Source organism: Kitasatospora sp. NPDC052896 (assembly GCF_044547075.1).
GTDB lineage: Bacteria > Actinomycetota > Actinomycetes > Streptomycetales > Streptomycetaceae > Kitasatospora.
Genome location: NZ_JBITZU010000010.1, coordinates 57672 through 169445, shown reverse-complemented (window position 1 = coordinate 169445; position 111774 = coordinate 57672). Strand labels below are relative to the sequence as shown.

Genomic DNA, 111774 nt, shown 5'->3' with positions numbered 1-111774 from the left:
AAGTGGGCGTCGTGGAGAAACCGATCCCCCGGCCCGGACCCAACGACGCCGTGGTGCTCACGACCGCGGCCATGGTGTGCACTTCCGATGTCCACACGGTGAGGGGCGCGATCCCGGTCCGCTCCGGCGTCACCCTGGGACACGAGGCCGTGGGAACGGTCCATGCGCTCGGATCGGCCGTCGAGGGGATCCGCGTCGGCGAGCGCGTCGCGGCGAGCGGGGTCACCCCCTGCTTCCAGTGCGAGTTCTGTCAGCGCGGGCTCTCCTCGCAGTGCGGCGGCAGGATGCTGGGGGGCGCCAAGTTCACCGTCCAGGTGGACGGGAACCTGGCCCAGTACTTCCTCGTCAACAACGCGCAGGCGAACCTCGCCCCGATTCCCGACGCCCTCTCCGACCATCAGGCGCTGTACGCGACGGACATGCTGTCGACCGGGTTCGTGGCGGCCGAGCACGCGGAACTCGACTTCGGCCACACCGTCGCGATCTTCGCGCAGGGAGCCGTGGGTCTTTCGGCCACCATCGGGTGCGGGCTGCGCGGTGCCGGCCTCATCATCGCCGTCGAGTCGCTGCCCGAACGCGCGGAGCTGGCACGTCACTTCGGTGCCGACGTGGTCGTCGACCACACGCGATGCGATCCGGTGGCGCGGATCCTGGAACTGACGGACGGCCAGGGCGTCGATGCCGCGATAGAGGCGCTGGGAACGCCCGCGACCTGGGAAGCGACGTTGCGCGTCACCAAACCCGGCGGGCGCGTCTCCAACGTCGGCTACCACGGCGAGGTGTCCGAACCGCTGACCATCCCCCTGGAGGCGTTCGGATACGGCATGTCCGACAAGCAGGTCTACGGCGGGCTCAACCGGGGAGGCCGGGAGCGGCTGCGCCGCATCTTCCGGCTGATGGAGAACGGCAGGGTCGACCCGACCCGGATGACCACGCACGAGTTCGGCTTCGACGAGATCGAGCGGGCCTTTTCGATGATGGCGGAACGGGCCGACGGGATCATCAAGCCGCTGATCCACTTCGGGTGAGCCGCCACAGACCGGCGAGCTCGTAGCAGACCCCGTTCACCAGCTGCAGCAGCACCAGCGTGACCGGCCGGAGCGACGCCCCGAGGCGGGGCACCAGGTCCACCGGCAGGGTGTGGGCCATGACGATCCGCGCGGCGGCGTCGAGCAGCATCGCCACCCCCCGGATCGCGGTCGGGACCCGCCAGATCCGCCGGAAGGCCGGCTCGCGCTTCCACAGCACGTCCCAGGAGGTGCCGTCGGAACGGAACCGCCCGGGGTGGTCGGGCCCAGGGTGGTCGGGCCCGGGGTGGTCGGGTCGGTCATGGCAGCCTGCCGGTGGCGAGCAGGACCAAGGCGGTGACCGAGTAACGGGCGAACCCGCGTTCGCCGGGCGGTCCGCATCGCCTATCGTCGAGACGCGGCGGACACGTCGCGCGATCGAGGGGGTCGTACGGGATGGCGGCAGGGGCTGCGGAGGCTTCCGGGGCAGGGTCGGGCTCGTTCTACCGGGCGCTGGGCGAGGGCCGGTTCGAGAGCACCGGGCACACGGCGGGGCCGTGGAGCCCGAAGGCGCAGCACGCCGGCCCGCCGTCCGCGCTGCTGGGCCGCGCGTTGGAGCGGCACGAGGCGCGCGAGGGGTCGCGGATCGCCCGGGTGACGCTGGAGATTCCGCGCCCGGTACCGGTGGACGAACTGACGGTGGCGGTGCGCACCGTCCGCTCGGGCGCGCGCACCGAGCTGCTCGAGGGTGAGATCACGGCGCGCGGCCAGGTGGTGATGCTGGCCCGCGCCTGGCGGGTGACGGCGAGCCCGCGGGACACGCCGTCGCTGCGCCCCGAGCCGGGCCCGCCGCCGCTGCCGGGGCCGCAGCCCCCGGCGGCGCTGCGCGGCGCCTACCTGGACGGTTACGTCTCGGCGATGGAGTGGCGTTGGCCGGCGGGCCAGGACTTCGACCGGCCGGGCCCCGGCACGGCCTGGGCCCGCCAGCGGGTGCCGCTGGTGGCGGGCGAGGCGGACACCCCGCTGACCCGCGCGCTCACCCTGGCCGACAGCAACTGGGCGGTGGCCTTCGAGCTGGACCACGTGCGCCAGCAGGTGATCAACACCGATGTCACGCTGGCCCTGCACCGGGACCCGGTCGGCGAGTGGCTCTGCCTGAGCGCGGCGACCACCGCCAGCCCGGCGGGCTCGGGCCTGGCGCTCGGCCGGCTGGACGACGAGCTGGGCGACTGCGGCCGGGTGCTGCAGACGCTGTTCGTCGCGGAGCGCTGACGGGTGGTCGAGGGTTGGCGGAACGTCGAGGCTCGGCGCGCCCGGCACGGGGGCGGGGCCGTCGTGGCGGCTCCGCGATCACCGCGCCCTTGATCCACCTTTTCTTGATCCTTTCTCGCCGCGCGCCTTAGGGTGACGGTCATGGAGCTCACCCCGCGCCTGCTCGAGCAGTTCGTGGTGCTCGCCGAGGAGCAGCACTTCGGCCGGGCCGCCCAGCGGTTGTCGATGAGTCAGCCGCCGCTCAGCCAGGCGATCCAGCGGCTGGAGCGCGGCCTCGGCGTGCTGCTGCTGGAACGCACCGGTCGGGGTGTGCGGTTGACGGCGGCCGGGGCGGCCTTCGCGGCGGACGCCGGCCGGCTGCTGGCGGCGCAGGACGCGGCCGTGGCGCGGGTCCGCCGGATCTCCCGGGGCATCGAGGGCACCGTCCAGGTCGGTTGTGTGAGCAGCCTCGGCTACTGGCACCTGCCCCGGCTGCTCGCGGTGGCCGCCCGGGAGGTGCCGAACATCCAACTGAACGTCCTTCAGCGGGGCTCGGCCGAACTGGCCGAGCAGGTCCGGCAGGGGGCGGTGGACCTGGCGCTGGTCCGGCTGCCGGTCGCCGACCTCGCGGGTCTGGAGGTGCGGGAGGTGGCCCAGGAGCGCACCGTGCTGGCCGTCCCGCTCGGCCATCCGCTCGCCGGAGCCGCCTCGGTTGCGCTCCCCCGGCTCCGTGACGAGGAGTTCGTCACCGCCGACCCGCAGGCCATGTCGCGGTTCCGTGAGCTGACACAGGACGCCTGCCGGGAGGCCGGCTTCATCCCGCGCAGCCGTGCCCAGGCCGAGGACCTGACCAGCATGCTGGGCTACACCGCGGCCGGGGTGTGCTGCAGCTTCGTCCCGGAGCGGGTCGCGGCGCTCGGTCACTCCATGGTCCGCTTCGTCCCGCTCGAGGGCGACGCCGACCGGTTGGTGACCACGGTGGCGGCGCTGAGCCGCCCGGACGCCGACCCGGCCGTCGTCACCCTGCTGGAGCTGATGGAACGTCACCGCATCGAGATCGAGGGCCCCGGGGCGGCGCGCGCACCGGAAACGGATCCCGGTGCCGAGAGTGGGGAGCCGTCACCAGGCGAGCGGTGAGGCGCCCAGCGGCTCCGCGGTGCGGGCCAGGCGCGGCACCAGCGAGGAGTAACCCACCTGGGTCGGCAGGTAGCAGACTTCGCCGAACGGCCCGTGCACGGTGGCCAGTTCGGCCCCGGGCCGCGAGGGGTCGGGAGCGGGCAGCCCGGCCACCTGCCCGCGGGGCAGCAGGCCGAGGTCCTGCACCCACATGCAGACCTTCGCCAGGTCGACGTGGACCCGGTAGCTGCCGCCCTCCCGGGCCCGGCGGCGCAGTGCCTCCAGTGCCCCGGCGGTGCCCAGCACGGCGGCGAGATAGTCGTTGAGCAGATGGGTCGGGGGCAGTCGGGGCGCGTCGAAGGAGCCCTCCTCGGCCGCGAAGCCGGTTGCGGCGGAGGCCAGTTGGTCGAAGCCGCCACGTCGCGCCCAGGGGCCCTCGGTACCCCAGCCGTGGAAGTCCAGCACGACCAGTCCGGGCCGCCGCTCGACCAGCGCCGCCGGGCCGAAGCCCTTGCCGTCCAGGTTCAGGTAGTTGCAGACGTAGAGGTCGGCGCCGGCCAGGGTGGACCAGAAGGCGGTGGCCTGGGCCGGGTCGACCAGATCGCAGAAGGCGGCGCGCTTGCCGATACCGGTCTCGACGATCATCCCGACCGGGTCCGGGTGGCTGGGCGCGGACATGTGCAGCACCTCCGCGCCCAGTTCGGCGGTGATCCGCGCGGCGATCGGGCCGGCGATCACATGGGTGTTGTCCAACACCCGCACCCCTGCCAGCGGCAGGCCGCCGCCCGCCGCCCGGAACGGCTCCGGCGCGCTCTCCCCGAGCTTCTCGATCCGGATCAGCGGCCCGTCCGCCAGCAGCCGGCCCTGCGGATGCCGCCGCCACTCCTCCCGGGTCCGCACCGCGATCGCGGTGCCGCCCCGCGCGCAGATCGCGTCCTCCAGCCCCAGCGCGTCCCACCGGGCGACGGCCGCGGCGATCCGCTCCCGGTCCGGCGGGCAGTCCAGCACCTGGCAGGCGATGTCCCGCAGCTGCGGGTAGGAGAGCAGCACGTAGACGAAGCGGCCGTCGGCGGCGCGGTAGAAGTCGCTGTTGCCAAGGAGGTTGGGGTCCTCCAGCAGTTGCCTGACCGGCACGCCCCGCATCCGGGTGAAGAACACCGCCATCAGCTGACGCACCGCCGCCCGCACGGAGACCGTGACGTCCTGCGCCGTGCCGCCACGCTCCCGGTGGACGGCGGCGACCTCGGTGCCCAGCGCGGCCAGCGCGGCTGCCGCCGCGTCGCCGATCCGGTGCACCGAGGGCGTCACCGGGTCGGCCCCGGAGATCGTCACCGTGCCGCCGGCGTCCGCCGCCGTGATCCCCAACTCGCGGTACAGGCCCGCCAGGGCGCCGTACGCCGTGCCACTGCTGCCCCGCTGCTTCCTCTGCTGCTGCTCGACTGCCATGTCCGGCTCTCTTCGGGGTGATGACGGGCCGCGTCCGACGCGGCGGCCGCCCCGATCCGGGCGGCCTCCACCAGAACAGCCGGTTCGGCTCGCACCGTCCAATACCAGTTCGCCGAGGCACCGATATGCCCTGCCCTATGACCCGAGATCGCGTCGCGGGAATATCCTCCGCCCTATCGATTCGGCGCCCAACTCGTATTGGACGGCGCCCGTTTGCGCCGGGTTCTCTGGAGACCGGAACGAGGCGGCGTGGCGCCAACCGCCCGCCGCCCGTCCGGCGCCACCCCACCCGAGACCCCAGGAGACAAGGCAAGATGACCGAGCAGCCGTGCGCCCCGTCCGGGCGAGGACTCCTCGCCGGAGTCCGCGTGGTCGAACTCGCCAGCGTGATCATGGCCCCGTACGCCGCCCAGCAGCTCGGCGACCTGGGCGCCGACGTGATCAAAGTCGAGCCGCCCGCCGGCGACATGACGCGTCACTACCCGCCGCGGCGCCATCCCGGCATGGGCGGCGCGGCGCTCAACCTGAACCGCAACAAGCGCAGCGCGGTGATCGACCTCAAGGCCCCGCACGGGCGCGACGCCCTGCTCGCGCTGCTCCGCACCTCCGACGTCTTCATCACCAACCTGCGCCCGCAGGCCCTGGCCCGGCTCCGCCTGGACCACCGGTCGGTCGCGGCCGCCAATCCCGGGCTGATCTACGCCAACGCCCAGGGCTTCCGCGGCGACAGCGGCTACGGCACCCACGCCGCCTACGACGACATCATCCAGGCGGCCAGCGGCCTGGTCTGGCTCAACCACCAGGTCTCCGGCCAGCCGCACTACGTGCCCACCCTGCTGGCCGACAAGATCTGCGGCATGCAGATCGCCCAGTCGGTGCTGGCCGCGCTGCACTACCGGGAGCACGGCGGCACCGGCCAGCACATCGAGGTCCCGATGGTCGACACCATGCTCGCCTTCAACCTGGTCGAGCACCTGGGCGCGGCCGCTCTGGAGCCCGACGGGGCCTTCGGTTCGACGCGCTCGCTCAGCCCGGAGCGCCGCGCCCAGCGCACCGCCGACGGCTGGATGTGCATCCTGCCGCAGAGCGACCGCAACTGGCGGGACTTCACCGCCTTCGTCCACCGTCCCGAACTGGCCGACGACCCGCGCTTCGCCACCGGCCCCGACCGGGCCCACAACGCCGACCAGCTCTACCGGCTGATGGCGGAGGTGACACCACGGCACACCAGCGCCCAGTGGCAGGAGTTCTGCGACCGGGTCGGCATCGCCGCCGCGCCGGTGCTCGACCTGGAGTCCGCCGCCACCACCGCCTACGCCCGCGAGGGCGGCCTGCTGCACGAAGCCGATCACCCCACCGAGGGCCGCTACCGGGTCATCGGCCGTCCGGTCCGCTACTCGGCCGACCCGAACCCGCAGCTGCGTCCCTGCCCGGCCATCGGCCAGCACACCGACGAGGTCCTGCGCGAGTGCGGCTTCGACCCCGCCCTCCTGCACCCCGCCGGTTGACCGGACTTCCCACATCCGAACACCGCGGCATCACTGACACGGAAGCGAATGGACCATGCCCACACCCCAGCTCTCCCCGATCGCGTTCCCCGAGGTCTTTCTCCCCGAACCGGCCCGCCTGCTGCGCACCGAGGTCCGCGCCTTCCTCGACGAGGAGCGCGCCCGCGGCACCGTGCTCGGCCGCCCCGACTCCTGGCTGGCCGGCTGGGATCCCGCCTTCAGCCGGCGCCTCGCCGAGCGCGGCTGGGTCGGCATGGCCCTGCCCACCGGGTACGGCGGCGCGGGGCGCGGTTTCCTGGAGCGCTACGTGGTGATCGAGGAACTGCTCGCCGCCGGCGCCCCGGTCAGCGCGCACTGGGTCTCCGACCGGCAGGCCGGCCCGTCCATCCTGCGGCACGGCACCGAGGAGCAGCGCCGCTTCTTCCTGCCCAGGATCGCCGCCGGACAGTGCTTCTTCTCCATCGGCATGAGTGAGAAGAGCAGCGGCTCCGACCTCGCCTCGGTGCGCACCCGCGCCGAACGCACCGCCAGGGGCTGGCGGCTGACCGGTACCAAGATGTGGACCGGCGGCGCCCACGCCAACGACTACGCCATCGTGCTCGCCCGCACCGACGAGGCCGAGGACAGGCACGCCGGCCTCAGCCAGTTCATCGTCGACCTGCGCGCCCCGGGCGTGCGGATCGAGCCGATCCACCTGATGAGCGGCGAGCACCGCTTCAACGCCTTCCACCTGGAGGGCGTCGACGTCCCGGAGGGCATGCTGCTCGGGCGTCAGGGTGACGGCTGGAAGCAGGTCACCGGCGAGCTGGCCTTCGAACGCAGCGGCCCGGAACGCTACCTCTCCACCTTCCCGCTGCTGGTCTCCCTGCTCCGTGAACTCGAGCAGCGCGCCGTGACGGCGGAACAACCGACCCAGCTCGGCATCCTGACGGCCCGGCTGCACAGCGTCCGCCGGCTCTCCCTCGGCGTGGCCGCCGCACTGGACGCCGCGGCCTCGCCCGACACCCAGGCCGCCCTGGTCAAGGACCTCGGCACCCGCCTGGAGGGCACGCTGATCGACACCGTCCGGGGCGTGCTGCCGACGCCGGCCGACCCGCACGCCACTCCCGGCAGCCACTCCGAACTGCTCGCCTTCGCCCTGCTGCACAGCCCTGGCTACACCCTGCGCGGCGGCACCAACGAAATCCTTCGCGGCATCATCACTCGTGGTCTGGAGCAGCACTGATGAACACCCACACCATCGTCACCGACACCCCCGTCATCTCCGCCGCCGACTACGACACCGCGGCCTTCTTCGCCGAGCCGGACGCCATCGCCGTCGTCACCAACACCACCGCCCCAAACGCCGTGGCCCTCCCGTCCCCCGACGCCAGCACGGCCGAACTCCTCGCCGCCGCCCAGGAAGCCGGACGCCGCGCCGTCCCCGCCCCGTTCGCCGAAACCGCCCTGGTCGCCCGCCCGCTGCTGCGCCGCGCCGGCCTCGCCGTCCCGGACGGTCCGCTCAGCTACGCCATCGCGCCCGAGCTGACGATCCGCCACGCCCATCCGGCCGCCTCCGCCGTCGGCTCGGCCGGCAGCGTGGGCGAGGATGACACCCTGCTGGTCACCGGCACCCTGCGGCGCGTCCCCTGGGCCCGCGCCGCCACCCGCGTGATCGTGCTGGCCACCGCCCCCTTCGGTCCCGTCCTCTTCACCCTCGCCCCGGGCCGGGCCGTCCTCACCCCCGGCGGCAACCTCGCCGAGGAACCCCGTGACGACCTGTACCTGGCCGCCCTCGAGATCCCCGCCGCGCAGGTCCGCCGGATCCCTCGGGAACTGTTCGAGGAAGCCGAACTCCGCGCGGCCCTGGCCCGGGCTGCCCTGATCGCCGGCGCCGCCGAACGCTGCGTCGAACTGACCGTCGCCCACACCAGCGCCCGCACCCAGTTCGGCCGCCCGCTCAGCCGCTTCCAGGCCGTCAAGCAGGAGGAGGCCCGGCTGATCGAGGAGAGCGCCCTGGTCCGCGCCGCCGTCCGGGCCGCCGCCGCGCCGCTGGACACCGGCGGCCCCGCCGCCCGGTTCGGCGTCGCCGCCGCCAAGACCCAGGCATCCGCCTCGGCCGCCGAGATCGCCCGGATCGCCCACCAACTGCACGGCGCCATCGGCATCACCAGACTCAGCCCGCTCCACCTGGCCACCACCCGCCTGTGGTCCTGGCGGGACGAGGACGGCGACGAGACCACCTGGGCGGCCCGCCTGGCCCGGTCCGTCACCGCCGCCACCCTGTGGCCGGCCCTGACCGCCACGCCCTGACCGCCACGTCCTGACCCCGCGCCCGCGAGGCTGAGGGGGATCCCCTCCCTGCGGGGAGGGGAGGAAGTCAGGCTCGGGCCTCCTCGACGGGGGTGCCCGCGGGCGCGGCGGCCGGACCCGCCGGCTCGACCGCGAGGGCCTCGCTGACGTCGTCGAGGGTGAGCCCGTGCGGCTCGCGCACCAGGAAGGTGGTCCCGATGCCGGCCAGGAAGCAGCAGGAGGCGATCAGCGTCACGATCCGCAGCCCGCCGCCGGCCAGGACCAGCGGGACCACGACCGCTCCGCCGAAGGCACCGATCTTGGCGATTCCGGAGGAGAGGCCGTGGAAGGTGCTGCGGATCGAGGTCGGGAACGACTCCGCGGCAATGATCATGGTGGTGTAGTTCGGCCCGAGCATGCTTCCGAACAGGGACATGCCGAAGGTGACGGCGAACGGGATGACCGTCGTGCTGAGGCCGGGAACGACGGTGATGAGCATCATGGCGAGGGCGCAGAGTCCGAACCCGACGGCCTGCTGCGTGCGCCGGCGCAGCCGGTCGAGGGCGACCACGCCCAGGATGCCGCCGACCAGGCTGAAGCAGACCACGAGCACGGCGTTCAGGGCGACGTTGGTCACCATGGTGGCGTGCGGCACGATGTTCTTGATGAGCAGCGGCTGGCTGACGTTGATGCCGTAGACCGCGACGTTGTAGAAGAACCAGCTGCCCGCGGTGCCGGCGAGGGTGACCAGGATCCGCCGCCGCGACAGGCGCGCGGTGGCCGTCCGGGTACCGCGCACCGGTTCGGGGGCCGGCTCGGCGGTGATCGTGCGCTGGGCGAACGCCTCGAGGTCCCTGGCGGCCTGCTCCGGGTCGCCGCTCTCGGCCGTCCAGCGCGGGGACTCGGGCATGTGGCGACGCTGGTGGAGCACGAGCAGGGAGGGGATGACGCCGGCACCGAGGATCAGGCGCCAGGCGAGGTCGTCGGGGACCCCGACGGCCAGGACGAGGAGGCTGACCAGGTAGGCCGAGACCTGTCCGAAGACGTAGAAGACGAAGGTGAGTCCGACGAGTTTGCCGCGGTTCCGCGCGTTGGCGTACTCGGTCATGATGACGCCACTGGCCGGGTAGTCGCCGCCGATGCCGATGCCGAGGATGAGCCGGCCGGCGAGCAGGACGGCGAAGTTCGGCGCGAGTGCCGAGACGAGCGCGCCGATGATCATCAGGATCGCCTCGAGCCCGTAGACCCGGCGGCGGCCGAGCAGGTCGCCGAGGCGGCCGAACAGCATCGCGCCCGCGGCCACGGCCAGCAGGGTCGAACTCGTCAGCATGGCGACCTGACCGCTGCCCAGGTGGAACTGCGGCGTGATCAGCAGGGTCACGGTTCCGATGACGTTGAGGTCGTAGGAGTCGGTGAAGAAGCCGGCTCCGGCGGTCACGGCCGCCTTGAGGTGGAACACGCTGAGCTTCGCGTCGTCGAGGGACTTCGCGATGGTCGCACTCGAGGATTTGACGGTCACCCGTCGGCCTCCGAACTGGTTGTGCCGACGACCGGGGTGACGTCGGCGATGGGACGGTTGGTGAGAGGGGCCCGAGGAGAGGCGCTGGTCATGGCGTGCCGACCGGCGCGTCGGAGGCGACCGGCACGGCGGCGAGGTTCCACACGGGATCCCGGTCCAGCTGTTGGGTGGCCGGGGTGGCCGCAGACGGCCGGGCCGGCGCGGCGCCGACCCAGAGCTGTCATGACAGGTATCGTGAGTCGGCAGGTCAACGCCCGTCAACAGCTGAATGGCGGCTTCGCCCAGCGTTCGGCCACCGTTCACCGGAGTCGCAGCCGCACGCCACATCACCCGGGGTGATCCGGGCAGTTCCAACCTGGGCGCGCTCTGGCCGAGGTTCATGGCGTGACATCGACCGGTTCCCGACCTGTATAGTCAGGCTCATGTCCAAGGCATTGCATGCGGCTATCGCCGAGAGCATCCGCGAGCAGATCCGCACAGGTGAACTGGCCGTCGGCGCCACACTGCCCTCCGAGTCCCAGCTCTGCGAGCAGTGGAATTCCTCACGCGGACCGGTCCGCCAGGCACTGGCCGCCCTGCGGGCCGAGGGAGTCATCGCCGGCGGCTCCGGCAAACCGCCGGTGGTGCGCACCGCCTCGATCCCGCAGCCGTTCGACACGCTGCTGTCCTACTCGGCCTGGGCGCGAGCGATCGGCCGTACGCCCGGGCAGCGCACGCTGGAGCTGGCGCTGCGCCCCGCCGACCGGCTCACCGCCTCGAAGCTGGGCGTCGAGGAGGGCTCGCCCGTCGTGCAGGTCCTGCGACTGCGCTACCTCGACGGCGAACTCACGATGTTGGAGCGCGCCACGTTCGTCGAACGCGTCGGCCGCCTGCTGTTCGACTTCGACTGCGACTCGGGGTCGATGTGGGCCTACCTGCAGTCGCGCGGCATCGGCTTCGCCACCGCCTCGCACATCATCGACGCGGTCGGCGCCGACCCGGTCGACTCGGTCCACCTCGAGGTGGCCGAAGGGGCGCCGCTGCTGCGCCAGCAGCGCACCGCCCGCACGGCCGACGGCGAGGTCGTCGAGTACCACGACGACCGCTACCGGCCCGAGAGCATCAGCTTCTCCCTGGAGAACACCCTCGACGTGCGCACCACCCTGATGCGCAACGCCCGTTCCTGAAACCGGAGTTCCACCCATGACCATTCCTCAGCCCGACCTCGTCGTCCTCGACATGGCCGGTACCACCATCGACGAGGGCCTGGCGGTCTACCGGGTCCTGGAGGAGACGGTGACCGCGCACGGCGGGACGCCGTCGGCGGCCGACATCGCCCGGTGGCACGGATCCGCCAAGCACGAGGCGCTGCGCGCGCTGCTCACCCCGCCCGGCGGCACGCCGCTCACCGACGAGGCACTGGCGCCGGTCGTCGCCGACTTCCGGGCCCGGCTCACCGCCGCGTACGCCGCGCAGCCGCCGCGGGCGCTGCCCGGCGTGCCCGAGGCGCTCGCCGAGCTGCGGGCGGCCGGCATCAAGGTCGCCCTCAACACCGGTTTCGACCGTGACGTGGTGGACTCGCTGCTGTCCGCGCTCGGCTGGCAGGGCGATGCGGTGGCGGACGCCGTCGTCTGCGGCAGCGACGTTCCGGCCGGACGCCCGGCGCCCTTCATGATCTTCGCCGCCATGGAGCGGACCGGCGTCAAGGACGTGCGGCGGGTGCTCGTGGCGGGTGACACCCCGCGTGACCTCGAAGCCGGCACCAACTCCGGCGCCGCGTTCGTCGTCGGCGTGCTGTCCGGGGCCAGTGACGCGGCCGAACTCGGCGCCCACCGCCACACCCACCTCCTGCCGTCCGTGGCCGCGCTGCCCGCGCTGCTCGGACTGCGCGACGCGCGGACGGTCGCGGCATGACGGACCGGACCGCACACCCCGACCCGGTCACGGACCGGCTCGACCACACGCTCGCGGCGATCTGGCACGGCGCTGACCTGGTCCGCCTCGAAACGGTTCCCGTGCCACCCCTCGGCCCCGGCGACGTCCTGGTCCAGGTGCGCCTGGCCACCGTGTGCGGCAGCGACCGCCACACGGTGAGCGGACGACGCGTGCAACCCTGCCCCTCGGTCCTCGGCCACGAGACCGTCGGCGAGATCGTCGCGTTCGGCGCGGGCGGGGCCCGCGCGGTGGACGGCCAGGAGCTGCGGCTCGGCCAGCGGATCATCTGGTCGGTGACCCTCCCCTGCGGCACCTGCGACCGCTGCACGGCCGGCATCACCGCCAAGTGCCACACCGTACGCAAGGCCGGCCACGAGTCCTGGGACTCCTCCTGGGGACTGTCCGGCGGCTACGCCCGGCACGTGCTGCTCCCCGCCGGCATGCCGATCGCCGCCGTCGACGACGCCCTGCCGGACGCCCTCGCCGCACCCGCCGCCTGCGCCACGGCGACGGTCATGGCGGTGACCGAACGCGCAACGCCCATGGCGGGCAAGCGGGTCGTCGTCGTGGGCGCCGGCATGCTCGGCCTCACCGCGGTCGCGGCCGCCGCCACGGCCGGCGCCCGCTCGGTGACCGCGGTCGACCCCGACGCCGAACGGCGCGCGCTCGCGGAGCGGTTCGGCGCCACCGACGTCCGGCCGACCATGCCCACCACGGAGCCGTTCGACGTGCTGCTGGAGTTCTCCGGCTCGTCCGCGGCCCTCCAGGAGGGGCTGCGCACCCTCGACGTCCAGGGCGTCGCCGTCCTCGCCGGTGCCGTCCTGCCCGACGCGCCCGTCGCCCTCGCCCCGGAGGCGGTGGTCCGCCGCCACCTGTCCGTGGTCGGTGTGCACAACTACGAACCGCGCCACCTGACCGCGGCCCTGGACTTCCTGGCCCGGACCCGCGACCGGTTCCCCTGGCAGGACCTGGTGGCCGACCCCGTACCGCTGGAGCAGATCGGCGACCTGCTGCTCGCACCTCCCGGGACGAAGCCGCGGTACTCGATCGCCCCGCGCTGAGCGCCGCCGGCGCTCGCCACCGTCCACCGGGCCTGACGCCCGGGCTGGTCCCGCGGCCCAGGTCGCGGGCGACGGGCGGCAGTTCCACGCCGCCGGGCCGGGGGCACCTCTGCGGCGTCCCGCGCCCGGGGCGGGGCCACCTACCGGCGGATCACCGCCGGGAACGGTGGTTCGGCGTCCGCCCGATTCGAAAGCGGCGCGCCCCCTGGCGGACGCGACGTCACCGAGTCGGGCCGACCGGCGCCCTGTCCAGTTCCCTGACGAGTTGCCGGTAGGTCGTGAAGGCCGGCTTGGGGGTGTAGTCGTCGCGCAGCAGGCCGAAGTGGTGGAAGAGCCCTTCGGCGTCGCTGTCGGCGTCCCGCAGGGCGAAGAGCGAGTAGCCGTCGATGTTCAGGTCGGTGGCGAGGGCGGCGACGGTCCGGATGACGGTGTCGAGGGCGGCGGCCTGTCGCTGCTCGGTGCGGCCGGGGCCGGTCGGCCAGCCGTTCTCGCAGATGCGGATCGGGACGGTGTCGGGGATGCCGGCCTGCGGCAGGCTGGTGCGGCGGAACGCCGTGAGGACCCCGGTGACGGCACCCGCCAACTGGTCGGCCGCGATGGGTCGGAACACGTCCGGGAAGAAGTCCAGGCCGACGTAGTCCAGGCTCTGCCGGAAGCGCGCGTCGGCCAGGGCGCCGAGTTCGGACCAGAAGGTGTCGGACGGGTCGAAGGTCGGCACGGCGTTGAAGCCGACCGCCACACGGTGGCCGAGGGATCGGGCCTCCTGCTTGGCGGCGACGACACCCTGGACGAGTGCGTTCAGGACGTTGGGGATGCTGCCGTCGACGGCGGGGAGGTTGAGGTTGGGCTCCTCGCAGATCTGGACGGATGCCAGCTCGGGTCCGCCGGTCCGGACGGCCTCGCGGACGAACTCCGGCCAGCCGTCCAGCTCGCCGGACGGCTCGCGGAACTGCAGCACGAGGTCCAGGGTGCGCCCGCGCCGGAGGTAGGCGTACGGGTCGGCGGGCGCGGGCAGCGGCGGTGCCACGGTGGCGGCGAACGAGCGGTAGGCGCGCACCGCCAACGTGGCCGCGTCGCCCTGGAGTTCGTCGAGGGCGTCGATGACGCGGTTCGGCTCGTCCGGTCGGACCGGATGGATGATGCCCTGGTCGTCGCCCAGGAGGCCGCCGGGATAGATGCCGAAGGTCATGGTCATGCTGCCCCAAAATCTTGGTGTCACACCAAATTTGTGGCGACACTATCATGTGCGGCATGGGCCTTCGAGAGATCAAGAAGCAGCAGACCCGCACGGCGATCGCCGACGCGGCCCTGCCGCTCTTCCTGGAGCACGGCTTCGACCAGATCACGGTCGCCGAGGTAGCACGGCACGCGGGCGTGTCCACCAACACCGTGTTCAACTACTTCCCCGCCAAGGAGGACCTGTTCTTCGACCGCCAGGCCGAGGTCGAGAACCACCTCGCCGCCCTGGTGCGCGACCGAACCCCCGGCGCCTGCCCCGTCGAGGCCGTCCGCGACGACCTGCTCTCCGCCCTGCGGCAGGACCACCCCATGCTCGGACTCCGGCCCGGAGCGCCCGCGTTCTGGCAGGTCATCCAGGACAGCCCGGCCCTGCGCGCCCGCGAACGCGAGATCGGCGAACACGTCGAGGCCGCTCTGGCCACCGCGCTGACCGAACATCCGCCGAACGCCGCGGACACCACCGGCCAGGCCGGCCACGCGTTGCCCGTGCTCCTCGCGGGCGCCGTCGCCGGAACGCACCGCGCCGCCCTGCGCGAGCTCCGACGACGCATCATGTCCGGCGAACCGCCCGCGCGCGCCCGCGACGCCGTCGCCTCGGCGGCCCTCCAGGCGTTCGACCTGCTCTGCTCCGGACTTCACGCGGGCGGCGAACGGACGTCGCAGGAGCCACGGCTCCCCCGGTGAGAGCGCCCGGAACGAAGTCCCGCTGACACAGGCGCTGTTCGAAACCCGGGTTCCGGCTCACCTCCGGTGCTGGCTCGTCGGCGCTCGTTCCGTCTCGGCCGAGGCCGACGGGACCAGAGGGAAGGACCACTGGGCCGGCTGGGGCCGGCATGCGGTCAGCGTGGAGCGGAGCCGGCCGGTTCCGGACTCCCCCAACACCCGGCACTCCCAGGACACCGGCGACACCCCCGGACCACACCACCCGGCCCCCGGACCACCCCACGCCTCGACCAGGCACCCCTGGAACGTCATCAGGGTTCCGGCCCAGGGGCGGCCCAGGGTTGTTCCCGATACCCCCGGGCCCACCCTCCTCGCAAGGATGTTCCTGACGGACCGCCAGTTGTCGAACCACCAGCCGGAGTCGCAGATGAACACCCTCGCCCGCCGCGTCGCCACCCTGAGCCTGGCCTGCTCCGCCCTGGTCGCCACCACCGCCGCGGGCGGGACGACGGCCTTCGCGGCCGCGCCCGGGGCCTCGGGCGGCGGAACACCGGCGTCCGCTCCCGGGTTCCCGGCGCTGGACCCGGCCGCGCTGCAGGCGGCCATCGACATCCGTCCCAGCGACCAGGCAGCCGGCGCCATCGCGCGGGTCGCCGAACCCGGGCAGCTGTGGCGCGGCTCCTCCGGCGACACCGTGACCGGCCGCAAGGTCGCGGACAACGCGCACTTCCACATCGGCAGCATCTCGAAGACGTTCGAGAGCGTGGTGATCCTTCAGCTGGCGGCGGAGGGACGGATCGATCTGGACCAGAGCGTGCAGTCCTACCTGCCCGGCCTGATCCCGGCCGGCTTCGCCCCGATCACCGTTCGCGAGCTGCTCACCATGACCAGCGGCCTGCCGGACGTCTTCGAGGGCGGGCCGGTGCTGACCGCGGACCAGCAGATCGCCGAACACCTCCAGTACCGCACCTTCGACGACGAGATCGAGGGAACCCTGCGCCCCACCGGCCGCCCCTGGCCGACCGCGCACTTCGCGCCCGGCACGGAGCAGCAGTACAACTCCCTCGGCTTCCGGATCGGCGGTGCGCTGATCGAGCACATCACCGGCAGGTCCTACAAGGACGAGGTGACCAGCCGGATCCTGGAGCCGCTGCACCTGGACCAGACCTCGGTGCCCGAGGACGACCCGACCATGCCCACGCCCTACCTGCACGGCTACCTGGTCAACAGCCAGGGCCAGCCCGTGGACGTCAGCGAGCAGGGCGGCGACCCGTCCAACATGATCTCCACCCCCGCCGACCTGGACCACTTCATCAGCGCGCTGTTCAAGGGCGAACTGCTGCCACCCGCCCAGCTGAACGAGATGTTCACGCTGCCCACCGGACCCGACGGAAAGGTCGTCCCCTACGCGGACGACTCCGACTGCCTCAACGGCGGCAAGCCCGGCCCGGCCTGCTTCGGCGCCGGACTGATGGCCGTCCCGCTCCCCAACGGCCAGACGCTGTGGGGCAAGACGGGACACGACTTCGGCTACGCGAACGGGATGTTCGCCACCCGGGACCTCTCGGTGCGAGCGGTGTTCTCGGTCTCCACCACGGCGGCCAACAACGGCGCCCCCACCGCCCTGTCGAACCGGCTGCTGGAGGCGGTGCTGGCGCCGCAGGCCAACGGGAACCCGGAGACCCGTGGTTAGCCGCCAAGCGCCCACGGGCCCGGCCGGCGCGCCTTGCCCGAAGCCCGGCCACGCTGACTGCGCGGCGTGGCCGGCGGGGCGTGCACGGCGTCCACGCCCCGCCGCACCGACCGGGCCGACGCCGACAGCAGCGCGAGTCCGCGCGGCGCCGAAGGGCTCGGGACGTCAGCGGCCGTCCGGACCTCGGCCATGCGTAGCGGGTGCGGCTGTCACTCCGATGCCGCGCCGATTTCACCCGGTTGCGCCGAAGGACGGGCGCGGTGGCGGCAGCGCGTGAACGCTGATGCGTGCGGTAGCCCTCAAGGGAATGCGGGGACAGCATGATGGCATCTGCGACCCATGGCATCCGACGCCGCGCACGGCGTCTCCACCTTGCCGCGGCGGTGTGTGTCACGGCCGCGTTGTGCTCGGCTCCGGGAACACCGGCTGTCGCGGCCGGCGGCGCGGGCGGCGGCAAGCCCACCATCGTGCTGGTGCACGGTGCCTTCGCCGACGGATCCAGCTGGAACGGGGTGATCGAACGGCTCGAACGCCGCGGCTACCCGGTCATGGCCCCGGCCAACCCACTGCGCGGGCTGTACAGCGACTCCGCGTACATCGCCTCCGTGCTCAGGAGCGTCAAGGGGCCCGTGGTGCTGGCCGGCCACTCGTACGGCGGCGCCGTGATCAGCACGGCCGCGGCCGGCAATCCCCAGGTCAAGTCCCTGGTGTACATCTCGGCGCAGATGCCCGACGTGGGTGAGAGCGGCATGTCGTTGTCCGCCCGGTTCCCCAGTGCCCTGGGCACCGCCACCAGGTCCGTGCCGTACCAGACGGGCGGCGGGGTCACCGGGACCGACCTCTACCTCGAGCACGACAAGGTGTACCCGGTCTTCGCCGCCTGCCTGCCAGCCAGCCAGGCGAACCTGCTGGCCGTCACCCAGCGGCCCGCGGCCACCACCGCCTTCTCGGAGGAGGCCAAGGTCGCGGCATGGAAGTACATCCCGTCCTGGGCGCTCGTCGGCCGGCAGGACATGACCATCAACCCGGAGCAGGAACGCTTCGAGGCCAAGCGCGCCCACTCCCACACCGTGGAGATCGACACCTGCCACGTGTCACTGATCGCCCGTCCCGACGCCGTCGCCGACCTGATCCTCCAGGCGGCCACCGCCACCGCGACGACCGGGAGAACACCGCCGCGCCGCGGGTGAGCGGGTGGCCGGTGGAACGGTGGCATCGGGCCCGCGCGAACGCGGCGGGACCGGGGCGCTGCCGAAGGGAGCACCACCGTCGGACTATGCCTCGAGCGGGGGCGCGAGCAGCATCGGCCAGTCCTCACAGGTGGCGAGCAACTCGTCCAGTGGAACGTCCGGGCCCGCGGTGAAGACGGCGGTCCCCTCGGACAGTCGTACGGACGGCTCCGGGCCGGCCGCCGTCCGCGCGCGCAGGACCACCACGGCCTCCGGGTCGACGGCCGACCGACCAGGGAAGTCGGCGGGGTCCGCGCCGACCGCGCGCAACGCGACCGGGTGGACGACGACGTCGACCACCAGCCGGGCACCGTCGCGTGCGTGCTCGGCCCAACCGTCGGTCGGCAACAGGCAGGCCCACCCGTTGACCTCGTGGCAGTGGGTGCCGAGCCGGGCCACGACACGCTCCCCGGGCGTGCCCTCGGGATCGACAACGAGGACGGCGACGGGCAGCTCCGGTTCCTCGGGGTCGACTCCGGGGTGAACGTACAGCCGGCTCACCGGAGAACCTCCTCGTGCCAGTCGAACTCTGGTGGGACTGGCGAAACTTCACCGCGACCGGACAGCGGGAGCTGTCCGGCGACGAGCGTGCCCGACGAGCGGGCCGCGGACCCACGCGACGGCACACGACATGCGGCACGAAGGTACAGCAGGCAGCCTGCCACCCGCGGGGCGGCCCACGCGGGACTCGGGCCGGCGGTACGTCGTCCTGCCCGCCGTCACCCGCTCTTGAGTGCCTCTCAGGAAAATCTCATCCAGGCGCAACCGGCCTGGCCTTCCCGCCGTCCTCACCTCCGAGTACGCACGGTCGGGCGGGCAGAGGTGGCCCCGTCGGCTGTCCTGACGATCCGGGGGGATCCATGCACTCACGCTTACTGTTGACGGTTTCGGTATCCGCGCTGCTGGCCGGACTCGGCCTGACGGCCTGCGGCTCCAGCTCCACGGCCGGCCCGCCGAAGGCCGGTGGGGCCGCGCCGGTGTCCGCCGCACCGATCGCGGGCCAATCCGCCGCGCCGGCCATGGCCATGGCGTCGACGGGCTCCGGCGACCCACAGGCCGCCCACTGCCGTACGCAGAACCTGAGGTGGACGCTCACCCTCCTCACCGACGCGAGCACCAGCACGAAGGACCCGGCGAACGCCGAACTCGTCGCCGCCGACCCGGGCTCCGACAGCTGCACCCTGGCCGGCTACCCGAAGCTCGAGTTCCACGTGGGCAAGGGGCCGCAGGCCCTCGGGGTCGGGAAGGGCAGCCCTGCCCCGGTGACGCTGGGCGCGGGCAAGAAGGCGGTGATCGCCCTGCACTACTCCGAGTTGAACGGCAAGGGGCCGGACAGCGGCAACTGCGTGTCTGTTACCGCGAGTTCCGCCGATGTGGCCGCGCCGGGTGACAGTACCGAAGCCCGGGTCCCGGTGGTGGACCAGAACGGCAAGCCGGCCGAGATCACCATCTGCGGCGACGAGGTCCGCCTGAGCCCGCCGGTCGCCCGGTAGCGGCCGTCCGCGGCCACTCCACCGCCGCCGGCTGCGCTCCCACCGCGCGTGCGCTCCCCCGGCCGTACCCGTCCGGTGGCCACAGCCGCGCGTTGCGAGGGCGGTTCGGCCCGGTCACCACCACGGTGGGCGGGAGTCGGCGCGGTTGGTTCCTCACCGCTCGAGTGCGGCGGTGGAGAACCACGGGTTCCCGCCGAGGACCCACACCGACACGTGGGTGACACCGAGTTCTTCGAGTACGGCGAGCTTGGCGTCCATGCCCGCCTGGTCGGTGTAGTCGTAGAGCGTGTCGTGGTCGGTCCAGCGGACCTCGCCGGAGCCGGGGTCCCGGCGTGCGGCCACGGTGGCGGGGTCGTCGCTGTAGCCGGGCCGCTGGCGGATGTCGGAGACGGGCACGCTGTCCTTGATCTTGCCGGTGTCGCAGGGGTCGGGCGCGCTGAAGCCGTACGAAGCCAGGCCGACGACCAGCCGGTCGTGGTCCGGAACCCTGGACTGGGCGAACCTGACGCCGGTGCGCACCCAGTCCTGGGGAGAGATGGCCCAGCACCGGCCGCTGGTGGTGTTGAACATCCGGCCGTAGTCCATGATCACCAATTGGTCGGCGCCGGCCCGCATCAGGGCGGCGTAGTCGAACGGTGGGTCGCCGTCGCCGACTTCGACCGGGCCGTCGATCTGGAGGCGCAGACCGGCCGCGTGCAGGCCGCGGGCCAGCTCGGAGACGAAGGCTTCGTAGTCGTGCTCGTCGTCCTGGGACCAGGCCCAGAAGTCCTCGAAGTCGATGTCGACTCCGGTGAAGCCGATCTTCCGGGTGAAGCCGGTGAGGTCCGCGACGGCGGCGGAGCGACGGCTGGGGTCGTCGACGAGGGCGGCGACCGTGGGCCGGTCCATGGCCGAGACCGTGACGTACTGGGCCGTCGAGTGCGCCCTGAGGTCGGCGGCGTCGGTGTCGCTGAAGCCGTTGCAGGGCAGGTCCGCGGCGCTCTGCAGGACCAGCCCGCCGTCCTTGCCGACCTGGTAGTACTCCGCCTTCAGGACGCCGTCGCGCAACCGCCCGTCCCGGTACTCGGCCGGCGCCTGGCAGGTGGGCTCGCCGGCCGAGCCCGGGTACACCCACGCCTCCAGTGCCGGCGCTGTGCGAGCCGGTCCGCCACCGCCGGGCGTCGCCGTGCCCGCGGGTGTCGCGGTCGCGGCGGGAGGCCGGGCGGCGGCGGTGTCGCTCACGACGCCCGGCGCGGTGGTCGGGTTGCCGGTGCAGGCGGCGAGGCCGAGCGCCAGGCCCACCGCCACGGGCGCGCGGAGGGCAGGTCCCAGGACGTGCTGACGCCGTCGAGTGCCGGGCATGGAGCCTTCCGGGACGTGTGGTCGGTCGGTCCCGGTCGTCCGACCGGCCAACGAATGCTGACGCACGCGCAGCTGTCGTGGTTCCGCGCCGGCAGGAGCGCGGGAGGTCCTCCTGCCGCCGGGAGCGCGGCGGGTGCGTACGGCGCCGGTGTGCGCTCCGGGTGCCGTCAGTGGGTGGGCGGGGTCCAGTCGGCGGGCAGGCCGGACTGGGTGAGGACGGTGGCGAGGCTGTAGTGGTCCTGGTCGGAGGTGATCCGACCGCGGTCGTCCAGGTCGAGGAGGGTGGTCATCGGCACCGCGAAGGGCTTGGGTGCGCCCTTGAGGTGGCCGGCGTAGACGGCCTCGACAGTGATGCGCTCGCCGTCGCGGTGGGCGGCGCGCACGGTGACGTGGACGTTGTCGATGAGGCTGTCCGCGCGGGCCTTCCAGCCGGCGATCTCCTGGCGGCCGTGGAAGGTGACACCCACTCCCAGATCGGTGTAGGTGCCGTCGGCGGTGAACAGCGCGCCGAGTGCCTGGGAGTCGGTGCCGTTCCAGGCGCAGGCCCAGTCGGTGACGATCCTCGGCTGGTGCCGTTCGGCGTCCTGCGCGGCGGAGGCGGTGGTGGCGGGCATGATGCCCAGGGCTGCGGCGGCGGCCAGCGTGGTCGTGGCGCGGGACGGACGGGACGTCATGGTGATTCCTCCGGGCGGGGGGGTGGGTCGGGCGGTGGATCCGCGGGTGCGGGTGCGGCTGGGTGAGCGGCGGGGCTGTGGCGATGCGGACGGTGGCGACCCGTCGCGGGGAGCGGGCCGGTGTGCCTCCTCGCCGTGGTCAGCGCTTGGTGGTGTCCAGGGGGCTGTCGGGGATCCAGGTGCCGTGGAGTCCGGCGCTCACCCGGTGGGGCAGGTGGACGGTGGCGACCCGGTCGAGGCCGGAGGCGTCGAGGACCAGCAGTTGCGAGGCGTCCTGTTTGAGGTCGGAGACGACGGTGAGCAGGTATCCGTCGTCCTCGTGGGTGGCTGCGGCGGCGGGGACGAAGACCGCTTCGCCGGGCATGCGGGCGTCGCCGACCTGGTGGATGCGACGGGCGCCGGTGGTGCGGTCGTACTTGACCACGCCGTAGCCGCCGAAGCCCTTCTCGTCGGGGAAGGAGATGGCGTAGTGGTAGCGGTTCTCGGCGCCCAGGTACTGCTCGTTGAGGGTCGGGAATTCCACCGGCAGGTCGTCGATGATCTGCTCGTCGACGCTGCCGGCCGTCGTGTCGACCACCCAGCGGCGGGTGTAGGAGCGGGCGACGGGCTCGGTGCCGCGTCCGGGGGCGCCGACCCACCAGTTCCAGGAGAGGTGGAATCCCTCCCGGTCCACGGTGGGGCCCTCCAGGACGATGCGGCCCTGGCCGTCCTCGTGGGCGTTGGCGACGTGCAGCAGGTTGCCCGGTTCGATGGAGAACCAGCGGACGTGCTGGGCGCCGTCGCTTCCGCGGGGCATGACGCCGATGCGGGCGGGCTGCTGGTCGTTCCAGCCGTAGGGGATGCCGGAGTGGTCGGTCGGGTCGAAGGTGACGTTGCCCTCGACGAAGACCACGTGGTGGCGGGTGATGGCGAAGTCGTGCTTGAGCGAGGCGCTCGCTCCCGGGATCTCGGCGCTGTGGACGATCCGGCCCTTGGCGTCGGCGACGTAGTACACGAGGTAGGGCGGGAAGGGCGAGGAGCCGAAGAAGTGGAGCTCCCCCGTCACCGGGTCCTCCTTGGGGTGCGCGGTCATCGCGGTGCGCAGCTTGCCGTCGAAGTCGAAGGCGCCGACCGTCTCCAGCTCCCGGGTGAGCTCGAAGGGGATGTTCGCCTCGCACAGCGCGAGCAGCCGGCCGGCGTGTTCGATGACGTGGGTGCCGGCGGTGCTGGCGGTCAGGTCGGGTCCGTGCTCGGTCAGGTAGGGGGCGCCGTCGAGGGCGGGGGTGCGCACCCAGCGGTTGCGGTACCACTCGGCGCGGCCCTCGCGCAGCTGGATGCCGTGGACCATGCCGCTGCCCTTGAACCAGTGGGTGGGGGTGACGCCGGGCTTGGGGTTGTGGCCGTTGCGGAGCAACCGGCCGGTCAGCTCGGGGGGCAGGGTGCCCTCGACGGTGAGTTCGGTGGCGGTGATCTCGTCGACGACGGGGGTGTAGTGGCCGGTCAGGTAGGGCTTGTCAGCGGTCATGACAGGAGTTTCTTTCGATGGGTGTGACGCGTTGTCAGGCGGTCGGTGTCGCTTCGTCAGCCGCTGGTGCCTCCTGCCGTGCTGGCGGGGGCCGGTGGTGCGGCTGATCCGTCGGCTCAGCCGGTGCGGGGAATTCGCGGGGTGCTCGGGGTGCTCGGGGTGCTCGGGGTGCGCGAAACGGGAGCCGGGTGCGTGGAGGTTCCGAACGCCAGGCCGTGGGCGTTGACCACCCGGGTGGTGCCGCTGTCCGACAGGTCGGCTGCGGTCCGGATCCGCGGCAGCGCGACGTTCACGATCGAGGTGGCGAGCGTGACGGTGGGCTGGGCTGCGGCGAGCACCGTGAGCACGGCTGCCGGACGGGAAGCGGGCGGCGTCCGCTCCGGCCGGGTGCGTTGGAGGTTCATGACGCACAGCCTCGTGCGGGGCGGTGTCCACTCTCCAGGCCTGGCAGGGGCGGTGACTGTCCACTCATGTCCGCCCCTGTCCGCACCCGTCCACCCGGCCCCGCCGCAGGCGTGCGCCTGGCGTTCCTATCGGGGGCCGAACAGCTCCTGCTTCCACAGGGTTTCGCAGAGCAGGTCCAGGCCCTGGCGCAGGTGGCGCCGGTAGGTGCCGTACGGGAGGCCGAGGCGGCGGGCGGCGGTCTCCTGGGTGGGCGCGCCGGAGAAGTAGCCCGCCGTCAGGGCCTCGCGGGCGCGCACGCCGCGCGGGTCACGGGCGAGGTCGTCGACGGTTCGGCGCAGCAGGGCGCGCAGCTCTTCGACGGGATCGGTGAAGTCGGCCGCCAGGCGGGTGCGCGTCAGGGCGCAGGCGCCGAAGGCGGCCGGGTCGCGCCAGTGCGGCAGGGCTTCGCGTACGGCCTGGTCGAACGCGGTGCGCGAGAAGCCCGACGGTCCGGACGGGGCCGGCACGTCGGTGGCCGTGATGAGGTGGCGCAGCCAGGTCTCGACGGGCACCTGGCGCCAGTCGACGCTGAACAGCCCGTAGGTGTGCTCGCCGACCCGCGGTCGCGCGCCGGTGTCGTGCATGACGCCCTTCAGGCGTTCGGCCCAGGCGTCGGCGTCCCGGTAGACGAGGAAGCCGTGCGCGCGTCCGCGGGCGCGGGCGGCCTCCGCCTGGGCCCGGGAATTGTTCAGGTCGATGACGCGCGAGGGGATCTGGTACTGCTCGGGGTAGATCGAGAAGCGGGTCATGCCGATGTGTTCGCCGGGGCTGACCGGCGCGGTGGCAGCGGTGTGTTCCCAGGCGGCCGCGACGATGGGATCGGTGGCCAGGTCCAGGGGGTCGGGAGGGGCGGGCAGCACGAGTCGGACCGTGAACGCCACGGTCCGGCCCGTGTTGACCAGACGGAAGACGTCGAACGCCTGTGGCTGGCGCTCGAGCCAGTGGCGGACCAGATCCGCGGAGGCGGCCCCCTCGGTCTCCTCGGCCATGCGCAGCACGGCATCGATGTCATCCGGCCGCAGGGGCCGCGCGTGCACCTCGTCCTCGCGGGACCACACGCGCAGCCGGGACAGGCTCTTCAACTCCCGGAAGAGGTAGAAGAGCTCGTCGGTGACGGCCCGCACCCGCTCCTGCGGTGCCTCCCGCAGCAGGCGCAGGTACTCCTCCGCCAGCCGCTGGCGCATCGTCACGAAGGCGTTGGGGGCCCGCCAGCGCAGGTCGGCGGCCAGGGTCTCGCGTGCGGCGTCGTGCGGGTAGAGCCCCCAGGGGGTGGACTCCATGAAAGGAAGGTCTCTCAGCCAGCCGAACAGCAGGTGGGCGTCCTCCTCGGGCAGGACCGCGGCGAGCAGTTCCTCGGAGGTCGAGTGCGCTTGTGCCACCACTTCCAGGGCGCGGCGGTGGGCCGGCGTCGGTACCTCTCCGATCAAGCCGGTCAGCAGGGTTCGCAGGAGGTCGGCCGAGGGTGCCCAGATCTCCTCCCTGTTCCAGCCCGTCGTTCCCGCGGCCGCCGCGAGGGACAGCGCCAGCGGGTTGCCTCCGGCGAAGCGGAGCACCCGTTCCCGCAGCTCGGGCCGCACCTGCGCGGTGGTCAGCAGGCTGCGGGCCTGCTCCTCGGAGAACGGCTCCAGTTCCCGGACGTACAGGAGTGCGGCCCAGGCGGGATCGGCGGTCCACTGCGGCTGCGGTGCCAGCCGACCGGCCAGGACCACCAGGGCGTCGTCGGCGGCGCGGGGCAGGAAGCGCTGCCACAGCCAGCTCTCCAGCCACTGGCAGTGCTCGAAGGAGTCCACGAACAGCACCGTGCCGGGCACCTCCAGGAAAGGACCGGCCGCACGCTCGAAGTCGGCCGGGTCCCGGCTGACGAAACGGCCGTCCAGTTCGAGGAGCGACCGCCCCGCCGCACGGGCCCGGTCCGCCAGGGAACGCAGCAGCGCCGACTTCCCGATGCCCCCCGGTCCGAAGAGGTAGAACGCGAACGGGGCCTGCTGGTCCCCGGCCAGGGCCTGTGCGAAACGACCGAGTTCCTCCTCCCGGCCGATGAACGCCCGCTCCCGCGTTCTGCTCAGTCTCTCTCCCACGGATGCCACGTCGGCTCCCATCCCCATGTTCCAGCGCCGGACAGCCGAACCCGTCCGGAGATCCCCGGCACGCCCCGCCGCTCGGAGCGGGGCACGAGTGGCTCCGGCTCGCCTCGCCGTCCCGACCGCGGCCGACTGCGGCCGTTTCCCGCCACACGCCGGCCTGATTCAAGCATCAGGCGGCCGCGTGCTCCGAACGGGCCCCGACCCTGCGTCAGTACGGCCGGGCCTCAGGGTCGGTGTCGAACCGCCGGGAAGGGGGCGGGGTCAGTTCACCGTCACGGCCGCCGTCATCTCCCACACCAGGGCCTCGGCGCCGTCCGGGCCGCCGGTGAGCCGCCGGCCGTCGGAGCCGGTGATCCGGGCGGCGTCGCCGGTGCCCAGCGGGCCGGCCCCCTCGAGTTCGGCGCCGCCCCGCGCGATGAACAGGTGGGCGAACGGCGCGGTGGGCAGCTCCAGGGTCTCGCCGGGCCGGATCCGGGCGACGTGCAGGGCGGCGTTCTTCTGCCGGATGGCGATGGCGCGCCGGCTGACGTGCTCGGGCATGCCGGAGGCCAGGGCGACCCAGCCGCCGCGGGCGAGTTCGTCGTTGATGTCGAGCTGCTCGTAGCCGGGCTGGATGCCGGCGGTGTCGGGGATGGTCCACATCTGCAGGAAGTGCACCGGCCTGCGGTGCTCGGGCTCGCCGGTGAGCGTCCAGGAGTCGTTCTTCTCGCTGTGCAGGATCCCGGTGCCGGCGCTCATCCGCTGGGCCAGCCCCGGGTAGATCACGCCGTTGTGCCCCTCGGAGTCCTGGTGGACCAGGGCGCCGTCGAGCACCCAGGTGACGATCTCCATGTCACGGTGCGGGTGGGTGTCGAAGCCGGTACCCGGCGCCACCACGTCGTCGTTGGAGACCAGCAGCAGCCCGAAGTGGGTGTTGGTCGGGTCCCAGTGCCGGGAGAACGAGAAGGAGTGCCGGGAGTCGAGCCAGCCGGCGCGGGTGTGGAAGCGCTCGTCGGCGCGGCGGATGTCGAGTACGGATGCCATCGGAAGCCCTCCTCCATATTGTTTACAGTTCAACAATAGCGTCCGGAGGATATTCCCACCGACGGTCGCGGCGACCGGCGGCGCGCTGGAACAGGCCGAACGGCGGGCCACTCCGGCCGCGTCGAGGCCGGGCCGGCACGGTGTCGCCGCCCTCCCCGGGGCCGCGCCGGGGGCTCGAGCTCCCGGCGCGGGGGGACGAGCTGCCCCGGCACCCGTCGGACATCACCCGTCGAAGTGGGACCAGAAGATGCCGATGCCCCTACCGCTCCCGTCCCGGCCGACCAGGATGCTGTTCGACGTGAAGTCGCAGGTGGGGAAGACCAGGGCGTTCGCACCGCTCGCCGGGTCGACCACGACATCGAGCACCGGGGTCCGGGAGCCGGCCTCCTGCTGCGCCTCGAACTCGGCCACGGCACGGGCCACGGGCTCGTCGGCCTCCGCGAACCCGGCGGTCCGGTGGAGGGCCCCGCCGACGACCAGGTTGTCCGGGGTGCTGGAGTGGATCGCCGAGGCCTCCTCGCCCAGCTGGTTGACGTCGTCCGACGCCTGCTCCCAGCTCGCACCCATCAGGGCCTCCGGAGTGGTGCCGCTCGCCACCAGCGCGACCGCGGAGACGGTGGCGCCCCGCTCGTCGTCCCAGTCGTACGCCAGGTACACCTCGTGCAGCCCGTCGGCGACGTCGTCGAACGTGAAGAACTCCCCGCCGTCGAGCCCGCACACCGCGATCTCCCCGCGGCTCAACAGCCGCCCTGCCAGCGTGAACTCGCCCAGGTACCCGGGCTCCCCCCGCGGATCATCCGCCTTCAGAACCGCTTCGATCGCCTCGATCATCTGCATGGCGGCGAGTGTGCCACCCCCCTCGGACAGGCCCGCCCCCGCCAGTTCCCCCGATGCGCCACCGCGCGTGTCCCCGACCCCCGCCACAGAATTGTCACCGCACTGTCGTATCGGGCCCGCGCCGTTCGTAGGACATGTGGAACGAAGCCCCCGACCTGACCGGAAGAAGCGAGAAGATGCCGCAGTACCTGCTGTCCGTCGTCGATGACGAATTCACCCGCAAGCGCTCGGCCGAGGAGGCACGGCCGATTTTCGAGGCGGTCGACGCCTTCAACACGAAGCTGCGGCAGGACGGCTCCTGGGTCTTCGCGGGGGGCCTGAGCGAGCCGGCGATGGCGACAACCGTCGACGCACGGGGGCCCGAGGTGGTCCTGGCCGATGGACCGTTCGTCGAGACCAAGGAGTACCTGGGCGGGTTCTGGATCATCCAGGCCCCCGACCTCGACGTCGCGCTCGAGCTCGCCGCCCAGGCGTCGCGGGCGTGCGACGGCAAGGTGGAAGTGCGCCCCTTCGAGACCGGCCCCCAGGGCGCGGAGTGAGTGACCTCGATGCCGTCTTCAAGCGGGAGTACGGCCAGGTGGTCGCCTCGCTGGCGCGCCGTTTCGGCGATCTCGACCTCGCCGAGGAAGCCGTTGGCGACGCGCTGGTCACCGCCGTCGAACACTGGCGGTCCGGCGTGCCGGCCAACCCGGGCGGCTGGCTCACGACCACGGCGACCCGCAAGGCCATCGACCGTCTGCGACGCGAGTCGGTCCGGGACTCCAAGCACCAGGCGGCACTGGCGCTCGTCGACGACACCCCGGCCGAGCCGACGGGCCCGATCGGCGACGACCGGCTCCGGCTCATCTTCACGTGCTGCCATCCGGCGCTGGCACCCGAAGCCCGCGTCGCCCTCACCCTGCGTCTGCTCGGCGGACTCACGGTCGCCGACATCGCCCGCGCGTTCCTCGTGCCCGAGACCACGATGGCCCAGCGCCTCACCCGCGCCAAGGCCAAGATCAAGAAGGCCGGCATCCCGTTTCGGGTCCCCGCGGCCGAGGACCTCGCGCCGAGACTGTCCGCGGTCCTCGCGGTCCTCTACCTGATCTTCAACGAGGGATACCTCGCCGGCTCGAGCGACGCACCCGTACGCCGCGAACTCACGACCGAGGCGATCCGACTCGCCCGGCTCCTCCACCAGCTCCTCCCCGACGAACCGGCGGCAACCGGCCTGCTGGCCCTCCTGCTGCTGTCCGAGTCCCGCCTCTGCTCGCGCTTCGCCGAGGACGGCGAACTGGTCCCCCTCGCCGAGCAGGACCGCGGCGGCTGGGACCGGCGCCTCATCGCCGAGGGTCACGAGCTGGTGCGCACGTGCCTGCGGGTGAACCGACCGGACCGGTACCAGCTTCTCGCGGCGGTCAACGCGGTCCACACCGACGCGCCCGACGCCGCGGCCACGGACTGGGGCCAGATCGTGGCACTCTACGACCAGCTCTACGCCCTGGAACCGACCCCGGTCGTCGCTCTCAACAGGGCCGTCGCCCTCGCGGAGATCGACGGTCCCGCCGTGGCACTGGCCCAGATCGACGCACTGCCCCTCGACGGCTACCACTCCTGGCACGCCGCCCGCGCCGACCTCCTCAGACGCCTGGGACGCGGCGCCGAGGCACGCGCCGCCTACGACGCCGCGATCGCCGCCACCCGCAACCCCGGCGAGCGGGCGTATCTCGCCCGTCGCCGCGGCAGCCTGGCACCCACCCGGGACCAGGCGACGGCCGGAAACAGCGGCTGACCCGGTCAACCCACCCCAACAGGCCCGAACACCGCACCCCATGACGGAGTGCGGATCACCTCGCCGGGACGCCCACCTCGCCACGAGGCGGAGCACGCGATCCGGCACCACGAGACACCGAGCACCACGGACACCGAGGAACCCTCATGCGCACTCTCATCAGCACCGCCTTCATCTCCCTCGACGGCGTCGTCGAGGGGCCGGGCGGCGAACCGGACTACCGCAACTCCGGCTGGACCTTCAAGGGCGTCGAGTTCGTCCCCGCCGCGTTCGAGCTCAAGGAGCGCGAGCAGCGGGAGTCCACCGCCGTCCTCATGGGCCGTGTCAGCTACGAGGCGTTCAGCCCCGTCTGGCCGGACATGGCGGAGTTCGCCCACTACAGGACGATGCCGAAGTACGTCGTCTCCACCACCCTCACCGACGACCAGCTCGTCTCCAACTGGGGCGAGACGACGATCCTGCGCTCCATCGACGACGTCGCCGCCCTCAAGCGGACCGAGGGCGGCCCGATCATCGTCCACGGCAGCGCCCAGCTGAACCACGCCCTCTCCGATGCGGGCCTGATCGACCGCTACCACCTGCTCGTCTACCCGCTGCTGCTCGGCGCGGGCAAGCGCCTGTTCAGCACCACGGACAAGGACACCCAGATGCTCAAGCTGGTCGAACACGAGACCTACGCCAACGGCGTGCAGAAGAACGTCTTCGACGTCGTCCGCTGACCCCGGCTGCCACGCCCGCCCTCATGCTCCCCGGGCGCCGCCGCGGCGGCCGGAGCGGTCCCGGCCGTGCCCACACCCAGCGCTGCGAGCTTGTCGAGGACCGGCGCGACCTCGGCGAGCTCGGCGACGATGACCCGGGCCTTCTCCGTGCCGATCCCGTCGACGCCGGCCAGCGTCTCGACGTCGGCCGCGCGGATGGCGGCCATGCTGCCGAAGTGCGCGGCGAACCGGCGCGACATGGTGCGGCCGGTGCCCCGGATCCCGAGGGCGCAGAACACCCGGTTCAGCGGCTGCGCGGGGCGATGATCGAACGGCGCGCCGGTCGGGTCGCGTCCTGCTGGGCGATCCCGGTGTTAGGAAACGCCCATACTGTCTTCAGACTGCTCAAAGCGGCGCTCTCTAGTGTCATCCAGCATGTCGATGCGAAGTGTCTTCCTGACCAGGCTGCTGACGCCTGTCAGCATTCTCGCGGCCGCCGGAACCATCACCGTGCTGCTGCAAGGGCACCCCGGTGCCACCGAGAGTCACCCGAGATTGTCCGCCGTGGCCGACTCGACCTCCTCCCCCGTGTCCGCGAACTCCTCCGCGTCCGCGCAGCCCGCGGCGAGCGTCTCGGCCACTCCGGCCGCCGCCTCCGCCCCGGTCGCCGACGCCGCGCTGCGCAGCGCCGTCGCCCAGGCGAACGGAGCGGCCTCGGTCTCGGTCACCGACCTGAGCACGGGGCAGTCGCTCACCTACGGCGCACCCGGCCACGGCTTCGCCACCGCCAGCATCGTCAAGGTCGACATCCTGTCCACGCTGCTGCTCCAGGCCCAGGACCAGGGCACCACGCTGACCGCGGCGCAGCAGAGCCTCGCCACCACGATGATCGAGAACAGCGACAACGACTCCGCGACCGCCCTGTGGAACGAGATCGGCCAGGAGAGCGGTCTGAACGCCGCGAACCAGCGGTTCGGGCTGACCTCCACCTCGGGTGGCACGGACGGCAACTGGGGTCTGACCTCGACCACCGCCGCCGACCAGGTGCAGCTGCTGCGCCAGGTCTTCACCAGCGACTCCCAGCTCTCCTCCGCCTCGCGCGGCTACATCCAGGGGCTGCTCGGCCAGGTGGAGAGTGACCAGCGCTGGGGCGTGAGCGCGGCGGCGAGCGGCAGCGACTACGCGGTGAAGGACGGCTGGCTGCCGCGGTCGGCGACCGGCCTGTGGGTGATCAACAGCATCGGGATGGTCGAGCGGGACGGGCACGAGCTGCTGATCGCGGCGGTCTCGGACGGCAATCCGAGCGAGTCCGGCGGGATCTCCCTGGTGCAGTCGGTGGCCCAGGCGGCCGCCGGTTCACTGAACGGGAGCTGAGTCGGGGTCACTCCACGATCCCCGCGACACCACCGCGGGACGCCATCGACACCGGCCGGGTGGACGTCGGCACGGATCACCACACCGCCGCCTTCGCGGTCACCTCCGTCCGACGCCGGCGGCGGGGCCGCGGCCGACACGACCACCCGGACGCCGGCCGGCTCCCGGTCACCGCGGACGCAGGCGGCTCCGACGGCCACCGCGCCCGCGCCCGGAAGACCGAGCTCGCCGCGCCCGCCGCCGGGAGGCGCTGGAGATCACGGTCTGTCACCTGCCTGCGGGCACATCGCAGTGGAACGAGGTCGAGCACCGGCTCTTCCCCGGTAACAGCCCGAACTGGCGCGACAGGCCTTCGACCGGCCACGACACCGTCGTGAGCAGCATCGCCGCGACCACCACCCGCGCCGGGCCACGCATCGAGGCCCGTGCGGCGCCCCCCGGGGGCCGGGCCACCGCCACCGGCCCGCCGCGGGCTTCGGACCTCGACCACCATCCAGCTGGGTCCGTGACCCTTCGACACTCCCCAGTGGGTGCCAGCGCCGGGGAGTACGAACGAACGGACAGGCGCTGGACCCGCGGTGACGCCCTGGCGGCCCGGGAGTACCCGCCGGATCCCGTACCCCTCATGAACGTCTGTCCTCGCATGGGTGTATGAATTCCCTGCTGGATCTATGAAGAGGCCAGCACATTCTCTTCGAGGGGGACCATTGCGTAGAAGTACGCTCAAGCGTGCCGCCGCGCTCCTGATCGGGGCCGGCGCACTCGCGGCCGCCACCGCGCCCGGGGCCGTCGCCGCCCCGGCGCCGCGGCTGACCACCAAGGCCGCGCCGATCGTGCGCACGATGCCGCACACCAACCCGGCGACCCGGACGGCGAAGGCCGCCCCGATCAGCATCCAGCTGAACCCGGGTCAGAGCCTGCAGTCCGGCGCCAGCATGAGCGCCGGCGACACCACCCTGGTGATGCAGTCCGACGGCAACCTGGTGCTCTACCTGGTCGCCAACAACGGCACCCACATCCAGCCGCTGTGGAACTCCGGCACCTACGGCAACGCGGGCGCCTACGGGCTCATGCAGTCGGACGGCAACTTCGTCATCTACAAGCAGGGTGGCGGCCCGTCCAACGGCGGCGCCCTGTGGAACACCGGCACCTGGGGCAAGTCGGGCGCCCTCCTCGTCCTCGTGGACGGCGAGCTGCTGGTCGGTGCCCCCGGTGTCGCCGATCCGTACTGGCAGACCACCACCGGGTTCATCCCGACCGTGGTCAACGGCCAGTACACGGACCAGCCGTCGGACACCATCGCGTCCGGTCAGGGCCTGGTGCCGAACACCTGGGTGGAGTCGAGCTCGACCATCCTGATCATGCAGGCCGACGGCAACCTGGTGCTCTACCGCAAGAGCGACGGCACCGGCATCTGGGCGTCCTGGACCTTCGGTCACCCGGGCATGGACGCGGTCATGGACTCCAGTGGTGTCTTCGCCGTGGCCAACAGCAACGAGGTGCTCTGGAACACCGGCACCTGGAACAACCCCGGCGCGTACGCGAAGGTGCAGTCGGACGGCAACTTCGTCGTCTACTCGCAGGGTGGCGGCCCGTCCAACGGCGGCGCCCTGTGGAACACCGGCACCTGGGGCAAGGCCTGATCCTCGCAGGGGCCTCCCGGCCCTGAGGTGACCCAGTAGAGGGGGCGCCCGTCATCCGACGGGTGCCCCCTTCGGTCATCCGTACGCCCCGGTGCGCGGTACGTGCGGCGCCTCGATCCCGGCCGCCATGAGCCGTACCACGTAGCGGGAGGTCACCTCCGGCGTGTCGCCCGGCGGGGGCGTGGTCGGCCCCGCCTTCGTCGGCTGGTCCGACGTGGGCCGAGGGCGGCAGGTCAGGACGGTGTGTTCTTCCGGATGCGCTTGGCGAGCGTCGGGTGTGACTCCCACCACAGCCCCGCCGGGATCCCGCTGCCGCCCTCGTCGGCGACCGGGGCGGGGGTGGGTGCCGGGGTGCTGTCGTCTTCGACGCATACGCGGTGGACCAGGCCCGGGATGGCGGTGATGAAACCCAGGACCGGCACGATCGCGGTCAGCAGTCCGTAGCCCGTCTCGAAGGCCCGCACCCGGCACTCGCCGTCCTCGGAGACCTCGATCGCGATGGTGTTGGAGCGGCCACCCCTGGCGCTGACGCGCAGCGAGCGGGGGCCCGCCTCGACCGGGAAGACGGCGGTTCCGCCCTGCCTGAGCTTGCCGACCGTGGTGTCGTCGATGACGACGTTGAGCCAGGACGCCCGCTTGAGAGACGGCTCCTCCGAGCGTATGAGCACGAATCCGGCCACGGACTGGCCCCCTTGATCGCGGTCGACGAGTGGACGCGCAGATCATATAGAGGTCCGATGAGGCGCCGGGTGCCCACCGGGCCTGAGCAGCGGGCCGGCCCTGCCGCGCGGGTCGGCGGCAGAGGTCGACGGCCGGGGGCGGGGTGCGAGCCGAGCGGCCATCGGCGACCGCCGGGCAGGACGTGTGGGGGGCCGGATGCGCCAACCGCGGGTCCGGTTCGGCGGTCGGGGACGGGAGGACCGACGCCCAAGACGGCGTACGGCCTCCCGTCCCCGACCCACCGGTGCTGCTTTCCGATACTCGGGGACTCGGGTTTCGAGTCCGGTGACTGCCTAAACAAGATCGTGTTACGGGTTCCGGGGACCGCGGCCCCAGGACGCCCTCTCCAGGCGAGGGCGTCCGTGAGGCGGCAGTATGCCGACTGCGGCGTGATCCAGCTCTCGGCGATGTCATCGGTGTCAGTCAGGTCACCGTATCGCGACGCCGGATCACGCTTCGCCGGTCACGGAGAAGGTCTTGACCGAGCGCGTCCTCGATCCATCGAGGCCTCCAAGGGCGGCGGCCCCTCAACCGCCTCCCCGCGGTCGTCAAGACCATCACTACTCTGGATCTTCTGGAGAAAGCCTGATCAATCCCGGTAGTCGCCACCCCCGTGGCCGCCCTCGTGGCCGCCCTCGCCACCCTCGCCGCCCTCGCCGCCCTCGCGCTCGCCACCCTCGTGACGGTGGATCACTCGGAAGCTGGCCACCACACCGTCGTGGACGTAGACGTCCTCGATGCAGCGCGGGTTCACGCCGTCGGCGGAGCTGTGGGGCCCGACGGTGGCAATGGGAGCGCCGTTGTCACAAACCGCCCCACGGAAGACCTCGACGGTCTTGTGGCTGTCGTTGCGAATGTTCAGGCTCCGGGCACCCAGGCCGCTGACCACGGTGATGCAGTCGCCCGCACGGGAGGAGTACGACCGCTCGTTGATGTGGATCCGGCCCTCCCGGTGGTGCCTGCGGCGCTCGTGGCCGCCGCCCTCGCTCCTGCCCTCGTTGCCCTTGCCGTCGTTGCCGGCGGGAGCGACCACCTGCTGGACAGCCGGGGCCACCGGGGCCGCCGGAGCCGCCGGAGCCGCCTGGGCCACCTGGGTAACCGGCTGGGAGGCGGCCGAGGAGTAGGTGAGGCCGGTCACGGCCATGGCCGCGGCGGCACCGAGGGCCGCCGTGACGGCGGTGGCTCGGGTGATCTTCATGGAACTTCTCCTGTCTCTGTCGGCTGGTACCACCGACCTGATCTCTGACGGGCGACTGGACCGCCGACCCGTGATTTGAACGTACTGACGGCGGTCATATCGGGCATATCGAAGGCCGGGCGCCAGGGAGCCAAACGGGGCACCAGAGCGGGTCCCCGCCTTGGCTGATGTGATGTCAGATTTGTATGAAGATAGGGAGATTGACATGACATTGACCCTTTCAGGTGACCACTGACACCTGCTCACTCCTTCGGCCGTAGGACGCGGGGACACGCCGACACGCCGAGATGAGTCGCCATCAGGCCATGGGGCGCCCCGGCGCCGACAGGCCAGGAACGAGCCGTCACACCCCGCCCAGGACTCCGCGATGCCCTCGAGGCCCGACCCCGGGCGCGAGCGGCTCGGCCGACGGGCGCGGCGACCCCGCGATCCCCGCTCGCCGGGCTTCCCCACTTACTTCAGGGGTCGACGATCGGAGGGCGGAGCAGGCACGGGGAGGCCACGGACGCTCATCAGCGGCGCGCGCTCCAGGCCCGAGAGCCGCGCGGGGCACGCCCAGACAACCGGTCGGGGGCGATCGGCGAACAGCTCGCCGACACGGGTACACCGGGGCACGGCCCGGGAGCCGGTGCTCGCGCCGATCACGGAGGACCGGCCGACCGACATGACAGTGCCCCGATCGCGGCCGGGGTGACGGTGGCCGCCCGGCGGGCGCCGGGCCGCTCCCCCACAGGCAGTTGCCACATTACTTAGGTATGGCTAACCTAAGCTCCCGCTCGTCTCCCTCCCACTCCCCCGTGATTGAGGAAGGCCACCCGTGCCCTCGCCTTCGATACCCCCTGCCCTGACGTCCTTGGCAGCCGCCGCACCCTCGACACCGCTCGGCCCCTTCATGGACAGTGCCGTGGCCTGGACCACCTGGGTCACCCTCATGGGCTTCGTCGGGCTGACCGCCCTCGCGTTGCTGTCCGCGGGCCCGGCCGCCGTCCGCACGGCGCCGAGCGCCCTTCCCGCGGTCACCTCCCGACTCGCCCGGGCCGGCGTCGTCCTCGGCCTGCTCGCCATCCCGGCGGTACTCACCGACCTGGCGCACGGCGCCTCGAAGAGCCATGGCTACGACTACACGGCAGCCTGGAACTCCCTCTACGACGGCAGCGGCAGCGGCCTGCTGTCCGGTCTCGAGGTCACCCTCTCCCTCGTCGGCGCCGCCCTGATCGCCCCGCTGGCGGTCCGTTCGATCGCCGCCGGCCAGGCGCGCCGATGGCTGCTCGGGACCGGCCTGGCCGCGGGTTCGGTCGCGCTGGGCACCACCAAGTTCCCCACCAAGGTGCCTGCCGACTGGGGTCGCACCGGCTTCGAGACCCTGATGTGGATGCTGCACCTGCTGGGCGGCGGGGTCTGGCTCGGCGGCCTGGCAGGCCTGCTGCTGATCGCCGCCCCCGGCGTGATACCCACGGCCGAGCGGCGCGCCTTCTGGTCGCTGGCCATCCGGCGCTTCTCCGTCTGCGCCATGAGCTGCGTCGCCGGCATCACCCTGTCCGGCCTGTTCCTCTACTGGGAGCACGTGGACGGGCTGAACCAGCTGGTCACCACCATGTACGGGCGCGTGCTCGGCGTGAAGATCCTCATCTTCGGCGGCCTGCTGCTCCTCGGCCTGTTCAACCAGTTCTGGCTGCATCCCCGGATCGAGGCCCTGCGCGACGAGGGCGACGAGCGCCCGCTGACCAGGCTGCTGCTCCGCGAGTTCCGCCTCGTGCTCGCCGTCGAGGTCCTGCTCGGGGTGTCCCTGCTCTTCGTGGCCCCGTTCCTGCACGGCTCCGCCCGCAACCAGGCCTTCCAGGCGCAGGCCGCCGCGCGCTCCGCCCAGCCCGTTCCGGCCAAGAAGCTGCCGAAGCTCGCAGCGAAGCAGGCCAGCACGTCCACCTGGGCCTGGGGCACCGCGGAGACGATCGCCGTGGTCGCCCTGATGGCCGGGGGCTACCGCTTCTCCGGCCAACTCGCCCGCCGCCGCTCGACCGTCACCTCCCTGTCTCCCCTTCCGGACTGATCCGGAACAGGACCCCCGCGTCGAGCCGTGGAGCTGGACGGGGGTCGGGGGTGGCGGGAAGGGGCGGGTCGGCCGGCCCGCTCGGCCGGGGCGCTGGGCGAGCGATGTCCTGATCTCGCTCCGCAGGGCGCTGCCGGGGCGCGCCGCGGTCTGGCAGAAGAGCTTCCAGTGGGCCGCGTCCGGCTTCTCGGCGACGCTGGTCCGGGTCGTGTTATCGAAAGCAACTACCCTCCGCCATGGCGGAGTTCACCGACATCGCGGCCCGGAAACCTCGAGATCCCCAACAGGGTCGAACTCACGGGTTCCAGGGACCGCGGCCCCAGGACGCCCTCTCCAGGCGAGGGCGTCCGTGAGGCAGCAGTATGCCGACTGCGGCGTGATCCAGCTCTCGGCGATGTCATCGGTGTCAGTCAGGTCACCGTATCGCGACGCCGGATCACGCTTCGCCGGTCACGGAGAAGGTCTTGACCGAGCGCGTCCTCGATCCATCGAGGCGTCCAGGAGTGGCGGCCCCTCAACCGCCTCTCCGCGGTCGTCAAGACCCATCACTGCTCCTGATCAGTCCTCGTAGCCGCCGCCCTCGCCGCCCTCACCGCCCTCGCGGCCGCCCTCGTGACGGTGGACCACTCGGAAGCTGGCCACCACTCCCTTCTCGACGAAGACATCGTCGTTGCAGTGCGGCTTTACGCCGTCGGCGGAGCTGTGGGGCCCGACGGTGGCGATGGGAGCGCCGTTGTCACAAACCGCCCCACTGAAGACCTCGACGGTCTTGTGGCTGTCGTTGCGAATGTTCAGGCTCCGGGCGCCCAGGCCGCTGACCACGGTGATGCAGTCGCCCGCGCGGGAGGAGTACGACCGCTCGTTGATGTGGATGCGGCCCTCCCGGTGGTGCCGACGGTGGTGGCGGTGCCCGCCGCCACCACCCTCGTTGCCCTTGCCCTCGTTGCCCTTCCCGTTGTTCCCGTTGTTCCCGTTGTTTCCGTCGTTGCCGGCGGGAGCGACCACCTGCTGGACGGCCGGGGCCGCCTGGGCCGCCTGGGTCACCGGCTGGGAGGCGGCAGAGGAGTAGGTGAGGCCGGTCACGGCCATGGCCGCGGCGGCACCGAGGGCCGCCGTGACGGCGGTGGCTCGGGTGATCTTCATGGAACTTCTCCTGTCTCTGTCGGCTGGTACCGCCGACCTGATCTCAGACGGTCGACTGGACCGCCGACCCGTGATTTGAACGTACTGACGGCGGTCATATCGGGCATATCGAAGGGCCGGCACCGGGGAGCCAAACGGGGCATCAGGGCAGCGCGAACCAATCTGATGAATCGTCAGATTTATATGAACATAGGGAGATTGACGTGACATTGGCCCTTCCAGGTGACTGCTGACACCTGCTCACTCCTTTGGCGGCAGGGCGCCTGGAAGGGCCGACGCGACGAGGTGAGCCACCTTCAGGGGACGACCGCCTCCGCGGACACCTGCCGCCCCGTCATCGGCGTGGGCCGGACCCGCTCACCCCGGTTCCTCGCCTGCGGGCAGCCGGCCTGAGGGAACGCCACATCCCTGGGGTCGCGGTTCAGTCAGACCGCTCCCGGGCCGGCCTGGCCGGCCCTGTCCGGCCCTGCTCGCCGGGCCCCGGACGGCCGGGGCCCGGCGCGCCGGCGACGCCGCAAGCGCCCCTGACAGGCCAGGCCGGGCCGGACACGCAACGCACGGACGCCCCCGCGACCAGCGCTCGCCGCCCCCACCCGCCTCAAGAACTGACGGCCTGAGGACTCGGGAGCAGGAGTAAGGAGAAGCACGGATCCTCATCAGCGCGCGCAGCGGGCCGGCTGGTCCACTCGACCAGGGGCGGAGGACCTCCTGGCGGCGTCCAGGGCCAAGGAGGACCGGGAAACGGCGGCCAGCGGACGGCGGCCGCGGCCAGCCGGAGGCCCTGGGTTCGACCGGTGGACCGGTGCCGGCATGCGCCGGCGGCGGGGCGCGGGCTCGACCTCTTCCCCGCACGGGACGACCGCGCCCGCGAGGCCCGCCCGTCCCGCACCACCGGCTTCACCCGCCGCCGCGCCGCGCACCCCCGCGAGGGACACGGGCTCCTCCGGTACCGTGCGCCTCACTGTCAGGGGAGGCCGGGAGGTCCGGCGAGTCATCCGGCGGCCCCGCGGGAGCCCCACCTCGGCAGCGGGGCCATGGGGCGCGGGGTCCCGGACACGTGCGAACCGGAACCGGACCGACCCTCCGGTCCGCACGGTCGCCCGCCCCCTGCCAACCGGATGATCCTCTTGACGCCCCCGGGGGCGCTGACCAGCGGGCCCCATGCCGTGGCCGATGGGCCAGCGGGGTGATGTGCGGCGACATGGTCGGCAATGTGGTCGCGAATGGTTTGCCGGGCCATGTCTCGTACCGCATGATCGGCCGTATTCGGTCATTTTCGATCCCGGGCAGCCGGTGCGGTGGCCCTTACGTCTCCTCCGGCCGGGCGCACGAGCAGGGCCCGGGAGCCGCGGTCCACGTCAGGGAGAGACGGCATGTCGCAACCCTTCGGCAGGACCCGCTGGAAGCGCTTCGCCGTCATCCTGCTGCCGTCCCTGGCGGCCACCGCGGTTCTCGCCGCCGGCGTGGCCCAGAACGTGCTCGCCGCGTCGTTCCTCATCTCCGGGGAGGAGTTCAAGCTCTCCGCCGACGAACTCCACGGTGAGGGCTTCAGCCTGTACGGCACGGTGGACCTCACCCGTGAGCACGTCCAGGTGCCGGTCGCGGTGACGGGGTTCGAGTCCGCCACGATCCACGGGCTCTGCCAGTCCGCCGTCTTCCCGATTCCGGTCCTCGGCCCCTACACACTGCGGCTCACCGGTGGCCGGCGACCAGCCACCGCGAAGGGATTCTTCATCGACTCGAAGCGCCTGGCGGCCGACCAGGCGAGCAGCCATCGCCTCGACATCGGGGTGGCCGCCGGCTCGCTCACCAGTGGCGAAGTCAGCCCGGGCGATCGGGACTCGCGCTTCTTCAACCCCAACAGCCTGGCGCAGCAGGCGAGTTCGATCAACCTGACCAACGTGCGGGTGACCGCGGTCGCGGTGTCCGCCGGCAGCCTCGACGTTCCCGGGCTGGACGTGTCGCTGGTGCGAGGCCGGAACGAGTGCTTCTGACCCCTCCGTCCCGACGACACGCCCCGATCCCGCCGACAGCACAGGGAGTCGCCACGTGTGGAACGCGACCACGGCCCCGCGCTCCGGGCCGCGCGAGGCGATCGCCACGGCCCGGCGGGAGTTCCGGGCCTGGCGCGGCACCCGCCCGTTCTGGGCCGGCCTGCTGACGCTCAGCGCCGGCCCGCCGATCCTCTACTTCCCCTACACGCACCTCAGCCTGGGCAGTCTCGGCCTGGCGCTCTCCACCACCGCGGGCGCGGGCTCACTTCTCATCGGGAGCCTGTTGATCACGCTGGGTCTCACGCTCTGGTTCCAGCAGCAGCTGCGGACCTTCGCCGGGGTCGCGACGATCCTGCTCTCACTGGTCTCCGTACCGGTCGCCAACTTCGGCGGTTTCCTCCTGGGCCTGCTGCCCGGGCTCATCGGCGGCTCGCTGGCCTGCGCCTGGGCCCCGCCGGAGGACTGACCGTCACCACCGGGGCCCGGCCCGGTCAGGAGATGGGCGTCGGCAGGTCCCCGGCCAGAAGCATCTGCGGGACCTGGCTGAAGTTCCAGCCGTCACCCTGCCGGGTGAACACCCAGACCACGTCGAAGCGCGCGTCCGGCCAGGTGGCGGGCGGTGTCGGGGTGACCGACCCGAGATGGGCGACGATCGCGGGGATGCTCTCGTGCTCCCAGGCGACCAGGACGTCGCCGGAGGCGGCGAGCAGGGCGGACGCCAACTGCGCCTCCTGCCCCTTGGCGAACTGGGTGTCCGGCGTGCCGCCCAGGACCGCCGCGACCGGGGTGACGGTCTCCCACGGGCGCTTGCTGGCGCCGCTGGGATCGGCGGCGTACACGCTGGTGGGCCGGGTGAGCCCGGGGCGCGGCGTGGCGGGGGCGCCGGTGGCGGTGCGCGGGGCGAACAGCCCGGCCAGGGCGCCCGCGCGGGTCCAGCCCTGCACGGTGAGCGACTTGTCGTCCTTGTCGCCGTCGGAGGTCACGCCGTACGGAGAGCCCGAACCGGTGGGCTTCTCGGCGTGCCGGATCATCATGAGCACTTGCGGGCCCGCACTGCTGCTGGCTGCCGCCAGGGCGCCCACCGGCTGCTCGGTCGCGGCGGCGGTCTTCGCCTTGGCGTGATCCGAGCAGCTGCTGAGGGCGGGCACCGCCGCGGCTGCCGCCACCATCGCGAGCATCGCTCGCCGCCGGGGCCGGGCGTCTTCTGCCATGTCTACTACCTCCATGCAACGTCGCTTCGATCAAGGGTATTCGGCGCGTGACGGCGAGGAGGACGTGGCTTGGTGCTCGCTCCCGGAGCGCGCACGGGGCCGCGACCGTCCCGGGGACACCGTCCCGCGAACTGGCCTGTGCGCGAAGGACGGTAGGGGCCTTCGTGGTGGAAGTCATGTGGGTCCGGGCGGCTGCGGACGGGTCCGTCGGCCCGGCCCTGGAGAGCACGGCGCACGTTCCTGACCACCGTCACGGACGCCCGACTCACAGGGAATCCACAAGATCCTGCCCTACCGTCGCGCGTGATCCGCCGGATCACCCGACACCGGCAGCCAACCGAGCGCGCGCCGCCCACACACATCCCACGGCGATGTGGCCGCGCTCCGCCCGAAAGTGAGCACCGACGCGATGCCCAGGACCAGAACCCAGCGGGCCCTCGCTCCTCGCGCGACGGCAGCCGGGCGCACCGGCGTGCCGCTCGCGGCCCGCGAGGGTCGGAGCCCGTCCGACGGCTCCCGCGGCGTTCCCGCGCCGAGCGGCGCCCTGTCGGTGTGCTGGTCGAACGGTGTCCGGGCTTGAACGTCTCCTTGCTCGACGGCTGGTTCCCCTGGGCCCTCCAACTCGCCGCCGCCGCGGTCTTCCTGCTCGCGCTCGGCTGGCGGGACCGGCGCTGGCGGCTGCGCCGGGCACCGATCGCCCTCGCCGTCGCGGCGCTGGTCACGGCGGTCGGCGCGGCCACGGTGCCGGCGCTGGCCGGGATCAACGACCCGATCCCGTCCGCTCTGTGGCTGTGGATCGGCGTGACGATCGCGGCGTTCACCGTGCTGGGCCTCGGCTGGCGCGGCGCCCGCTGGTGGCGACGGCTGCTGGCGCCGGTGGCCGCTCTGCTGTCCCTGGTGGCGGCGGCCAACGCGCTCAACATCTCGACCGGTTACTACCCGACGCTGGACGACGCGATCGGTGAGCTGAGCGGCGCTCCGCTGCCGGACCAGATCACCCTGGCCCAGCTCGGCACGATCCACGGGCGGACCACCACCGGCCGGATCGTCCAGGTGGACATCCCGGACACCGCCAGTGGCTTCGCGCACCGGCAGGAGCTGGTCTACCTGCCACCCGCCTGGTTCCGCAGTGTGCACCGGCCCAAGCTGCCGGTCCTGGAGATGATCGGCGCCGAGTTCGCGGCGCCCGACAACTGGATCCGCGCCGGTGACGCGGTGAAGACGGCGGACGCCTACGCGGCCAAGCACCACGGCTTCGCCCCGGTGCTGGTGTTCGCGGACGCGACGGGCGGTTTCAAGGTCGACACCGAGTGCGTGGACGGCCCGCACGGCAACGCCGAGGACCACCTGGTCAAGGACATCCCGCCGTACATCGAGAAGACCTTCGGCACCGCCACCGACCCGCACAAGTGGGGTGTGGCCGGCTGGTCGATGGGTGGCACCTGCGCGATCGACCTGACCGTCGAACACCCCGGCGTGTTCACCCACTTCGGGGACTTCTCCGGCGACCACGGTCCGTACATCGGCGACCAGGAGAGCACCATCCAGCAGCTCTACGGCGGCAACGCGGCGGCCTGGGCGGCACACGACCCGGCGACCGTGCTCGCGCACCACGCCAAGTACAAGGGCGTCTCCGGCTGGTTCGAGGACGGCGACCAGGAGCACAGTCAGATCAGGGCGGCACAGGAGCTGAGCGCGGCGGCCAGGAAGGACGGCATCCGCACCGTCGTCACCACCGGCTCCGGCTCGCACACCTGGCAGACCGGCGCGGCCTCCTTCGCCCAGGCACTGCCCTGGCTCTCCCAGCAGCTCGGTCTGCAGGGCACCCACCCGTAGGGCGTCCGAACCCGGGTGGGGCCGCACCGGCTCCGCCTCGGCCTCGACTCCGAGCGGTGGCCCGCCGTCAACCGCGGACGGGACAGTCATCCGGTGGGTGACTCATCGTCAATCTTCGCTGGTTCGCGCTGAATTCGTGCCATGCTGCGGCCGTTGCTTCGTCCTCGAAGCTCCGGGTATCCGAAACAGCTGCCCCCAGTGAATCGAGCGGCGTGGTCCGCGCCACCCAAGGAGTACAGATGTCCCTGTCCCGTGTCCTGTCCCGAACCCGGTCCCGTGTGCTGGCCGTGCTGGGCGCCGCGGCGGTCGCGAGCGGGCTGGCGGTCGCCGTTCCGGCGGTGCCCGCCTCCGCCGCCGGGTCGTTCGTGGTCAGCGAGGCACAGTTCAACCAGATGTTCCCGGACCGGAACGCCTTCTACACCTACCAGGGCCTGGTCAGCGCGCTGAGTGCCTACCCGGGATTCACCACCACCGGCAGCGATGCGGTGCGCAAGCGCGAGGCGGCGGCCTTCCTGGCCAACGTGAGCCACGAGACCGTTGGCCTGAGGTACGTCGTCGAGCAGAACACGGCCAACTACGGCCACTACTGCGACCGGAGTCAGCCGTACGGCTGTCCGGCCGGCCAGGCCGCCTACTACGGGCGCGGCCCGCTGCAGCTGAGCTGGAACTTCAACTACAAGGCGGCCGGTGACGCCCTGCACATCGACCTGCTGCACAACCCGTACCAGGTGGAGCGGGACCCGGCGGTGTCCTGGAAGACCGGTCTGTGGTTCTGGAACAGCCAGAACGGCGCCGGGACGATGACCCCGCACGACGCGATGGTCAACGGCAGGGGCTTCGGCGAGACGATCCGCAGCATCAACGGCGACCTGGAGTGCGACGGCAAGAACCCGGACGAGCGCAACGACCGGATCAACCTCTACAAGCGGTTCGTCGGCGTCCTCGGCACCGACGTCGGCGGCGGCGACCTCTCCTGCTGATCGGCCGAGGGGAGCGGGACTCGCCCACCGTTCGCTGACGGTCCCCCAGCCGGGCCGGCGCCGGAGTACAACGGGGCTGGTCGGGGCACAGGTCCGGCGAGATATCCGCGGCACAGTCCGTTGAACACAGGAGGCAACAGATGGCAGGAACACTGAAGAACGTCACCGACGCGAGTTTCGAGCAGGACGTCCTCAAGAGCGACAAGCCCGTTCTGGTCGACTTCTGGGCCGAGTGGTGCGGCCCCTGCCGGCAGATCGCGCCGAGTCTGGAGGCGATCGCGGCCGAGCACGGCGACAAGATCGAGATCGTCAAGCTCAACATCGACCAGAACCCGGCGACCGCCGCGAAGTACGGGGTCATGTCCATCCCGACGCTGAACGTCTACCAGGGAGGGGAGGTCGCCAAGACCATCGTGGGAGCCAAGCCGAAGGCCGCCATCGAGCGGGACCTGGCCGACTTCCTCGGCATGTAGCGATTCGGGGGCCACGACCGGCGGTGGCCGACCACGCGCGTTTCGGCCCCGCGTCGTCGGGGCCCTCCGACAGCCGCCCGGGACGCGGGCGCGGCAGGAGGGCCCCGACACGACTGTCGTGAGCCGGCCGCTCCGGTGGGTCCGGTGGCGCGGCGGCCGAGCGCCGAGGTCCGGCCGCGCGGGCCGCGGTCAGCGAGGTCAGGGCCGCGATCCTGGCGCTGATGGCCAACGGCCTCAAGGGCGAGGTGATCGCCAAGTGGATGGGGCTGTCCGTGCGCGCCTGCCGCGGTCACATCGCCGGCCTGCCGGACATGCTCGACGCCCACGGCCGTTTCCAGGCCGGGGTGATCGCCGCCCGCGCCGGGCTGCTGGAGCCGAAGGGCGACGGGGCCTGACCGGACGGCTTGTCCTCGGACGTACTGCCCGAGGGCGGTAGGCACTGCCCGCTTCTCAGTGCTGCGTGCTGGCGCCGGACATGGAGGTGACCGCGTCCGCCACGCTGCTCCGGTAGAGGCCCAGCTTCGGCTCGAGCACCCGAGCGCCGGTGCCGATCGGGAAGTTCTCGATGTCCGCGAGGGGCATGTTGGTGCCGTCCCGGTCGGCCAGCACGTTGAGCTCGTTGATCCAGGACAGGGTGCCGGTGGTGGCGCCGCTGGGGTCGAGGTCGATGACCGCGTAGGCGCTCTGGCCGGCCGGGAGCGGGAACCGCAACGTGCTGCCGGGCCCGCCCGGAACCGTCGGGATGACGTTCTGGCTCTCGTCGGCGGAGGCGGAGTTGCCCAGGTCGACCCCCGGGTGGGAGCTCAGGCTGCAGGCGTTCGAGCCGGCGTTGTGCACCTCGATCACCCGCTGGGTGGCGGCCCCGGGGCGCGCCGTCACGTGGATCGAGAGGTGCTGGATGTCGCACGGGTGGGCGGCGGCGTAGGCGTCACGCCCGGTACCACCGGATCGTGCGGCACTCGACGGGCTCGCGGCGGACGGTGTGCGCCTCGCGGCCGCGACGGTGTGCGACAGTGCCCCCGCCGCCGGTGCGGCGGCCGCGGCCGCGGGTGCGGCGGGGACGGGAGCGCCGGAGGCCGGGGCGCCCGCCGCGCCCGACGGCGCGGCGGCCACCACGGCGGACGAGGCCGCCGCCGAACCGCTCGCCGCCGTGTCGTCGGGCCCGCAGGCGGTCAGGGCGAGCCCCGCCCCGGCGACGAGGACGGCGGACAGGAGCAGCGGGCGACGGCGGCGGACGGACATGGTGGCTCCCCGGTGGCGGTGCGGTGCGCGTTGACTCGGACGCATCCCAAGACGGCGGAACAGCCGCCGTGGGTGGCACGATCGGTGTCACAGTCGTCAGGACATTACCCGGACGAGGCTGTGACACTCCGTCAGCCGCCGAGTGGTTGACGCGGCGCCGGCCGCTCCCGCCACCCCGCCCCCTCCCGCTGTCGCGCCGTGGTCGGCTACAGGTTGGGGTTGGTCGGGGTGCTGCTGGCGGAGGGGTGCCAGTCGAACTGCTGGTAGATGCTGGCGTTCGCGCCCGGCGTGGAGCCCATGAGGTGGTACGAGCCGTTCGGCCCCGGCATGCCCGTGGCGAGGAGGCAGGCGTTGGCGGCGTTGCAGACGCTGTGGTCGGGGCCGAGTGTCCAGCGCTGGTTCGGCTCGTTCGCGTTGCAGTCGTAGGCGGCGGCGTCAGGTCCGCCGCTGGGTCCGTTGGCGACGTGGGCCCACAGGCACCGGCCGTCGTTGGTGCTGTGGATGAGGCCGTCCTGGCTCCAGAACCAGAACTGGTTCCAGGTGCCCATGCACGGCTTGATGACGACCGGCCGGCCGTTGCCGTTCACCTGCCGGTACTCGTCCATGCAGAAGTAGGTGCCGTTGTTGGAGGGCGGCTTGTAGAGGGCGACGAGATAGCCGTAGGCGTAGGGCTGCGCGGTGGCCGGGGCCGCTTGTGCGGCGGACGGCAGGGTGAAGCCGAGGCCGAGCGCGAGTGCGAGTGGGGCGACGATCTTTCCGATGCGCTTCATCAGTTCAACTTCCTTACGATGGCGTGTCGTTGGGATGAGGGGAGCGCTTCGAGCAGTGCCGGGGCGACACCGGCGGATAAACCTGTGTGCACGAGAGACGGTAATCGATTCATATCAGCTGACGCCAGGGGTGGAACGATGCGACCTTGGACCGACACTGACGTCCCCTCGGCGGCGGGAGCGCCCGGTGGCGGTCGCGGGCTGTCACCCCGGAAGGGGCGGGCCGCCGGGCCGGGTGCGTCAGGAACCGGCGATCCCGATGATCAGGGCCACCGCCTCGTCGAGCTTGCCGACCTCCTGCGGGCTGAGCGTCGGGTTGGCGGCCCGCCGCGCCCTGGCCTGGGCGAGGTACGCCTCCTCCACGCCGCCGAGATGCCGCAGCAGCGGGAAGAGCACGGCACGGGCACCCGCGGCGACGGCGGGCATGGTGAGGGCGGCCTGCGCCAGGATCAGCGCGCTCATCGCCGTGTCCAGACCCGGTGGGCCCTGCACCGCGGTGGCCCAGTCGATCACGACCGGGCCCCGTGGTGTCAGCACGACGTTGTCGGGGTGGAAGTCCAGGTGCAGGATCCGATGCCCGGGTCCGGCGGGAAGACGCGCCGGGATCGCGTGCAACCGCCGCAGCAGCCCCGCCAGCATCGCGCCCGCCCGTTCGGCCGTGATCATGCCGTTGGCCAGGGCCTCCACCATCGTCGGGCCGGACAGCCGCTGCATCACCAGCTCACTGGCGGCCGTCCCCGGCCAGACGGCGGGCACCGGGAACCCGTGCTCCGCCAGGTACCCCATCACGGCCATCTCAGCCGTGGCGTCATCCCCGCCCCGGTAGCGACGCAGCACCCGCCCGTCGTCCAGCGCGAACACGTCCGCCGTCCGGCCGGCCCCCACCAACTCGCCGATTCTCATGCCACAGAACCTAGCCGGGGCCGGACCGGCGGTACCGGACCGGACCGCTTCGGACCCGTGGGTCACAGCCGCGGGCGCACCGGGCGAGCGAGCAGGCGGGGGCGGGCGCGCGGTTGCGGTAGGCCGGGCTCCGTCGGTCGTCCGGTCGGTCGCCGCTGGCGACCCGGCACCCGCGCCGGGCGGCGTTCAGCTCCCGGACAGCACCGCGCTGAACCGCTTCCCGAAGGTGTGAACGTCGCCGGGCCAGCGGGCCGACACGTAGCGGCCGTCCTGGACGACGAAGGCGGGCCGCTCGTCGTCCGCGCTGTCACGGCGCAGGCCGCCGGCCTTGCGGCGGGCGTCGGGCAGGCCGGCGGTGACGTCCTGGAAGTCGGCGGGATCCCTGAGCGCCCGGGTGACCTCCTGCTGGACGGACAGGTAGCCCTCGGGCTGGCCGGGCTCCTCCGGATAGGTGCGGTAGTAGTCCGGGTCCCAGAACCGCGTCCGCCGGGCCAGCTGCCACGCCTTCCGCTCCAGGCTCCAGGTCAGCGCGGTGGTGCGCCTGCCGTACAGCACGGACCGGCCGGTCGCCGGGTCGGTGCTGCGCGCGGCGAGCAGCACCCCGTGGCAGATCGCCGCCACGGGCAGATCGCGCCGGAAGGCCTCGACCACGTGCCCCTGGAGGGTCTCGCTCTCCAGGTACTCGACCATGCCCCGCGCCCGGTGGCCGCCCGGCAGCACGAGGCCGTCCAGCTCGGAGAGTTCGATGTCGGACCAGCGCAGCGGCGCCCGGAAGGCGGCGTCACGGCGCAGCCGCGCGTACGCCTCGGTGGCGGCCCGGTTCGCCCGCAGCACCCGCCCGACCAGCACCAGCCGGCCGAGGCCCGGTGTCCGGGCCCAGGGATCGAGGCCGCGGCCGGTGACCATCAGGTCGTCGGCGACGCCCGGCCGGCCGTCCGGGGTGGCGAACAGCACCGTGTGGCCGGCGTCGGTCAGCACCCGCCAGGTGACCGCGACCTCCGACGGGTCGAAATCCCGAGTGGGAATCGGTACGAGCACCGTCGCCATCGCGAGCGCCTGCTTTCCTGTCGTCCGCCGTCCGCCGTAGTGCCGAACACTATCGCCGCGCCGACGCCCCGCGGTCCGAGGGCGGACAACGGGCTGATGGTCGCTCAGTCCTGGGTGCCGGGTGCCGCGCCCTGGCCGGTGTCCCGGCCGCCGGGGTGGCGCTCGCGCCACACGACGAACAGCAGGGTGGCGGCCAGACACCACGCGGCCAGGACCACGTAGGGCTCGAGGTGCTGGTTGTGGTGGAAGTAGATGGCGTTGCGTTGGGCGTTCACCGACGCGCCGGGGGGCAGGAAGCGCCCGAGGAAACCCAGCACGGGAGGCAGCAGGGGCCAGGCGACCGCACCCCCGGAGGACGGGTTGCCGAGCACCACCAGGAGGAGCCAGGCCGGCAGGAGCGCCCAGCGCCCGAAGAACGTCTGGAAGGCCGTGTAGATCGCGCCGGAGGTGAACATGGTGAGCGCGCAGATCGCCCACGACTGGACGAAGGGCAGGCGCAGCACGCCGAGGACCCCGCCGATCATGGCGCAGATCGACAGGCCGCCCAGCAGCGCGTAGAGCGCCGTGAAGGCGATCCGTTCCGCGGGCTCGAGGGACTTGGCGTGCACGCCGAGTTGGATCGCGCCGACGAGTCCCAGGATGTTCGATCCCAGGGACACGTAGAAGACGGCGAGTCCCTGCGGGTCCGTGTCGGGAAGCGGCTTGACGTCCCTGACCTCGACCGGGATGCCCAGCTCGCCGCCTACCCGCGGTGCGCTCTGGCCGAGTACCCGCGCGACCGATGCCCCGGCCGCGCTGGCGACATCGACCTGGGTGCCGCTCGCGTTCTGCTGGAGGATCGCGAAGTCCCGCTGCGCGTCCACCGCGGCCCGGGCCGAGCCGTAGTCGGGATACCGGTGGAGCACCAGTGAGGTGCCCAGGGCGTGCTCCAGGGCGTTGACGAAGCGTTCGCCGCCGGCTGCCCCGCCCGTCACCGCGACGGGGATGCGGTGCGGGACCGGATGCGCCATGGCCCAGGAGTAGGCGCCCACGAAGAGCCCGGCCAGTGCCCCGACGATCAGTGAGACCACTGCGGCGGGAACGAAGGGGGAGCACGTGGGCCGCGGCCGGCCGTCTCCGCCGGACGGCTGCGGACCGGCCGCCGCGGATCGCTGCTCACCCATGGCGGGATCGTATGCCGGGCGGCGTACGATCCCCGGTTCCCCGGCGGGTGCGCCGGTGGTGTCCTGCGGCCGACCGGGTCCCGTCGCACGGGCGCTGCGGGCTTCGGGCCGTCGGTGGTGACGCGTCGTTCGCGCTTGGGTCAGCCGCGCGTGGTGGCGGCCCAGGCCGAGGCGGGCTCCAGGCGGTCCAGCAGCCCGGCCGCCGTGAAGGCGTCGACCAGGTGGCTGCGGCCCTCGGTGAAGTGGCCCCAGCTGTCGAAGTGGACGGGGACCACGCGGCGGGCGGCGAGGATGGCGGCGGCCTCGGCGGCCTGGGCGCTGTCGAGGGTGAGCAGCGCGCCGTCGAACAGAGCGGTGCGGGCGGCGCCGGCGAAGAGGACGGCGGTGTCCACGGGGGCGAAGCGGTCGGCGATCTGCTGGACCAGGGCCAGCGAGGCGTTGTCGCCGCTGACGTAGACGGTGGGCAGGTCCGGGGCGGTCAGGACGAAGCCGATCACCTCGCCGGTGACGCCTTCACAGCCCTCGGGCCCGTGCTGGGCGGGAGTGGCGGTCACGGTCAGGGTGCCGCCGTCGGGGCGGGGCAGGTCGACGCTCTCCCAGGGGGTCAGGCCCCGGGCGGTGCCGCCGAGCCGGCCCGCGCCGCCGCGCGTGGTGAGGACCAGCGGGATGTCGGTCAGCAGGGCACGGCCGGAGTGGTCGAGGTTGTCGGGGTGCTCGTCGTGGGAGAGCAGGACCACGTCGAGGGGGGCGAGTTCGGCGGGGGCGACGGCGGCGGGGGCGGTCTTGGTGAGGACGTGGCCCTGGCCCCGGGGGTACTCGCCCGGGGCGTCGAAGGCGGGATCGGTGAGGAACCGCAGCCCGCCGTACTCGATCAGGGCGGTCGGGCCGCCGAAGACGCTGACGGGGGTCTGCGCGGCGGGCGTGCTGGTCTCGGCCATCATGTCCTCACGGGTAAGTTGAATTTTTTCCGTGAGATGAAACTAGTGGAGTCTCACGGAAAAACGCAAGGCGTAACATGAGAGCCATGAAGGAGACTGCGACCGGCGACCTCGTCCACCCCGTCCCGCCGCCCGCACCGGGCGCGGAGCAGTACCGTGCGCTCGACTTCGCCAACAGCGCGCTCACCCTGCCGGGCGGCCAGCACCTGGACCTGCTCGGCACACCCGAGGCGGCGACGCGGTGGCTGGTCGAACGCGACCTCGCGCCGGACGGCGCCCGGCTGTACGAGGTGTGCGCGGCCCGGCTGCGCGCCCTGCGGGAGCAGCTGCGGGCACTGCTCGCGTCCCGGATCGACGCCCTCCCCGCGCCGGACGGGGCGCTGCGCGCCGTCAACGACGCCCTGACCGGCGCCCCCGCGGCCGCGCTGCTGCGCTGGGACCCCGCGCGGGGCCTGCACCGGGTCCGGGCGCACCCCACCGACCAGATCGTCGACCACGCCCTCGCGGTCCTCGCCGCCGACGCCGCCGACCTGCTCACCGGCCCCGACGCCGAACGGCTCGCCGCCTGCGACTCGGCCCCCTGCCAGCGCTACCTGCTGCGCACCCACGCCCGCCGTCACTGGTGCTCGGTGCGCTGCGGCGACCGCGTCCGCGCGGCCCGCGCCTACGCCCGCCGCACGCGGGCCACGGCGGACTGACCCCGGGCCGTCGGGGCGGGGCGGCCGGTGGCCCGACCCCGGCCGGACAGGACACGACCGACCGCCGGGCGTCCGCCTGCCACGCCGTCACCCGCCGACGACGGGTCAGCCGTTCTTGCCGACCGGCTCCAGGTACAGCGTGTCGGTACCGCCGGCGTCCGCACCCGTGGCGAACTCCTCCCCCGGCCAGTTCATCTTGACCGAGTGGGTCTCCCCGGGCGGGGTGATCGTCATGGTGGTCACCTTGGCACCGGGGTGGCCGTCGGGGTTGGTGCGGTACCAGATCGTGAACGTGCTGCCCTGCCCCTTGGCAAGGGTGACGGTGCCCGGCTGCTGGAAGCCGCGCGGCACGTCGGTGGCTCCCTCGCTGGTGACCAGGTTGACCCCGGCGAAGCCGTACAGGGTGCAGGTGCCGCCCTTGTTGACGAACGACACGGTGACCGAGCGCATGTCCGCCTCCGGCGGCGTGGCGTTGCCCACGGAGACGTCGGGGATCAGGTTGTCCGTGGCGCAGGAGGCGACCGCCGCCCTGCCCGCCCCGGCACCGCCCCCGGCGGGGGCCTTGGCGCCCGCGCCGCCCGCGGACGAGCCGCCACCGGTGCCGGCGGGGGCCTTGGCGCCGCTCGGCGCCGACGCCGCCTGACCGCCACCCGTGCCGGCCGACCCGCTGACGTCGTCCTGACAGGCGGTCATCGCCAGCCCCGCCACGACCAGCACCGCACCTGCCGCCAGGGCACGCTGAACACGCATCTGAAGATCTCCCGTGAGTGATGGGTCGCGGCTACCCACCGCGACCACCAGAAGCGTCACAGAGGCGATCATGATCGTCCAGCCTGCGGCGACGGCCGGGACAGAGCTGTGACGGTGTCCCGTTCCTGTCCCAGAACGCCGGCCCGAGCGACCTGAGCCGGCCCGGGCCCGTTCCCCGTCCTCCAGGCCCCACGCCCGTGCCGCACTACGGTCAACTCCCTTGCGCGGCAGAGTATTTCCGCTCAGCGCGCGTTCGGCCGGGGCGCGTCCGGATGGTCGCCCCCAGGGTCGGGCCCAACGGTGGCGGGTGGGCCGGGCACTCCTGCCGTGGCCCACCCACCGGACCTCACACGGTCAGCTCGATCGCTTCCATGCGCAGCGACTGGCCGGTGGTGCCGACGAACGCGGCGGCGGGCGTGGCCTGGCAGTTCCAGCCCTGCCAGCCGATGTTCTGCACGTGGGCGTCGGCGCAGACGGCACCGGTGGAGACGCCGATGTTGAGCGCCTCCATGCGCAGGGACTGGCCGGTGGTGCCGACCTGGGCGACCAGGCCGTCGCCGACACAGGACCAGGCCTGCCAGCCGATGTTCTGCACGTGGGCCTGGGCGCAGACCCCGCCGACGCCGGAGACCGCGATGGTCAGCGCTTCCATCCGCAGCGACTGGCCGGTGGTGCCGGCCTGGGCCCCGTCGCAGACCGCGGGCTGCCAGCCGATGTTCTGCACGTGCGCGGCGTAACAGATGTGCCGGCCGGTCGCGTTGGGGTGGGTGAGTTGCTGCTGGCGTACCGCGGCCACCACGGCGGCCTGTGCGGCGGCATCGGGGGCGGCGACCGCGGGGGCGGTGCGCGCGGTGGGGGTGGAGGCCTGGGCGGGGGCGGCCAGCGTGCCGAGCCCGGCCGCCAGCAGGGCGGCGCCGAACAGGGCGGGGATGCGCCGGTGTCGGATCATGCGGAATGTCCTCTCGCTCGTGCGGGCCGTCACCGACGGCCCGTTAGTGACATGGACATGAAGATGCTACGGGCCACCCCTCCCGGCCCGAGCGAGTTTGCCGAACTGGCGGAAAAATCACCTGAGTTGGGCGCGGGCTGGGCGGTCTGCGGCGGGTCGCCGCGTCTTGGCGGCGCAGGCCCGAGCATGGTCGATGCCACGTCGGGACAACGGCTGCGACTCGGGCCCGGCCGTGGGGGTCGCGCGTCGGCCGCTGTTTTTCGGACCGCACGGGCCCGGGCCCGTGCGGTCCGCGAGCACCCGGGGGGCTTGCCCGCACGGTAGGCGTCGGCCTGCCGGTAGTGACCTCTGACAGGACACCTTGACCGTTTGCCATTCGATCTTGACCACCAGTAGGTTCCTGCCACCTGATCTTGACCGGTGGTGGGGGAAGCGGTGGGGATTGCTGCGCGGGCGTACGGCGATGCAGTGCTGGCGGAGTTCGAGCTCGGCTTCATAGACGCCGGCGGGGTCCGCCAGCTCCCGCTAGGGCAGGGGTGGAACCGGCGGTTCGAGACGGCTGAGCCCGTGCGGAAGTTCAACTGGGCCAAGGGAGGACAGGGCTTCGCGGGCTGGTACTTCTCGGCGACGATGGGCGACCACGTGGGCTACGAGTCGTGGCTGGAGCACGACCGGCTGATCCTGCTGGACCGAGAGCCGGAGGTGGTCGGGATCGCGGGACCGCGATCTTCGAGTGGATCGAAGCCTGGTACAACATACGCAGGCTGCACAGCAGCCTCGGCTACCGCAGTCCCGCCGAGTACGAGACCGTCCTGGCGGCCTGACCACCACACCAACGGTGTCCGTCAAAGCGGAGCAAGCCCAACAAACTCCTGACCGCCTCACCTTCGAGCCTCAGAATCCTCCCCGACCGGCGCGAAATCCGCCCCTGCCCCGGCTGCGGCACCCGCTTCGTCCGGACCGCCACCAGCACCCGCACCACCTGCTCCCCACGGTGCCACGCAAGAGTCACCCGTACACGGCAAGCCGAGCTCGACCTCTATACGGACCCGGATATTGAGGACTAAAAAGCCGGAATCTGCCGGTCGGCTCTGCCGGTCGGCTCTTCTTGTCGACGGTCACGCTTGTCGGGCTGGAAGGCGGCAAAGCGGCCTCATGCAACCCTTCTCTCCTCGCACCAAGTTGGCTGTGGCTGGGTAGTCTGATCCGTACTCGTCAGTGAGGCCACGGCAAGAGTGTTCGGGTGGGTGCAAGGCGTGGCGGGGGACTTCGAACGGGGGTGTTCATGCGAGGCGATGGACAGGGCGAGGATCGAACCGGGGATGGGGACGTCCACAACGAGTTCTCAGGAGTCGGCGGCCCGGTCGTCTTAGGACGGGACTTCCTCGGTCCCGTCACGATCAACCATTCCGTGGATCCGCCGGCCAGGGCAACTGGGGATCCGGAGCTGTTGCGGGCGGCAGACGATCTGGCGTCTGCTGTCAGACGCCAGTGGCGGGAAGAGGCTGCGCTAAGACGGCTGAACGACCCTTATCCGCTTCCGGTTCGGTGGAAGCCGGCATCTGCTCAGCTTATGGAGCCCTGGCACTCGTTGATTCAGCTGGCCATGACCGGAACCGGTTGGGCGCCAGCCGCGCCGTCCGGCTGGGCGTCCGGGCCGGAAACGCTGTCCGGAGGTGACGGCGAGCTGGTGGAGGTCCTGGGCAGGGTGCCCACAGGTCGCCTGGTCGTGCTAGGAGAGCCGGGTTCCGGCAAGTCCGTGCTCCTGGTGCGCTTGGTGCTGGACCTGCTCGCGCGGCGCCGCTCCGGAGACCCGGTTCCAGTGCTGGTGCCGCTCGCTTCGTGGGATCCGGATCAGGAGGAACTGGATCTATGGCTGGAGCGGCGACTGGGCATCGACTACCCATGGCTCGGCGACCCCGGCAGGACGGGAACGAGCAGGGGGCGGGAGCTGTTTGACGCTGGCTGGATCATGCTGGTGCTGGATGGCTTGGATGAAGTCCCGGACGGTGTCAGAGGACGTGCGATTGCTCGTATCAACGACACGCTCGGGCTCCAGCCGAATCTCGCCGTGGTCCTCAGTTCGCGCAGCGCCGCGTTCGCTGACACTGTCCGGCCTCGCAACGGACCCGAGGTCAGGGTGACTGCCGCTGCGGGGATCGAGATCGAGCCGTTGGATCTGGACACCGTCGCGTCATATTTGCGTGACTCTGCTGGCGGCCCGGTCCACGAGGCCCGATGGCAGGCAGTATTCGATGCGTTAGCCGCCGAGAACGATCCCCATCCCTTGAGTGACCTGCTCACCACACCGCTCATGGCATACCTGGCTCGCGTCGCCTACTACCCATCGCTTGGCTCGGCGGATCCAAGCGCACTCAGCCTCAGGCAAGACGGCCGCCCGCCTGACCTGACGCACGACTCCGCCCGGCGATCCCAGCCAGGGCAACGCCACACTCCTGTCGGCCATCCTGTCGACCTTCTGGACCGAACCCGGTTTCCCACACCTGCCGCGCTCCAAGCGCATCTGCTGGACGCGTTCATTCCGGCCGCCTACAGGAGGCAACGGTCACTGCCCCCAGTCCCGGTCACCCGGTCCTCGCGAATGAGAGGCAACTGGACGCTGGAGCAGGCGGCCCACTTTCTGACCTATCTCGCCCGTGACCTCGAACACCGTCAGCAGGGCACCACCGATTTGAAGTGGTGGGCCCTCCCTGACGCAGCGCCAAGGATGCTGCTCGGTGCGGTCGTGGGACTCGTGGCGGTGCCAGCCGGAGTGCTGATGCCGTTCGGCGCTTGGTTGGGGGTCGGCATGGTTGTCGGCGTCGTCGTGGCAGTCATTGGTCGCCGGTGGAGTCCACCCGCCCGGAGTTTCAACCGGGGGCTCGCAGGAGGCCTGCTCGGTAGCCTGCTCGGGTCTGCTCTCGGACTCGGCATACGTGCTGCGCTGGGGATCCAGAGCCCGGCAGGGTACGTGGTCAGCGGACTCGCTCTGGGCCTCGTACCCGGCTTCCTGGGAGGCTTCCGGGCCGGGCTGGCCGGGGGGATCACGGCTTCCTTCGTAGGGGCATTCGTCGGCGAGCCTCAGATGGGGGACTCGGCGCCGCTGGCCAACAGCATCGGGTTCGCCGTAACCGCAGCTTGCGTAGTGACTTTTGGTCACAGTCGCCTTCCGGCACGTGGGCTGCGGTGGTCGCCTCTCGGTATCTTCACCGGATTGGGTGGCGGTCTCGCCCTCGGGATCGCCGTCACCATGCAGGCCGGCTTGCTCAACGGGCTGCTCTCGGGTCTGGTAGGCGCTGCCGGTGGCTCTTTCGGTGCAGGACTGGAGGCCAAGCCCGCTGAGGCGACCGCCGCAGCGGACCCGCAGACCCTGCTTGACCAAGACCGTGCCACGTTCTGGACCACAGCGTTGGCTGGCGGCCTAGCCATCGGCATTGCTGCCGCCTTTGTTATCGCATCGCTGCTGGGGCCGTGGCGGGGGGTTCTGACTGGCGTGGCCGACGGGCTGGCGACCGGCCTGGCCTGGGGATTCCTCCAGGCCAGGTACGGATCGTTCACGATTTCCCGATGGTGGCTCGCCCTACGCGGCCACGTACCGTGGCGCTTGATGCCGTTCCTTGCTGACGCACATAGGCGAGGAGTACTCCGGCAGGTCGGCTCCACTTACCAACTTCGCCACGCTGAACTGCAGCGTCGGCTTGCGGGGGAAGGCCTGAGCTGAATTCGTGTGTCGATTCAGTCCCCGCGCGAGGCTCCCTCGGCGGAAGACGTCAAACCAGTTGGGCCAGAGCGATCTGGGTCGCCGGGTGCGGTGCGGAGCCCGGGCGACCCCTGGTTGGTGATGGTAAGGCCGGAGAAGTCCCTGCCCAGGACAACGGGACCGTACTGCGTGCCCCCACTGACCTGGTTCGTCACCGCACCCTCATTCGTACGCACCGATTGGGCCTGTTGCCACCAGCTCTCCAGGGCAAGCCGAAACTCCGCGTTGAGCGCGGCACGAACAGCAAGCGCCGTACTCAACCGCTGGGCCCGCTCCAACTCGCCCGGATCCTGTGCCAGCGCCGTAAGTTCGGCCTCACCGGAACTCACTACAAGCGCACCGGTCTCGCTGTCCGCATCGCTGTGACGGAACGGCCGGCGGACCAGTGCGCTCAACGCTGTCCATGCCTGCTTCCCGGCTTCACCGCCGGCGCCGCCTGCCAGGGCCGCCAGCGCGGCGGCTGAGATCGGATCCATCACCACTCCCGGGTCAACTTGTCGGTTGTCGCGCCCGCCCACTGTGTACGGGCAGCACGCCCACAGAGCATGCCCCGTCCAATAGCAACGTGCTTCCAACTCAATGCACTTTCGGACAAGACGAGCTGACGATCTTCCAAGGCGCCCTTGCCGTCAAAGTCACCTGTCAAACGGTCAAGATCTCCTGTCAAAGGTCAGGTGGTGCGGACTCGCGGTCGCGGCGCTGCGGGGAATCCGTTCATGACGACGGCCGAACGCGCCGCGGCGCCGCTCCTGCCGGGCCTGTCCGCCCACCGGCCGGATGCGCCGGGGCAGTTCGCCTCTTCACCGCGGCCTGCTGGCCGGTCGGCGCGAGCGCTGTCCGCGCCGGGTTCCCGAGCGGCACGGCACGCGACCGGCGCAAGGTCCGGTCACGCCGTGCTGAGGCCGAGTACGGCCTGGAGGTGGGCGGCGCCGGCGGGGGTGACCCGGACCGCCCGCTGCCGGGGGCTCTGTTCGAGCCAGCCCGAGGCGGTCATGGCGGTGAGGAGCTCGGCTCCCAGCCGGCCGGCCAGGTGGTGGCGCTGTTCGCTCCAGTCCAGGCAGAAGCGCAGCAGCGGCCGGCGGACGGCCGCGGTGAGCACGTCGTCGGACACCCCGAGGGCGGCGAGCAGCTGCGGGCCGCGGGGGCCGAGCCGGTGGGCAGGCGGGTCCGAGGGGAGGTGGGCGGTCCCGTCCGGGCGGTCGGCTGTGATCAGGGCTCCCCGGTCCACCAGCGCCCGGGTCACCTCGACGCCCAGGCGCCCGGCGAGGTGGTCGTAGCAGGTGCGGGCGGCGCGCAGGGCGGCGGAGCGGTTGCCCTGGCGCAGCGAGCGGACCGGCTGGAGGGGCGCCATGCCGGCCAGGGCCTCGATGACGGCGGCGACCTGGGCCGAGGCCAGGCGGTAGTAGCGGTGGCGGCCCGACTGCTCCACCGCGAGCAGGCCGGCCTCGCGCAGCCGGGCCAGCTGTGCGCTGGCGGCCTGGGCGGTGACCCCGGCCTCGGCGGCGAGCTGGCCGGCGGGCAGGGCGCGCCCGCCGGCCAGGGCGGTCAGGATGCGGCTGCGGGTGGGGTCGGCGAACCAGTTCGCCGCGTGGGCGATGTCCGGCTCTCCGGGGCCGGCCGGGGTGGCACACATGTCCCCATCGTCGCTCACGGACGTTTCCGGCCGTGCGGAGGTGTGCCCGGGCGGCCGACCGCGGCGACGTTTCGGGTCTGGTGGAGGCGTTCGCGGCCTAGGGTGCCACGGAACCAGGAGCGGAGGAGCCACGGTGGCACATGTTCAGACGGTCAACGGCCCGGTCGATCCGGCCGAACTCGGCGGGGTGCTCTCCCATGAGCATCTGCTGTCGCTGACTCCGGGGCCGTGGCTCTCGGGCGGCCCGCGACCGCGCGGCGGTGAGCGCGGTGACCGCGAGGCGTTCGCGCGCGAGCAGGTCTCGCTGGCGGTCTCGGCGCTCAGCGGGCTGCGGGCCCACGGGATCCGCACGGTCGTCGACCTGAGCCCGTACGGCGACGCCGGGCGGGACGCCTCGGGCGCGAACGTGGCGCTGCTGCGGGAGGTCTCCCGGCGCAGCGGTGTGCACATCGTGTGCGGCACGGCGACCTACCGGGAGGGGTTCAGCCCGCGGTGGGTGCGGGAGGCGTCGGTCGAGGAGATCACCCGACGCTTCGTGGAGGACGCCACGACGGGAATCGCCGGCACGGGAGTGCGTGCGGGGATTCTCGGCGAACAGCCCACCGGCCTGGGGGAGGTCACGGCCCACGAGCTCAAAGGGCTGCGGGCGGCCGCCCGTGCGCACCACGTCACGGGACTGGCGGTGAACACCCACACCACGCACGGGACGATGGCGCTGGAGCAGCTCGACCTGCTGGCCCGGGAGGCCGTCGACCTGGCGCGGGTGGTCGTCGGGCACCTGGACAACCACCCCGACCTCGACTACGTCCGCCGTGTTCTGGACCGTGGCGCCGCGATCGCCTTCGACTCGGTCGGCAAGGAGACCTGGGACCTGCGGCTGCCGGCGCCGGCGGGGCCGCTCCCGGACGGGCCGTACACCAAGCAGGCCCTGCGTCGGTCCGACGCCACCCGGGCGGACCGGATCGCCCGGCTGGTCGCGGAAGGTCACACCGAGCGCATCCTGCTCTCCCACGACCTCACCGGCACCCAGGTCCACCTCAACCCCGCCACCCACGGCCGGTGGGGCTACGCCTACCTCAGCGCGGTGTTCGTCCCCATGCTCGCCGAACGCGGGGTCACGCCCGCCCAGATCCACGCCATGCTCCACACGAACCCCGCGCGGTTGCTCACCATCGGCTAGGGCTGTCCGAGCGGGGCAACGGCGAGCGGCGGTTCGGGGTGAACGGCGCCGACACCCCCGGCCGTTGACCCACCGAACGTCGAAGTCCCCACCCGGGGTGGGGACTTCGACGCCGGCTCGCCCTGACGGGCGGGCAGCGGCGTCAGCGGGTGGGCGTGGCGCTCGGGTTCGGGCCGGGCGCCGAGGCGGCGACTATCGGCCATTCGTTGTGGTAGAGGGTGAAGGGCAGGTCCTTCTCGAGCAGCGGGGTGCCCAGGACGGCGATGCGCGCCAGCACGGATCCGTTCACGTCGAGCCCGCCGTAGAGGCCGGCCCGGCCGGTGACGGTCGGCTTGGTGCCGGTGCCCTCGACGCTGACCTCGCCGTTCACCGCCGCCCGCAGGTACGGCTCGACGGTGGCCTTCACGCCCAGGCTGTCGTAGAGCGCGACGGACCCGTCGGCGACCAGGCCGCTGCGGACGTCGGCGTTGCCGGAGAACCTGGCCCGGACCGGGGAGACCGTGGTGGTGACGGGTTCGGTCGCGGAGGTCCAGCCGGCCGCCTTGGTGTAGTCGGCGTGGATGGCCCAGTCCCCGTCGACCTTCTGCGTGGTGTCGACGGTGACCGTGCCGTCGGCGCTGACCTCGGCGTAGACGGTGAGGTTCAGGGTGATCACGACGGGCAGCGAGCCGACCATCACCGTGGGGGTGGCGGTGAGGGTGGCGATCGGGATCTTCACCTGGCCGGTGGAGCCCGCCAGGCTCGCGGTCAGGTGCCAGTTGGCGTGCGCGCCGAGGTCGAAGCCGACCGCGGCCTGCTCGGCGCCGAGGATTCCGTGGGCGCCCTGGTAGGAGAAGAGGACGCTGGGGTCGAGTTCGAGCGAGCCGGAGAGCGTGGCCTTGGTGCCGCCGGGCAGCGGGATGCTGTCGTTCGCGTCCAGTTCCAGCGCGGCCGAGGCGGAGCCGTTGCCGCCGTCGGGGTTGGGGACGTAGGAGACCTTGAGGTCCTTGAGTTTCGGGGTGAGCTGGATCTGGTGCGGGTCGAGGGCGCTCCTGACGTTGGCCCAGGTCTGGCCGAGCAGTTCGGAGATGGTGGCCGGGCGGGTGCTGACCGCCACCTTCCCGTCGCCGGCCGGCTGGACGCCGGTGATCGCGAGCAGCGCGCCGTGCGGGGCGGCGGCCGACGGCGGACTGTCGATCAGCTGGCCGGTCTGGAGCGCGGCGGCGGCCGCGGCCGAGGCGGCCGGGCTGGGGGTGGCTCCCTTGCCGGCGCCGGCGACGGCGACGGCCAGGACGGCCTTGCCGGTCTGCTGGTTGTAGGAGTCCAGCTTGAGGTCGGGGGTGCCGGCCACGGTGGGCGCCTTGGACGGGGACGGATCGGCCGGTGCCGGCTTGGACGCACCGGAGGCGCTCGGGTGGGCGGCGGGCTCCACCGACGGTGTGGCTGACGCCTGGTCGGCGGCCGGGGTCACCAGGGTCACCCCCGGGTTTCCGGTGGGCGCCGCCGTGTCCGGCCAGGTCGCGTCGGCCGAGGCGGCGGCGGCCGGGGCGGCGGCGGTGGACTGGGCGGCCGGCGTCGTCGGGTCGCAGGCGCTGAGCGAGAGGACGACGGACGCGGCGAGCGCGGGCAGCGCGAGGGTGCGCGTGGACATGCGGAGGGTCACCTTCGGCGTAAGGCGGGCAGGGAGGTCGGCCACCCCCGATGTGTCAGGGGCATGCCAGATACGGCGTCGGCAAGGCCCACCGCGGGGAGGACCCCGGGTGGCTTCCGGCACGTCGCGGGAGAGCGCTGGAGGTGGCCGGGTTCCGCCGTCGGCCAGGACCGCGCGGGGCGCATCGCGCCGCACGACCCGACCCGGTGTCAGATGTGCGACACCGGACGCGAACCCCCTGGCGCCCCCCTAAAACTAGAGCCAGTAGTTTTGCCTGGGCGAGAACGTACACTAGTCCGCGTTCGCGGCCCAACTCCGGGTCCGACGAGGTCAGAAGGCGAGACGAGAGCGCGATGGGCAGACCGCCACGGCCGTTGCTGACCCGGGAGGGGATCATGCGGGCCGCTCTCGCACTGGTCGACGAGGAGGGGGCGGAGGCCCTGTCGACCACCCGGATCGCGGCCCGACTGGGCGTCAGGGGGCCGTCCCTCTACAACTACGTCGCGAGCCGCGAGGAGATCGTCGACGGGATCTGCGACCTGATCGTCGCCGAGATGGAGCTCGATCCGGGCATCCGTCCGTGGACGGCCGCGCTGGACAGCTGGGCACGCTCCTACCGCGCCGCGTTCGCCGCCCATCCCCACATGGTGCCGCTGCTGGTGACACGTCCCACCCAGTCCCTCGCCGCACTCCGGGGCTACGCCAACGCCTTCGCCGTGCTGCGCGAGGCCGGCTGGCCGCAGGAGCACCTGGTGCCGATCGTGCAGTGCGTCGAGTACTTCCTCGCCGGCGCGGCCCTCGACTTCGGCCTGCCGCGCGCGGCGTCACTGCCGGCCACCGGACTTCCGCCCGGCCTGGAGCCCCTGCTGAACGCCCCGTCCGACTTCAGCGAACTGGCCTTCGAGACCGGCCTGTCCACGCTGATCAGCGGTTTCGAACAGACACTGAGCTCCCTCCAGGCCGACCGGCAGACCTGACGGGACAGGTGGCCGCGGAGCCACCCTCCAGGCGTTCGCGAGCAAACTTGATAGCATTGGACTCAAGTTTCATGAGGGCCCCTGGCGGCTGCGGCCCGCCCCTCGGCGGAGGGCGGCGGGTGCCACCGGGGGTGTGCCGTCCGCCCAGGCCCGGTGGTACACCGGACTGGAGGAGGGAGATCTTGAGATGGCTCGCTCAGTCGGTATCGATCTGGGGACCACGAACTCGGTGGTCTGCGTCCTGGAGGGCGGTGAGCCGACCGTCATCCCCAACGCGGAGGGCGCCCGGACCACACCGTCCGTGGTGGCCTTCGCCAAGGGCGGCGACGTGCTGGTCGGCGAGATCGCCAAGCGGCAGGCGGTCACCAACGTGGAGCGCACCGCGCGGTCGGTGAAGCGGCACATGGGCGAGGCCGGCTGGCGGTTCCCGGAGCAGGGCAGCATCGACGGCAAGCAGTACACCGCGCAGGAGATCTCGGCGCGGGTGCTGCAGAAGCTGAAGCGTGACGCGGAGGCGTACCTGGGTGAGGACGTGACCGACGCGGTGGTCACGGTGCCCGCGTACTTCAACGACTCCCAGCGCACCGCGACCAAGGAGGCCGGCGAGATCGCGGGCCTGAACGTGCTGCGGATCGTCAACGAGCCGACCGCCGCCGCGCTGGCCTACGGGCTGGACAAGGAGAACGAGCAGACCATCCTGGTCTTCGACCTGGGCGGTGGCACCTTCGACGTCTCGCTGCTGGAGATCGGCGAGGGCGTGGTGGAGGTGAAGTCCACCAACGGCGACACCCACCTGGGCGGTGACGACTGGGACCAGCGGGTCGTCGACCACCTGGTCAAGCAGTTCAGGAACGGTTACGGCGTCGACCTGTCCAAGGACAAGATGGCGCTGCAGCGGCTGCGCGAGGCGGCCGAGAAGGCCAAGATCGAGCTGTCCTCCGCCGCCGAGACGAGCGTCAACCTGCCCTACATCACGGCCTCCGCCGAGGGCCCGCTGCACCTGGACGAGAAGCTCACCCGGGCCCAGTTCCAGCAGCTGACCGCGGACCTGCTGGAGCGCTGCAAGACCCCGTTCCACCAGGCGGTGAAGGACGCCGGGATCAACGTCTCCGACATCGACCACGTGATCCTGGTCGGCGGTTCGACCCGGATGCCCGCGGTGACCGACCTGGTCAAGTCCCTCACCGGCCGGGAGCCGCACAAGGGCGTCAACCCGGACGAGGTCGTCGCGATCGGCGCCGCACTGCAGGCCGGTGTGCTGAAGGGCGAGGTCAAGGACGTCCTGCTGCTGGACGTCACCCCGCTGTCCCTGGGCATCGAGACCAAGGGCGGCATCATGACCAGGCTGATCGAGCGCAACACCACGATCCCCACCAAGCGCTCGGAGATCTTCACCACCGCCGAGGACAACCAGCCCTCCGTGCAGATCCAGGTCTTCCAGGGCGAGCGCGAGATCGCGGCCTACAACAAGAAGCTCGGGATGTTCGAGCTGACCGGCCTCCCGCCGGCCCCGCGCGGCCTGCCGCAGATCGAGGTCACCTTCGACATCGACGCCAACGGCATCATGCACGTCGGCGCGAAGGACCTCGGCACCGGCAAGGAGCAGCGGATGACCGTCACCGGCGGCTCCTCGCTGCCGAAGGACGACATCGAACGGATGGTCCGCGAGGCCGAGCAGCACGCCGAGGAGGACCGGCGGCGCAAGGAGGCCGCGGAGACCCGCAACAACGCCGAACAGCTGGTCTACGGCACCGAGAAGCTGCTCCGGGAGAACCAGGACAAGGTGCCCGGCGACGTCAGGAGCGAGGTGGAGACGGCGATCGCGGACCTCCGGGAGAAGCTCAAGGGCCAGGACACCGCGGCCATCCGCGAGGCGACGGAGCGGGCGACCACGGCCGCGCAGAAGATCGGCACCGCCCTCTACGCCCAGGCCCAGGCGGCGGGCGGTTCAAGTGCCCCGGGTGCCGCGGGTGGTGAGGAACAGGACGTCGTCGACGCCGAGATCGTGGACGAGGACAGTCCGAAGGGAGGCGCTGGATGAGCCGGCCGGACGGTTCCGGGCCTTGTGGACCGCAGGAGCAGGTGCCCGCGGTCGTGATCCGGGACAAGCGGCGCATCGACCCGGTGACCCTGGAGTTGCGGGATCCCGACCGGGCCGGGAAGGAGGGAGCGGGCGGCGGGGAGGAGACCGGGAGCGGGCGGCTGCTCGGCGCGGTGGACCGGCTCGGCGCGCTCGAGGCGCGGCTCGCCGAGCGCACCGCCGACCTGCAACGCCTCAAGGCGGAGTACGACAACTACCGCAAGCGGGTGCGGCGCGACCGGCTCGCGGTCCGCGAGATCGCCGTCGTCAACGTCCTGACCGGGCTGCTGCCGGTCCTGGACGCCATCGACCGGGCCCGCGAGTACGACGAACTCACCGACGGGCTGCGGGCGGTCGCCGACGCGCTGGAATCCCAGCTCGCCGCCCTGGGGCTGCAGTCCTTCGGGAACCCGGGCGAGCCCTTCGACCCCACCCGCCACGAAGCACTCGCCCACGAGCCCTCGGCCGAGGTCGAGGAGCCGACCTGCACCACCGTGCTGCGCCCCGGCTACCGGGTCGGGCAACACCTGCTGCGCCCGGCCCAGGTCGTGGTCGGCACACCGCCCGCCCCGGCGCGGGAGGGTTAGGCACGGCCAAGCCGCCGCGGTCGGATCGCGACACCCATCCGACCGCGGCGGCGTGTGCTCAGCTCAGCAGCACGGCTGCGTGGCGGCCACCATCGGCTGCTGGGTCGAGGCGGGCGGGGTTGCCTGGGCGACGCCCACCAGTGCGATCGAGAGGCCACAGGCCACGCCGGCCGCTATGGCGATGATCCGCTTCATCTCAGCTCCAGAGTTCAGTAGTTGACACTGACAGGCCAAGTGAATCAGGCGTTCGACGGCGGGGCGGACCGAAAGATCGAGGTGGCTGAAACTGATGCCTCCTCACCGCCCCCGCCTCCCCCGTCCGTCCCGTCCGTCGTGCCGTCAGGATCCCGCCGCGGAGGGAGCGGGGCCGGGAAAGGGTGGTGGCGCTCAGGCGTTCTGCCAGGTACCGCTGGCCCACCGGGCGCCACCGGTGCTGGGGCCGCCGCCGTGACGGTAGATCACGAGGTTGCCGGCACCTGGAGCAGGGCGTACGCGCCGGGGTTGTTCCAGGTGCCGGTGGCGGTGACCGCTCTTGGGGTTCTGCCGCGATGTCGGCCGACGGCCGAGCAGCAGCGGGAGTCCTTCGCCTCCTCGGGATGCGACCGGCAGGCGAGGTCCCACCGCCGCGGGTGGGATCGCGCTCACGGGAGCGCGTCGTCGTCCAACCGCCGGGGCGGCACCGGGAGGATCAGTGTCCCTGTGCGTCAGGGGACTTGACCGAGCCTGGCGCGATGGCGCGGAAGGCGTCGATCGGCAGGACGGGTCGGGCCGGCGGTGCGGCGCGCAGCAGGCTGGCGGCGCGGTCGATGACCTGCGGCAGCACGGCGTAGATCGCGTCGCCCGGGCACTGGGTGAAGCACGCGTCGCGGTGCCCGGAGACGGCGTTGAACAGGTGGCTGGTGCCGGTGGGGTAGCGACTCTCGTTGCTGGTGGACGTCAACTCGGAGCGGCCGTGCGGGTCGACGCCGTAGGAGCCCAGTTTCCAGGCGGCCAGCTGGGCTATCGCCTCCACCACCGGCGCGGGCACCTGGACACCGGGCTTGTAGGTGCCGATCACCGCGACGCCGACCGTCTCGTGGTTGAAGCCCTGCGCCTGCGCGCCGACCACCGCCTGGTCGACGCCGCCCAGGCGCCCCTCGTAGATGGTGCCGTAGCGGTCGACCAGGAACTGGTAGCCGATGTCGTCCCAGCCCCGGCTCTCCCGGTGGTCGATGTAGATCGAGCGGATGATGTCGGGCACGTCCTGCGGGCGGTAGGAGTCGCCGCTGGCGGTGTGATGGACGAAGATCGCCCGTACCGTGTGGTCGTACTGCGCCTGGGGCGGGCGCGGCAGCTGGTCGTTCTGCCACAGCGTGCGCGGCACGATGGGGGGCGCGGGCGGCTTCCACGGTGCGGGCAGCGGGTCCGCGCCGGCGCCGAACGCCGCGGGGGCGGGGCCGGTGGGTGCGGACGTTGCCGGGCCGGCGGGCGACGCGCTCACCCGTCGCGGGCGGCCCGCCGCGGCCAGGGCACCCGCCGCGCCCACCGCGGCCCCCTGCGCCACGCGACGCAGGATCCGGCGCCGGTCGATCTCCATGCCGCGAGGTTATGAGCATCGGCAGCGGCCCGCACGTCGTCCCGCTCCCTCGTCCCACCCCCGGGGAGCGGGAACCGGAACGGGCGTTCGCGATGCGACGGGTGCGGGGACGGCTTTCACCGCACCAGAACCACCCTTGCCGGACCGAGGAGGAACGTTTTCGCGGACAGGCCCATCAGGCGGATATCCGTCCCGTGCTCGGCGCTGGTCCTGGCGCCGCTGGTACGGGTCGACCGGATGCGGGGCGTCACGGCCGCCACGTACGCCGACAGCGCGTACGACGAGCGCGAGCTGTCCGACCGGTACTCCCACCCGCGCGGGGACATCGTCGCCGGCGGACAGCGCGTCACCCGTTCGGACTACGTCGATGGTCACCGCTTCACGCACCGGACCGGTTCCACCGACGGCCCGCCGTACGCCCCGGTCACCGGCCGCGCGGGCTCGACCCGCCGGCCGTGCTGGGCGGCCACCAGGGCGCGGCGGTGGCCCTCGACCCGGCGACCGGCGCGATCCCGGCGCCGGTCGGCACCCTCTCGCGCTGACAGCCCGCAGCGTCCTCGCGCAACAGACACACCAGCGGATCGAGTTGGCACAGCACGTCAGCCCCCGTGCCAGGAAGAGCAGCGGCCGGGGGCTGTCAGAGGATCACGCGCGGGTCAGGAAGTCGAGGGGAAGGCCCCCGCTCCCACGCCGGCGACGAACGCCCGCCACGCGTCAGCAGCGAAGATCAGTGCGGGCCCCTCGGGGTCCTTCGAGTCTCGGACGGGGACGACACCGGGGATGTTGGCCGCTACCTCGATGCAGGCGCCGCCGTTGTTGCTGTAACTGGACTTGTACCCCCCGGGGGCAGTCACTGAAGTTCCTCTCGTGCCTTGCTGATGAGCGCCAGGGAGACGGCCTGCGATAGCGCCTCCACTTGGAGATGGTGACTCCTCCCCCACCTAAAAGGTGGGGGCTTCTCGCTAACCCTTGCGGGCGTCGCGACGGACCAGCCCGGCCCGTAGAACGTTGATGGCTCCCACTGTGTCAGCGTGCGCCGTGTGGCCGCAGGCAACGCAGTGGAACTTCTCCTGAGTGGGCCGGTTCTGTGCCGCGACATGCCCGCAGGGCGGGCAGGTGCGGGAGGTGTTGCGGGGGTCCACGGCGATCACTTCCCGTCCGGCGCTCTCAGCCTTGGCGTGCAGGATCGTCAGGAACACCCCCCAACCGGCATCGTTGATCGACTTGTTCAGCCCGGCCTTGGCCGCCGCGCCGTTGGGCAGGAAGACGCCGGGCTGGTCGGGATCGGGCTTCGGCGTGGGGGCCTTGACCATGTTGCGGATCTTGAGGTCTTCGTGCGCGATGAAGTCGTGCTCACGAACCAGGCCCAAGGCCGTTTTGTGGGCGTGGTCCAGGCGCTGGCGGCGGACCTCGCGGTGCAGGTCGGCGACGCACTGGACGGCCCGCTGATGGTTCTTGGTGCGCTTGTCCCGGCGGACGCGGGGGAAGCGGGCGAGGGCCTGCTGTGCGGCTTCGAGCTTCGCGGCGACCTTGCGGCCATGGCGAGGGTTGGACACGAACCCGCCGTTGGAATCGGCAAGGAAGTTGGCCACCCCGAGGTCGATCCCGACCACGCTGCCGGTTGCGGGCAGCGGCTCGGGCTCACCCTGCTCGGCGGTCAGGATCACGTACCAGCGCTTTCCCTCACGCTTCACGCTGACGGTCTTGACCTTGCCGACCACCGGGCGGTGCTGGTTGACCTTGACGTGCCCAACGCCCTGGAGGCGCACGCGGGTCACCGGGTCGTGCGGGGTGGAGTCCCAACGGCAGCCGTCGCCATCCTTGGGGAAGTCCACCGTGTCAAACCAGCTCACCCCCCGAAACCGCGGATAGCCAGGCTTCTCACCGGACTTGACCCGACGGAAGAACGCCACGAACGCCTTGTCCAACCGACGCAACGTGGCCTGCTGCGAGGAGAACGACCAGCGGCCCTGACACTCCGGGTCGAACACCCGGATCCCCTTGAGCTGCGCGGACTGCTGCCCGTACTTGATCGAGGTCTTGGAGACATGCCGGTAGGCGTCGCGACGTTCCTGCAAGGCCCCGTTGTAGAGCGAGCAGTGGTCCTTGAGCATGTCGGACAACGCCTGCTGCTGGCCCACGGTGGGCCGCATCAGGAACTTGTACGCCCGGATCATCCGGCCCACCCCCCTTTCCCGGCCAGCTCGCGAGCTCATACTACGCTTGGGGTATGTCGCCACGCTGGGAGCCGAACCCCGATATCCGCACCGGACGGCATGTCGCCCACAACCTGCACGCGCACTTGGTGTTCGTCACAAAGTACCGCAAGGGCGTGTTCGATGACGTCATGCTCAAGCGGTGCGAAGAGATCATGCGCGAGGTCTGCGACAAGTTCGAGACCGAGTTGCGCGAGTTCAACGGCGAGACCGACCACGTACACCTGCTGGTCCACTACCCGCCGAAGATCGCCCTGTCCAAGCTGATCAACAGCCTGAAGGGCGTCAGTTCCCGATACCTGCACGCCGAGTACACCGGACACATCAACCGCATCGGACTCGGCCCCGTCCTCTGGTCCCGCTCCTACTTCGCCGGTTCCTGCGGCGGCGCACCACTCAGCATCGTCCGCCAGTACATCGAAGGACAGAAGCGGCCTATCTGAACGTCACCCCGAAGTCGCCGCGAACTCCGCCGCTTCGCGGCTCCGGGCCAAGGACGCATTCCCTCCCCGACCGAAGCCAGGGATACCCTGCAAGATCAAGGATGGCGCGACCCCTCCAAGCCGCTGGGCCCGACCTGCGTGGCTTCGACTGGGTGAAGCCCGGAGACCTCCCCGACGTCTGTGAGGGGTACCACGTGCGGCGGGTCACCGAAGCGGTCCGCTGGTTCGGCAGCAGGTCGTCCGCCGCTCTCCTGATGTCGGGAGTGCTCGCCGAGTGACGGCGAACCGTCCGCCGCACGACTGGCAGAGGGGCGGAGGAATCTCGCGCTGCACCCGGTGCGGGATGATCGCCATGCTTCCCTGAACCGACGAACCCACGGCCCCCGCCCCGGGACGGGCCTCGCGCGGTGCTCGTGAGATCCCCGGACGCCGGGGCGGACCGACGGGTGAGGCGGGCGGTTCAGTGCAGGACGTCGCCGAGCCGGGTGAAGGTGTGGCCGGCCGCCAGGAGTCGTGGGACGGCGGCGGCGATGCCGGCGGCGGTGTGGCCGGCGGGCTGGTTCATGTGGGCGAGCACGATCGCGCCCGGTGGGGCGGCGCCGACCTCGCTGTCGATCTCGGCCGTGGGGTAGGTCGCGCCGGCGTCGCCGTTGACGGTGAAGCCCACGGCCCGCTCCCCCAGCTCGGCCACGATGCGGGCGGCCACGTCGTCGTAGTGGGCGGTGCCCGAGCGGAAGAACCGTGGTGGGGTGCCGAGCAGTTCGGTGAGCCGGTCGTGGTTGCCGGCAACCTCGTCGAAGACCTGCCCGGCGTCGCGGGTGCCCGCGATGCCGTAGGCGGAGCGGCCGGAGACCGACAGGGGGCGGTGCCGGGTCCCGTGGTTGCCGATCTCGAACAGCGGGTCCGCGGCGAGCGCGTGGAAGACCTCGGGATTGGCGTCGATCCAGCGGGAGTTGAGGAACAGTGTGGCGGGGACGGCGCGTTCGCGCAGGAAGTCGATCAGCGCCTGGTCGTAGCCGGCGCCGCCGGGTCCGCCGCACGCGTCGAAGGTCAGCGCGATCTGCCCGTGCCCCGGCGGGAGTTGGTCGAGCACGCCCGGAACGCCGGTGCCCCAGCTGGTCGGTACGGCGTCGGCGTAGCGGGCCACCACGTCCGCGCGGCCCGGCGTGGTCGGCGTCGCGGATGCGCTCGGCGCGGCGGACGGGCTGGGTGCGCCCGGTGTGCCGGGGGTGGCCCAGTGGGCCCGTGGACCGTTGGGCGTGGTGCACCCCGCCAGCACGCCGCCGGCGACGGCGGCCAGGACCTGGCGGCGGTCGAGGGGCATCCACTCCTCCAGCACGTCCGTGCGGCCTGGGCCGGCACCGGCCCCGGGGTGGGGTTCGGGTCATGTTGCCACGCCGCGGCGGGCCCGGGCCGGCGACACCCCGGCGGCCCCTGGGCCTGGCGGTCGTGGCCGCCTCGAGGGCCCGGTGGGTACCGTGCATACACCGCGGGCCGACGCGGGTGGCCGCGCGGGCGAGGGAGATGGATCGGGTGGCGAGCGGAGCTGGGGGTCCGGGCGGGCAGAGCGCGGGGAGGCTGCGCAAGGTGCCGCTGAGCAACCCGGACCGGCGCCGGGAGGTGCTGGACGCGGTGCTCACGCTGCTCGCCGAGGTGGGCTACGAGCGGCTGACCATGGACCTGGTCGCCCAGCGCGCCCGGGCCAGCAAGGCCACCCTGTACCAGCGCTGGCCCTCCAAGGCGCAGCTGGTGGTGGACGCGCTGCAGGAGCACCAGCCGGTGCTGGCCGACCAGGACACGGGCTGTCTGGTCGAGGACGTCCGGGGGCTGCTGCGCTCGTGGCTGGCCGGCTGGACGCGGTATGACCGCGGGCTGCTGATCGCCCTGCTCGAGGGCAGCCGGACGGACGCCGAGCTGGCCGGTCTGCGCCGCGAGCGGCTGCGCCGTCCGGTGCGGGCGGCCGCCGAGTCGGCCCTGGCCAGGGCGCGCCGGCGGGGGGAGATCCCGGCGGGCGTCGATGGGGAGCTGCTGCTGGAGATGCCGTTCGCGCTCGTGCTGATGCACGTGCTGGTCCAGGAGGAGGAACCCGGTCCCGAGCTGATCGACCGGATCGTGGACGGGGCGCTGGCCCCGCTGCTGGGTCAGTCGGGTGGCGGGCGCGGGGGGCGGGGGGCGGACACGTCACCGGATCGGACGCGTACACCTCCCGGATAGAACGATGTCGTACTACCCTGCGATTGGAGGGCCCGGAAGCGAGGGCCCGGAAGAGCACGGCTGGACGAAGGGACCACCTCCCATGACCACCACCCAGCCCGCCGCGGTGACCTTGCCGACCGACCGCGGCTGCCCGTTCGACCCGCCGCAGGAGTACGAGCGCCTGCGCGCGCAGGACCCGGTCGCCCGGCTGGCCTTCCCCGACGGGAAGACCGGCTGGCTGCTGACCCGGCACGAGGACGTCCGCGCCCTGCTGGCGGACGACCGGTTCAGCTCCGACCGGCTGCGGGCCTCCTCCCCGGTGCGGCGGATCCCGTTGCGCCCGGAGGACGTGGGGCCCCGCTCCGGCATGCTCCTGTCGCTGGATCCCCCCGATCACACCCACTACCGGCGGATGCTCACCCGTTACTTCACGGTGCGCCGGATGCGCGCGCTGGCGCCGCGGATCGAGCAGATCACCGCGGAGCACCTGGACGCGATGGAGCGCACCGGGCCGCCGGTGGACCTGGTGAAGGCGTTCTCCCTGCCGATCCCCTCCCTGGTCATCTGCGAGCTGCTCGGCGTGCCCTACGCCGACCGCGAGCGGTTCCAGCACTGGACCTCGACCCTGCTGAACCTGGAGGTGCCGGAGGAGACCGCGCTGGTGGCCCGGGACGAGCTGCGCGACTACATGCTCGGCCTGGTGGCCGACAAGCGGAGGCACCCCGACGACGCCCTGCTCAGCACCCTGATCGCCGACGACGGCCCGGAGGGCCGGCTGAACGACCAGGAGGTGGCGGGGATCGGGCGGTTGCTGCTGGTGGCCGGCCACGAGACCACGGCGAACATGCTGGCGCTGGGCACCTTCACCCTGCTGACCCACCCCGAGCAGCTGCGCCGGCTGCTCGAGCACCCGCAGGACATCGACCGGGCCGTGGAGGAGCTGCTGCGCTACCTGACCATCGTGCAGTTCGGCACCGTGCGGGTGGCCCGCGAGGACGTCGAGATCGCCGGGCGCCGGATCCGCGCCGGGGAGACCGTGCTCGCCTCGCTGCCCGCGGCCAACCGGGACCCCGAGCACTTCGAGCGCCCCGGGGAGCTCGACCTCACCCGCGAACCCTCCCAGCACGTCTCCTTCGGGCACGGCATCCACCAGTGCCTGGGCCAGCAGCTGGCCCGGGTGGAGATGTCGATCGCCTTCCCCGCGCTCTTCGAGCGCTTCCCCACGCTGCGCCTGGCCGTGCCGCCCGAGCAGGTCCCGATGCGCGACGACATGGCCATCTACGGCGTCCACGAGCTTCCCCTCACCTGGGGGTGACCGCGGTGAGGATCCGGATCGAGATCGACCACGACCGCTGTCGCGGCGCTGGGCAGTGCGCCCTCAACGCGCCCGAACTCTTCGACCAGTCCGACGAGGACGGCACCGTCGTGCTGCTCGACGCCCAGCCCCCGCCCGAGCGGCACGGCGCCGCCCGGTTGGCCGCGGCGCTGTGCCCCAACGCGGTGATCAGCATCGTCGAGGAGCCCGGGGAGGAGCCTGGCGAGGAATCCTGAGCACGCTGTTATCCGGGTGCCGGGGCGGGCGGTGTGCGACTAGGGTCTGACGGGTCATCACGAGCCTGTCAGACCAGGGGGATCCGCCCGTCATGTCCGCACCGCTCGCCCGCGACCAGGAACCCCGCGACCGGGAAGGGAGCGCCGTCACGCTGGAGCGGCGCGAGGGACCGTACGGGGAGGTGGTGCTGCGCCGGCGCGGCGAACACTTCGAGATCATCGCCAACGGCTGCTTCCTGATGGACACCGCCGACGGCCGCTCCGAGCGGCTGCTGGTCCAGGCCGCGCTCGACGAACTCGGCACGCCCCGCCCCTCGGTGTTGATCGGTGGCCTGGGTGTGGGCTTCTCGCTGGCGTACGCGGCCGCCGAGCCGCGCTGGGGGCACATCGCCGTGGTGGAACGCGAGGACGCCATCATCGACTGGCACCGCGACGGCCCGCTGGCCGCCTTCTCCGCCGGGGCCCTCGACGATCCGCGGGTCACCGTCCTGCACACCGACCTGCTGGCCTGCCTGGAGGCCGACGGGGAGGGCTATGACGCGCTCTGCCTCGACATCGACAACGGGCCCGAGTGGACGGTCACGGACGCGAACTCGGCCCTCTACGGCCCGGCCGGGTTGGCCGCCGCCCAGCGCCGGCTCAAGGCGGGCGGGGTGCTGGCCATCTGGAGCGCCCGGCCCTCGGCCGCCTTCGAGCAGGCGCTGCGGGCCGCCGGCTACGCCGACGTGCGCACCCTCGAGGTCGAGGTGGCCACCGGCGCGCCGGACGTGGTGCACCTGGCCCGCCGCCCCTGACGGTACGGCCCCGAACGGGTCAGCACGAGTGGCCGCCGGTCACCGGGCCGGGTGAAGGTGGTGCCCGAAGCCGGGCCGGCCGGGCCCGACCGTGACCTCAGGCGGATGGCGTGCGACGAATCAGCGAGTGGGTGCCGGGCGGGCGCCCGGGCGGCGTGGCGGTGATCGCGGTGGCCTGTGCCGCCGGGATGCTGGCACTGACCGCCTGCGGCTCCTCCCACACGACGGCGAAGCCCGCCGCCAGCAGCAGCTTCTCGCCGAACCCCAGCAGCTTCTCCGGCTCGCCGCCGGCCCCCGTCGCCTCCCTCGCCTCCGCGGCCAAGGCGTCCACCTCGGCGGCGGCGGCCTCGGCCTCGGCGGCGGCGGCCTCCTTCGAGGCGTCCGTGTCGGCCCAGGCCTCGGCCAACCGCAGCGAGGCCGAGCACGCGCTGGCCTCGGCCAGCGGCAGCGGCAACGCGGTGGGGGACGTGACCCTCACCGGCCTGTCGAAGGACCGCTCCGGCGGCGTCAACGCGGCCGTGGTGACCGTCATGAACCGCACGAACGCCACTGCCTCCTACGCCGTGAAGGTGGAGTTCCTCGACCCCTCGGGCCACTCCGTCGACAGCACCGTGGTCGGCTCCAGGGACGTCGGGCCCGGCGCCAGCGGCTCGGCGATCGCCTACACCCCGAAGGACCCCGACGCGGCCCTGGTGGCCAAGGTGGTCCAGGCCCAGCGCTACTGACCCGCTCCCCCACCCGCGCGCCCCGCGGCGGTGTCGGCGGTGAACTGTCGCCCGCTGTTGGTGAAGTGTTTGCCCGCAGGGCGGGTTCCCCGGCGGCTACCTGCGGGTAACGTGCGCTCTCGGCCGGCAGGGGGTCGGTCGGAGCGTCAGGAGGGGGATCCCAGATGTCCGCGATCAGCCGGCGCCGCTTCATCGGCGGCGCCTCCGCCGTGGCCGCCACGGCCGCGTTGTCCCTGGCCGGCGGAACGTTCGCCTCGGCGACCGAGCGGGATCGTGCCCTGGCGGCGGGCGCGGCCCGTGCCGTGCGGATCGGCGGGACGACCCTGGAGCAGGTGGCCACCCCCACCGGCACCACCGGCTACCGGCGGCTGCTGGCCGGGCCGGGCTGGCCGCTGGTGGTCCGCCCCGACCTCGCCGCCGCGGCACCCGGGCGCGACGACCGCCGCACCGCGCTGGCCAGCTTCGTCCAGTTCACCGACCTGCACCTGGTCGACAGCGAGTCGCCGACCCGCTTCGAGTACCTGGCCCGCTGGCTCGACGGCGCGTACCGCCCGCAGGAGACGCTCACCGTGCGCGGCGCCTCCTCGCTCGTCGAGCGGGTCAACTCGCTGGCCACCGGCCCGTACACCGGGCTGCCGTTCAGCCTGGTGATGGCCACCGGCGACAACACCGACAACCACGAGCAGATCGAACTCGACTGGTACCTCTCGGTGATGAGTGGCGGTCAGCTGACCCCCAACAGTGGCGACCCGAGCCGCTACGAGGGCGTGCAGAACAGCGGCGCCGCCGCCTACTGGAACCCCGAACTGTCCTACCAGGACTCCTACAAGGCGGTGGGCTTCCCCGAGATACCCGGCTTCCTGACCGGCGCCGGACGCCCGTTCGACGCGCCGGGCCTGCGGGTGCCCTGGTACACCACCGTCGGCAACCACGACGACAGCATCGAGGGCACCCTGCCCGACCTCGGCCTGCTGGGCTCCGTCTACACGGGCGACCGCAAGCTGGAGGGCTGCGACGACGCGGACGCGGCGAAGCTGGCCACCCTGCTGCAACACGACCCGGCCTCCGCCGTGCTGCTGCTGGGCCGACTGCTCTCGGACGCCGACGCGGTGCGCCACGTCACCCCCGACGAACGCCGCAGGCCCTTCACCGTCAAGGAGTTCGCCAAGGCCCACCTCAACCCGGCCTACACCGGCCCGGGCCCGGTCGGCCACGGGTTCACCGCGGACGCCGCCGCCAGCGGCACCCTCTACTACACCTTCCGGATCGCGGACGGGGTGCTCGGCGTCAGTCTGGACACCACCAACGCGGCCGGCTGGGCGGACGGATCCATCGGAACCGCCCAACTTGGCTGGCTGGAACAGCAGTTGCAGTCCCACAGCGACCACTGGTACGACACCGACGGGCACCTGGTGCGCGGTGGGGCGGGCAACGACCTGATCGTGCTGTTCAGCCACCACACCAGCAGCACCATGGGCAACCTGCTGCCCGACCCGCGTCACCTCTTCGAGAAGCGGCACAACGGCACCGAGCTGGTCACCCTGCTCCAGCGCTACCCCAACGTGGTGGCCTGGGTGAACGGCCACACCCACCAGAACCGGATCACCGCGCACGGCCACGCCGTCGCCGAGCGGGCGTTCTGGGAGATCAACACCGCCTCGCACATCGACTACCCGCAGCACGCCAGGATCATCGAAATCGTCGACAACGGCGACGGCACCCTCTCGCTGTTCACCACCCTGATCGAGTCCGCCGCCCGCTACGCCACCGACTTCGCCGACACCTCCGACGCCGGCCTGGCCGCGCTCTACCGCGAGCTGTCCTTCAACGACCCCTACGCCACCCCGGCCGTCAAGCTCGGCACCGCACTGGACCACAACACCGAGCTGCTGCTGGCCAAGCCCGGCCACTGACAGGAGAGTTGACCGGCCGGGGGCGGCCCGCGGCCGGTCCTCGGTGGGGCCGGTCGTCGTCGGCGGCGACCGGCCCGGGTCCGGCCGCAGCGGAGCGCTGCCGGCGGCGCTGACGGCGGCGGCGAGGGCGGCCGGGGTGTCCGCAGCTGGCCGGGTGGGTGACAACCGGTCAGCGGAGCGGGCCCGGAGGTGGTGGGACCGCCGGTGCCGCCCGTCCGTCCACCGAACGCAATGCATCGATCGAGTGATCCGGGCTGCCTTCGTGTTGATACGGCCGGGTGCGGTTGGAAGAGGAAGAGGCATGCAGACCGACAGCTTGACGAGGTTCCTCAACGCCCTCACTCCGGCCAGCCGGGAGGGCGTGCGGCAACTGCCGAGCGAGACGCAGCAGAAGATGGCCGCGGCCTGGGAGAAGTACCTCACCGACGACACCGACCTGCTGTCGCTGGACGAACTCGACCCGCACACCGCCGAGCACCAGGCGGCCGAGCACGTCGTCAAGGAGTTCGGCTGACTCCCCCGAGGGGGTGAACCGGTGGGGAAGGTGCCCCGCCGGGTGCCGGGCGGGCGTAGGACGGTCGGCGGGGGTCCGTCCAGTCGAGAGGGTGCACGTTGAAGACCGCTTCCACGGCGCTGGGTGTGCTGCTGGCCGCGACGGCGCTGTGCGGTGCCGCGCCCGCTCCCGCGCTGCCGTCCGGCCGGACCGTCACGCTGAGCGGCGCGGACGAGGGGCGGACGGTGAGCGTGGCGCGCGACGACGTGGTGAGGGTCGAGCTGGCCGGGGTCCGCGACGGCGACGGGAACACCTGGGTGTGGAGCGCGCCGCGGGCCACCGACCCCGGTGTCCTGGAGCGGACCGGCGGCGGGACCTCGCCGGGCGGCGACGCGTTCGGGTCCTTCCGCGCCGTCGGCGCCGGCACGAGTGACCTCACCTCGGGCAGGAGCTGCCGTCCCGCCCCCGGGCGCCGCTGCCCGCACCTGGTCCTCGCCTGGCGGGCCACGGTCGTCGTGAGGTGACGGCGGATCGGGTGACCGGCGCTGTCAACACGTCAACCCGACATACGGACCATATGCGCGTTCGGATGCGTGATAATGGCTGGCGCCCTCCCGTTCCTGCTGCCGCGGAGTCTCGATGACGACCCTCGCCGAGCTGATCAGAGTTGACCGGTCGAGCCCGATTCCGCCGTACTTCCAGGTCGCCGGGCGGCTGGAGCAGCTGATCTCCTCCGGGGAGCCGGCGGCCGGGACGCGGCTGGAGAACGAGGTGGCACCGGCCGGGGAGCTGGGACCGTCCCGACCGACGACGCGTCAGGCGATCCAGCACCTGGTGGACAAGGGGTTGCCCAGCCGCGAGCGCGGGGTGGCGACGCAGGTGGTGCACGGTCGGGCGCGCCGGTCGGCACGTTGTCGGATGGGCAGCGGCAGTGCGCGGCGATCGCCCGGGCCGTGCGCTTCGGGGCCCGGGTGCTGATCCTGGACGAGCCCACGGCGGCACTGGGGGTCGAGCAGGCCGGGGTGGTGCCGCGTCACGTCGCGCGGGCCCGGGACCGGGGGCTGGGGGCGGTGCTGATCACCCACGATCCGCACCACGCCCACCCGGTGGGTGACCGTTTCCCGCTGGTGAAGCGGGGGCGGAGCCTGGGCTGCCACGCGAAGGGCGACATCTTGCTGGCCGAGCTCTCCCGTCAGATGGCCGGTGGGGTCGAACTCGACGTGCTGGAGCACGAGTTACGCACCGATGCCGGCCCCGGAAGTTCGTGATCCCGTTTTGCCGAGCCACCCGACGAAAGGCCCGCCATGCGTGTCGGTCTCCTCGGAGCAGGCCGAATCGGCCTCTTCCACGCCTCAACTCTCGCCCAGCATCCGGCGGTTGGTGACCTGCTGATCGCCGACGCGGATCCGGCCCGGGCCCACGCCGCCGCCCAGCGGCTCGACGGGCCGGCCGCGGTGCGCGCGTACGACACGGTGGCGCAGGTGCTGGCCGCCGGTCCGGACGCGGTGGTGATCGCGGCCGCCTCCGACGCGCACGCCGAACTGATCGGCCAGGCGGCGCGGTTGGGTCTGCCCACCTACTGTGAGAAGCCGATCGCCGTCGACCTGCCCGGCACCCTGGGTGCCCTGCGCGAGGTCGAGAAGGGCGACACCGTGCTCCAGGTGGGTTTCCAGCGGCGCTTCGACGCCGGCCATGTCGCCGCTCGGCGGGCCTACCGTTCGGGTGAGCTGGGCTTCGTGCACACCATCCGGACCGTCACCGCCGATGCCGAGCCTCCGCCGCCCGACTACCTGCCCGGCTCCGGTGGCCTGTTCAGGGACTGCCTGGTCCACGACTTCGACGCGGTGCGCTGGGTGACCGGGCGTGAGGTCGTGCGGGTGTACGCGGCCGGGGCCAACCGCGGGGACGCCTCGTTCGCCGCCGCCGGGGACGTGGACACCGCCGCGGTGGTGCTCACCCTGGACGACGACACGCTGGTCAGCTGCACCGGCACGCGCTACAACGGCGCCGGCTACGACGTGCGGATGGAGCTCGGCGGCAGCCGGGCGCAGATCACCGTCGGCCTGGACGAGCGCACCCCGCTCAGCTCGGCCGAACCCGGCGCGCGGGTGGGTCCGCGGCGGCCGTGGCCGAACTTCCTCGCCCGTTTCCACGACGCCTACCGGGCCGAGCTCGCCGCCTTCCTCGACGTCGCCCGCGGGCGCGCTCCCAGCCCGTGCACCGGGCAGGACGCCCTGGAGGCGCTGCTGGTGGCCGAGGCCTGCGAGCGCTCGCGCGCGCTCGGTGGTCCGGTGTCGGTGGAGGGCGTGCGCGCCGCCGCCCTCGCCCCCGGCGGCCGTGGTCGGGAGGCGAGTTGTTGAGCGGGGGCGCGCTGCGGGTCGCGGCCGCGCCGATCTCCTGGGGCGTGTGTGAGGTCCCCGGCTGGGGTCACCAGCTCGCCCCTGCCCGGGTGCTCGCCGAGATGGCGCAGCTCGGGTTCACCGCGACCGAGTTCGGCCCGGACGGCTTCCTGCCCCTGGATCCGGCCGGGCGCGCGGCGACCCTGCGCGCGCACGGCCTGGTGGCGGTCGGCGCCTTCGTGCCGCTGGTGTTGCACGAGGCGGGCCATGACCCGCTGCCCGCCGCGCGTACCGCGCTGGCGGCGCTGGGTGCCTGCGGCGCCCACACCCTGGTGGTCGCCGCCGCCACCGGCCGGGGCGGCTACGACCGGCGGCCCGAGCTGGACGCGCCCGGCTGGCGCACCCTGCTGGCCAACCTCGGCGCGGTCTGCGAGCTGGCCGCCGCGCACGGCGTCACCGCGGCGCTGCACCCGCACCTGGGGACCGTGATCGAGGGTCCCGCGGAGGTGGGACGGGTGCTGGAGGGCGGCGGTGTCCCGCTCTGCCTGGACACCGGCCACCTGCTGGCCGGCGGCACCGATCCGCTCGAGGTGGCCCGGCGGCATCCCGGGCGGATCGCCCACGTCCACCTCAAGGACGTCGACGCCGACCTCGCCGCCCTGGTGCGGGCCGGCCGGCTGCGGTACGCGCAGGCGGTGGCGGCGGGGCTGTACCGGCCGCTGGGGCAGGGTGACGTCGACATCGCCGCCCTGGTCCGCGTCCTGCAGGGCCACGGCTACGGCGGCTGGTACGTGCTGGAGCAGGACACCGTGCTGAGCGCGGAGCCCGCCGCGGGCCAGGGGCCGATCGGCGACGTGCGGGCCGGCCTGGACTTCCTGCGCGCCCTGGGGCGGCCGTGAGCGCGCCCCACGACCTGATCGCCCTGGGCCGGGTCGGCGTCGACCTCTACCCCAAGCGGAGCGGGGTGCCGCTCGCCGAGGTCAGCGAGTTCGCCAGGTCGCTGGGCGGCACGGCCACCAACGTCGCGGTCGCCGCCGCCCGGCACGGCCTGCGCACCGCGGTGGTCACCGGCGTGGGCGACGACCCGTTCGCCAGCTACGTCCGCTCGGCGCTGCGCGGCTTCGGGGTCGACGACAGCCAGGTGGTCACCGTGCCCGGGCGGCTGACCCCCGTGGTGTTCTGTGAGATCCACCCGCCGGACGACTTCCCGATCCTCTTCTACCGCGCGCCCGTCGCCCCCGACCAGTGCCTGACCGGCCAGGACCTGGACCTGGCGGCGTTCGCCCGGGCTCGGATGATCTGGATCACCGGCGGTGGCCTGGCCGTCGAACCCTCCCGCGCCACCACCCTGCTGGCCGCCGGTCAGCGCGGCCCGGACGCCGACACCGTCCTCGACCTGGACTGGCGGCCCTCGTTCTGGCAACGGCCCGAGGAGGCCACCGGTTGGTACGCCCGCGCGCTGGAGCTGGCCACCATCGCGGTCGGCAACCGTGCCGAGGCCAAGGTCGCGGTCGGCACCGACGACCCGGACCGGGCCGCCGACCTGCTGCTGGAGCGCGGGGTGCGGCTCGCGGTGATCAAACAGGGGCCGCGCGGCGTGCTCGCCCGCAGCCCGGGCGAGGAGGTCGTCATCGAGCCGATCCCGATCCGGGTGGTCAACGGCCTGGGTGCCGGCGACGCCTTCGGCGGGGCGCTGGCGGCGGGGCTGCTGGCCGGGCGGGCGCTGCGGGAGGTCGTCGAGACCGCCAACGCCGCCGGCGCGTTCGTCGCCGGGCGCCTGGCCTGCGCCGACGACATGCCCGAACCGCACGAGATCAGGGAACTGCTGTGGCGTCACTTCCGCCGCCGCCCCCAGGACCCGCCGCTCACCGTGCCCCCGCGCGGCCGTACCGCCGGCATCCCACGGATCTGGGAGGAGCCCGATTGAGCCCCACCTCCCGGCCACACCCGGATCTCGACCGGCTCACCGGGCCGCGGGCCACCGACCCCGGCGTCGTGCGCCGGGCACTGCTGCGCCGCCTGCCCTTCGACCGCGCGGGGTTGGCCCGGCCGCTGTTCGTGCTGGCCGCACGCTGCTCTTCCCGCCGGGCGACGACGTCACCGCGGCCGTCGCCGCGGCCGTCGATGCCGCCGTCCCGCTGCTGGCCCGCCGAAACCTCGAGGAGTCGACTTGACCGCCGCACCGGACCAGGCCGGGTTGCACCTGCCCGACGGCAGTACGGCCCGTGCGGGCCACCGCTGCTGGATCGACCCCGAGAGCGCGGGCTGGCAGTACACCTCGCTGCGGATCCTGGACCTGCCGCCCGGCGGCGAGCGCACCTTCGGCACCGGGGAGAGCGAGTGGGTCCTGCTGCCGCTGGCCGGCGCCGCCACCCTCGACTGCGACGGCCGGCGGCTCGCCCTGCACGGCCGGCCCGACGTGTTCGGCGCCATCAGCGACTTCGCCTACCTGCCGCGCGATGCCACCGCCACCGTGCGCAGTGCGGCCGGCGGCCGGTTCGCCCTGGCCGGGGCCCGCTGCCGGGCCCGGCTGCCGGTGCGCTACGGTCCCGCGAGCGAGGTGCCGGTGGAGATCCGCGGCGCGGGCCACGCCACCCGTCAGGTCAACAACTTCGCGGGCGCCGACGTGTTCGAGACCGACCGGCTGATCGCGGTCGAAGTCCTCACCCCGGCCGGGAACTGGTCCTCCTTCCCACCCCACAAGCACGACCGACAGCGAGCGGGCCGGGAGGTGCGGCTGGAGGAGATCTACTGGTTCACCATCGCGGACGCACCGGACGGCACCCCCGGCTCGGGCTACCACCACGGTTACCCCTCCTGCGCCGCCTCCCGCTCGCGGGTGCTGGCCGAGGTCCGCACCGGGGACGCCGTGCTCGTCCCCGACGGCTACCACGGCCCCTCGATGGCCTCCCCCGGCTACGACATGTACTACCTCAACGCCATGGCCGGCCCGCTGCGCGGACCCGACCGCGCCTGGCTGGTCCGCGAGGACCCCGCCCACGCCTGGATCCGCGACACCTGGGCAGGGCAACCGCCCGACCCCAGGGTGCCGTTGTGCACCGCCCCGGCCCCCTCGGAGGGTTCCCGTTGACCACCGTACGGCTGACCTGCGCCCAGGCCCTGGTGCGGTTCCTGGCCCACCAGTTCACCGAACGCGACGGCGAGCGCCGGCGCCTGATCACCGCCTGCTGGGGCATCTTCGGTCACGGCAACGTCGCCGGCCTCGGCCAGGCGCTCCTGCAGGCCGGCCCGGACGGCCCCGACGGCATGCCCTTCCTGCAGGGCCGCAACGAGCAGGCGATGGTGCACGCCGCCGTCGGCCACGCCCGCCACAGCGGCCGGCTCAGCACGCACGCGGTCACCACCTCGATCGGGCCCGGCGCCACCAACCTGGTCACCGGCGCGGCCCTGGCCACCGTCAACCACCTGCCCGTGCTGCTGCTGCCCGGCGACGTCTTCGCGACCCGTCCCGCCGAGCCCGTGCTGCAACAGCTGGAGGCGCCGTGGGCGGGCGATCTGACGGTGAACGACGCGCTGCGCCCGGTCTGCCGCTACTTCGACCGGGTCTGGCGACCCGAGATGCTCATCGACGCGGCGCTACGGGCGGTGCGGGTGCTGACCGACCCCGTGGACACCGGCGCCGTGACCCTCGCCCTGCCGCAGGACGTCCAGGTGGAGGCGTACGACTGGCCCACGGCCTTCTTCGCCGACCGGATCTGGCCGATCCGGCGGCCGGGGCCGGACGAGGGCGAACTGGCGCGCGCCGTGGCCCTGATCCGCGCGGCGCGCCGTCCGCTGCTGGTGGCCGGCGGCGGCGTCCACCACAGCGCCGCCGAGCCGGCGCTGGCCGCGTTCGCCGAGGCCAGCGGCATCCCGGTCGCCGAGACCCAGTCCGGCAAGGGCTCGCTGCCCTGGGACCATCCCGCGCAGCTGGGCGCCATCGGCCACACCGGCACCGGCGCCGCCAACGCCGTGGCCGAGCGCGCCGACCTGGTGATCGGTGTCGGCACCCGCTGGACCGACTTCACCACCGCCTCCGCCACCCTGTTCGCCGATCCCGACGTGCGGTTCGTCAGCCTCAACATCGCCGCCCCCGACGCCCACAAGCTCGCCGGCAGCGCTCTGGTCGCCGACGCCCGCAGCGGCCTCGACCAGCTCACCACGGCACTGGCCGGGCACCGGGTGCCGGACGAGCACCGCGCCGCCTACACGCGGGCGGCCCGTCGTTGGCGGCAGGTCGTCGACGAGGCCCTGCGGGCACCGGACGGCGCGGTGCGGCCGACCCAGATCCAGTTGCTCGGCGTGCTGGCCGAGACCCTCACCGACCGGGACGTGCTGGTGAACGCGGCCGGCTCGCTCCCCGGCGACCTGCACCGGCTGTGGCGCGCTCGCGACCGGCGGCAGTACCACGTCGAGTACGGCTACTCCTGCATGGGCTACGAGATCCCCGCCGCGCTCGGCGTGCGCCTGGCCGACCCCGGGCGGGAGGTGTTCGCGCTGGTCGGCGACGGCACCTACCTGATGATGTCGAGTGAACTGGTCACCGCCGTCCAGGAAGGCATCAAGATCATCGTGGTGCTGGTGCAGAACCACGGCTACGCCTCCATCGGCGGCCTGTCCACCGCCGTGGGCGGCGAGGGCTACGGCACCGCCTACCGCTTCCGCGCCCCCGACGGCCGGTACACGGGTGCGCCGCTGCCCGTCGACCTCGGTGCGAACATGGCCAGCCTGGGCCTGGACGTGCTGCGCGCCGACACCGTCGACGAGCTGCGCCAGGCCCTGCGCGCCGCCCGCGCGGCGAGGCGCCCCACGGCCGTGCACGTGGAGACCGCGCCGCCGGACCCGGCCGCGCCGGCCCCCACCGCCTGGTGGGACGTCCCGGTCGCCGAGGTCGCCACCCGCGAGGCCGCCCGTCGCGCCCGCGAGCGCTACCAGCGGGCCAAACGCGCCCAGCGCCGCCACCTGTGAGGGGACGCTCGCGGTGCCGGCGCGGCACCGTGCCCCGCCCGGGCGAACCCGGACGGGGCACGGGGACGGGGTCCCGGGGGTGTTACGCCTTGCCCCAGGTCCCGCTCTGCCACAGGGCGCCGCCCGTGCTGGGCCCGCCGTTCTGCTGGTAGACGACGACGTTGCCGTCGTCCTGCACCTTGGCGTAGGCACCGGGGCTGTTCCAGGTGCGGGTGGACCAGATGATCTGGTTGTCGCCGTAGATGTCCAGAGCGCCTTGGCTGTCCATCACGGCGACCATGCCCGGGTGGTTCCAGGTGCCGGTGCTCCACAGCGCGGCGCCGTCGCTCTTGCGGTAGAGCACCAGGTTGCCGTCGGCCTGCATGACCAGCCAGGTCGTGTTCGACTCCACCCAGGTTCCGCCCGGCAGGCCGGTGTTGGAGGCCAGGGTGTCCGACGGGTTGTCGGTGTACTGGCCGTTGACCTGGGTCGGCACGAAGCCGGTCCTGGTCTGCCAGAGCGGCTGGGTGGCCGAGTCGTTGCCGAGCATCAGGTCACCGTCGACCAGCGCCGCGTACACGCCGGAGTGGCCCCAGGTCCCGCTGTTCCACAGGGCGCCGCCCGTGGTGGCGCCGCCGCCCTGGCGGTACAGGACGAAGTTGCCGTCGTTCTGCATCACGGCGTACGCGCCGTTGTTGCCGTAGGTGTTGGTGCCCCACAGCGGAAGGACGTGCTGGCCGGTGGGACCGACCAGGTAGAGCACCAGGTTGCCGTCCGTCTGCATGACCAGGGTGGTGTCACCGCTGGTCATGTTCTGCCCCGGCTGCAGCGACTGCCCCGGGGTCAGGAAGACGGGCGTCGCCGCGACGCCGGAGGCGGCCGGTGCCGCGTTGGAGCGCGCGTGCTGGCGCGGCATCGACCGCGTCGGGGCCTTCGCCGCGACAGCCGCCGGTGCCGGCGCCGGCGCGGCCACGGCCGCGGGTGCGGCGGTGGCCAGCGCGGTGGCGCCGATCAGGAACACGGCGGCACGCTTGAGCATGCGGTTGCGCATGTCAGGTAATCCCCCCTCAGATGAGTAGTGCGACTTTCATACACTCGCGCGGACCGTTCGTTGACGGCGGGGCATCACGCGCACGAAAATTCGGATCACGTGCGGTATGCCCAGGTCGGAGCGGACGGCGTCGCCGGCGAGCGCTTGGTCGATCGGTAGCTGCCGAGCCTCGAAGCCCCCCGGCGTCCCCCTGTCGCCGCTTCCTCCGCCCCGCCCGGCACCGCCCAAGCTTCGTGGCCCGCCGTCGCGACGGCAAGGCATTATCGCGCCCGGGATCCGGCCGGCCGCTGATCGCCCGTCACGGCACTGCTAGGGGATGAGGATCAGGCGGATCGGGTCGCCGGTCTTCTGTTCCAGTTGGGCGACCGCGTCGGCGGCGTCGGCCAGCGGGATGTGGGCGGTGATCGAGGGGGCGAGGTCGAGGCGGCCGGTGGCGGCCAGGCGGATGAGCTGGTCGACGTGGTCGGGGGTGGAGCCGTAGTGGCCGCGGACCTGGTTGCCCTGGTAGCTGAAGCGGGTGCCGTCGGTGATGGTGAGCGGTTTGCGGGTGAGCCCGGCCAGCACCATGATCCCGTGCCGGGCCAGCACGGTGGCGGCCTGTTCGCGCACCGCCGGGACGCCGGCGAAGTCGAGGGCGACGTCCAGTCCCAGGCCGCCCGTGGCGGCCCGGACGGCGGCGGCGAAGCCGGGGTCGGCGGGGTCGAGGGCGAGGTCGGCGCCGAAGGCCAGGGCCCGCTCGCGGGCGCCGGGCAGCGGGTCGACGGCGATCACGGGTGCGGCGCCGGCCAGTCGGGCGATCCGCACGCCGTGGGCGCCCAGGCCGCCGGCGCCCCAGACCCCCACGGCCTGGGCGGGCCGCACCTCGCCGGTGGCGACCACGGCCGCGTACGGGGTGGAGACCGCGTCGGGGATGATCGCGGCCTGGTCGAAGGGCAGGTGGTCGGGGATCGGGGCGAGGGTGTCCTCGCGGGCGATCGCGTACTGGGCCCAGCCGCCGTCGTAGTCCACGCCGCGGGTCAGGGTGCGCAGGCAACCGGCGCGGCGGCGCAGGCAGTTGGCGCAGCGTCCGCAGGACTGGCCGGCCTGCAGGGCGACCCGGGTGCCCACCGTCCAGCTCCCGGCCAGGTCGGGGCCCAGGGTGTGGATCGTGCCGGCGACCTCGTGCCCGAGGGTGACGGCGGCTGCGGTGGCGTAGGAGGGGGTGAGGCTGGAGTCGATCAGGTGGACGTCGGAGAGGCACACCCCGGCGGCCTTGACCTCGATGAGCACCTCCCCCGGTCCGGGCACCGGTACCGGGACCTCCTCGACGGCGAAGCGCCGCGGGTCGAGGTGGAGACGGCCGGCGAGCATGGTGTCCATGAGGTACCTCGTGCGTTCTCGAAGGGGGTTGCGGGGGGATCAGCCGCCGTAGACATCCTCGACGTAGCGGCCCTGGGCGATCAGGGTCCGCAGCCAGTCTTGGGCGTCCGCGTGGTCGGTGCCCGGGGTGCGCTCGCGGTACAGGCCCTGGAAGGCCTCGCGCACCCCCGGGGCCATCCGGGCGCCGTCGCCGCAGACGTAGACGTGGGCGCCGGCGTTCAGCAGTTGCCAGACGGTGTCGGCCTCGGCGGTGATGCGGTCCTGGACGAAGCGTCGGCCGGCTTCGGGGGCCTGACTGAAGGCCGGGCGCAGCGAGACGGCGCCGGCCCGCTCGGCGGCGTGCAGTTCGTGGGCGTGCAGGAAGTCGGCGTCGGGGGCGTCGCAGCCGAAGTAGCACAGCGCGGGGGCGAGCGGGGTGGCTGCGGTGGCGAGGTGGGCGCGGCGGTCCGCGATGGCGCCGCGGAAGGGGGCCAGTCCGGTGCCGGCGGCGATCATGATGACGGGGGTGTCGGCGGTGTGGTCGATGCGGAAGGCCTCGCGGCAGGGCTGGATCCGGGCGAGCACGGTGTCGCCGGGCTTCAGGGTGCTCAGGTGGGTGGAGCCGGTGCCGTGGAAGGTGCCGCGTCCGGAGCGGGCGGGGGCCTGGAGCACGGAGACCATGAGGTCGACGTGGTGGGGGTCGGTGGCCGGGGAGGAGGAGATGGAGTAGTGCCGGGGGCGGATCGCGGGCAGCAGGTCCAGCAGGACCGGCCAGGTGAGGGTCTCGCGCAGGGCGGGGTGGTCCTCGATGACGTCGAGCAGGCTGCGGTGGTCGTCCTCGCGCGCTTGCTCGGCGAGGGCGGTCAGGTCGGCTCGCTCGGGCGGGCAGGGGTTGAGCGCGGCCAGCGTGCGCAGCTGCCCGGCCGTGGGTCGGTCCTGCAACTCGACGTGGTGGGTGAGGAGTTGACGTATCGTCAGGGGCCGGTCGATGACGAGGGCGCCGGGGCGCGGGCGGGTGGCGGCGATGTTGAGGACGGTGTCGAGGTCGGCGTGCAGCAGGCGGGCGGTGCGCTCGACCAGGGCGGGGCTGTTGGCGGGGAGCACGGTGAGGTGGTCGCCGGTGCGGTAGCCGGTGCCCTCGGGCAGGGCGAGACGGACCAGGCGCTTGACGCGCGGGTGGTCGGGGCGGGTGAGGGTGTCGGTGTGGGTGACGGTCATGGCCGTCATGCCGTGCCGGGCCGCGAGGGCGTCCAGCGGCTGGCCGGTGACCTCGGTGACGGTGTAGCCGGGGCCGTCCTGCCCGGCGGGCGCTCCCGCGCTGGCGGGGTCGCCGTACTGGGCCAGCAGGGCGGTGCGCAGGGCGGCGGTGAAGTCCTTGACGGCGCCGGTCAGGTCGCCGGAGGCGTCCGCCTCGGCGCGCGGGAGCAGGCGGGTGGCGCCGAGCGCGGCGAGGCGCTCGTCGATCAGGGTGGGCACGCGCTGGTAGGTGGCGGACCAGTTGCGGTCGCCGACGCCGAGGACGGCGTAGCGCACGCCGGTGGCGGCACCCGGCTCGGCGTCCTGGAGCCACTGGACGAAGGCGGCGGCGTCGTCGGTGGGCCGGCCGTTGTAGGAGGCGGCGGTGATGACGAGGGGCCGGTCGGTGGGCAGGGCGGCGCGGTGGTCGTTGAGCGGGGCGGTGGCCGGCTCGCAGCCCAGGTCGGCCGTGGCGTCGGCGAGCCCGGTGGTGAAGGCGCGGCAGGTGCCGTAGTTGGAGCCGTGCAGCAGCAGGACCGCGGTGCCCTGGTGGACCCGGGTGGGCCGGGCGTCGTCGACGCCGGCGACTGTCGTGTCGGCGGTGGCCGGGGTGGGCGCGGCGGTGGTGGGCAGGGCGGCGTGGTTCGCGGCGCGGTCGTGGGGGGTGCGCGGCAGCAGGGTGAGGGTGAAGCCGTCCGGCTTGATGGTCAGCGACTGCTTGAGCGTCAACCGGTAGTCGGCGTGGTCGATCAGCCGGTAGCGGTGGACCAGCATGGCCAGCAGCATCGTTGCCTCGTGCAGCGCGAACTGGCGGCCGATGCAGGCGCGTTCGCCGGTGCCGAACGGTTTGAAGGCGTGCGGGGAGCGGGCCGCCTCCGCCTCGGGGGCGAACCGGGCGGGGTCGAACAGCTCGGGGTTGTCGCCCCAGGCCGGGTCGCGGTGCAGCATCGTGGTCAGCACGCCGACGCTCTGGCCGGCGCGCAGCGGGATGCGCCCGCCGAGCAGGGTGTCCTGGCGGGCCTGGCGGGCGAAGCCGGGGGCGGTGGGCCACAGGCGCAGGGTCTCGTTGAGGACCTGGCGGGTGTAGCGCAGTTGGCCGACGTCCTCGAAGGTGGGTTCGACGTCGGTGGCGTCCCCCCACAGCTGGTCCACCTCGCGTTGGAGCAGGCGCAGGGCGGTGGGGTGCTCGGTCAGGTGGTGCAGGGCGAAGGCGAGGGTGCCGGAGGTGGTCTCGTGGCCGGCGATCAGGAAGGTGATCACCTGGTTGCGGATGTTCTCCAGGTCCAGGGTGCTGCCGTCGCCCGGGTGCCTGGCGGTGAGCATCAGGCCGAGCAGGTCCTGCGGCTGCCCGGCCCGGGTGGCCCCGGCGCTGGTGCGGCGGGCGATGACCTCGTCGACCACGGCGGCCAGGTGGGCGGCGTCCGCGCGCATCGCCTCGTCGTGTTCGGTGTGGTCGAGGCCGGGGGTGCGGGACAGCCGGGTCATCGCCCACTGCAGGCAGCGGACCATGGCGCTGACGAACGGGTGCGGCTCGGTGCGTTCGAAGGAGCCGAAGTCGAAGCCGAAGCCGGCCAGCCCGATGGTGTCCAGGGTCATCCGGGTCATGTCCTCGGCCACCTCGACGGGGGTGCCGGTGGTGGCGTGGTGGTCCCAGGAGGTGATCAGGCGGCGGGCGACCCGCAGCATGACGGGGTGGTAGGTGCGCATCGAGCCGAGCGCGAAGGCCGGCATCAGGATGTCGTGGGCTCTGGCCCAGTTGGGTTCGTCGTTGTAGGCGGTGAACAGGCCGTCGCCGGTGAACTCCCGGACGTTCTCCAGCGCCGGGCCGACCGCCTTGGTGAACCGCTGCTCGTCGGCCAGCTCGGTGACCAGGTCCAGGCTGCTGACGAAGAGGGTGTCGTGGCCGTGCGTGCGCTGCACGAAGGCCGGGCCGTGGCGGCGGGCCAGCTCCATGTGGCGCAGGGTGGGGGTGGTGGTCGGGCCGGCGGTGGAGAGGTCGATGACGGGGACGTCGCCGGCGGGGGTGACGCGGTCGGCGTCGGGCTGCGGCACGAGCAGGGTCTCGGTCACGGTGAGTTGCCCTCCGGATGGCGGGTTCGGCGGTGCCGCCGCCCGGGTGCGGGCGGTTGTCTCCACCCTGGCGCGGCGACCGGGTCATGCGGGCGCCCTGTCCTACATGATTGTGTAGTGGCCTCGGGTGCGCCGATCTTGCGCGGGCCGACGGTGCGGGTGTAGGCGGACGGGAGCACGGTATGGACTCTGGTGGCACGGCCTCCTCCGGTACCACCGGCGGCCCGCCGGATCGTGATCAGGCGGTGGTCTGGCGCAACTGGGCGCTGCTCCTGTTCGACCGGTTGCCGATACCGACCGCGCTGTGCGACGCCCACGGGACGATCCTGCTGGCCAACCCGGCGATGGCCGCCGAGTGGGGCACCCTGCCCGGGCGGCTGGCCGGTCGCAGGGCGCTGGACCTCTTCCGTCCGAAGACCGCCGCCCGGCTCGATCCGATCGCCGACGCGGTCCGGCACCACCGCAGGTCGCGGTATCCGATCGAGGTGTCCTGGCAGGCGGGCGGCGACGTGGAGCGGCACGGGGAGATGACCGTCGACCTGGTCAGCGACACGCCGGACGCCCTGCCCCACCTGCTCCTGCTGCTGCGGGTGCGGGACGAGGAGCCCGCCGCGCCCGGGCCGCAGGAGGGCGCCAGGGCGCGGGTGAGCGCGGTGGAGGCGCGGATCCTGGCGCTGGCGGCGGGCGGCGCCACGACCGCGCGGATCGCGGCGGGGGTGGGCCTGACCGTGGACGGGGTCAACTACCACCTGGGGCGGCTGTCGCGGCGCTGGGGAACGGCGAACCGCACGGCCCTGGTGGCACGGGCGTACGTGACGGGTGTCCTCGCGCCGGGTGTCTGGCCGCCAGAACCCGGCGGGACGGCGCCGGAGGCGCCCTGAAGCGCGGCCTGGGGTGCGGCCCGCGGCCCGCTGCGGCGAGCCCACGTGACCACGGCTCGCGCCGGCAGTTGAATCGGCCCGGCAACCGTTCCTACCTGCGGAGACCTGATGCGCAACCTCATCCGACCCACCGTCACCGGCGCCCTGCTCGGCGCGGTCACCCTGGCCGCCGTCCCGGCGGCCGTCGCGGCGAACACCACCACCTCGCTCCCGGCGATCTCCACGGCCCCGTCGGGGCCGTCCGCCCATCAGAGCGTCCCGGTCGGGGCGATCACCGACGTCGGCGACCTGACCAAGGTCGCCTACCTGGGCCCCGAACTCACCGGCCTCCTCGGGCGCTGACCGCCGTCACCGAACGTACCGTCACCACGACCACGTCGGCGGCCCACCACCCTGGGCCGCCGGGGGCCGAAGCCCCGGTCAGCTGACGGTGGTCGTGCTGAGGGTCTGGCTGGAGGCGGGGTAGCACGTGGTGGGGACGTTGACGGTGAAGAACGCGACGGGGACGGTCGCGGTGAAGGTCAGCCCGGGGTCCGTGTAGCTGGTGCCGCCGAGCGTGGTCTGCACGGTGCTGCCGGACGCGCCGGCCTGCAGGTTCAGGGTGAGCGCGGGCAGCGTGAACGTGCTGCCGCCGGCGACCGAGCTGTTCACCGTGATCACGACGTCGTTGCCGTTGACCGCGACGCTCGTGCCGCTGGGGTCGATGCCGGACCCGCCCGAGGCCGACTCGCCGAGCAGGGTGGCGTTCGCGGGGATCGGGATGGTGAGTTGGATGTCGTTGATGGACTGGATGCTGTACCCGCTCACCGTGCTGGGGACGGTGAGCGCGTCGGGGGCGAGCGTGATGGAGAACTGGCTGCCGGCCGCCACCGAGTCCGGCGCGGTGGCGTTGACCCCGGCGTTGAGGTCGAAGGTCTGCGCGGAGCCGATCGGCGGCGTCGCCTGGCACGAGAAGTCGACGGCCGTGTCGGCCGCCGACGCGGGAGTCGCGCACAGCCCGGCCGCGATCGCCAACCCGCCGGCCAGCACGATCGGAGCACGCCTGAGGAGGGACGTCTTTCTCATCTAACTCTCCTGCTTTTCCTGGGAGTTGGAGCCTCGGCCCGGCCTTTCCCCGGCCATGCCAAGGGGTTTCAGGATGAGTGCCGCCCTCGGGCACAACAAGCCTTGAAGCCACGGGACTTGAGAACGTTTTCGGCCATTCTCGGCACACTTCCCACGTCCCTGCCGTTCACATGATAGAGGCCCCGCGGACAGCACACCGCAAGATCCGCGGCACGCCCTCCTCGCGCCGGGTGCCCCCGATACACTCCGTTGACAGCGAACTGACCCTCCGCCAGGAGTACGCACGTGGCCACGGCAACCTCCCGCACCACCCCTCCCCCGCCGCCCGAGCTCGACCCCTGCGCCATCCGGCGGTGGCGCGAGGAGGGCGGCGAGTTGATCGACCTGCTCACCCGGGCACGGGCGCTCGGCGGGGTCAGCACCCTGCGGCTCGGCCCCACCCCGACCGTGCTGGTCACCGACCCGGGCGCGATCCAGCACGTCCTCGCCCAGCACGCGGACCGCTACGTCAAGCGCTCGCACCGGCTGCGCGCCCTGCTCGGCGACGGGGTGCTGTCCGCCAGCGGCGAGCCCTGGAAGAAGCAACGCCGCTTCCTGCAGGCCCACTTCACCGGCCAGGGGATCCGCCGCTTCGAGCGGCAGATGCAGGACGCGGCCCGGCGGACCGCCGAGCGCTGGGCGCACGCCGCGCGCACCGGCCAGGTCCGCGACATCGGCGAGGACCTGCGGTTCTTCTCCCTCGACACCATCTGGCGCTCGCTGACCGGGCACCAGGTGGACGAGGACACCTACCGTCAGCTCCAGGTCACCGACACGGTGTTCGCCGCCCTGCCGCCCTTTCCCCCGGCGAACGCCGGCCCGCAGCCCGACCTGACCGCCGGCCTGGCCGAGATCGACGCGGTCGCCGCGGGTGCGATCGCCCACGCCCGTGCCAACCCGCCGGGGCCGGACGGCCCGGGCCTGCTGCACACCCTGCTGGCCGCCGCGGCCGAGCACCCCGAGTACACCGAGCGGCTGATCCGCGACGAACTGGTCACCCTGCTGGTCGCCGGCTACGAGACCACCGCGACCACCCTGAGCTGGCTGTACCTGCTGCTCGCCGAGCACCCCGAGCAGCGCGCCTGGGCCCTGGCGGCCGGCCCGGCGGGTTCACCGGCGCGCGCCGAGGCCGTGCGGGCACTGATCAGCGAGACCCTGCGGCTCTACCCGGCGGCCTGGCTGATGCCCCGTTACGCCACCGAGGACGACACCCTCGCCGGCCACCGCATCGAGGCCGGCAGCTCCATCCTCACCTGCCCCTACCTGACCCACCGCGACCCGCTGCTGTGGCCCGACCCCGACCACTTCCGCCCCCGGCGCTTCCTCGGCACCGACCACCGCCCCACCCAACCCGGCGCCTACTACCCCTTCGGCATCGGCCCACGCGCCTGCCTGGGCATGCAGTTCGCCCTGCGGGAGATGACCGTCCTGCTCGACCACCTGCTGCCCGCCTTCACACCGGCCCCGCGGACCACCGTCCCCGCCAGGGCCGTCTTCGCCATCACCGTCCACCCCGACGGCCCCATCCCGGCCACCATCACCACCGAACCCTGACCACCGAACCCTGACCACCAATCCGCGTCACCGGCCCGCGTCACCGGCCCACGGGCCGCGGTCACGGGTCGGGGCGGCCGCGCCGAACGCCAGCCCCCGGAAGGCGTTCCGGATGCCGGTGAGGGGCTGGCGGTCGCGGGTGTGGAAGACCTTGTTGGTCAGCAGGACCGCCCAACGGCGTTGCCCGGGTGAGATCCACATGCCGGTGCCGGTGAAGCCGTAGTGCGCCCAGATGCCATCGGCGAGGTCGGTGCCGGGTGCCGGGTGCCAGAACAGGCCACGGGCCGGCTCCAGTTGGCCGGTGTGGACGGTCAGGGACTCCTCGGTCCAGGCCGGGCCGAAGGCGGCTCGGGTGGCCGCGGCGGTGGGGGCGAGGAGGTGGCGCAGGAAGCGGGCCAGGTCGTCGGCGGTCGAGAAGACGCCGGCGATGCCGCAGACGCCGGCGAGGAGGCGGGCGGAGACGTCGTGGACGGTGCCCTTGAGGTGGCAACCGGTGTCCTGGTCGAGTTCGGTGGGCGCGCAGCGGGCGGTCAGGTCGGCGGGCAGCGGACCGAAGCGGGTGGCGTCCATGCCGAGCGGCGACCAGATCCGCGTGGTGGCGAGTCGGTCGAGTGGTCGGCCGGTGAGGTGTTCGGCGAGGTAGCCGAGGATGAGCGCGGCCCGGTCGGTGTACTCGACGGCCTCACCCGGCGGGCGGTGCAGGGCCTCCCGCAGGACACCCGCCCGGATGGCGGCGGGGTCGGTGCCGTAGAGCTCCTTCAGCTGGGCGCGCGGTGGGACGCCGGCGGTGTGGGTGAGCAGGTTCCGTGCGGTGACCCGGCCCAGGGGGTGGCCGGCCACCTCGGGCCAGAAGTCGCCGAGCGGTTCGTCGAGCGGGAGCCGGCCGGCCTGGCGGAGGGTGCCGACGGTGGACCAGACGGCCAGGATCTTGGTGAGGCTGGCGACGTCGAAGACGGCGTCCGCCGGCATCGGCACCTGCGGCCCGGTGGGGTCGAGGACGCCCACGGTGCCGCGTGCCCGGGTGCCGGCGGCGTCGCCGAGGGCCCACACGGCACCGGGGTAGACGTGGTCGCGGGCGCCGTCGGCCAGGAGCCGGTGGATGCGGTCGGTGTCGGGTGTCAACTGGTCACCTCCGGGGAGAGCCCGGCGTCAGCCGTCGAAACGCTGGCCGGATGGGCGAGGGAGTACACCACGCGTGTCCTGCCCGCCCGTGACCGCGGGCACCCCCGCGAACCCGTGCCGTTCTTCCCCACCACCCCCTTCGCCGCGCTCCCCGGTCAGTGGTGGACGTGGTGGCTGAGGACGGCGTGCGGGTCGGGGCTGCCGGGGGTGGTGGTCTGCGGGTCGGTGTGGACGGTGGCGGCGGTGAGGCGGGGCACGGCGTGGATGAGGGCGTGCTCGGCGTCGGCGGCGATGGCGTGGGCCTGCAGGACGGTCAGCCGCGGGTCGACCACGATGTCGGTCTCGGCGCGCAGCACGTGGCCGATCCAGCGCATCCGCACCTGGCCGATGTGCTGGACGCCCGCGACGGCGCGCAGGGCGGTCTCCGCCCTGTCGACCAGCACCGGGTCGACGCAGTCCATCAGCCGGCGGTAGACCTCGCGGGCGGCGCCGCCCAGCACCCGCAGGATCGCGGCGGTGATCAGCAGGCCCACGATCGGGTCGGCGGCCCGCCAGCCCAGTGCCGCGCCGCCGGCGCCCAGCAGCACGGCGAGGGAGGCGAAGCCGTCGGTGCGGGCGTGCAGGCCGTCGGCCACCAGGGCGGCGGAGCCGATCCGGCGGCCGGTGCGGATGCGGTAGCGGGCCACCCACTCGTTGCCGACGAACCCGGCGACGGCGGCCACCGCGACCGCCCACGGGTGGGTGATGTCGCGCGGGTCGAGCAGCCGGTCAACGGCCTGGTGGGCGGCCAGCGCGCAGGAGGCGGCGATGGTGAGCACGATGGCGATGCCGGCCAGGTCCTCGGCACGGCCGTAGCCGTAGGTGTAGCGGCGGTTGGCCGCCCGCCGGCCCAGGACGAACGCGATGCCCAGCGGCACCGCGGTCAGCGCGTCGGCCGCGTTGTGGATGGTGTCGCCGAGCAGCGCGACCGAGCCGGACAGCGCGACCACCGTCGCCTGGATCACCGTGGTGGTCCCGAGGATGCCCAGCGACAGCCACAGGGTGCGCATGCCCTCACGGGAGGTCTCCACCGCGGAGTCGACCTTGTCCATGGCCTCGTGGCCGTGCGGGGTGACCAGGTGCGCGAGCCGGTGGCGCAGCCGCGCCCACCGGCCCCGGTCGTGGCGGTGCCGGTGGTGGGTGTGGTCGCCGTGGTCGGGCCGGTGGTGGGTGTAGGTCTGCTCGCTCACGGTGCGTCGCGCCTCTCGGACTCGGGGCCCGGTCCCCCCACCATTGTGTGCATGCGAGCGCACGCGTGCATCTATGAGGTGCGAGGCTGGCGAAGTACAGAAAACTTGACACCATGTCGAGTCTGCTCAACACTCCCGATGTCACGTTTTCTTGACATGGGGAGTGGAAGTGGCGTTCGAGGAGAAGCGTGCCTGGATCACGGTCCTGGTCACGATCACGTCCTACGCGGCGTACCTGGCCGTCGTGCTGGGCCGGCCGGGGAGCGTGCCGCTGGCCCGGACGCCCTACGCGTCCGCGCTGGTGTGGACGGTCGGCGCGGCGATCGCCGCGGCGATCGTGCTGCACGTCGTGGTGGCGGCCCGGTCGCCCGAGGGGGCGGAGGCCAAGGACCAGCGCGACCGCGAGATCCACCGCTTCGGCACGTACATCGGGCAGTCGTTCGTGGTGGTCGGCGGCGTGGCCGGGCTCGTCCTGGCGATGGCCGGCCTCGGTCAGTTCTGGATCGCCAACGCGATCTACCTGGCGTTCGTCCTGTCCGCGCTGCTCGGCTCCGCGGCGAAGATCGTCGCCTACCGGCTGGGCTTCTGCCCGTGGTGAGGCCGACCAGGGTCACCAACACGATCCGCGCCCTGCGGTTCGCCAACGGCGAGATGACCCAGGCCGAACTCGCCCGCCGGATCGGGGTGACCCGTCAGACCGTCATCGCCATCGAGCAGGGCCGCTACTCGCCCTCGCTGGAGATGGCCTTCCAGATCGCCCGCGTGTTCGCCGTTCCGCTCGACGACGTGTTCCAGTACCCCGAGTCCGAGGGAGAGACCCCGTGAAGGCCATCGTCCACGACAGCTACGGACCGCCCTCGGTGCTGCGCCTCGAGGAGGTCGAGCAGCCGGTGCCCGGCCGTGGCGAGGTGCTCGTCCAGGTCCACGCCTCCGCCGTCGACCAGGGCGTCTGGCACCTCACGGCGGGTCTGCCGTATCCGATCCGCGCCACGCCCTACGGCCTGCGCGGGCACCGGGCCCGCGTGCGGGGCACGGACGTGGCGGGGGTCGTGGAGGCGGTCGGCCCGGAGGTCACCCGCTTCCGGCCGGGCGAGGAGGTGTACGGCAGCTGCGAAGGGGCGTTCGCCGAGTACGCGTGCGCCAGGGAGGACCGGCTGGCCCCGAAGCCGGGCAACCTCGGTTTCGAACAGGCGGCCGCCGTCCCGGTCTCCGGGGTGACCGCGCTCCAGGCCCTGCGCGACAGCGGGCGGTTGCGGGCCGGGCAGAGCGTCCTGGTCATCGGCGCGGCGGGCGGCGTGGGCAGCTTCGCCGTGCAGCTGGCCAAGGCCTATGGCGCGCACGTCACCGGCGTCTGCGGCACCGCCAAGGTGGACCTGGTCCGCTCCCTCGGCGCGGACCGCGTCCTCGATTACACCCGCGAGGAGCCCACCGACGGCCAGCGCCGCTACGACCTGGTCCTCGACATCGCCGGCAACCGCCCGCTGTCCCGGCTGCGCCGCGTCCTCACCCCGCGCGGGACCCTGGTCATCGTCGGCGGTGAGGGCGGTGGCCGGTGGATCGGCGGCCTCGACCGGCAGCTGCGGGCGCTCCTGCTGTCCCCGTTCGTCAGCCAGCGGCTGCGTGTGCTCGCCTCCCGGCAGCACCACGGTGACCTGCGGCTCCTCGCGGAGCTCATCGAGGCCGGCTCGGTGACCCCCGCCGTCGACCGCGCCTACCCGCTGGCCGATGCCCCCGAGGCCGTCCGCCACCTGCGTCAGGGCCGCGTGCGCGGCAAGCTCGTCATCCGGGTGCGCGAGGGGGCGTCCGGGCGGGCCTGAGGCCCCGCCCTCCAGGTCAGCGGCGCGGCCCGGCCTTGGTGCCCGCGGTGGGCGGGCGGCCGTCCTCGGTGTCCCGCTCGTCGTGGGCGGTGATCCCGCCGGCGGGGTGGTGGATGGCCCGGATGTCACCGCGTGAGCAGGGCCTGTTCCTGCTGTGGGGTGAAGCCCCTGGTCAGGGGCGGTTCGCCGCGGGCGCGGTCCCAGGCCAGCACGTCGGCCGCCGTCACCTCCAGCAAGGTGGCGGGCAGGCCCGCCGCCCGGGCGCGGGCCGAACTACGCTGCTGGGAAGGCCAGTTGGTGCGCACCAGCGGGAACAGCGGGGGCAGTTGCCCGGGTGGCGGCGAGACCGGCACGATCTCGACCCGGCTGCCCGCCACCCGCGCGCAGGTCTCGATCAGGTCGCCGAGCGTGGTCGGCTCGGCCGGTCCCACCGCGTGGAACGCGCCGCCCCGGTCGTCGACGAGCAGTTGCACCACCAGGCGGGCCAGGTCACGGGAGTCGATGATCTGCACCGGCTGCTCGGGGTCGGCGGGCAGTGCCACCCGCCCGCCGCGCGCGGCCCGGCGCACCCAGTAGGTGAACATGTCGGAGGGGTCGTGCGGGCCGGCCACCTTTCCCGGGCGCACGATCGTGGCGCGCGATCCGTGGCGGGCCAGCACGTCGTCCTCGCAGGCCACCTTGGCCGGGCCGTAGGTGTCGTCGTCGAGGTCCGCGGTGTGCCGGACGTGCCGGACGGGGGCGCGGCGCGGGGTGGACTCGTCCGATCCCGGTGCCACGCCCGTGCGTTGGTAGACGGCGTGGCTGGAGACGAACAGGTAGCGGCCGACCCGCTCCCCCAGCGCGTCCATCGCCTGCCCGACCTGCTGCGGCAGGTAGCCGCTGACGTCCACCACGGCGTCCCAGCTGCCGTCGCGCAGTGCGGCGTGGTCGCCGGTGTCGCGATCGCCGACGAGCCGGGGCAGGTCGGGGAACAGGTCGGTGCCGGTCCTGCCGCGGCCGAACAGGGTGACCTCGGCGCCGGTGCGCAGGGCGTCCTCGACGATGGCGCGGCCGACGAATGAGGTGCCGCCAAGTACCAGGATCCGCATGGCGGTTGAGCCTACCGCTGGGAGGAGCGGGGTTCGAGGTGGAAGTCGAAGGCGACGGTGCCGGGGTCGAGGGCGCTGACGCCGCCGTCGACGGTGAGGACGGCGCCGTTGACGAAGGAGGCGGCGGGCGAGAGCAGCCAGGTGATGGCCTCGGCGACCTCGCGCGGCTCGCCGGGGCGGCGCGTGGGGATCAGCCGGGTGGCCTCCTGGTAGGCGGCCTCGATGCCGTCCGTGCCCTCGCCCAGGCCCGCCGTCTGGGCGAGGCGCGCCATCGGCCGGTCGGCCATGTCGGTGCGCACCCAGCTGGGGCAGACGGTGTTGGCGCGCAGTCCGCGGGACCCGTAGTCGACGGCCAACGAGCGGCAGAGCTGGAGCAGGGCGGCCTTGGACGTCGCGTACGCGGCGTTGCCCACGCCGTTGCGCAGCGCGGAGACCGAGGCGACCGCGACCACCGAGCCGCGGGCTTCCAGCAGGTGCGGGAGCGCGGCGCGCAGCAGCAGGAAGGGGCCGGTGAGGTTGGTGCGCATCACCAGCTCCCAGTCCTCGACCGACAGCTCGCCGACCCCTCCGCCGCGTCCGACGCCCGCGTTGAGGACCAGCCCGTCCAGGCGTCCGTGGGTGGCCACGGTCGCCTGGACCAGGGCCTGGACGGCGTCGGGGTCGGCGATGTCGGCGGGGTGGTCATGGGCGCCGGTCTCCTGCGCGATGCGGCGCAGCGGTTCGGGGCGGCGGCCGGAGACGACCACCTGGTGGCCGGCCTGGGCCAGCAGGTGGGCGGTCGCGGCGCCGATGCCGGTTCCGCCGCCGGTGACGAGGAAAACTCGCTTGTCCGCCATGGTCGTTCAGCCCCCGCCGCGTCTCGCTTCGCCGTCTGCGTGATCATACGCATACGCGCTGCCATCGCGGGGGTGCGGGTGCCGGGTGAGGCGCAGCTCACGAACGGCGGGGCAACCGGCCACGGTGCGCGGTGGAGTGATTGCCGAGCGTGACGATCCGGGGGGCCGCCGGGACCGGGGGTTGGCAGGTGAGCCGTCGTCAGGAGGCAGGGCCCGTCGGGGCTTCGGGGGGCGCGGGGTGGTGCGCGGGGATCGGCCCGGGTGTGGGCGGGGTGGGCGGCGCGGGCCTCGAAACCAAATGGGGCAAATCGGGCAAACTGCCCCTTTCTTCCTTTAAACGTCTCATACGCGTTTCATTGACAGTTCACGAACTACCGGGCAAGAATCCCGTCACCCGGCGGCGCCTCCACGGAGAACGACCGCCGGGTCCAAAGACCAGGACCGCCTGATCGCCCGTGTGGGCGCGTGCCGTCCGTCGCATCACGAACAGTCCGAAGGACCCCTGCCCCGGCACCCCCATACCCTGCTCCGCCGCCCTGTCGCTCCTGCCGCTAGGAAGACCACGATGCCCGGCTCCACTCGCTCAGCAGCCTCTGCCCGGCCCGTCCGTGCGGCCGCCCTCGGCGCGCTCGGCGTGGTGACGGTCCTGGCCACGGTCAGCGGCTGCGCCGGCACGGGCGCCAAGAGCACCGACGCGACGGCGGCCACGACGGCGCCCGCGACGGGACGGGCGGCCGGACAGCTCTCCGCGGCGCAGCTGCCCGACGGCGCCGCCGAGGGCTGGCAGCCGCTCGCCGCCCCCCGCGTCCAGGCCGTGACCAGCGCCATCCAGCTCAACGAGTGCGCGTCCGTCCAGGGCGCCGCCGACTGGCAGCAGCAGGCCTACGTCAGTGTCCACCGCACGCCCGCCGAGCAGGACCTGTTCACCTTCTCCGACGGTTCCGCCGCCGGGGCGGCCTACCAGAGCCTGCTGACGCAGATGGCCGGCTGCCAGGCCGCCTCCCGCGCCCTGCAGACCAAGTCCCTGGGCAGCGCGGACGCCCAGGTCACCACGACCGCCACCACCGCCGGGGGCACCGCCTGGTCGCGCCGGTGGACCGGTGTCGAGGGCCTGTCCGCGGGCGGCCCGCAGACCGACCACCTCTACGCCGTCCAGCGGGGCAGTGCCCTGGCCGTCGTCCACTTCGACGAATGGGACGCGACCCACGCCCCCGCCTACGACACCCGCTCCGACGGGGCCCTGCTCACCTCGATCGCCCGCCAGCTCGCCTAGCCACCTGCCTCCCGCTCCCCCCAGCAGCCCCTCCCAGGAGACATCCATGCCTTCCTACGGTCCTGCCCTCCGTCGTTGCCTCGTCGGCCTGCTCGGCGTCGGCGCCACCTCCCTGCTGGCCGCCGTCCCGGCGCACGCCGTCTCCGCCGTCAGTGGCGGCATCTCCCCCGACGAGGTCATCCAGCGGGCCAAGAGCTGGGTCAGCGAGGGTGTGCCGTACGACCAGGGCGCCACCCACACGGACGCCAACGGGAGTTACCGCGAGGACTGCTCCGGGTTCGTCTCCATGGCCTGGCACCTGAGTTCCAGCCTGGTCACCCAGACCCTGCCCGGCGTCTCCGCCCAGATCACCACCTCCCAGCTCCAGCCCGGGGACGCGCTCGACTACACGGCCGACCACGTGATCCTCTTCGGCAACTGGATCGACCAGGCCGCCGGGACCTTCGACTACTACTCCGAGCAGAACCCCAGCGTGCTGACCAGCGAGTACCAGGGCAGCCTCGACGCCAGCTCGCTGGCCGGCTGGCCCACCAGCTACTACACGCCGCTGCGCTACGACAAGATCACGGGCAGCGCCACCACCACGCCCGCCCCGGCGCCCGCGCCCACGCCGGCCCCGGCACCCGCGCCCGCTCCCGCGCCGGCGCCGGCCCCGGTGCCCGGGCCCGGCGAGGGCTGGCACTACCCCTGGTAACACGCGGCACCCGTCCGTCGGGAGGGCCGGCCCTCGCACCCCGCGAGGTCCGGCCCTCCCGTCGTGTCCGGCGGGGCCCGCTTCACCAGCACGGATGAATTGCCGGTCCGGCAGGGTGCCCCGTGGCATGCCGGGGCGGCTGCTCGGGTACCGGTGTCTGGTCCAGTCACCGCCCCCGTCAGGCCCCAGCTCCGGAGATCCGCATGTCCACCGGCTCTGCCGCGCGCAACTGCCCGTTCGACTTCGCCGAGGCCCTCGAGTTCGACCCGGTGCTGCGGCACCTGATGACCGACGAACCCGTCGCCCGGATCCGGCTGCCCTACGGCGAGGGGGACGCCTGGCTGGTCACCGGCTACGACGACGTGCGGACGGTCACCACCGACCGGCGTTTCAGCCGCCACGCCGTCATCGGGCGGGACTTCCCGCGGATGACGCCGGAGCCGATCGTGCAGGCCGAGGCGATCAACGTGATGGACCCGCCGGCCAGCAGCCGGCTGCGCAGCCTGGTCTCCAAGGGCTTCGCCGCCGACCACCTGGAGCGCATGCGGGCGCGCACCCAGCTGGTCGTGGACGAGCTGCTCGACCAGATGGCGGAGCACGGCTCCCCCGCCGACCTGATGGAACACCTGGCCCACCCGCTGCCCCTGATCACGATCTGCGAGGTCCTGGAGATCCCCGAGGCCGACCGCGCGCAGCTGCGCGGCCACGCCCGGACCATGATGGACGTCGGCCTCGACAACAAGGCCGCCGCCGTGCGGGCCAAGGCCGAACTGCGGTCCTACTTCGCCACGCTGACGGCCCGGCGCCGTGAGCACCCCGGCGAGGACCTGATCAGCGCCCTGGCCACCGCCCGGGACGGCGACGAGATCCTCGACGCTCAGGAACTGACCGTGATGGCGATGGTCCTGCTGATCACGGGCCAGGACACCACGACGTACGAGATCGGGAACCTCGCCTACACCCTGCTCACCCGCCCCGCCGAGCTGGCCCGGCTGCGCGAGCACCCCGGGCTGCTGCCGCAGGCCATCCAGGAGCTCCTGCGTTTCATCCCCTTCCGCAAGGGGGTCGGCATCCCCCGGGTCGCCACCGAGGACGTGGAGCTGAGCGGGGTGACCATCCGGGCCGGCGACATCGTGCACGTCTCCTACCTGACCGCCAACCGGGACGCCCGCAAGTTCGAGCGACCGGACGAGCTGGACCTGGACCGCACCACCCCCTCCCACATGACCTTCGGTTGGGGTGCCCACCACTGCCTGGGCGCGCCGCTGGCCGCCATCGAACTCGAGATCGCCCTCGGTACCCTGTTGGCGCGTTTCCCCGAGCTCACCCTGGCCAAGGCCGCCGAGGAGATCCGCTGGAACACCACCTCGATCTGGCGCTACCCGCTCGCCCTGCCCGTCACCTGGTGACACGCACACGGACGGGCCGGGTGCACGCCGACGTGCACCCGTGACCCGTTCGCCGTACATTGAATCGAATCGCAGCTGCCCCGCACGGAGAGAATCCGATCCTCGACGGTCCGCCCGTCCGCACCCCTTGAGGGAATTCGGCCATGCGCCCCGCGGTGGACCACCGTCCGCTAGGAGGAGATCCCAATGGCGGTTCTGTGCAGACCGGCGGTCGCGGTCCCCGATCACGTCATCACCAACGAGGAAACCCTCGAACTGGCTCGTAGGCTGCACGGGGACCATCCGCAGCTGGAACTGGCCCTGCGCCTGATCGAGCACACGGGCGTGCGCAAGCGCCATCTGATCCAGCCCATCGACGTGGTGTTGGAGCATCCGGGACTGGCCGCGCGCAGCACCGTCTACGAGGCCGAGTCCAAGGCCCGCGTCCCCACGGTGGTGCGGCAGGCGTTGGAGCACGCGCAACTGGAGCCCCAGCAGATCGATTTGATCATCTACGTCTCCTGCACCGGCTTCATGATGCCCTCGCTGACCGCCTGGCTCATCAACAGCATGGACTTCCGGCCACAGACCCGGCAGATGCCGATCGCCCAACTCGGTTGCGCGGCGGGCGGTGCGGCCGTCAACCGGGCCCACGACTTCTGCACCGCCTATCCCGAGGCCAACGTGCTGATCGTGGCCTGCGAGTTCTGCTCGCTCTGCTACCAGCCGACCGATCTCGGAGTGGGGTCGCTGCTGTCCAACGGCCTGTTCGGGGACGGGATCGCCGCGGCGGTGGTCCGCGGGGAGGGCGGTACCGGCATCCGCCTGGAACGCAACGGCTCCTACCTCATACCGAACACCGAGGAGTGGATCTCCTACGCGATCCGTCCCACCGGCTTCCACTTCCAGCTCGACAAGCGGGTGCCGGGGACCATGGAACCGCTCAGCCCGGCGCTGCAGGAGGTCGCCGAGCAACACCAGTGGAACGCCGGCAAGTTGGACTTCTACATCATCCACGCGGGCGGGCCGCGCATCCTGGACGACCTGTGCCGTTTCCTGGACGTGCCGCCCGAGGCGTTCCGCTTCAGCCGCGCCACCCTCACCGAGTACGGCAACATCGCCAGCGCGGTGGTGCTCGACGCCCTGGGTCGGCTCTTCGACGAGCAGTCGGCGCTGGACGGGCATCGCGGCATGCTGGCCGGTTTCGGCCCCGGCATCACCGCCGAGATCTCGCTGGGCACCTGGGTGGCGCCCGACTGAGCCGCCGGGCCGTGCTGTTCGGCGTCGGCTCCGCCGCTCAGTGCCGCTGCTCGACGTCGGCGCGGACGGCGCGCATGATCGGGGCGACGTCGGTGGCGGTGAAGCCGAGTTTGGTGTTGGTGCCGTCGCCCTTCAGCAGCAGGGTCACGCCGGCCGCCGTGGTGGTGGTGAACCAGGAGCAGGTGGTGGCCGCGGTGGTCAGCAGGCCGGCCTGGACGAGGGTGGTGTCGCAGATGGCGCGGCCGCCGTGGGGGCCGGGGTCGGTGTCCAGGGCGCTGGTGGTCATCCGGTCGCCGGCGCCGTCGTCGCGGGTGGCGGGGAGCTGGTCGAGGGCGTCGTGCAGCTTGTCGGGGTCGAAGCCGGTGCCGTTGAGGCCCGAGTAGAAGATCCAGGCGCCATCCGCCTGGTCGTCGTAGTAGGCGTGGACGGGGGTGCCGGAGATGCCGAGTTTCCTGGTGCTCTGCTGCATGTCCGTGTCGTACTGCTGGATCAGGTCGGCCGCGGGCTGGCCCTGCTGGTAGCCGGCGGCGGTCGCCGGCGTGGTCAGCACCCACGAGGGGCCGGTGCCCGTGCCGGCCCCCGCGCCCTTGGTGGCCGCGGGGGCCGGGTTCGCCTGTTTGGCACCGCTCGAGCCGCCACCGGTGGGGCCGCAGGCCGACAGGGCGAGCAGGCCGCCGGCGACGCACGCGGCCAGCGCCGCCCTCGTCGATCGCGCGGATGCGGAACTGGCCACGATCGGCCTCCTCTTGAGCGGGGCGGGGACCGGACGAGCACGCCGTGGACCCGGGGACGCCGGCAGTCTGGCAGCCGCGCGAGGCCGCGGCAGCCCGCCGCGCAAGCAACGCTTGACCCCCCTCGACAGTGGAGCTGTCGGCGCGCGTGGCAGGATGCGTCCCGGGAGGACAACGCCGTGGAACTCGATCCCAGACGGCTGCTCGTGCTGCACGCGATCGCGCGGCACGGCGGTTTGGCGCCGGCGGCGCGCGCGCTCGGGCAGACCCGCTCCGCGCTCTCGCAGCAACTGGCCCGCCTGGAGCGGGAGGTGGGGCTGGCCCTGGTGGACCGCTCCGGCGGCCGGCTGCAACTGACCGCGCCCGGCCGGCTGCTGGCCTCGACCGGCGACCGTATCAGCCGTGAACTCGCGGCCGCCAGCGAACAGTTGAGTTCGGCGGGTGGGCGGCTGCGGGGGCCGGTGGCGATCGGTGCCAGTTCCTGGGTACTGACCCGGATCGCGGTCGGGGCGGTGGAGCTGCTCACCCGCCGGCACCCGGGCATCACCCCGAGGATCGTCGAGACCGGGCTGGTGGAGGGCCTGCGCCGGTTGCGGCTGGGCGAGTTGGACGTCCTGGTGATCTCGGACGACCGGGAGACCGCGGTGCCGCTGCCGCCCTCGGTGCGGGCCCGGGTGCTGATCGAGGACGAGTACCGTCTCGTCGTCCCGGACGGGTGGCAGACGCCCTCCGGTGCCGCCGAGCTCTCCGGCCGCCCCTGGATCAGCGCGCCCGCCCACACCGCGCGCGCTCGTGCCTTCGCCCGCCTGGCCGCCGAGCACCACATCGTCCCCTGCCTCGAGCACCTCGCCGAGCACCCGCTCACCGTCCAGGCCCTGCTGGCCGGGCAGCTCGGCGCCGCGATCATGCCCGCCTACTTCGCGGCGCAGCTGGAGCGGGCGCGGGTGACCGCCGTCCCGGTCGCCGGGCGCCTGATCGCCCGCGTGCTGTACCGCACCTCCCCCGTCGCCGGCGGCGCGCTGGCGCGGGCGGCCCTGGAGGCGTTGCGGCAGGCGGGCCGCGACCACGCGGAGCAGGAGGCGGTGGCGGGCCGCGCGGTGCGTGAGGCCCTCGTCGGCTCGCTGCGCGACCCCAGTGAGGAGGACGGGCGGCGCATCTGAGCCGCCGCCCGGGCAGTTCAGATGCTCAGGGCGACGGCGGCGCCCAGGCCGCCGAGCACGAGGGCGACGGTGGCCGCGCGCCAGCCGCCGGTTCCCCAGCGGAAGGGGCGGTCCAGGGCGAGGCGGCCGGGGCCGATGGCGGTGACGGCGAGCGCGACGACGGCGATGCACACGTTGTACTCGACGCCGCCGTCGGTCTCCCACAGTCCGTGGGCGGCGGTGACGGTGACCATCGCGTTGATCATCACGCCGATCAGGGCGGCGGCGGCCAGCGGGGTGAGCAGCCCGAGCGCCAGGCCCAGGCCGCCGAGGGTTTCGGAGGCGCCGCCGAGGGCGGCGTAGAGCGGGCCGGGGTGGTAGCCGAGCGCGGCGAAGGCCCTGCCGGTGGCGGCGAGTCCGGGGCCGCCGAAGAGCCCGAAGAGTTTCTGGGCGCCGTGTCCGGCCATCAGCAGGCCGACGGTGAGTCTGAGCAGGAGCAGGCCGCAGTCGCCGGCGGACACCGACGACTGTGGCGGGGCGGCGGCCACGGGCGCGGGTGAGGCGCGCAGCCGCTCGGGTAGGAGCTTGCCGGTCATGGCTTTCAACGGATCTCCTGGCGCGTGCGGGCTCCCCCGGGCGGCGCCCGGGGGGCGGTGCGGATGCTTGTGGGGGGCGGGCGGACGGGTCGCGTGCGGCGGGGTCACGGGCCGCCGGCCGCGGGGGTGGGGCCGCCCGACGGTCGCCCGCAGGTCTCGCGGGTCTCGCGGACCGGCCGGCTCCTCGGCCCGTCCTCACGGCCTGCGGCGCTCACCAGGGGGTACGCGGCGCGCGCGGCGATGGGTCGGGCCGGTGTCGTTCTCCTTCCCCGCTTCTGCGCGCCCACCCGTCATGCCTCGAACAGCCGCGCGGGACGGGCGGGAAGCGGCGGGGTGTGGGGACGATGGACGCGACCCATCCGACCCCCGGCCTGCCGGGCACCCTGGAGAGCGAGTCGCCGGTGGCGGAGAAAGCCGGGAAGGCTGAGACGACGGGAGAGGGCCAGGGCTGGGGGCTGGTGGGCGAGCTGTCCGGGGAGTTCGTCGGAACCCTGCTGCTGCTGCTGATCGGCGCGGGCGTGGTGGCCCAGGTGCTGGCCGGCGGGCTCGGCGCCCACGACAGCATCGCCTGGGCCTGGGGTCTGGGGGTGACCTTCGGCGTCTACCTCGCGGCCCGGCTCAGCGGCGGGCACCTCAACCCGGCGGTCACCCTGGCGCTGGCGACCTTCAAGGGCTTCCCGTGGCGCAAGGTGCTGCCCTACTCGCTGGCCCAGACCGCGGGCGCCTTCGTCGCGGCGCTGATCGTGCGGTGGAACTACACCGAGGTGCTGGCCAAGTTCGACCCGGGCCACACCCTCAAGAGCCAGATCGTCTTCTCCACCCTGCCGGGCAACGGCGTGCTGCCGATCAGCGAGTGGGGCGCGCTGCGCGACCAGGTGATCGGCACCGCGATCCTGGTGCTGCTGGTCTTCGCGGTCACCGACGTGCTGAACGATCCGCCGCGGGCCAACCTCGGCCCGCTCATCGTGGGGTTGATCGTGGTCGCGATCGGCATGGCGTTCGGCACCGACGCCGGGTACGCCATCAACCCGGCCCGCGACTTCGGCCCCCGGCTGGCGTCCTACCTCACCGGCTACCACCACGCCTGGCGGGACCAGTACGGCAACTACTACTTCTGGGTGCCCATCGTCGGCCCGCTGGTGGGGGCCGTGCTCGGCGGCTTCCTCTACAAGTTCTTCGTCGGCCGTTTCCTGCTGATGGGCGGGGAGCAGCAGGCGGCCATCGTGCCGGTCCCCGAGTGATCCGCGGAAGGAGGCGGCGCGATGGCGGAATTCGTCGGCGCGGTGGACCAGGGCACCACGAGCACCCGTTTCATGGTCTTCGACCACGAGGGCGGCGAGGTCGCCCGGCACCAGCTGGAGCACACCCAGATCCTGCCGCGCCCGGGCTGGGTGGAGCACGACCCGGTGGAGATCTGGGAGCGCACCAACTCGGTGATGCAGACCGCGCTGCGCACCGGTGACCTGACCCCGGCCGACCTGGCCGCGATCGGGATCACCAACCAGCGGGAGACCACCGTGGTGTGGGACCCGCGCACCGGGCGGCCGTACTACAACGCGATCGTCTGGCAGGACACCCGCACCGACTCGATCGCCGCCGCGCTGGAGCGTGCGGGCCACGGCGAGGTGATCCGCCGCAAGGCGGGGCTGCCGCCGGCCACCTACTTCTCCGGCGGGAAGATCCAGTGGATCCTGGAGAACGTCCAGGGAGTGCGGCAGGCGGCCGAGCAGGGCCACGCGCTGTTCGGCAACACCGACTGCTGGGTGCTGTGGAACCTGACCGGCGGCCCGGCCGGTGGCGTGCACGCCACCGACGTGACCAACGCCAGCCGCACCATGCTCATGCTGATGAACCTGCAGACGCTGGACTGGGACGACGAGCTGCTCGCCCTGTTCGACGTCCCGCGCCGGATGCTGCCGGTCATCAACCCCTCCTCGCACCCCGAGGCGTTCGGCGCGGCCCGCTCCTCGCGCCCGTTGCAGGCCGCGATCCCGATCACCGGGGTGCTGGGCGACCAGCAGGCGGCGACCGTCGGGCAGGTCTGCTTCGCCCCCGGCGAGGCCAAGAACACCTACGGCACCGGCAACTTCCTGGTCCTCAACACCGGCACCGAACCGGTCCGCTCCCAGCACGGCCTGCTGACCACGGTCGCCTACCAGTTCGCGGGCGCACCCGCCGTCTACGCGCTGGAGGGCTCGATCGCGGTGACCGGCTCGGCCGTGCAGTGGCTGCGCGACCAGCTGAAGATCATCACCTCCGCGGACGAGAGCGAGCGCCTGGCCGGCACCGTGCAGGACAGCGGCGGGATCTACTTCGTGCCGGCCTTCTCCGGCCTGTTCGCCCCGCACTGGCGCTCCGACGCGCGCGGCGCCATCGTCGGCCTGGCCCGCTACCACACCGGCGGCCACCTGGCCCGGGCCACCCTGGAGGCGATCTGCTACCAGAGCCGGGACGTGGTGGAGGCGATGGAACGCGACTGCGGGGTCCACCTGGACGTGCTGAAGGTGGACGGCGGGGTGACCGCCAACGACCTGTGCATGCAGATCCAGGCCGACGTCCTGGGCGTGCCGGTCAGCCGGCCGGTCATCGCCGAGACCACCGCGCTGGGCGCCGCCTACGCCGCGGGGCTGGCCACCGGCTTCTGGCGCGACACCGACGAGCTGCGCTCGCACTGGCAGGAGTCCAAACGCTGGCAGCCGCGGTGGAGCCCGGAGCAGCGGGCGGCCGGCGTCGCGGGCTGGCAGAAGGCGATCGCCCGCACGCTCGACTGGGTGCCCGTCCCGTAGGACCCGACCATCGGATGATCGTTGGGGAGTCGCTCCCCGGGAAGCTAGGAGCTGATCGTGGTCAAGGCGATGCCGCTGTCGAGCCAGGCCCGCACGGACGCACTGGAACGGATGGGCACCAGGGAGCTGGACGTCCTGGTGGTCGGCGGCGGCGTGGTGGGCGCCGGCGCGGCGCTGGACGCGGTCACCCGGGGCCTGACCGTGGGCCTGGTCGAGGCCCGGGACTGGGCCTCGGGCACCTCCAGCCGTTCCAGCAAGCTGATCCACGGCGGCCTGCGCTACCTGGAGATGCTCGACTTCCGGCTGGTCTCCGAGGCGCTCAAGGAACGCGGCCTGCTGATCCAGCGCCTGGCCCCGCACCTGGTCCGCCCGGTGCCGTTCCTCTACCCGCTCGCCCACCGGCTGTGGGAGCGCCCGTACGTGGGGGCCGGCGTGCTGCTCTACGACACCATGGGCATCACCTCCGGCAACGCCCGCGGCCTGCCCCACCACCGCCACCTGCTCAAGCGCCAGGCGCTGCGCGAGGCACCCTGCCTGCGCGACGACGCCCTCATCGGCGCCGTCCAGTACTGGGACGCCCAGGTCGACGACGCCCGGCACACCATGGCCCTGGTGCGCACCGCCGCCGGCTACGGCGCCCTGGTCGCCAACCGCACCCAGGTGGTCCGCTTCCTGCGGCAGGGCTGGCGGGTGGTGGGGGCGCTGGTGAAGGACCTGGAGAGCGGACGCGAGACGCAGGTGCACGCCAAACAGGTGATCAACGCCACCGGCGTGTGGACGGACGACACCCAGGCGATGGCGGACGCCCGCGGCCAGTTCCACGTGCGCGCCTCCAAGGGCGTCCACCTGCTGGTGCCACGCGACCGGATCAACTCCCGCACCGGACTGATCCTGCGCACCGAGAAGAGCGTGCTCTTCGTGATCCCCTGGGGCCGGCACTGGATCGTCGGCACCACCGACACCGACTGGAACCTGGACAAGGCCCACCCGGCGGTCAGCGCCAAGGACGTCGAGTACCTGCTGGAGCACGTCAACAAGGTGCTGGTCACCCCGCTCACCGCACAGGACGTCGAGGGCGTCTACGCGGGCCTGCGCCCACTGCTGGCCGGCGAGGCCGCCGAGACCAGCAAACTCTCCCGCGAACACCTGGTCGCGCACACCGTGCCGGGCCTGGTGGTGGTCGCCGGCGGCAAGTACACCACCTACCGGGTGATGGCCAAGGACGCGGTCGACGAGGCGGTGCAGGCCCTGGAGGCGGAGAAGGTACCCGGCTGCACCACCGACACCGTGCCGCTGGTCGGCGCCGAGGGCTACCGGGCGCTGTGGAACGCCCGGCACCGCCTGGCCGAGCAGTCGGGCCTGCACGTGGCCCGGGTGGAACACCTGCTGGGCCGCTACGGCTCCCTCGTGCACGAGGTGCTCGCCCTGATCGCCGAGGACCCCACGCTCGGCGAGCCACTGCCCAGCGCGGACGACTACCTGCGGGCCGAGGCCGTTTACGCGGTCACCCACGAGGGCGCCCGGCACCTGGACGACGTGCTGGCCCGCCGCACCCGGATCTCCATCGAGTCCTGGGACCGCGGAGTGGAGGCCGCCCGCACGGTCGCCGAGCTGATGGCCGGCCCGCTCGGCTGGGACGAGGAGCAGACCGAGCGCGAGGTGAGCCACTACGTGAAGCGGGTCGAGGCCGAGTGGGCCGCCCAGAACCAGCCCGACGACGCGAGCGCGGACGCCGCCCGACTGGGCGCGCCGGAGATCGTGCCGCTGAGCTGACCCACGAGCCCCTCAAGATCCCACGCAACACCACACACAAACGACCCCAAAAGCACAGAAAGCGGACATCGGGGTGGGGTGTCCAGTGACGGTGCCCACAGCCGTTTCGAGCCCACTACCGGCGATAGTGGACTTCTCCCGGCGCCCCGTCAGCTCTTCGTACCGTGCGAGCGGCACCCCGGCCGCCACCTTTCCCCATTTCTGCCATCTTCGCAGGTCAGCTGGCATGTTTCGGCGTTCGGGCGAGTTTTCGAGCTGGGTGGTTTGGTCCGTTTTGTCCCGGGTAACGGCATGCCCGGCCAGCACCCGCGCGCCCCGCGACCTACGACCGACCATCGTTTCAGCACCCCTTGGAGCCCACCCCAAGGCCCGCTAACAATGGCCAGGTCGCCAGATGCGGCAGCGGGAACCACACCCCGCCACCGCACCTCCCGAACGGCACCCGCACCACGCGACGTGCCCGGCGCACGGCCCCGACCCGCGAAGCCCCTGTCCGGCCCGCGGAACCCACGTCGACAAGCCAGCGCCCAACCGATTGAGGTCGAACTCCCACATGCCCGTGATCACCACCCGCATGCGCAAGTCCGCCGCCCTGCTCCTCACCGCCACCGGCATCGCCACCCTCGGCGCCACCCTGGCCCCCACCGCCGCCTCCGCGGCCACCCCCCAGCAGATCGCCGCCAGCATCGTCCCGGCGAACCAGCTGGCCTCCTTCAGCCAGATCGTCTCCCACGAGAGCGGCTGGAACGTCAACGCCACCAACCCCTCCTCCGGCGCCTACGGCCTCGGCCAGGCCCTGCCCGCCAGCAAGATGGCCTCCGCCGGCGCCGACTGGAAGACCAACCCCACCACCCAGATCAAGTGGGCCTACGACTACATGAACTCCCGCTACGGCAGCCCCAA

105 protein-coding genes and 4 pseudogenes (2 of these 109 running past the window's edge) are annotated in these 111774 nt (G+C 72.8%); 65 read left to right on the top strand and 44 right to left on the bottom strand.

The window, feature by feature from the left end; genetic code table 11:
- A protein-coding gene (locus ACIGXM_RS22070; RefSeq protein WP_396563389.1) for a zinc-binding dehydrogenase crosses the window boundary here: on the top strand, positions 1 to 1028 show its 3' portion. The gene continues 79 nt to the left of window position 1, outside the view; only the last 1028 of its 1107 coding nucleotides appear in the window; its start codon lies off the left edge, out of view; its stop codon occupies positions 1026 to 1028.
- Here the strand turns inward: ACIGXM_RS22070 and ACIGXM_RS22065 are convergent.
- A complete protein-coding gene (locus ACIGXM_RS22065) occupies positions 1003 to 1248 on the bottom strand; it encodes a hypothetical protein (protein ID WP_396563387.1) in 246 nt (81 codons plus the stop codon). The two genes, ACIGXM_RS22070 and ACIGXM_RS22065, sit on opposite strands and share 26 nt — an antisense overlap.
- A 215-nt stretch (positions 1249 to 1463) precedes the next feature.
- Here ACIGXM_RS22065 and ACIGXM_RS22060 point away from each other — a divergent pair, with 215 nt between their 5' ends.
- Both ACIGXM_RS22060 and ACIGXM_RS22055 read left to right on the top strand, forming a co-directional pair.
- The gene (locus tag ACIGXM_RS22060) at positions 1464 to 2279 is read left to right on the top strand and encodes a thioesterase family protein (protein WP_396563385.1); all 816 of its coding nucleotides are present in this window, start codon (positions 1464 to 1466) and stop codon (positions 2277 to 2279) included.
- 141 nt (positions 2280 to 2420) lie between these two features.
- Positions 2421 to 3395, top strand: coding sequence for a LysR substrate-binding domain-containing protein (locus ACIGXM_RS22055; RefSeq protein WP_396563383.1), 975 nt, complete (start codon positions 2421 to 2423; stop codon positions 3393 to 3395).
- On the opposite strand, the gene ACIGXM_RS22050 is transcribed toward ACIGXM_RS22055, so the two are convergent.
- Positions 3378 to 4820, bottom strand: coding sequence for a CoA transferase (locus ACIGXM_RS22050; RefSeq protein WP_396563381.1), 1443 nt, complete (start codon positions 4818 to 4820; stop codon positions 3378 to 3380). The genes ACIGXM_RS22055 and ACIGXM_RS22050 overlap by 18 nt on opposite strands.
- 314 nt (positions 4821 to 5134) lie before the next feature.
- On the opposite strand from ACIGXM_RS22050, the gene ACIGXM_RS22045 reads away from it, so the two are divergent.
- From ACIGXM_RS22045 to ACIGXM_RS22035, 3 genes are read left to right on the top strand one after another with little or no spacing between them, the layout of a single operon-like run.
- Complete coding sequence (locus tag ACIGXM_RS22045) at positions 5135 to 6328, top strand: CaiB/BaiF CoA transferase family protein (protein WP_396563379.1); 1194 nt, start codon at positions 5135 to 5137, stop codon at positions 6326 to 6328.
- Positions 6329 to 6383: 55 nt separating this feature from the next.
- The gene (locus tag ACIGXM_RS22040) at positions 6384 to 7553 is read left to right on the top strand and encodes an acyl-CoA dehydrogenase family protein (protein WP_396563377.1); all 1170 of its coding nucleotides are present in this window, start codon (positions 6384 to 6386) and stop codon (positions 7551 to 7553) included.
- A complete protein-coding gene (locus ACIGXM_RS22035; protein ID WP_396563375.1) occupies positions 7553 to 8620 on the top strand; it encodes an acyl-CoA dehydrogenase family protein in 1068 nt (355 codons plus the stop codon). The genes ACIGXM_RS22040 and ACIGXM_RS22035 overlap by 1 nt, the downstream gene beginning before the upstream one ends.
- A gap of 67 nt (positions 8621 to 8687) precedes the next feature.
- Here the strand turns inward: ACIGXM_RS22035 and ACIGXM_RS22030 are convergent, their stop codons facing one another.
- On the bottom strand, positions 8688 to 10118 hold the full coding sequence (locus ACIGXM_RS22030; protein ID WP_396563373.1) for an MFS transporter: 1431 nt from the start codon (positions 10116 to 10118) through the stop codon (positions 8688 to 8690).
- Between the two features lie 422 nt (positions 10119 to 10540).
- Between ACIGXM_RS22030 and ACIGXM_RS22025 the strand changes: the two genes are divergently transcribed.
- Genes ACIGXM_RS22025 through ACIGXM_RS22015 form a run of 3 tightly spaced genes read left to right on the top strand, consistent with a single transcriptional unit; the run spans position 10541 to position 13093 of the window.
- Complete coding sequence (locus tag ACIGXM_RS22025) at positions 10541 to 11284, top strand: GntR family transcriptional regulator (RefSeq protein WP_396563371.1); 744 nt, start codon at positions 10541 to 10543, stop codon at positions 11282 to 11284.
- Between the two features lie 16 nt (positions 11285 to 11300).
- A complete protein-coding gene (locus ACIGXM_RS22020; RefSeq protein ID WP_396563369.1) occupies positions 11301 to 12011 on the top strand; it encodes a phosphonatase-like hydrolase in 711 nt (236 codons plus the stop codon).
- Positions 12008 to 13093 carry a zinc-binding dehydrogenase gene (locus tag ACIGXM_RS22015; protein ID WP_396563367.1) on the top strand — a complete coding sequence of 362 codons (1086 nt, stop codon included), beginning with the start codon at positions 12008 to 12010 and terminating at the stop codon, positions 13091 to 13093. The genes ACIGXM_RS22020 and ACIGXM_RS22015 overlap by 4 nt, the downstream gene beginning before the upstream one ends.
- A gap of 220 nt (positions 13094 to 13313) precedes the next feature.
- Here the strand turns inward: ACIGXM_RS22015 and ACIGXM_RS22010 are convergent, their stop codons facing one another.
- Complete coding sequence (locus tag ACIGXM_RS22010) at positions 13314 to 14288, bottom strand: hypothetical protein (protein WP_396563365.1); 975 nt, start codon at positions 14286 to 14288, stop codon at positions 13314 to 13316.
- Between the two features lie 56 nt (positions 14289 to 14344).
- On the opposite strand from ACIGXM_RS22010, the gene ACIGXM_RS22005 reads away from it, so the two are divergent.
- The 3 genes from ACIGXM_RS22005 (at position 14345) to ACIGXM_RS21995 (ending at position 17878) form a co-directional block, all read left to right on the top strand.
- Positions 14345 to 15016 (top strand): TetR/AcrR family transcriptional regulator, encoded by a 672-nt coding sequence (locus ACIGXM_RS22005; protein WP_396563363.1) that lies wholly within the window; start codon positions 14345 to 14347, stop codon positions 15014 to 15016.
- Between the two features lie 358 nt (positions 15017 to 15374).
- On the top strand, positions 15375 to 16688 hold the full coding sequence (locus ACIGXM_RS22000) for a serine hydrolase domain-containing protein (protein ID WP_396563361.1): 1314 nt from the start codon (positions 15375 to 15377) through the stop codon (positions 16686 to 16688).
- Positions 16689 to 17071: 383 nt separating this feature from the next.
- Positions 17072 to 17878, top strand: a complete 807-nt coding sequence (locus tag ACIGXM_RS21995; RefSeq protein ID WP_396563359.1) for an alpha/beta fold hydrolase — start codon at positions 17072 to 17074, stop codon at positions 17876 to 17878.
- Positions 17879 to 17962: 84 nt separating this feature from the next.
- Here ACIGXM_RS21995 and ACIGXM_RS21990 read toward each other — a convergent pair whose 3' ends face one another.
- The gene (locus ACIGXM_RS21990; protein ID WP_396563358.1) at positions 17963 to 18418 is read right to left on the bottom strand and encodes a hypothetical protein; all 456 of its coding nucleotides are present in this window, start codon (positions 18416 to 18418) and stop codon (positions 17963 to 17965) included.
- Positions 18419 to 18795: 377 nt separating this feature from the next.
- Between ACIGXM_RS21990 and ACIGXM_RS21985 the strand changes: the two genes are divergently transcribed.
- Positions 18796 to 19410 (top strand): DUF4232 domain-containing protein, encoded by a 615-nt coding sequence (locus ACIGXM_RS21985; RefSeq protein ID WP_396563356.1) that lies wholly within the window; start codon positions 18796 to 18798, stop codon positions 19408 to 19410.
- A gap of 153 nt (positions 19411 to 19563) precedes the next feature.
- Here the strand turns inward: ACIGXM_RS21985 and ACIGXM_RS21980 are convergent, their stop codons facing one another.
- The 7 genes from ACIGXM_RS21980 to ACIGXM_RS21950 form a co-directional block, all read right to left on the bottom strand.
- Entirely contained in the window at positions 19564 to 20751 is a 1188-nt protein-coding gene (locus ACIGXM_RS21980; RefSeq protein ID WP_396563354.1) for a hypothetical protein, read from the bottom strand.
- A gap of 167 nt (positions 20752 to 20918) precedes the next feature.
- Positions 20919 to 21425 (bottom strand): nuclear transport factor 2 family protein, encoded by a 507-nt coding sequence (locus ACIGXM_RS21975; protein WP_396563352.1) that lies wholly within the window; start codon positions 21423 to 21425, stop codon positions 20919 to 20921.
- A 139-nt stretch (positions 21426 to 21564) separates the two neighbouring features.
- On the bottom strand, positions 21565 to 22929 hold the full coding sequence (locus ACIGXM_RS21970; protein WP_396563351.1) for a carotenoid oxygenase family protein: 1365 nt from the start codon (positions 22927 to 22929) through the stop codon (positions 21565 to 21567).
- A gap of 116 nt (positions 22930 to 23045) precedes the next feature.
- A complete protein-coding gene (locus ACIGXM_RS21965) occupies positions 23046 to 23333 on the bottom strand; it encodes a hypothetical protein (protein WP_396563349.1) in 288 nt (95 codons plus the stop codon).
- Positions 23334 to 23459: 126 nt separating this feature from the next.
- Positions 23460 to 25451 (bottom strand): ATP-binding protein, encoded by a 1992-nt coding sequence (locus ACIGXM_RS21960; protein ID WP_396563347.1) that lies wholly within the window; start codon positions 25449 to 25451, stop codon positions 23460 to 23462.
- A gap of 267 nt (positions 25452 to 25718) precedes the next feature.
- Positions 25719 to 26480, bottom strand: coding sequence for a pirin family protein (locus tag ACIGXM_RS21955; protein ID WP_396563345.1), 762 nt, complete (start codon positions 26478 to 26480; stop codon positions 25719 to 25721).
- 222 nt (positions 26481 to 26702) lie between these two features.
- On the bottom strand, positions 26703 to 27317 hold the full coding sequence (locus ACIGXM_RS21950; RefSeq protein WP_396563344.1) for a hypothetical protein: 615 nt from the start codon (positions 27315 to 27317) through the stop codon (positions 26703 to 26705).
- Between the two features lie 176 nt (positions 27318 to 27493).
- Here ACIGXM_RS21950 and ACIGXM_RS21945 point away from each other — a divergent pair, with 176 nt between their 5' ends.
- From ACIGXM_RS21945 to ACIGXM_RS21935, 3 genes are all read left to right on the top strand, one after another.
- The gene (locus ACIGXM_RS21945; protein WP_396563342.1) at positions 27494 to 27856 is read left to right on the top strand and encodes a YciI family protein; all 363 of its coding nucleotides are present in this window, start codon (positions 27494 to 27496) and stop codon (positions 27854 to 27856) included.
- Complete coding sequence (locus ACIGXM_RS21940; RefSeq protein ID WP_396563340.1) at positions 27853 to 29088, top strand: RNA polymerase sigma factor; 1236 nt, start codon at positions 27853 to 27855, stop codon at positions 29086 to 29088. Before ACIGXM_RS21945 ends, ACIGXM_RS21940 begins: the two co-directional genes overlap by 4 nt.
- A 146-nt stretch (positions 29089 to 29234) precedes the next feature.
- Entirely contained in the window at positions 29235 to 29807 is a 573-nt protein-coding gene (locus tag ACIGXM_RS21935; RefSeq protein ID WP_396563338.1) for a dihydrofolate reductase family protein, read from the top strand.
- On the opposite strand, the gene ACIGXM_RS21930 is transcribed toward ACIGXM_RS21935, so the two are convergent.
- A complete protein-coding gene (locus tag ACIGXM_RS21930) occupies positions 29762 to 30085 on the bottom strand; it encodes a helix-hairpin-helix domain-containing protein (protein ID WP_396563336.1) in 324 nt (107 codons plus the stop codon). The two genes, ACIGXM_RS21935 and ACIGXM_RS21930, sit on opposite strands and share 46 nt — an antisense overlap.
- A gap of 136 nt (positions 30086 to 30221) precedes the next feature.
- On the opposite strand from ACIGXM_RS21930, the gene ACIGXM_RS21925 reads away from it, so the two are divergent.
- The 3 genes and pseudogenes from ACIGXM_RS21925 (at position 30222) to ACIGXM_RS21915 (ending at position 32803) form a co-directional block, all read left to right on the top strand.
- Complete coding sequence (locus ACIGXM_RS21925; RefSeq protein WP_396563334.1) at positions 30222 to 31160, top strand: serine hydrolase; 939 nt, start codon at positions 30222 to 30224, stop codon at positions 31158 to 31160.
- Positions 31161 to 31201: 41 nt separating this feature from the next.
- Positions 31202 to 31596, top strand: a pseudogene (locus ACIGXM_RS21920) (ISAzo13 family transposase); the annotation flags it as partial.
- 271 nt (positions 31597 to 31867) lie between these two features.
- Positions 31868 to 32803 (top strand): hypothetical protein, encoded by a 936-nt coding sequence (locus tag ACIGXM_RS21915; protein WP_396563332.1) that lies wholly within the window; start codon positions 31868 to 31870, stop codon positions 32801 to 32803.
- A 233-nt stretch (positions 32804 to 33036) separates the two neighbouring features.
- Here ACIGXM_RS21915 and ACIGXM_RS21910 read toward each other — a convergent pair whose 3' ends face one another.
- Both ACIGXM_RS21910 and ACIGXM_RS21905 read right to left on the bottom strand, forming a co-directional pair.
- Positions 33037 to 33483, bottom strand: a complete 447-nt coding sequence (locus tag ACIGXM_RS21910; protein ID WP_396563330.1) for a hypothetical protein — start codon at positions 33481 to 33483, stop codon at positions 33037 to 33039.
- A gap of 629 nt (positions 33484 to 34112) precedes the next feature.
- Complete coding sequence (locus tag ACIGXM_RS21905; RefSeq protein WP_396563328.1) at positions 34113 to 34721, bottom strand: hypothetical protein; 609 nt, start codon at positions 34719 to 34721, stop codon at positions 34113 to 34115.
- Positions 34722 to 35574: 853 nt separating this feature from the next.
- On the opposite strand from ACIGXM_RS21905, the gene ACIGXM_RS21900 reads away from it, so the two are divergent.
- A complete protein-coding gene (locus ACIGXM_RS21900) occupies positions 35575 to 36768 on the top strand; it encodes a DUF4149 domain-containing protein (protein WP_396563326.1) in 1194 nt (397 codons plus the stop codon).
- 558 nt (positions 36769 to 37326) lie between these two features.
- On the opposite strand, the gene ACIGXM_RS21895 is transcribed toward ACIGXM_RS21900, so the two are convergent.
- Positions 37327 to 37911, bottom strand: a complete 585-nt coding sequence (locus ACIGXM_RS21895) for a hypothetical protein (protein WP_396563324.1) — start codon at positions 37909 to 37911, stop codon at positions 37327 to 37329.
- A gap of 1373 nt (positions 37912 to 39284) precedes the next feature.
- On the opposite strand from ACIGXM_RS21895, the gene ACIGXM_RS21890 reads away from it, so the two are divergent.
- Positions 39285 to 39905 carry a DUF6230 family protein gene (locus tag ACIGXM_RS21890; RefSeq protein WP_396563322.1) on the top strand — a complete coding sequence of 207 codons (621 nt, stop codon included), beginning with the start codon at positions 39285 to 39287 and terminating at the stop codon, positions 39903 to 39905.
- Between the two features lie 100 nt (positions 39906 to 40005).
- Positions 40006 to 40359: pseudogene (locus ACIGXM_RS21885) on the top strand (DUF6114 domain-containing protein); the annotation flags it as partial.
- 37 nt (positions 40360 to 40396) lie between these two features.
- On the opposite strand, the gene ACIGXM_RS21880 reads toward ACIGXM_RS21885, so the two are convergent.
- Positions 40397 to 41116, bottom strand: a complete 720-nt coding sequence (locus ACIGXM_RS21880) for a hypothetical protein (RefSeq protein WP_396563321.1) — start codon at positions 41114 to 41116, stop codon at positions 40397 to 40399.
- Positions 41117 to 41692: 576 nt separating this feature from the next.
- On the opposite strand from ACIGXM_RS21880, the gene ACIGXM_RS21875 reads away from it, so the two are divergent.
- The 4 genes from ACIGXM_RS21875 to ACIGXM_RS21860 all read left to right on the top strand — a co-directional run bounded on the left by ACIGXM_RS21875 (position 41693) and on the right by ACIGXM_RS21860 (position 44800).
- A complete protein-coding gene (locus tag ACIGXM_RS21875; RefSeq protein ID WP_396563319.1) occupies positions 41693 to 42952 on the top strand; it encodes an alpha/beta hydrolase in 1260 nt (419 codons plus the stop codon).
- A gap of 239 nt (positions 42953 to 43191) precedes the next feature.
- On the top strand, positions 43192 to 43932 hold the full coding sequence (locus ACIGXM_RS21870) for a chitinase (RefSeq protein ID WP_396563317.1): 741 nt from the start codon (positions 43192 to 43194) through the stop codon (positions 43930 to 43932).
- A 140-nt stretch (positions 43933 to 44072) separates the two neighbouring features.
- Complete coding sequence (gene trxA / locus ACIGXM_RS21865) at positions 44073 to 44405, top strand: thioredoxin (RefSeq protein ID WP_396563316.1); 333 nt, start codon at positions 44073 to 44075, stop codon at positions 44403 to 44405.
- 221 nt (positions 44406 to 44626) lie between these two features.
- Positions 44627 to 44800: a hypothetical protein gene (locus ACIGXM_RS21860; RefSeq protein WP_396563314.1), complete on the top strand. Its 174-nt coding sequence runs from the start codon at positions 44627 to 44629 to the stop codon at positions 44798 to 44800.
- 55 nt (positions 44801 to 44855) lie between these two features.
- On the opposite strand, the gene ACIGXM_RS21855 is transcribed toward ACIGXM_RS21860, so the two are convergent.
- The 6 genes from ACIGXM_RS21855 to ACIGXM_RS21830 all read right to left on the bottom strand — a co-directional run bounded on the left by ACIGXM_RS21855 (position 44856) and on the right by ACIGXM_RS21830 (position 50468).
- Positions 44856 to 45647 (bottom strand): DUF4232 domain-containing protein, encoded by a 792-nt coding sequence (locus ACIGXM_RS21855; protein WP_396563312.1) that lies wholly within the window; start codon positions 45645 to 45647, stop codon positions 44856 to 44858.
- A 206-nt stretch (positions 45648 to 45853) separates the two neighbouring features.
- On the bottom strand, positions 45854 to 46417 hold the full coding sequence (locus ACIGXM_RS21850) for a ricin-type beta-trefoil lectin domain protein (protein WP_396563310.1): 564 nt from the start codon (positions 46415 to 46417) through the stop codon (positions 45854 to 45856).
- A gap of 240 nt (positions 46418 to 46657) precedes the next feature.
- Entirely contained in the window at positions 46658 to 47320 is a 663-nt protein-coding gene (locus ACIGXM_RS21845; RefSeq protein ID WP_396563309.1) for a phosphotransferase, read from the bottom strand.
- A gap of 186 nt (positions 47321 to 47506) precedes the next feature.
- Positions 47507 to 48367 carry a type 1 glutamine amidotransferase domain-containing protein gene (locus ACIGXM_RS21840; RefSeq protein ID WP_396563307.1) on the bottom strand — a complete coding sequence of 287 codons (861 nt, stop codon included), beginning with the start codon at positions 48365 to 48367 and terminating at the stop codon, positions 47507 to 47509.
- A 104-nt stretch (positions 48368 to 48471) separates the two neighbouring features.
- Positions 48472 to 49530, bottom strand: coding sequence for an ABC transporter permease (locus ACIGXM_RS21835; RefSeq protein WP_396563305.1), 1059 nt, complete (start codon positions 49528 to 49530; stop codon positions 48472 to 48474).
- 140 nt (positions 49531 to 49670) lie between these two features.
- Positions 49671 to 50468, bottom strand: coding sequence for an MBL fold metallo-hydrolase (locus ACIGXM_RS21830; protein WP_396563566.1), 798 nt, complete (start codon positions 50466 to 50468; stop codon positions 49671 to 49673).
- 77 nt (positions 50469 to 50545) lie between these two features.
- Here ACIGXM_RS21830 and ACIGXM_RS21825 point away from each other — a divergent pair, with 77 nt between their 5' ends.
- Positions 50546 to 51166, top strand: a complete 621-nt coding sequence (locus ACIGXM_RS21825; RefSeq protein WP_396563303.1) for an ABATE domain-containing protein — start codon at positions 50546 to 50548, stop codon at positions 51164 to 51166.
- 105 nt (positions 51167 to 51271) lie between these two features.
- Here the strand turns inward: ACIGXM_RS21825 and ACIGXM_RS21820 are convergent, their stop codons facing one another.
- The gene (locus ACIGXM_RS21820) at positions 51272 to 51916 is read right to left on the bottom strand and encodes a DUF4232 domain-containing protein (RefSeq protein WP_396563301.1); all 645 of its coding nucleotides are present in this window, start codon (positions 51914 to 51916) and stop codon (positions 51272 to 51274) included.
- A gap of 346 nt (positions 51917 to 52262) precedes the next feature.
- Complete coding sequence (locus tag ACIGXM_RS21815) at positions 52263 to 52865, bottom strand: hypothetical protein (RefSeq protein WP_396563299.1); 603 nt, start codon at positions 52863 to 52865, stop codon at positions 52263 to 52265.
- A 722-nt stretch (positions 52866 to 53587) separates the two neighbouring features.
- Between ACIGXM_RS21815 and ACIGXM_RS21810 the strand changes: the two are divergent.
- Positions 53588 to 53689, top strand: a pseudogene (locus ACIGXM_RS21810) (IS3 family transposase); the annotation flags it as partial.
- A gap of 767 nt (positions 53690 to 54456) precedes the next feature.
- Entirely contained in the window at positions 54457 to 56586 is a 2130-nt protein-coding gene (locus tag ACIGXM_RS21805; RefSeq protein WP_396563297.1) for an NACHT domain-containing protein, read from the top strand.
- Positions 56587 to 56600: 14 nt separating this feature from the next.
- Here ACIGXM_RS21805 and ACIGXM_RS21800 read toward each other — a convergent pair whose 3' ends face one another.
- Entirely contained in the window at positions 56601 to 57101 is a 501-nt protein-coding gene (locus tag ACIGXM_RS21800; RefSeq protein ID WP_396563296.1) for a hypothetical protein, read from the bottom strand.
- Positions 57102 to 57511: 410 nt separating this feature from the next.
- Complete coding sequence (locus ACIGXM_RS21795; protein ID WP_396563294.1) at positions 57512 to 58258, bottom strand: ArsR/SmtB family transcription factor; 747 nt, start codon at positions 58256 to 58258, stop codon at positions 57512 to 57514.
- Between the two features lie 133 nt (positions 58259 to 58391).
- On the opposite strand from ACIGXM_RS21795, the gene ACIGXM_RS21790 reads away from it, so the two are divergent.
- Positions 58392 to 59438 (top strand): phosphotriesterase, encoded by a 1047-nt coding sequence (locus ACIGXM_RS21790; protein ID WP_396563292.1) that lies wholly within the window; start codon positions 58392 to 58394, stop codon positions 59436 to 59438.
- A gap of 142 nt (positions 59439 to 59580) precedes the next feature.
- Here the strand turns inward: ACIGXM_RS21790 and ACIGXM_RS21785 are convergent, their stop codons facing one another.
- Entirely contained in the window at positions 59581 to 61068 is a 1488-nt protein-coding gene (locus ACIGXM_RS21785; RefSeq protein WP_396563290.1) for a hypothetical protein, read from the bottom strand.
- A 395-nt stretch (positions 61069 to 61463) separates the two neighbouring features.
- Between ACIGXM_RS21785 and ACIGXM_RS21780 the strand changes: the two genes are divergently transcribed.
- The 3 genes from ACIGXM_RS21780 (at position 61464) to grpE (ending at position 64712) form a co-directional block, all read left to right on the top strand.
- Positions 61464 to 62045, top strand: coding sequence for a TetR/AcrR family transcriptional regulator C-terminal domain-containing protein (locus tag ACIGXM_RS21780; protein ID WP_396563288.1), 582 nt, complete (start codon positions 61464 to 61466; stop codon positions 62043 to 62045).
- A 187-nt stretch (positions 62046 to 62232) separates the two neighbouring features.
- Positions 62233 to 64086, top strand: coding sequence for a molecular chaperone DnaK (dnaK, locus tag ACIGXM_RS21775; RefSeq protein WP_396563286.1), 1854 nt, complete (start codon positions 62233 to 62235; stop codon positions 64084 to 64086).
- 41 nt (positions 64087 to 64127) lie between these two features.
- Positions 64128 to 64712 (top strand): nucleotide exchange factor GrpE, encoded by a 585-nt coding sequence (gene grpE / locus ACIGXM_RS21770; protein WP_396563284.1) that lies wholly within the window; start codon positions 64128 to 64130, stop codon positions 64710 to 64712.
- 63 nt (positions 64713 to 64775) lie between these two features.
- Here the strand turns inward: grpE and ACIGXM_RS21765 are convergent, their stop codons facing one another.
- From ACIGXM_RS21765 to ACIGXM_RS21750, 4 genes are all read right to left on the bottom strand, one after another.
- Positions 64776 to 64907 carry a hypothetical protein gene (locus ACIGXM_RS21765; RefSeq protein WP_396563282.1) on the bottom strand — a complete coding sequence of 44 codons (132 nt, stop codon included), beginning with the start codon at positions 64905 to 64907 and terminating at the stop codon, positions 64776 to 64778.
- Positions 64908 to 65400: 493 nt separating this feature from the next.
- Positions 65401 to 66288, bottom strand: coding sequence for an N-acetylmuramoyl-L-alanine amidase (locus ACIGXM_RS21760; protein ID WP_396563280.1), 888 nt, complete (start codon positions 66286 to 66288; stop codon positions 65401 to 65403).
- 656 nt (positions 66289 to 66944) lie between these two features.
- The gene (locus ACIGXM_RS21755) at positions 66945 to 67142 is read right to left on the bottom strand and encodes a DUF397 domain-containing protein (protein ID WP_396563278.1); all 198 of its coding nucleotides are present in this window, start codon (positions 67140 to 67142) and stop codon (positions 66945 to 66947) included.
- Between the two features lie 108 nt (positions 67143 to 67250).
- Positions 67251 to 68465 carry an RNA-guided endonuclease InsQ/TnpB family protein gene (locus ACIGXM_RS21750; protein ID WP_396563564.1) on the bottom strand — a complete coding sequence of 405 codons (1215 nt, stop codon included), beginning with the start codon at positions 68463 to 68465 and terminating at the stop codon, positions 67251 to 67253.
- Positions 68466 to 68518: 53 nt separating this feature from the next.
- Here ACIGXM_RS21750 and tnpA point away from each other — a divergent pair, with 53 nt between their 5' ends.
- Together tnpA and ACIGXM_RS21740 are read left to right on the top strand one after the other, a co-directional pair.
- Entirely contained in the window at positions 68519 to 68947 is a 429-nt protein-coding gene (tnpA, locus tag ACIGXM_RS21745) for an IS200/IS605 family transposase (RefSeq protein ID WP_396563276.1), read from the top strand.
- A gap of 101 nt (positions 68948 to 69048) precedes the next feature.
- Positions 69049 to 69225: a hypothetical protein gene (locus ACIGXM_RS21740; RefSeq protein ID WP_396563274.1), complete on the top strand. Its 177-nt coding sequence runs from the start codon at positions 69049 to 69051 to the stop codon at positions 69223 to 69225.
- Between the two features lie 182 nt (positions 69226 to 69407).
- Here the strand turns inward: ACIGXM_RS21740 and ACIGXM_RS21735 are convergent, their stop codons facing one another.
- The gene (locus ACIGXM_RS21735; protein WP_396563272.1) at positions 69408 to 70271 is read right to left on the bottom strand and encodes a polysaccharide deacetylase family protein; all 864 of its coding nucleotides are present in this window, start codon (positions 70269 to 70271) and stop codon (positions 69408 to 69410) included.
- Between the two features lie 209 nt (positions 70272 to 70480).
- Here ACIGXM_RS21735 and ACIGXM_RS21730 point away from each other — a divergent pair, with 209 nt between their 5' ends.
- The 4 genes from ACIGXM_RS21730 (at position 70481) to ACIGXM_RS21715 (ending at position 73488) form a co-directional block, all read left to right on the top strand.
- The gene (locus ACIGXM_RS21730) at positions 70481 to 71161 is read left to right on the top strand and encodes a TetR/AcrR family transcriptional regulator (RefSeq protein WP_396563270.1); all 681 of its coding nucleotides are present in this window, start codon (positions 70481 to 70483) and stop codon (positions 71159 to 71161) included.
- A gap of 82 nt (positions 71162 to 71243) precedes the next feature.
- Entirely contained in the window at positions 71244 to 72458 is a 1215-nt protein-coding gene (locus ACIGXM_RS21725) for a cytochrome P450 (protein WP_396563269.1), read from the top strand.
- Between the two features lie 11 nt (positions 72459 to 72469).
- Positions 72470 to 72694, top strand: coding sequence for a ferredoxin (locus tag ACIGXM_RS21720; protein WP_396563562.1), 225 nt, complete (start codon positions 72470 to 72472; stop codon positions 72692 to 72694).
- Between the two features lie 92 nt (positions 72695 to 72786).
- Entirely contained in the window at positions 72787 to 73488 is a 702-nt protein-coding gene (locus ACIGXM_RS21715; protein WP_396563267.1) for a spermidine synthase, read from the top strand.
- A gap of 97 nt (positions 73489 to 73585) precedes the next feature.
- On the opposite strand, the gene ACIGXM_RS21710 is transcribed toward ACIGXM_RS21715, so the two are convergent.
- Positions 73586 to 73966: a hypothetical protein gene (locus ACIGXM_RS21710; RefSeq protein WP_396563265.1), complete on the bottom strand. Its 381-nt coding sequence runs from the start codon at positions 73964 to 73966 to the stop codon at positions 73586 to 73588.
- Here ACIGXM_RS21710 and ACIGXM_RS21705 point away from each other — a divergent pair.
- From ACIGXM_RS21705 to iolD, 11 genes and pseudogenes are all read left to right on the top strand, one after another.
- Positions 73956 to 74213: a hypothetical protein gene (locus ACIGXM_RS21705; protein WP_396563263.1), complete on the top strand. Its 258-nt coding sequence runs from the start codon at positions 73956 to 73958 to the stop codon at positions 74211 to 74213. The genes ACIGXM_RS21710 and ACIGXM_RS21705 overlap by 11 nt on opposite strands.
- Before the next feature lie 164 nt (positions 74214 to 74377).
- Positions 74378 to 76126, top strand: coding sequence for a TIGR03767 family metallophosphoesterase (locus ACIGXM_RS21700; RefSeq protein WP_396563261.1), 1749 nt, complete (start codon positions 74378 to 74380; stop codon positions 76124 to 76126).
- A gap of 301 nt (positions 76127 to 76427) precedes the next feature.
- Positions 76428 to 76640: a hypothetical protein gene (locus ACIGXM_RS21695; protein ID WP_396563260.1), complete on the top strand. Its 213-nt coding sequence runs from the start codon at positions 76428 to 76430 to the stop codon at positions 76638 to 76640.
- 98 nt (positions 76641 to 76738) lie between these two features.
- The gene (locus ACIGXM_RS21690; RefSeq protein ID WP_396563259.1) at positions 76739 to 77143 is read left to right on the top strand and encodes a hypothetical protein; all 405 of its coding nucleotides are present in this window, start codon (positions 76739 to 76741) and stop codon (positions 77141 to 77143) included.
- Positions 77144 to 77258: 115 nt separating this feature from the next.
- The gene (locus ACIGXM_RS21685) at positions 77259 to 77597 is read left to right on the top strand and encodes a GntR family transcriptional regulator (protein WP_396563257.1); all 339 of its coding nucleotides are present in this window, start codon (positions 77259 to 77261) and stop codon (positions 77595 to 77597) included.
- Positions 77519 to 77887: pseudogene (locus ACIGXM_RS21680) on the top strand (ATP-binding cassette domain-containing protein); the annotation flags it as partial. The gene ACIGXM_RS21685 and the pseudogene ACIGXM_RS21680, both read left to right, overlap by 79 nt.
- A gap of 36 nt (positions 77888 to 77923) precedes the next feature.
- On the top strand, positions 77924 to 78979 hold the full coding sequence (locus ACIGXM_RS21675) for a Gfo/Idh/MocA family oxidoreductase (RefSeq protein WP_396563255.1): 1056 nt from the start codon (positions 77924 to 77926) through the stop codon (positions 78977 to 78979).
- Positions 78976 to 79857: a TIM barrel protein gene (locus ACIGXM_RS21670; RefSeq protein WP_396563253.1), complete on the top strand. Its 882-nt coding sequence runs from the start codon at positions 78976 to 78978 to the stop codon at positions 79855 to 79857. Before ACIGXM_RS21675 ends, ACIGXM_RS21670 begins: the two co-directional genes overlap by 4 nt.
- On the top strand, positions 79854 to 80885 hold the full coding sequence (gene iolC / locus ACIGXM_RS21665; protein ID WP_396563251.1) for a 5-dehydro-2-deoxygluconokinase: 1032 nt from the start codon (positions 79854 to 79856) through the stop codon (positions 80883 to 80885). The genes ACIGXM_RS21670 and iolC overlap by 4 nt, the downstream gene beginning before the upstream one ends.
- Before the next feature lie 243 nt (positions 80886 to 81128).
- Positions 81129 to 82049, top strand: a complete 921-nt coding sequence (iolB, locus tag ACIGXM_RS21660; protein ID WP_396563249.1) for a 5-deoxy-glucuronate isomerase — start codon at positions 81129 to 81131, stop codon at positions 82047 to 82049.
- The gene (gene iolD / locus ACIGXM_RS21655) at positions 82046 to 83926 is read left to right on the top strand and encodes a 3D-(3,5/4)-trihydroxycyclohexane-1,2-dione acylhydrolase (decyclizing) (protein WP_396563247.1); all 1881 of its coding nucleotides are present in this window, start codon (positions 82046 to 82048) and stop codon (positions 83924 to 83926) included. Before iolB ends, iolD begins: the two co-directional genes overlap by 4 nt.
- Positions 83927 to 84008: 82 nt before the next feature.
- Here the strand turns inward: iolD and ACIGXM_RS21650 are convergent, their stop codons facing one another.
- The 3 genes from ACIGXM_RS21650 to ACIGXM_RS21640 form a co-directional block, all read right to left on the bottom strand.
- Positions 84009 to 84956, bottom strand: a complete 948-nt coding sequence (locus tag ACIGXM_RS21650) for a hypothetical protein (RefSeq protein ID WP_396563246.1) — start codon at positions 84954 to 84956, stop codon at positions 84009 to 84011.
- Positions 84957 to 85265: 309 nt separating this feature from the next.
- Entirely contained in the window at positions 85266 to 86315 is a 1050-nt protein-coding gene (locus tag ACIGXM_RS21645; protein WP_396563244.1) for a zinc-binding dehydrogenase, read from the bottom strand.
- Positions 86316 to 86354: 39 nt separating this feature from the next.
- Complete coding sequence (locus ACIGXM_RS21640; RefSeq protein WP_396563242.1) at positions 86355 to 89600, bottom strand: bifunctional cytochrome P450/NADPH--P450 reductase; 3246 nt, start codon at positions 89598 to 89600, stop codon at positions 86355 to 86357.
- 182 nt (positions 89601 to 89782) lie between these two features.
- On the opposite strand from ACIGXM_RS21640, the gene ACIGXM_RS21635 reads away from it, so the two are divergent.
- Together ACIGXM_RS21635 and ACIGXM_RS21630 are read left to right on the top strand one after the other, a co-directional pair.
- Positions 89783 to 90481 carry a PAS domain-containing protein gene (locus ACIGXM_RS21635; protein WP_396563240.1) on the top strand — a complete coding sequence of 233 codons (699 nt, stop codon included), beginning with the start codon at positions 89783 to 89785 and terminating at the stop codon, positions 90479 to 90481.
- A 108-nt stretch (positions 90482 to 90589) separates the two neighbouring features.
- Positions 90590 to 90823, top strand: coding sequence for a hypothetical protein (locus ACIGXM_RS21630; protein WP_396563238.1), 234 nt, complete (start codon positions 90590 to 90592; stop codon positions 90821 to 90823).
- A 78-nt stretch (positions 90824 to 90901) separates the two neighbouring features.
- Here the strand turns inward: ACIGXM_RS21630 and ACIGXM_RS21625 are convergent, their stop codons facing one another.
- The gene (locus ACIGXM_RS21625; protein ID WP_396563236.1) at positions 90902 to 91546 is read right to left on the bottom strand and encodes a hypothetical protein; all 645 of its coding nucleotides are present in this window, start codon (positions 91544 to 91546) and stop codon (positions 90902 to 90904) included.
- 285 nt (positions 91547 to 91831) lie between these two features.
- Between ACIGXM_RS21625 and ACIGXM_RS21620 the strand changes: the two genes are divergently transcribed.
- Entirely contained in the window at positions 91832 to 93139 is a 1308-nt protein-coding gene (locus ACIGXM_RS21620) for a cytochrome P450 (RefSeq protein ID WP_396563235.1), read from the top strand.
- A gap of 27 nt (positions 93140 to 93166) precedes the next feature.
- Here ACIGXM_RS21620 and ACIGXM_RS21615 read toward each other — a convergent pair whose 3' ends face one another.
- Both ACIGXM_RS21615 and ACIGXM_RS21610 read right to left on the bottom strand, forming a co-directional pair.
- The gene (locus tag ACIGXM_RS21615) at positions 93167 to 94261 is read right to left on the bottom strand and encodes a serine hydrolase domain-containing protein (RefSeq protein WP_396563233.1); all 1095 of its coding nucleotides are present in this window, start codon (positions 94259 to 94261) and stop codon (positions 93167 to 93169) included.
- A gap of 155 nt (positions 94262 to 94416) precedes the next feature.
- A complete protein-coding gene (locus ACIGXM_RS21610; protein ID WP_396563560.1) occupies positions 94417 to 95400 on the bottom strand; it encodes a cation diffusion facilitator family transporter in 984 nt (327 codons plus the stop codon).
- A gap of 259 nt (positions 95401 to 95659) precedes the next feature.
- On the opposite strand from ACIGXM_RS21610, the gene ACIGXM_RS21605 reads away from it, so the two are divergent.
- From ACIGXM_RS21605 to ACIGXM_RS21595, 3 genes are read left to right on the top strand one after another with little or no spacing between them, the layout of a single operon-like run.
- Positions 95660 to 96088 (top strand): hypothetical protein, encoded by a 429-nt coding sequence (locus ACIGXM_RS21605; protein ID WP_396563231.1) that lies wholly within the window; start codon positions 95660 to 95662, stop codon positions 96086 to 96088.
- Between the two features lie 23 nt (positions 96089 to 96111).
- Positions 96112 to 96315 carry a helix-turn-helix transcriptional regulator gene (locus ACIGXM_RS21600; protein WP_396563558.1) on the top strand — a complete coding sequence of 68 codons (204 nt, stop codon included), beginning with the start codon at positions 96112 to 96114 and terminating at the stop codon, positions 96313 to 96315.
- Positions 96312 to 97307 carry an NAD(P)-dependent alcohol dehydrogenase gene (locus ACIGXM_RS21595; protein ID WP_396563229.1) on the top strand — a complete coding sequence of 332 codons (996 nt, stop codon included), beginning with the start codon at positions 96312 to 96314 and terminating at the stop codon, positions 97305 to 97307. Before ACIGXM_RS21600 ends, ACIGXM_RS21595 begins: the two co-directional genes overlap by 4 nt.
- A gap of 125 nt (positions 97308 to 97432) precedes the next feature.
- On the opposite strand, the gene ACIGXM_RS21590 is transcribed toward ACIGXM_RS21595, so the two are convergent.
- Together ACIGXM_RS21590 and ACIGXM_RS21585 are read right to left on the bottom strand one after the other, a co-directional pair.
- Positions 97433 to 98395: an NAD-dependent epimerase/dehydratase family protein gene (locus tag ACIGXM_RS21590; protein ID WP_396563227.1), complete on the bottom strand. Its 963-nt coding sequence runs from the start codon at positions 98393 to 98395 to the stop codon at positions 97433 to 97435.
- Positions 98396 to 98406: 11 nt separating this feature from the next.
- Positions 98407 to 99231 (bottom strand): SDR family NAD(P)-dependent oxidoreductase, encoded by an 825-nt coding sequence (locus tag ACIGXM_RS21585; protein ID WP_396563225.1) that lies wholly within the window; start codon positions 99229 to 99231, stop codon positions 98407 to 98409.
- A gap of 565 nt (positions 99232 to 99796) precedes the next feature.
- Between ACIGXM_RS21585 and ACIGXM_RS21580 the strand changes: the two genes are divergently transcribed.
- The 4 genes from ACIGXM_RS21580 to ACIGXM_RS21565 all read left to right on the top strand — a co-directional run bounded on the left by ACIGXM_RS21580 (position 99797) and on the right by ACIGXM_RS21565 (position 103846).
- Positions 99797 to 100504 carry a hypothetical protein gene (locus ACIGXM_RS21580; protein ID WP_396563223.1) on the top strand — a complete coding sequence of 236 codons (708 nt, stop codon included), beginning with the start codon at positions 99797 to 99799 and terminating at the stop codon, positions 100502 to 100504.
- A 46-nt stretch (positions 100505 to 100550) separates the two neighbouring features.
- Positions 100551 to 101198 carry a hypothetical protein gene (locus tag ACIGXM_RS21575; RefSeq protein ID WP_396563221.1) on the top strand — a complete coding sequence of 216 codons (648 nt, stop codon included), beginning with the start codon at positions 100551 to 100553 and terminating at the stop codon, positions 101196 to 101198.
- Between the two features lie 203 nt (positions 101199 to 101401).
- A complete protein-coding gene (locus ACIGXM_RS21570) occupies positions 101402 to 102607 on the top strand; it encodes a cytochrome P450 (protein ID WP_396563219.1) in 1206 nt (401 codons plus the stop codon).
- Between the two features lie 186 nt (positions 102608 to 102793).
- A complete protein-coding gene (locus tag ACIGXM_RS21565) occupies positions 102794 to 103846 on the top strand; it encodes a type III polyketide synthase (protein WP_396563217.1) in 1053 nt (350 codons plus the stop codon).
- 37 nt (positions 103847 to 103883) lie between these two features.
- Here ACIGXM_RS21565 and ACIGXM_RS21560 read toward each other — a convergent pair whose 3' ends face one another.
- Complete coding sequence (locus tag ACIGXM_RS21560) at positions 103884 to 104579, bottom strand: hypothetical protein (RefSeq protein ID WP_396563215.1); 696 nt, start codon at positions 104577 to 104579, stop codon at positions 103884 to 103886.
- 177 nt (positions 104580 to 104756) lie between these two features.
- On the opposite strand from ACIGXM_RS21560, the gene ACIGXM_RS21555 reads away from it, so the two are divergent.
- The gene (locus tag ACIGXM_RS21555) at positions 104757 to 105737 is read left to right on the top strand and encodes a LysR family transcriptional regulator (protein WP_396563213.1); all 981 of its coding nucleotides are present in this window, start codon (positions 104757 to 104759) and stop codon (positions 105735 to 105737) included.
- A gap of 17 nt (positions 105738 to 105754) precedes the next feature.
- Here the strand turns inward: ACIGXM_RS21555 and ACIGXM_RS21550 are convergent, their stop codons facing one another.
- Positions 105755 to 106312, bottom strand: a complete 558-nt coding sequence (locus tag ACIGXM_RS21550) for a DoxX family protein (RefSeq protein ID WP_396563211.1) — start codon at positions 106310 to 106312, stop codon at positions 105755 to 105757.
- 344 nt (positions 106313 to 106656) lie between these two features.
- On the opposite strand from ACIGXM_RS21550, the gene ACIGXM_RS21545 reads away from it, so the two are divergent.
- The 4 genes from ACIGXM_RS21545 to ACIGXM_RS21530 all read left to right on the top strand — a co-directional run.
- Complete coding sequence (locus ACIGXM_RS21545; protein WP_396563209.1) at positions 106657 to 107553, top strand: MIP/aquaporin family protein; 897 nt, start codon at positions 106657 to 106659, stop codon at positions 107551 to 107553.
- A 21-nt stretch (positions 107554 to 107574) separates the two neighbouring features.
- Complete coding sequence (gene glpK / locus ACIGXM_RS21540) at positions 107575 to 109098, top strand: glycerol kinase GlpK (RefSeq protein ID WP_396563207.1); 1524 nt, start codon at positions 107575 to 107577, stop codon at positions 109096 to 109098.
- Positions 109099 to 109167: 69 nt separating this feature from the next.
- Positions 109168 to 110871 (top strand): glycerol-3-phosphate dehydrogenase/oxidase, encoded by a 1704-nt coding sequence (locus ACIGXM_RS21535; protein ID WP_396563556.1) that lies wholly within the window; start codon positions 109168 to 109170, stop codon positions 110869 to 110871.
- 553 nt (positions 110872 to 111424) lie between these two features.
- Positions 111425 to 111774: the 5' portion of a transglycosylase SLT domain-containing protein gene (locus tag ACIGXM_RS21530; protein ID WP_396563205.1), read on the top strand. Its footprint extends 40 nt past the window's final position; the window shows 350 of its 390 coding nt (coding positions 1-350); the start codon lies at positions 111425 to 111427; the stop codon falls past the right edge of the window.

Excerpts from the sequence above, each read along its gene's own strand:
- ACIGXM_RS22060 (WP_396563385.1), top strand. The coding sequence starts at position 1,464 with ATGGCGGCAGGGGCTGCGGAGGCTTCCGGGGCAGGGTCGGGCTCGTTC.
- ACIGXM_RS22055 (WP_396563383.1), top strand. The coding sequence starts at position 2,421 with ATGGAGCTCACCCCGCGCCTGCTCGAGCAGTTCGTGGTGCTCGCCGAG.
- ACIGXM_RS22050 (WP_396563381.1), bottom strand. The coding sequence starts at position 4,820 with ATGGCAGTCGAGCAGCAGCAGAGGAAGCAGCGGGGCAGCAGTGGCACG.
- ACIGXM_RS22045 (WP_396563379.1), top strand. The coding sequence starts at position 5,135 with ATGACCGAGCAGCCGTGCGCCCCGTCCGGGCGAGGACTCCTCGCCGGA.
- ACIGXM_RS22040 (WP_396563377.1), top strand. The coding sequence starts at position 6,384 with ATGCCCACACCCCAGCTCTCCCCGATCGCGTTCCCCGAGGTCTTTCTC.
- ACIGXM_RS22035 (WP_396563375.1), top strand. The coding sequence starts at position 7,553 with ATGAACACCCACACCATCGTCACCGACACCCCCGTCATCTCCGCCGCC.
- ACIGXM_RS22025 (WP_396563371.1), top strand. The coding sequence starts at position 10,541 with ATGTCCAAGGCATTGCATGCGGCTATCGCCGAGAGCATCCGCGAGCAG.
- ACIGXM_RS22020 (WP_396563369.1), top strand. The coding sequence starts at position 11,301 with ATGACCATTCCTCAGCCCGACCTCGTCGTCCTCGACATGGCCGGTACC.
- ACIGXM_RS22015 (WP_396563367.1), top strand. The coding sequence starts at position 12,008 with ATGACGGACCGGACCGCACACCCCGACCCGGTCACGGACCGGCTCGAC.
- ACIGXM_RS22010 (WP_396563365.1), bottom strand. The coding sequence starts at position 14,288 with ATGACCATGACCTTCGGCATCTATCCCGGCGGCCTCCTGGGCGACGAC.
- ACIGXM_RS22005 (WP_396563363.1), top strand. The coding sequence starts at position 14,345 with ATGGGCCTTCGAGAGATCAAGAAGCAGCAGACCCGCACGGCGATCGCC.
- ACIGXM_RS22000 (WP_396563361.1), top strand. The coding sequence starts at position 15,375 with ATGTTCCTGACGGACCGCCAGTTGTCGAACCACCAGCCGGAGTCGCAG.
- ACIGXM_RS21980 (WP_396563354.1), bottom strand. The coding sequence starts at position 20,751 with ATGCCCGGCACTCGACGGCGTCAGCACGTCCTGGGACCTGCCCTCCGC.
- ACIGXM_RS21975 (WP_396563352.1), bottom strand. The coding sequence starts at position 21,425 with ATGACGTCCCGTCCGTCCCGCGCCACGACCACGCTGGCCGCCGCCGCA.
- ACIGXM_RS21970 (WP_396563351.1), bottom strand. The coding sequence starts at position 22,929 with ATGACCGCTGACAAGCCCTACCTGACCGGCCACTACACCCCCGTCGTC.
- ACIGXM_RS21965 (WP_396563349.1), bottom strand. The coding sequence starts at position 23,333 with ATGAACCTCCAACGCACCCGGCCGGAGCGGACGCCGCCCGCTTCCCGT.
- ACIGXM_RS21955 (WP_396563345.1), bottom strand. The coding sequence starts at position 26,480 with ATGGCATCCGTACTCGACATCCGCCGCGCCGACGAGCGCTTCCACACC.
- ACIGXM_RS21950 (WP_396563344.1), bottom strand. The coding sequence starts at position 27,317 with ATGCAGATGATCGAGGCGATCGAAGCGGTTCTGAAGGCGGATGATCCG.
- ACIGXM_RS21945 (WP_396563342.1), top strand. The coding sequence starts at position 27,494 with ATGCCGCAGTACCTGCTGTCCGTCGTCGATGACGAATTCACCCGCAAG.
- ACIGXM_RS21935 (WP_396563338.1), top strand. The coding sequence starts at position 29,235 with ATGCGCACTCTCATCAGCACCGCCTTCATCTCCCTCGACGGCGTCGTC.
- ACIGXM_RS21925 (WP_396563334.1), top strand. The coding sequence starts at position 30,222 with ATGTCGATGCGAAGTGTCTTCCTGACCAGGCTGCTGACGCCTGTCAGC.
- ACIGXM_RS21905 (WP_396563328.1), bottom strand. The coding sequence starts at position 34,721 with ATGAAGATCACCCGAGCCACCGCCGTCACGGCGGCCCTCGGTGCCGCC.
- ACIGXM_RS21895 (WP_396563324.1), bottom strand. The coding sequence starts at position 37,911 with ATGAAGATCACCCGAGCCACCGCCGTCACGGCGGCCCTCGGTGCCGCC.
- ACIGXM_RS21890 (WP_396563322.1), top strand. The coding sequence starts at position 39,285 with ATGTCGCAACCCTTCGGCAGGACCCGCTGGAAGCGCTTCGCCGTCATC.
- ACIGXM_RS21880 (WP_396563321.1), bottom strand. The coding sequence starts at position 41,116 with ATGGCAGAAGACGCCCGGCCCCGGCGGCGAGCGATGCTCGCGATGGTG.
- ACIGXM_RS21870 (WP_396563317.1), top strand. The coding sequence starts at position 43,192 with ATGTCCCTGTCCCGTGTCCTGTCCCGAACCCGGTCCCGTGTGCTGGCC.
- trxA (WP_396563316.1), top strand. The coding sequence starts at position 44,073 with ATGGCAGGAACACTGAAGAACGTCACCGACGCGAGTTTCGAGCAGGAC.
- ACIGXM_RS21860 (WP_396563314.1), top strand. The coding sequence starts at position 44,627 with ATGGCCAACGGCCTCAAGGGCGAGGTGATCGCCAAGTGGATGGGGCTG.
- ACIGXM_RS21855 (WP_396563312.1), bottom strand. The coding sequence starts at position 45,647 with ATGTCCGTCCGCCGCCGTCGCCCGCTGCTCCTGTCCGCCGTCCTCGTC.
- ACIGXM_RS21850 (WP_396563310.1), bottom strand. The coding sequence starts at position 46,417 with ATGAAGCGCATCGGAAAGATCGTCGCCCCACTCGCACTCGCGCTCGGC.
- ACIGXM_RS21845 (WP_396563309.1), bottom strand. The coding sequence starts at position 47,320 with ATGAGAATCGGCGAGTTGGTGGGGGCCGGCCGGACGGCGGACGTGTTC.
- ACIGXM_RS21840 (WP_396563307.1), bottom strand. The coding sequence starts at position 48,367 with ATGGCGACGGTGCTCGTACCGATTCCCACTCGGGATTTCGACCCGTCG.
- ACIGXM_RS21835 (WP_396563305.1), bottom strand. The coding sequence starts at position 49,530 with ATGGGTGAGCAGCGATCCGCGGCGGCCGGTCCGCAGCCGTCCGGCGGA.
- ACIGXM_RS21830 (WP_396563566.1), bottom strand. The coding sequence starts at position 50,468 with ATGGCCGAGACCAGCACGCCCGCCGCGCAGACCCCCGTCAGCGTCTTC.
- ACIGXM_RS21825 (WP_396563303.1), top strand. The coding sequence starts at position 50,546 with ATGAGAGCCATGAAGGAGACTGCGACCGGCGACCTCGTCCACCCCGTC.
- ACIGXM_RS21820 (WP_396563301.1), bottom strand. The coding sequence starts at position 51,916 with ATGCGTGTTCAGCGTGCCCTGGCGGCAGGTGCGGTGCTGGTCGTGGCG.
- ACIGXM_RS21815 (WP_396563299.1), bottom strand. The coding sequence starts at position 52,865 with ATGATCCGACACCGGCGCATCCCCGCCCTGTTCGGCGCCGCCCTGCTG.
- ACIGXM_RS21800 (WP_396563296.1), bottom strand. The coding sequence starts at position 57,101 with ATGGATCCGATCTCAGCCGCCGCGCTGGCGGCCCTGGCAGGCGGCGCC.
- ACIGXM_RS21795 (WP_396563294.1), bottom strand. The coding sequence starts at position 58,258 with ATGTGTGCCACCCCGGCCGGCCCCGGAGAGCCGGACATCGCCCACGCG.
- ACIGXM_RS21785 (WP_396563290.1), bottom strand. The coding sequence starts at position 61,068 with ATGTCCACGCGCACCCTCGCGCTGCCCGCGCTCGCCGCGTCCGTCGTC.
- ACIGXM_RS21780 (WP_396563288.1), top strand. The coding sequence starts at position 61,464 with ATGCGGGCCGCTCTCGCACTGGTCGACGAGGAGGGGGCGGAGGCCCTG.
- dnaK (WP_396563286.1), top strand. The coding sequence starts at position 62,233 with ATGGCTCGCTCAGTCGGTATCGATCTGGGGACCACGAACTCGGTGGTC.
- ACIGXM_RS21765 (WP_396563282.1), bottom strand. The coding sequence starts at position 64,907 with ATGAAGCGGATCATCGCCATAGCGGCCGGCGTGGCCTGTGGCCTCTCG.
- ACIGXM_RS21760 (WP_396563280.1), bottom strand. The coding sequence starts at position 66,288 with ATGGAGATCGACCGGCGCCGGATCCTGCGTCGCGTGGCGCAGGGGGCC.
- ACIGXM_RS21750 (WP_396563564.1), bottom strand. The coding sequence starts at position 68,465 with ATGATCCGGGCGTACAAGTTCCTGATGCGGCCCACCGTGGGCCAGCAG.
- tnpA (WP_396563276.1), top strand. The coding sequence starts at position 68,519 with ATGTCGCCACGCTGGGAGCCGAACCCCGATATCCGCACCGGACGGCAT.
- ACIGXM_RS21740 (WP_396563274.1), top strand. The coding sequence starts at position 69,049 with ATGGCGCGACCCCTCCAAGCCGCTGGGCCCGACCTGCGTGGCTTCGAC.
- ACIGXM_RS21735 (WP_396563272.1), bottom strand. The coding sequence starts at position 70,271 with ATGCCCCTCGACCGCCGCCAGGTCCTGGCCGCCGTCGCCGGCGGCGTG.
- ACIGXM_RS21725 (WP_396563269.1), top strand. The coding sequence starts at position 71,244 with ATGACCACCACCCAGCCCGCCGCGGTGACCTTGCCGACCGACCGCGGC.
- ACIGXM_RS21715 (WP_396563267.1), top strand. The coding sequence starts at position 72,787 with ATGTCCGCACCGCTCGCCCGCGACCAGGAACCCCGCGACCGGGAAGGG.
- ACIGXM_RS21700 (WP_396563261.1), top strand. The coding sequence starts at position 74,378 with ATGTCCGCGATCAGCCGGCGCCGCTTCATCGGCGGCGCCTCCGCCGTG.
- ACIGXM_RS21695 (WP_396563260.1), top strand. The coding sequence starts at position 76,428 with ATGCAGACCGACAGCTTGACGAGGTTCCTCAACGCCCTCACTCCGGCC.
- ACIGXM_RS21685 (WP_396563257.1), top strand. The coding sequence starts at position 77,259 with ATGACGACCCTCGCCGAGCTGATCAGAGTTGACCGGTCGAGCCCGATT.
- ACIGXM_RS21675 (WP_396563255.1), top strand. The coding sequence starts at position 77,924 with ATGCGTGTCGGTCTCCTCGGAGCAGGCCGAATCGGCCTCTTCCACGCC.
- ACIGXM_RS21650 (WP_396563246.1), bottom strand. The coding sequence starts at position 84,956 with ATGCGCAACCGCATGCTCAAGCGTGCCGCCGTGTTCCTGATCGGCGCC.
- ACIGXM_RS21645 (WP_396563244.1), bottom strand. The coding sequence starts at position 86,315 with ATGGACACCATGCTCGCCGGCCGTCTCCACCTCGACCCGCGGCGCTTC.
- ACIGXM_RS21635 (WP_396563240.1), top strand. The coding sequence starts at position 89,783 with ATGGACTCTGGTGGCACGGCCTCCTCCGGTACCACCGGCGGCCCGCCG.
- ACIGXM_RS21630 (WP_396563238.1), top strand. The coding sequence starts at position 90,590 with ATGCGCAACCTCATCCGACCCACCGTCACCGGCGCCCTGCTCGGCGCG.
- ACIGXM_RS21625 (WP_396563236.1), bottom strand. The coding sequence starts at position 91,546 with ATGAGAAAGACGTCCCTCCTCAGGCGTGCTCCGATCGTGCTGGCCGGC.
- ACIGXM_RS21590 (WP_396563227.1), bottom strand. The coding sequence starts at position 98,395 with ATGCGGATCCTGGTACTTGGCGGCACCTCATTCGTCGGCCGCGCCATC.
- ACIGXM_RS21585 (WP_396563225.1), bottom strand. The coding sequence starts at position 99,231 with ATGGCGGACAAGCGAGTTTTCCTCGTCACCGGCGGCGGAACCGGCATC.
- ACIGXM_RS21580 (WP_396563223.1), top strand. The coding sequence starts at position 99,797 with ATGCCCGGCTCCACTCGCTCAGCAGCCTCTGCCCGGCCCGTCCGTGCG.
- ACIGXM_RS21575 (WP_396563221.1), top strand. The coding sequence starts at position 100,551 with ATGCCTTCCTACGGTCCTGCCCTCCGTCGTTGCCTCGTCGGCCTGCTC.
- ACIGXM_RS21570 (WP_396563219.1), top strand. The coding sequence starts at position 101,402 with ATGTCCACCGGCTCTGCCGCGCGCAACTGCCCGTTCGACTTCGCCGAG.
- ACIGXM_RS21565 (WP_396563217.1), top strand. The coding sequence starts at position 102,794 with ATGGCGGTTCTGTGCAGACCGGCGGTCGCGGTCCCCGATCACGTCATC.
- ACIGXM_RS21550 (WP_396563211.1), bottom strand. The coding sequence starts at position 106,312 with ATGACCGGCAAGCTCCTACCCGAGCGGCTGCGCGCCTCACCCGCGCCC.
- ACIGXM_RS21545 (WP_396563209.1), top strand. The coding sequence starts at position 106,657 with ATGGACGCGACCCATCCGACCCCCGGCCTGCCGGGCACCCTGGAGAGC.
- glpK (WP_396563207.1), top strand. The coding sequence starts at position 107,575 with ATGGCGGAATTCGTCGGCGCGGTGGACCAGGGCACCACGAGCACCCGT.
- ACIGXM_RS21535 (WP_396563556.1), top strand. The coding sequence starts at position 109,168 with ATGCCGCTGTCGAGCCAGGCCCGCACGGACGCACTGGAACGGATGGGC.